The 111,941-nt window shown below is 66.8% G+C and carries 104 protein-coding genes, 1 tRNA gene and 1 pseudogene (2 of these 106 cut by a window edge); 55 read left to right on the forward strand and 51 right to left on the reverse strand.

The genetic code is table 11. From position 1 onward, the window contains the following. Positions 1 to 284: the 3' end of a hypothetical protein gene (locus AC1DE3_RS13135; protein ID WP_476852435.1), read on the forward strand. 607 nt of this gene lie to the left of the window's left edge; 284 of the gene's 891 nt are visible here — the last part of the coding sequence; its start codon lies beyond the left edge, outside the window; the stop codon is at positions 282 to 284. A 110-nt stretch (positions 285 to 394) separates the two neighbouring features. Here AC1DE3_RS13135 and AC1DE3_RS13140 read toward each other — a convergent pair whose 3' ends face one another. Next, entirely contained in the window at positions 395 to 1,342 is a 948-nt protein-coding gene (locus AC1DE3_RS13140) for a site-specific tyrosine recombinase XerD (protein ID WP_476779504.1), read from the reverse strand. Next, positions 1,339 to 1,485 (reverse strand): histidine kinase, encoded by a 147-nt coding sequence (locus tag AC1DE3_RS13145; protein WP_441511716.1) that lies wholly within the window; start codon positions 1,483 to 1,485, stop codon positions 1,339 to 1,341. Before AC1DE3_RS13145 ends, AC1DE3_RS13140 begins: the two co-directional genes overlap by 4 nt. Positions 1,486 to 1,660: 175 nt before the next feature. On the opposite strand from AC1DE3_RS13145, the gene AC1DE3_RS13150 reads away from it, so the two are divergent. After that, positions 1,661 to 2,254, forward strand: coding sequence for a shikimate kinase (locus tag AC1DE3_RS13150; protein WP_441511715.1), 594 nt, complete (start codon positions 1,661 to 1,663; stop codon positions 2,252 to 2,254). A gap of 5 nt (positions 2,255 to 2,259) precedes the next feature. After that, positions 2,260 to 3,399 (forward strand): 3-dehydroquinate synthase, encoded by a 1,140-nt coding sequence (gene aroB, locus AC1DE3_RS13155; protein ID WP_476779505.1) that lies wholly within the window; start codon positions 2,260 to 2,262, stop codon positions 3,397 to 3,399. 6 nt (positions 3,400 to 3,405) lie between these two features. On the opposite strand, the gene AC1DE3_RS13160 is transcribed toward aroB, so the two are convergent. The 3 genes from AC1DE3_RS13160 to AC1DE3_RS13170 form a co-directional block, all read right to left on the reverse strand. Next, positions 3,406 to 3,726: a DUF1330 domain-containing protein gene (locus AC1DE3_RS13160; RefSeq protein WP_476852458.1), complete on the reverse strand. Its 321-nt coding sequence runs from the start codon at positions 3,724 to 3,726 to the stop codon at positions 3,406 to 3,408. 102 nt (positions 3,727 to 3,828) lie between these two features. Next, positions 3,829 to 4,938, reverse strand: a complete 1,110-nt coding sequence (locus tag AC1DE3_RS13165) for a calcium:cation antiporter (RefSeq protein ID WP_476796955.1) — start codon at positions 4,936 to 4,938, stop codon at positions 3,829 to 3,831. 131 nt (positions 4,939 to 5,069) lie between these two features. Continuing rightward, positions 5,070 to 6,884, reverse strand: coding sequence for a glucan ABC transporter ATP-binding protein/ permease (locus tag AC1DE3_RS13170; RefSeq protein WP_476779506.1), 1,815 nt, complete (start codon positions 6,882 to 6,884; stop codon positions 5,070 to 5,072). A 223-nt stretch (positions 6,885 to 7,107) separates the two neighbouring features. Here AC1DE3_RS13170 and AC1DE3_RS13175 point away from each other — a divergent pair, with 223 nt between their 5' ends. Next, positions 7,108 to 7,254, forward strand: coding sequence for a hypothetical protein (locus tag AC1DE3_RS13175; RefSeq protein ID WP_476779507.1), 147 nt, complete (start codon positions 7,108 to 7,110; stop codon positions 7,252 to 7,254). Between the two features lie 81 nt (positions 7,255 to 7,335). Here the strand turns inward: AC1DE3_RS13175 and AC1DE3_RS13180 are convergent, their stop codons facing one another. The 7 genes from AC1DE3_RS13180 to AC1DE3_RS13210 form a co-directional block, all read right to left on the reverse strand. Continuing rightward, positions 7,336 to 7,632, reverse strand: coding sequence for a hypothetical protein (locus tag AC1DE3_RS13180; RefSeq protein ID WP_476779508.1), 297 nt, complete (start codon positions 7,630 to 7,632; stop codon positions 7,336 to 7,338). 7 nt (positions 7,633 to 7,639) lie between these two features. Next, entirely contained in the window at positions 7,640 to 8,647 is a 1,008-nt protein-coding gene (locus AC1DE3_RS13185; protein ID WP_476779509.1) for a WD40 repeat domain-containing protein, read from the reverse strand. A 14-nt stretch (positions 8,648 to 8,661) separates the two neighbouring features. Next, a complete protein-coding gene (locus tag AC1DE3_RS13190) occupies positions 8,662 to 9,624 on the reverse strand; it encodes a CobW family GTP-binding protein (protein WP_441511707.1) in 963 nt (320 codons plus the stop codon). 46 nt (positions 9,625 to 9,670) lie between these two features. Beyond that, entirely contained in the window at positions 9,671 to 10,630 is a 960-nt protein-coding gene (locus AC1DE3_RS13195) for a metal ABC transporter substrate-binding protein (protein WP_441511706.1), read from the reverse strand. 36 nt (positions 10,631 to 10,666) lie between these two features. After that, positions 10,667 to 11,497, reverse strand: a complete 831-nt coding sequence (locus tag AC1DE3_RS13200; RefSeq protein WP_441511867.1) for a metal ABC transporter permease — start codon at positions 11,495 to 11,497, stop codon at positions 10,667 to 10,669. 186 nt (positions 11,498 to 11,683) lie between these two features. After that, entirely contained in the window at positions 11,684 to 12,418 is a 735-nt protein-coding gene (gene aztA / locus AC1DE3_RS13205) for a zinc ABC transporter ATP-binding protein AztA (RefSeq protein ID WP_476779510.1), read from the reverse strand. A 13-nt stretch (positions 12,419 to 12,431) separates the two neighbouring features. Next, positions 12,432 to 12,578, reverse strand: coding sequence for a hypothetical protein (locus AC1DE3_RS13210; protein ID WP_441511704.1), 147 nt, complete (start codon positions 12,576 to 12,578; stop codon positions 12,432 to 12,434). Between the two features lie 13 nt (positions 12,579 to 12,591). Between AC1DE3_RS13210 and AC1DE3_RS13215 the strand changes: the two genes are divergently transcribed. Next, entirely contained in the window at positions 12,592 to 13,458 is an 867-nt protein-coding gene (locus AC1DE3_RS13215) for a hypothetical protein (RefSeq protein ID WP_476779511.1), read from the forward strand. Here the strand turns inward: AC1DE3_RS13215 and AC1DE3_RS13220 are convergent. Further along, a complete protein-coding gene (locus AC1DE3_RS13220; protein ID WP_476779512.1) occupies positions 13,437 to 15,071 on the reverse strand; it encodes an OpgD/OpgG family glucan biosynthesis protein in 1,635 nt (544 codons plus the stop codon). The two genes, AC1DE3_RS13215 and AC1DE3_RS13220, sit on opposite strands and share 22 nt — an antisense overlap. Before the next feature lie 227 nt (positions 15,072 to 15,298). Between AC1DE3_RS13220 and AC1DE3_RS13225 the strand changes: the two genes are divergently transcribed. The 3 genes from AC1DE3_RS13225 to AC1DE3_RS13235 all read left to right on the forward strand — a co-directional run bounded on the left by AC1DE3_RS13225 (position 15,299) and on the right by AC1DE3_RS13235 (position 19,003). Continuing rightward, positions 15,299 to 16,267, forward strand: coding sequence for a TAXI family TRAP transporter solute-binding subunit (locus AC1DE3_RS13225; protein ID WP_441511701.1), 969 nt, complete (start codon positions 15,299 to 15,301; stop codon positions 16,265 to 16,267). Positions 16,268 to 16,340: 73 nt separating this feature from the next. Next, complete coding sequence (locus AC1DE3_RS13230; RefSeq protein WP_476796965.1) at positions 16,341 to 18,641, forward strand: TRAP transporter permease; 2,301 nt, start codon at positions 16,341 to 16,343, stop codon at positions 18,639 to 18,641. After that, a complete protein-coding gene (locus tag AC1DE3_RS13235; RefSeq protein ID WP_476796966.1) occupies positions 18,638 to 19,003 on the forward strand; it encodes a DUF1850 domain-containing protein in 366 nt (121 codons plus the stop codon). Before AC1DE3_RS13230 ends, AC1DE3_RS13235 begins: the two co-directional genes overlap by 4 nt. 106 nt (positions 19,004 to 19,109) lie before the next feature. Here AC1DE3_RS13235 and AC1DE3_RS13240 read toward each other — a convergent pair whose 3' ends face one another. Further along, positions 19,110 to 19,349 (reverse strand): hypothetical protein, encoded by a 240-nt coding sequence (locus AC1DE3_RS13240; RefSeq protein ID WP_441469324.1) that lies wholly within the window; start codon positions 19,347 to 19,349, stop codon positions 19,110 to 19,112. 135 nt (positions 19,350 to 19,484) lie between these two features. Between AC1DE3_RS13240 and AC1DE3_RS13245 the strand changes: the two genes are divergently transcribed. Genes AC1DE3_RS13245 through AC1DE3_RS13265 form a run of 5 tightly spaced genes read left to right on the forward strand, consistent with a single transcriptional unit; the run spans position 19,485 to position 23,939 of the window. Continuing rightward, on the forward strand, positions 19,485 to 21,074 hold the full coding sequence (locus AC1DE3_RS13245) for a gamma-glutamyltransferase family protein (protein ID WP_476796967.1): 1,590 nt from the start codon (positions 19,485 to 19,487) through the stop codon (positions 21,072 to 21,074). A gap of 3 nt (positions 21,075 to 21,077) precedes the next feature. After that, positions 21,078 to 22,274: an amidase gene (locus AC1DE3_RS13250; protein ID WP_476796968.1), complete on the forward strand. Its 1,197-nt coding sequence runs from the start codon at positions 21,078 to 21,080 to the stop codon at positions 22,272 to 22,274. A 12-nt stretch (positions 22,275 to 22,286) separates the two neighbouring features. Then, entirely contained in the window at positions 22,287 to 22,913 is a 627-nt protein-coding gene (nthA, locus tag AC1DE3_RS13255; RefSeq protein WP_441511696.1) for a nitrile hydratase subunit alpha, read from the forward strand. After that, positions 22,910 to 23,569: a nitrile hydratase subunit beta gene (nthB, locus tag AC1DE3_RS13260; RefSeq protein WP_476796969.1), complete on the forward strand. Its 660-nt coding sequence runs from the start codon at positions 22,910 to 22,912 to the stop codon at positions 23,567 to 23,569. The genes nthA and nthB overlap by 4 nt, the downstream gene beginning before the upstream one ends. After that, on the forward strand, positions 23,556 to 23,939 hold the full coding sequence (locus AC1DE3_RS13265) for a nitrile hydratase accessory protein (protein ID WP_441511694.1): 384 nt from the start codon (positions 23,556 to 23,558) through the stop codon (positions 23,937 to 23,939). Before nthB ends, AC1DE3_RS13265 begins: the two co-directional genes overlap by 14 nt. A 107-nt stretch (positions 23,940 to 24,046) precedes the next feature. Here AC1DE3_RS13265 and AC1DE3_RS13270 read toward each other — a convergent pair whose 3' ends face one another. After that, the gene (locus AC1DE3_RS13270; protein WP_476796970.1) at positions 24,047 to 25,069 is read right to left on the reverse strand and encodes a nickel/cobalt transporter; all 1,023 of its coding nucleotides are present in this window, start codon (positions 25,067 to 25,069) and stop codon (positions 24,047 to 24,049) included. After that, positions 25,060 to 25,704: a DUF1007 family protein gene (locus AC1DE3_RS13275; RefSeq protein ID WP_476796971.1), complete on the reverse strand. Its 645-nt coding sequence runs from the start codon at positions 25,702 to 25,704 to the stop codon at positions 25,060 to 25,062. The genes AC1DE3_RS13270 and AC1DE3_RS13275 overlap by 10 nt, the downstream gene beginning before the upstream one ends. 315 nt (positions 25,705 to 26,019) lie before the next feature. Here AC1DE3_RS13275 and AC1DE3_RS13280 point away from each other — a divergent pair, with 315 nt between their 5' ends. The 10 genes from AC1DE3_RS13280 (at position 26,020) to AC1DE3_RS13325 (ending at position 40,331) form a co-directional block, all read left to right on the forward strand. Further along, positions 26,020 to 29,577, forward strand: a complete 3,558-nt coding sequence (locus AC1DE3_RS13280; RefSeq protein ID WP_476796972.1) for an indolepyruvate ferredoxin oxidoreductase family protein — start codon at positions 26,020 to 26,022, stop codon at positions 29,575 to 29,577. A 170-nt stretch (positions 29,578 to 29,747) separates the two neighbouring features. After that, complete coding sequence (locus AC1DE3_RS13285) at positions 29,748 to 30,422, forward strand: Crp/Fnr family transcriptional regulator (protein WP_476796973.1); 675 nt, start codon at positions 29,748 to 29,750, stop codon at positions 30,420 to 30,422. A 365-nt stretch (positions 30,423 to 30,787) separates the two neighbouring features. After that, positions 30,788 to 31,093, forward strand: a complete 306-nt coding sequence (locus tag AC1DE3_RS13290) for a hypothetical protein (RefSeq protein WP_476796974.1) — start codon at positions 30,788 to 30,790, stop codon at positions 31,091 to 31,093. 332 nt (positions 31,094 to 31,425) lie between these two features. Continuing rightward, positions 31,426 to 33,411 carry an AMP-dependent synthetase/ligase gene (locus tag AC1DE3_RS13295; protein ID WP_441511866.1) on the forward strand — a complete coding sequence of 662 codons (1,986 nt, stop codon included), beginning with the start codon at positions 31,426 to 31,428 and terminating at the stop codon, positions 33,409 to 33,411. Between the two features lie 11 nt (positions 33,412 to 33,422). Further along, a complete protein-coding gene (locus AC1DE3_RS13300) occupies positions 33,423 to 34,223 on the forward strand; it encodes an ABC transporter ATP-binding protein (RefSeq protein ID WP_441511865.1) in 801 nt (266 codons plus the stop codon). A gap of 364 nt (positions 34,224 to 34,587) precedes the next feature. Further along, the gene (locus AC1DE3_RS13305) at positions 34,588 to 35,502 is read left to right on the forward strand and encodes a branched-chain amino acid ABC transporter permease (protein WP_441511864.1); all 915 of its coding nucleotides are present in this window, start codon (positions 34,588 to 34,590) and stop codon (positions 35,500 to 35,502) included. A gap of 13 nt (positions 35,503 to 35,515) precedes the next feature. Then, the gene (locus AC1DE3_RS13310) at positions 35,516 to 36,595 is read left to right on the forward strand and encodes a branched-chain amino acid ABC transporter permease (protein ID WP_476796975.1); all 1,080 of its coding nucleotides are present in this window, start codon (positions 35,516 to 35,518) and stop codon (positions 36,593 to 36,595) included. Positions 36,596 to 36,699: 104 nt separating this feature from the next. Next, positions 36,700 to 38,031: an ABC transporter substrate-binding protein gene (locus tag AC1DE3_RS13315; RefSeq protein ID WP_476779523.1), complete on the forward strand. Its 1,332-nt coding sequence runs from the start codon at positions 36,700 to 36,702 to the stop codon at positions 38,029 to 38,031. Between the two features lie 67 nt (positions 38,032 to 38,098). Then, on the forward strand, positions 38,099 to 38,944 hold the full coding sequence (locus tag AC1DE3_RS13320; RefSeq protein ID WP_476796976.1) for an ABC transporter ATP-binding protein: 846 nt from the start codon (positions 38,099 to 38,101) through the stop codon (positions 38,942 to 38,944). 154 nt (positions 38,945 to 39,098) lie between these two features. After that, a complete protein-coding gene (locus AC1DE3_RS13325) occupies positions 39,099 to 40,331 on the forward strand; it encodes a phenylacetate--CoA ligase family protein (protein WP_476852436.1) in 1,233 nt (410 codons plus the stop codon). 115 nt (positions 40,332 to 40,446) lie between these two features. Here AC1DE3_RS13325 and ung read toward each other — a convergent pair whose 3' ends face one another. Together ung and AC1DE3_RS13335 are read right to left on the reverse strand one after the other, a co-directional pair. Then, positions 40,447 to 41,145: a uracil-DNA glycosylase gene (gene ung, locus AC1DE3_RS13330; protein WP_476796978.1), complete on the reverse strand. Its 699-nt coding sequence runs from the start codon at positions 41,143 to 41,145 to the stop codon at positions 40,447 to 40,449. Further along, positions 41,142 to 42,662, reverse strand: a complete 1,521-nt coding sequence (locus tag AC1DE3_RS13335; protein ID WP_476796979.1) for a bifunctional metallophosphatase/5'-nucleotidase — start codon at positions 42,660 to 42,662, stop codon at positions 41,142 to 41,144. The genes ung and AC1DE3_RS13335 overlap by 4 nt, the downstream gene beginning before the upstream one ends. Positions 42,663 to 42,846: 184 nt before the next feature. On the opposite strand from AC1DE3_RS13335, the gene hemH reads away from it, so the two are divergent. Next, a complete protein-coding gene (gene hemH, locus AC1DE3_RS13340; protein ID WP_476852437.1) occupies positions 42,847 to 43,911 on the forward strand; it encodes a ferrochelatase in 1,065 nt (354 codons plus the stop codon). 1 nt (position 43,912) lies between these two features. Here hemH and AC1DE3_RS13345 read toward each other — a convergent pair whose 3' ends face one another. Next, on the reverse strand, positions 43,913 to 44,797 hold the full coding sequence (locus AC1DE3_RS13345; RefSeq protein WP_476796980.1) for an alpha/beta fold hydrolase: 885 nt from the start codon (positions 44,795 to 44,797) through the stop codon (positions 43,913 to 43,915). Between the two features lie 45 nt (positions 44,798 to 44,842). Between AC1DE3_RS13345 and AC1DE3_RS13350 the strand changes: the two genes are divergently transcribed. Beyond that, the gene (locus tag AC1DE3_RS13350; RefSeq protein WP_476796981.1) at positions 44,843 to 45,355 is read left to right on the forward strand and encodes a MarR family winged helix-turn-helix transcriptional regulator; all 513 of its coding nucleotides are present in this window, start codon (positions 44,843 to 44,845) and stop codon (positions 45,353 to 45,355) included. Positions 45,356 to 45,366: 11 nt separating this feature from the next. Here AC1DE3_RS13350 and AC1DE3_RS13355 read toward each other — a convergent pair whose 3' ends face one another. Then, positions 45,367 to 46,002: a TIGR00725 family protein gene (locus tag AC1DE3_RS13355; RefSeq protein WP_476796982.1), complete on the reverse strand. Its 636-nt coding sequence runs from the start codon at positions 46,000 to 46,002 to the stop codon at positions 45,367 to 45,369. Between the two features lie 4 nt (positions 46,003 to 46,006). Then, positions 46,007 to 46,720 carry an orotate phosphoribosyltransferase gene (locus AC1DE3_RS13360; RefSeq protein WP_441511677.1) on the reverse strand — a complete coding sequence of 238 codons (714 nt, stop codon included), beginning with the start codon at positions 46,718 to 46,720 and terminating at the stop codon, positions 46,007 to 46,009. Between the two features lie 336 nt (positions 46,721 to 47,056). On the opposite strand from AC1DE3_RS13360, the gene AC1DE3_RS13365 reads away from it, so the two are divergent. Together AC1DE3_RS13365 and AC1DE3_RS13370 are read left to right on the forward strand one after the other, a co-directional pair. Then, positions 47,057 to 48,295 (forward strand): MFS transporter, encoded by a 1,239-nt coding sequence (locus AC1DE3_RS13365; RefSeq protein WP_476796983.1) that lies wholly within the window; start codon positions 47,057 to 47,059, stop codon positions 48,293 to 48,295. Positions 48,296 to 48,633: 338 nt separating this feature from the next. After that, a complete protein-coding gene (locus tag AC1DE3_RS13370) occupies positions 48,634 to 49,581 on the forward strand; it encodes an N-carbamoyl-D-amino-acid hydrolase (RefSeq protein WP_476796984.1) in 948 nt (315 codons plus the stop codon). Between the two features lie 18 nt (positions 49,582 to 49,599). Here the strand turns inward: AC1DE3_RS13370 and hydA are convergent, their stop codons facing one another. Continuing rightward, positions 49,600 to 51,042, reverse strand: coding sequence for a dihydropyrimidinase (gene hydA, locus AC1DE3_RS13375; RefSeq protein ID WP_476796985.1), 1,443 nt, complete (start codon positions 51,040 to 51,042; stop codon positions 49,600 to 49,602). Positions 51,043 to 51,116: 74 nt separating this feature from the next. Here hydA and AC1DE3_RS13380 point away from each other — a divergent pair, with 74 nt between their 5' ends. Beyond that, on the forward strand, positions 51,117 to 51,968 hold the full coding sequence (locus AC1DE3_RS13380; RefSeq protein ID WP_476796986.1) for an NHL repeat-containing protein: 852 nt from the start codon (positions 51,117 to 51,119) through the stop codon (positions 51,966 to 51,968). Positions 51,969 to 51,988: 20 nt separating this feature from the next. Here the strand turns inward: AC1DE3_RS13380 and AC1DE3_RS13385 are convergent, their stop codons facing one another. The 5 genes from AC1DE3_RS13385 to AC1DE3_RS13405 form a co-directional block, all read right to left on the reverse strand. After that, positions 51,989 to 52,663 carry an amino acid ABC transporter permease gene (locus AC1DE3_RS13385; RefSeq protein WP_476796987.1) on the reverse strand — a complete coding sequence of 225 codons (675 nt, stop codon included), beginning with the start codon at positions 52,661 to 52,663 and terminating at the stop codon, positions 51,989 to 51,991. Continuing rightward, positions 52,663 to 53,337 (reverse strand): amino acid ABC transporter permease, encoded by a 675-nt coding sequence (locus AC1DE3_RS13390; RefSeq protein WP_476796988.1) that lies wholly within the window; start codon positions 53,335 to 53,337, stop codon positions 52,663 to 52,665. Before AC1DE3_RS13390 ends, AC1DE3_RS13385 begins: the two co-directional genes overlap by 1 nt. A 9-nt stretch (positions 53,338 to 53,346) precedes the next feature. Then, positions 53,347 to 54,096 carry an amino acid ABC transporter ATP-binding protein gene (locus AC1DE3_RS13395; protein WP_476796989.1) on the reverse strand — a complete coding sequence of 250 codons (750 nt, stop codon included), beginning with the start codon at positions 54,094 to 54,096 and terminating at the stop codon, positions 53,347 to 53,349. Between the two features lie 14 nt (positions 54,097 to 54,110). Further along, positions 54,111 to 54,986, reverse strand: a complete 876-nt coding sequence (locus AC1DE3_RS13400) for a substrate-binding periplasmic protein (RefSeq protein ID WP_476796990.1) — start codon at positions 54,984 to 54,986, stop codon at positions 54,111 to 54,113. A gap of 144 nt (positions 54,987 to 55,130) precedes the next feature. After that, positions 55,131 to 56,057 carry a LysR family transcriptional regulator gene (locus AC1DE3_RS13405; protein ID WP_476779536.1) on the reverse strand — a complete coding sequence of 309 codons (927 nt, stop codon included), beginning with the start codon at positions 56,055 to 56,057 and terminating at the stop codon, positions 55,131 to 55,133. Positions 56,058 to 56,235: 178 nt separating this feature from the next. Here AC1DE3_RS13405 and AC1DE3_RS13410 point away from each other — a divergent pair, with 178 nt between their 5' ends. From AC1DE3_RS13410 to AC1DE3_RS13445, 8 genes are read left to right on the forward strand one after another with little or no spacing between them, the layout of a single operon-like run. After that, positions 56,236 to 57,333, forward strand: a complete 1,098-nt coding sequence (locus tag AC1DE3_RS13410) for a DUF917 domain-containing protein (RefSeq protein WP_476852438.1) — start codon at positions 56,236 to 56,238, stop codon at positions 57,331 to 57,333. A 51-nt stretch (positions 57,334 to 57,384) separates the two neighbouring features. Next, positions 57,385 to 58,734, forward strand: a complete 1,350-nt coding sequence (locus tag AC1DE3_RS13415) for a dihydroorotase (protein ID WP_476796992.1) — start codon at positions 57,385 to 57,387, stop codon at positions 58,732 to 58,734. A 5-nt stretch (positions 58,735 to 58,739) separates the two neighbouring features. Further along, positions 58,740 to 59,984, forward strand: a complete 1,245-nt coding sequence (locus AC1DE3_RS13420; protein ID WP_476796993.1) for a hydantoinase/carbamoylase family amidase — start codon at positions 58,740 to 58,742, stop codon at positions 59,982 to 59,984. A 4-nt stretch (positions 59,985 to 59,988) separates the two neighbouring features. Next, positions 59,989 to 60,651 (forward strand): flavin reductase family protein, encoded by a 663-nt coding sequence (locus AC1DE3_RS13425; protein WP_476796994.1) that lies wholly within the window; start codon positions 59,989 to 59,991, stop codon positions 60,649 to 60,651. Continuing rightward, positions 60,648 to 61,331, forward strand: coding sequence for an aspartate/glutamate racemase family protein (locus tag AC1DE3_RS13430; RefSeq protein ID WP_476796995.1), 684 nt, complete (start codon positions 60,648 to 60,650; stop codon positions 61,329 to 61,331). The genes AC1DE3_RS13425 and AC1DE3_RS13430 overlap by 4 nt, the downstream gene beginning before the upstream one ends. A gap of 3 nt (positions 61,332 to 61,334) precedes the next feature. Then, positions 61,335 to 62,759, forward strand: coding sequence for an FAD-binding oxidoreductase (locus AC1DE3_RS13435; protein ID WP_476852439.1), 1,425 nt, complete (start codon positions 61,335 to 61,337; stop codon positions 62,757 to 62,759). A gap of 8 nt (positions 62,760 to 62,767) precedes the next feature. Further along, the gene (locus AC1DE3_RS13440; protein WP_476796997.1) at positions 62,768 to 63,697 is read left to right on the forward strand and encodes a dihydrodipicolinate synthase family protein; all 930 of its coding nucleotides are present in this window, start codon (positions 62,768 to 62,770) and stop codon (positions 63,695 to 63,697) included. Further along, positions 63,697 to 64,482 carry an SDR family oxidoreductase gene (locus AC1DE3_RS13445; RefSeq protein ID WP_476796998.1) on the forward strand — a complete coding sequence of 262 codons (786 nt, stop codon included), beginning with the start codon at positions 63,697 to 63,699 and terminating at the stop codon, positions 64,480 to 64,482. The genes AC1DE3_RS13440 and AC1DE3_RS13445 overlap by 1 nt, the downstream gene beginning before the upstream one ends. 201 nt (positions 64,483 to 64,683) lie before the next feature. Here the strand turns inward: AC1DE3_RS13445 and AC1DE3_RS13450 are convergent. After that, positions 64,684 to 64,758 (reverse strand) — tRNA-Gly (locus AC1DE3_RS13450). A gap of 235 nt (positions 64,759 to 64,993) precedes the next feature. Here AC1DE3_RS13450 and AC1DE3_RS13455 point away from each other — a divergent pair. The 4 genes from AC1DE3_RS13455 to AC1DE3_RS13470 all read left to right on the forward strand — a co-directional run bounded on the left by AC1DE3_RS13455 (position 64,994) and on the right by AC1DE3_RS13470 (position 68,588). After that, positions 64,994 to 65,518, forward strand: coding sequence for a prolyl-tRNA synthetase associated domain-containing protein (locus AC1DE3_RS13455; RefSeq protein ID WP_476779545.1), 525 nt, complete (start codon positions 64,994 to 64,996; stop codon positions 65,516 to 65,518). Between the two features lie 81 nt (positions 65,519 to 65,599). Then, positions 65,600 to 66,499, forward strand: a complete 900-nt coding sequence (gene trxA, locus AC1DE3_RS13460) for a thioredoxin (protein ID WP_476796999.1) — start codon at positions 65,600 to 65,602, stop codon at positions 66,497 to 66,499. A gap of 23 nt (positions 66,500 to 66,522) precedes the next feature. Then, a complete protein-coding gene (locus AC1DE3_RS13465; RefSeq protein WP_441511657.1) occupies positions 66,523 to 67,194 on the forward strand; it encodes an LON peptidase substrate-binding domain-containing protein in 672 nt (223 codons plus the stop codon). Next, complete coding sequence (locus tag AC1DE3_RS13470; RefSeq protein WP_476797000.1) at positions 67,191 to 68,588, forward strand: MFS transporter; 1,398 nt, start codon at positions 67,191 to 67,193, stop codon at positions 68,586 to 68,588. The genes AC1DE3_RS13465 and AC1DE3_RS13470 overlap by 4 nt, the downstream gene beginning before the upstream one ends. A 15-nt stretch (positions 68,589 to 68,603) precedes the next feature. Here the strand turns inward: AC1DE3_RS13470 and AC1DE3_RS13475 are convergent, their stop codons facing one another. The 4 genes from AC1DE3_RS13475 to AC1DE3_RS13490 form a co-directional block, all read right to left on the reverse strand. Next, positions 68,604 to 70,040, reverse strand: a complete 1,437-nt coding sequence (locus tag AC1DE3_RS13475) for a homospermidine synthase (protein ID WP_476797001.1) — start codon at positions 70,038 to 70,040, stop codon at positions 68,604 to 68,606. A gap of 151 nt (positions 70,041 to 70,191) precedes the next feature. After that, the gene (locus AC1DE3_RS13480; RefSeq protein ID WP_476797002.1) at positions 70,192 to 70,728 is read right to left on the reverse strand and encodes a GNAT family N-acetyltransferase; all 537 of its coding nucleotides are present in this window, start codon (positions 70,726 to 70,728) and stop codon (positions 70,192 to 70,194) included. 233 nt (positions 70,729 to 70,961) lie between these two features. Then, positions 70,962 to 72,107: a type III PLP-dependent enzyme gene (locus tag AC1DE3_RS13485; RefSeq protein WP_441511653.1), complete on the reverse strand. Its 1,146-nt coding sequence runs from the start codon at positions 72,105 to 72,107 to the stop codon at positions 70,962 to 70,964. A gap of 793 nt (positions 72,108 to 72,900) precedes the next feature. Continuing rightward, a complete protein-coding gene (locus AC1DE3_RS13490) occupies positions 72,901 to 73,461 on the reverse strand; it encodes a glyoxalase superfamily protein (protein WP_441511652.1) in 561 nt (186 codons plus the stop codon). A 278-nt stretch (positions 73,462 to 73,739) separates the two neighbouring features. On the opposite strand from AC1DE3_RS13490, the gene AC1DE3_RS13495 reads away from it, so the two are divergent. Together AC1DE3_RS13495 and AC1DE3_RS13500 are read left to right on the forward strand one after the other, a co-directional pair. Beyond that, positions 73,740 to 75,359 (forward strand): OpgD/OpgG family glucan biosynthesis protein, encoded by a 1,620-nt coding sequence (locus tag AC1DE3_RS13495; RefSeq protein WP_476797003.1) that lies wholly within the window; start codon positions 73,740 to 73,742, stop codon positions 75,357 to 75,359. A gap of 16 nt (positions 75,360 to 75,375) precedes the next feature. After that, a complete protein-coding gene (locus AC1DE3_RS13500; protein WP_476779553.1) occupies positions 75,376 to 75,648 on the forward strand; it encodes a GNAT family N-acetyltransferase in 273 nt (90 codons plus the stop codon). A gap of 24 nt (positions 75,649 to 75,672) precedes the next feature. Here the strand turns inward: AC1DE3_RS13500 and AC1DE3_RS13505 are convergent, their stop codons facing one another. After that, the gene (locus AC1DE3_RS13505) at positions 75,673 to 76,140 is read right to left on the reverse strand and encodes a Fur family transcriptional regulator (RefSeq protein ID WP_441511649.1); all 468 of its coding nucleotides are present in this window, start codon (positions 76,138 to 76,140) and stop codon (positions 75,673 to 75,675) included. Positions 76,141 to 76,294: 154 nt separating this feature from the next. Beyond that, on the reverse strand, positions 76,295 to 77,302 hold the full coding sequence (locus AC1DE3_RS13510; protein WP_476797004.1) for an LLM class flavin-dependent oxidoreductase: 1,008 nt from the start codon (positions 77,300 to 77,302) through the stop codon (positions 76,295 to 76,297). Between the two features lie 190 nt (positions 77,303 to 77,492). Here AC1DE3_RS13510 and AC1DE3_RS13515 point away from each other — a divergent pair, with 190 nt between their 5' ends. Continuing rightward, the gene (locus tag AC1DE3_RS13515) at positions 77,493 to 77,669 is read left to right on the forward strand and encodes a hypothetical protein (RefSeq protein WP_476779556.1); all 177 of its coding nucleotides are present in this window, start codon (positions 77,493 to 77,495) and stop codon (positions 77,667 to 77,669) included. 18 nt (positions 77,670 to 77,687) lie between these two features. Here AC1DE3_RS13515 and serA read toward each other — a convergent pair whose 3' ends face one another. The 5 genes and pseudogenes from serA to AC1DE3_RS13540 all read right to left on the reverse strand — a co-directional run. Beyond that, positions 77,688 to 78,947, reverse strand: coding sequence for a phosphoglycerate dehydrogenase (gene serA / locus AC1DE3_RS13520; RefSeq protein WP_476797005.1), 1,260 nt, complete (start codon positions 78,945 to 78,947; stop codon positions 77,688 to 77,690). Between the two features lie 107 nt (positions 78,948 to 79,054). After that, entirely contained in the window at positions 79,055 to 79,486 is a 432-nt protein-coding gene (locus AC1DE3_RS13525) for an NfeD family protein (protein ID WP_476852440.1), read from the reverse strand. Positions 79,487 to 79,508: 22 nt separating this feature from the next. Next, the gene (locus AC1DE3_RS13530) at positions 79,509 to 80,489 is read right to left on the reverse strand and encodes an SPFH domain-containing protein (protein WP_476779558.1); all 981 of its coding nucleotides are present in this window, start codon (positions 80,487 to 80,489) and stop codon (positions 79,509 to 79,511) included. Between the two features lie 774 nt (positions 80,490 to 81,263). Then, positions 81,264 to 81,809: a DMT family transporter gene (locus AC1DE3_RS13535; protein ID WP_476852459.1), complete on the reverse strand. Its 546-nt coding sequence runs from the start codon at positions 81,807 to 81,809 to the stop codon at positions 81,264 to 81,266. 3 nt (positions 81,810 to 81,812) lie between these two features. Further along, positions 81,813 to 82,181: pseudogene (locus tag AC1DE3_RS13540) on the reverse strand (EamA family transporter); the annotation flags it as partial. 639 nt (positions 82,182 to 82,820) lie between these two features. Between AC1DE3_RS13540 and AC1DE3_RS13545 the strand changes: the two are divergent. After that, entirely contained in the window at positions 82,821 to 83,318 is a 498-nt protein-coding gene (locus AC1DE3_RS13545) for a c-type cytochrome (protein ID WP_476797008.1), read from the forward strand. 178 nt (positions 83,319 to 83,496) lie between these two features. After that, positions 83,497 to 84,549, forward strand: a complete 1,053-nt coding sequence (locus tag AC1DE3_RS13550) for an acyltransferase family protein (protein ID WP_476797009.1) — start codon at positions 83,497 to 83,499, stop codon at positions 84,547 to 84,549. A gap of 99 nt (positions 84,550 to 84,648) precedes the next feature. Here AC1DE3_RS13550 and secA read toward each other — a convergent pair whose 3' ends face one another. Next, positions 84,649 to 87,432: a preprotein translocase subunit SecA gene (secA, locus tag AC1DE3_RS13555; protein WP_476797010.1), complete on the reverse strand. Its 2,784-nt coding sequence runs from the start codon at positions 87,430 to 87,432 to the stop codon at positions 84,649 to 84,651. Positions 87,433 to 87,802: 370 nt separating this feature from the next. Between secA and AC1DE3_RS13560 the strand changes: the two genes are divergently transcribed. From AC1DE3_RS13560 to mutT, 5 genes are all read left to right on the forward strand, one after another. Continuing rightward, a complete protein-coding gene (locus tag AC1DE3_RS13560; RefSeq protein WP_476779563.1) occupies positions 87,803 to 88,660 on the forward strand; it encodes a peptidylprolyl isomerase in 858 nt (285 codons plus the stop codon). 233 nt (positions 88,661 to 88,893) lie between these two features. After that, positions 88,894 to 90,144, forward strand: a complete 1,251-nt coding sequence (gene argJ / locus AC1DE3_RS13565; RefSeq protein ID WP_476797011.1) for a bifunctional glutamate N-acetyltransferase/amino-acid acetyltransferase ArgJ — start codon at positions 88,894 to 88,896, stop codon at positions 90,142 to 90,144. After that, positions 90,125 to 91,054: a DMT family transporter gene (locus AC1DE3_RS13570; protein WP_476797012.1), complete on the forward strand. Its 930-nt coding sequence runs from the start codon at positions 90,125 to 90,127 to the stop codon at positions 91,052 to 91,054. Before argJ ends, AC1DE3_RS13570 begins: the two co-directional genes overlap by 20 nt. A 41-nt stretch (positions 91,055 to 91,095) precedes the next feature. After that, complete coding sequence (locus AC1DE3_RS13575) at positions 91,096 to 91,566, forward strand: carboxypeptidase regulatory-like domain-containing protein (RefSeq protein ID WP_441511636.1); 471 nt, start codon at positions 91,096 to 91,098, stop codon at positions 91,564 to 91,566. A gap of 11 nt (positions 91,567 to 91,577) precedes the next feature. Beyond that, positions 91,578 to 91,982 (forward strand): 8-oxo-dGTP diphosphatase MutT, encoded by a 405-nt coding sequence (mutT, locus tag AC1DE3_RS13580; RefSeq protein WP_476797013.1) that lies wholly within the window; start codon positions 91,578 to 91,580, stop codon positions 91,980 to 91,982. A gap of 12 nt (positions 91,983 to 91,994) precedes the next feature. On the opposite strand, the gene AC1DE3_RS13585 is transcribed toward mutT, so the two are convergent. From AC1DE3_RS13585 to AC1DE3_RS13605, 5 genes are all read right to left on the reverse strand, one after another. Next, entirely contained in the window at positions 91,995 to 92,693 is a 699-nt protein-coding gene (locus AC1DE3_RS13585) for a DUF930 domain-containing protein (RefSeq protein WP_476797014.1), read from the reverse strand. A 103-nt stretch (positions 92,694 to 92,796) separates the two neighbouring features. Continuing rightward, positions 92,797 to 93,999, reverse strand: a complete 1,203-nt coding sequence (locus AC1DE3_RS13590) for a winged helix-turn-helix domain-containing protein (RefSeq protein WP_476797015.1) — start codon at positions 93,997 to 93,999, stop codon at positions 92,797 to 92,799. 198 nt (positions 94,000 to 94,197) lie between these two features. Further along, positions 94,198 to 94,722 (reverse strand): CAP domain-containing protein, encoded by a 525-nt coding sequence (locus AC1DE3_RS13595; RefSeq protein WP_476797016.1) that lies wholly within the window; start codon positions 94,720 to 94,722, stop codon positions 94,198 to 94,200. A gap of 4 nt (positions 94,723 to 94,726) precedes the next feature. Next, entirely contained in the window at positions 94,727 to 97,339 is a 2,613-nt protein-coding gene (locus AC1DE3_RS13600) for a DUF3772 domain-containing protein (RefSeq protein ID WP_476852441.1), read from the reverse strand. A 220-nt stretch (positions 97,340 to 97,559) separates the two neighbouring features. After that, on the reverse strand, positions 97,560 to 98,657 hold the full coding sequence (locus tag AC1DE3_RS13605) for an ROK family protein (RefSeq protein WP_476797018.1): 1,098 nt from the start codon (positions 98,655 to 98,657) through the stop codon (positions 97,560 to 97,562). A gap of 182 nt (positions 98,658 to 98,839) precedes the next feature. On the opposite strand from AC1DE3_RS13605, the gene AC1DE3_RS13610 reads away from it, so the two are divergent. Then, positions 98,840 to 99,316: a DUF2938 domain-containing protein gene (locus AC1DE3_RS13610; protein ID WP_476797019.1), complete on the forward strand. Its 477-nt coding sequence runs from the start codon at positions 98,840 to 98,842 to the stop codon at positions 99,314 to 99,316. Between the two features lie 102 nt (positions 99,317 to 99,418). Here the strand turns inward: AC1DE3_RS13610 and AC1DE3_RS13615 are convergent, their stop codons facing one another. From AC1DE3_RS13615 to gloB, 3 genes are read right to left on the reverse strand one after another with little or no spacing between them, the layout of a single operon-like run. Then, positions 99,419 to 100,177 carry a GNAT family N-acetyltransferase gene (locus AC1DE3_RS13615; protein WP_476797020.1) on the reverse strand — a complete coding sequence of 253 codons (759 nt, stop codon included), beginning with the start codon at positions 100,175 to 100,177 and terminating at the stop codon, positions 99,419 to 99,421. A gap of 1 nt (position 100,178) precedes the next feature. Further along, positions 100,179 to 100,634, reverse strand: coding sequence for a cupin domain-containing protein (locus tag AC1DE3_RS13620; protein WP_476797100.1), 456 nt, complete (start codon positions 100,632 to 100,634; stop codon positions 100,179 to 100,181). A gap of 8 nt (positions 100,635 to 100,642) precedes the next feature. After that, positions 100,643 to 101,407: a hydroxyacylglutathione hydrolase gene (gene gloB, locus AC1DE3_RS13625; RefSeq protein ID WP_476797021.1), complete on the reverse strand. Its 765-nt coding sequence runs from the start codon at positions 101,405 to 101,407 to the stop codon at positions 100,643 to 100,645. A gap of 160 nt (positions 101,408 to 101,567) precedes the next feature. Between gloB and AC1DE3_RS13630 the strand changes: the two genes are divergently transcribed. From AC1DE3_RS13630 to AC1DE3_RS13645, 4 genes are all read left to right on the forward strand, one after another. Next, positions 101,568 to 102,335, forward strand: a complete 768-nt coding sequence (locus tag AC1DE3_RS13630; protein ID WP_476797022.1) for a class I SAM-dependent methyltransferase — start codon at positions 101,568 to 101,570, stop codon at positions 102,333 to 102,335. Positions 102,336 to 102,437: 102 nt separating this feature from the next. Continuing rightward, the gene (locus AC1DE3_RS13635; RefSeq protein ID WP_476797023.1) at positions 102,438 to 103,391 is read left to right on the forward strand and encodes an acetyl-CoA carboxylase carboxyltransferase subunit alpha; all 954 of its coding nucleotides are present in this window, start codon (positions 102,438 to 102,440) and stop codon (positions 103,389 to 103,391) included. 198 nt (positions 103,392 to 103,589) lie between these two features. Next, positions 103,590 to 105,002 carry a L,D-transpeptidase family protein gene (locus AC1DE3_RS13640; RefSeq protein WP_476852442.1) on the forward strand — a complete coding sequence of 471 codons (1,413 nt, stop codon included), beginning with the start codon at positions 103,590 to 103,592 and terminating at the stop codon, positions 105,000 to 105,002. A 213-nt stretch (positions 105,003 to 105,215) separates the two neighbouring features. Next, the gene (locus AC1DE3_RS13645) at positions 105,216 to 106,121 is read left to right on the forward strand and encodes a TorF family putative porin (protein ID WP_441511623.1); all 906 of its coding nucleotides are present in this window, start codon (positions 105,216 to 105,218) and stop codon (positions 106,119 to 106,121) included. Positions 106,122 to 106,196: 75 nt separating this feature from the next. On the opposite strand, the gene AC1DE3_RS13650 is transcribed toward AC1DE3_RS13645, so the two are convergent. The 3 genes in view from AC1DE3_RS13650 to AC1DE3_RS13660 are tightly spaced (at most 59 nt apart) and all read right to left on the reverse strand, a layout consistent with a single transcriptional unit that may run on beyond the window. Further along, complete coding sequence (locus AC1DE3_RS13650; protein ID WP_476797025.1) at positions 106,197 to 106,868, reverse strand: AroM family protein; 672 nt, start codon at positions 106,866 to 106,868, stop codon at positions 106,197 to 106,199. Between the two features lie 59 nt (positions 106,869 to 106,927). Then, positions 106,928 to 108,598 (reverse strand): OPT/YSL family transporter, encoded by a 1,671-nt coding sequence (locus AC1DE3_RS13655; RefSeq protein WP_476797026.1) that lies wholly within the window; start codon positions 108,596 to 108,598, stop codon positions 106,928 to 106,930. Between the two features lie 54 nt (positions 108,599 to 108,652). After that, positions 108,653 to 111,941, reverse strand: partial view of a hydantoinase B/oxoprolinase family protein gene (locus tag AC1DE3_RS13660; RefSeq protein WP_476797027.1) — the 3' portion only. 560 nt of this gene lie beyond the right edge of the window; 3,289 of the gene's 3,849 nt are visible here — the last part of the coding sequence; its start codon lies off the right edge, out of view; the stop codon is at positions 108,653 to 108,655.

The following is a 111,941-nucleotide window of genomic DNA, read 5'->3' on the forward strand; positions in this document are numbered from 1 at the left end:
TGGACTGGCTAGACGGCTTTGTCGGCGCCCGCATGCGGGTCGCCGTGGCTCCCGGGCAGGAATTGCTTCTGCGCGGCGATATCGGCGGGGGCGGCAGCAAGTTCTCTTGGCAGGCCATCGCAGCATATAGCTTCGATTTCGCCGAGAAGAACGGCGTCACCTATTCCGGCATCATCGGCTACCGCGCGCTCTACGTCGACTATGAGCAGGGAGAGGGGCGTCGACGCTACGCGTTCGATATGCTCCAGCATGGACCGGTCGTGGGGCTCAGCCTGCGGTTCTAGGCACAAGAGAGCCGTTCGGATGCGAGAGCCAGTGAGCCGCGCGGCCTGATGGGAGCGGATGATGCGATTTGGCCTGTCGATGCAGGCAATCTCGGCCGGCCGCGTCGACCTCACTCTTTGCCGGTTTCGCGATCTCCATCCGCCAGGGGATGGAGATCGCGCACCATACTCTTCAGCCTCTCGTCGAGGACATGTGTGTAGATCTGCGTCGTCGCGATATCGGCGTGGCCGAGCAGTTCCTGCACCACCCTCAAATCGGCGCCGTTCTGCAGCAGGTGGCTGGCGAAGGCGTGGCGCAGCACGTGCGGGCTCAGAGCCGGAGCTGAAAGCCCTGCCGCTCCGCCCAGCGTCTTGAGATCGCGCGCGAAGACCTGCCGCGTCAGGTGCCCGCTCTCGCCATCGGACGGGAAGAGCCAGCGCCCATCGGCCAGCCCCGCCTCCGTCAAGCCCGTCAGCCAGTCCCGCGCGGCCTGGCGCGCCGCCTCGTTCAGCGGCACCAGCCTTTCCTTGTCGCCCTTGCCGCGCACGATCAGGAAGCGTTCGCGCGTCGTCGCCGCCGAGCGCGGCAGTGCGATCAGCTCGGAGACGCGCAGGCCCGTGGCATAGAGCATCTCGACGAGGCAGCGCATCCGCAAGGCCTTCAGCCGCGCGGCGGGTGTCAGCCCTTCCTGCAGACAGGCGATCTGCGCGGCTTCGAGCAGGCGGTCGACATCGCCGACGGAAACGACCTTCGGCAACGGCCTCCCCTGCCTCGGCCCGGATATCGCTGCGGTCGGGTCGGTCCCCGCGAGACCTTCGGTGTAGAGGAAGCGGTGGAACTGCCTGACGGCGGACAGCCTGCGTGCCGCGGACGAGGCCTTGAGCCCGCGCTCCGAAAGATCCACCAGCCAGCCGCGAATGTCCTCGGGGGTCGCCTCCCCCGGCGCCTTGCCGCCGAGGAATTCGAGATAATCCTCGATATCGCGCTCATAGGCCGCGAGCGTGTTGCGCGCCGCGCCGCGCTCGGCCGCCAGCATATCGAGGAAGGCATTCAGCCGCTGGCGCGACAGGCGGCTCATTTCGGTTGCAGTTTCGCCGGCGGTACGATCTCGACCATCTCGCGCTGCACCGGCTGGACGAAAGTCACAAGCGCAATCATGCCCCCGAAGATCAGACCGGCGATGATCGCGACGAAGGCGAGGAAACGGAATAACGTCGGCACGTCGGGCTGACTTTCGCAATCGCGCGATCTTGGGCCGAGTTACTATCCGCGATGCCGTCCACATCGCGCAAGGGCTGGCACGCCACAGCTGCGCGCAAAGCGCGGCCAAAAAGCCATGACGAAGGCATGACGCGGCCGGCAGCCGCGTGCTACAGGCCCTTCCAAGGAAAATAGATTGATGACCGCCGCTGCCACCATCGCCGCCCCGGACATGGCCGATCTCCGCACCGCCCTCGGCGGGCGCGCCATCGTGCTCGTCGGCATGATGGGCTCCGGCAAGAGCTCGGTCGGGCGCCGGTTGGCCTCGCGGCTCGGCATGCCCTTCATCGACGCCGATGTGGAAATCGAGACGGCGGCCCGCATGACGATCCCCGAGATCTTCGAGCAGCGCGGCGAGGCCGAGTTCCGCCAGGGCGAACGGCGCGTGATCAGCCGCATCCTCGAGACGCAGTCGCCCGTCGTGCTGGCGACCGGCGGCGGCGCCTTCATGAATGCCGAGACGCGCGAGCGGATCAAGCAGTTCGGTATCTCGGTCTGGCTCAAGGCCGAGCCGGATGTGCTGATGCGCCGCGTCCGCAAACGCTCGAACCGCCCGCTGCTCCAGACTGCCGATCCGGAGGCGACGCTGCGCCGGATGCTGGCCGAGCGCGAGCCCGTCTATGCCCTCGCCGACCTGACCATCCTGTCGAGCGACGAGCCTCACGAAATCGTGGTCGGCGACACCATTGCCGCATTGAACGGCTATCTGCGCCTGACGGCCGGAGAATAAACGTCATGAACGCCACCCTGACCGAGAAGGCCGGCGCGCGCATCGTCGTCCCCGTCGCGCTCGAAGGCCGCGCCTACGACATCCATATCGGCCGCCACCAGCTCTGCGAGGCGGCGGCTCTGATCGCCGCCTTCGCGCCGGGAGCAAGGGCTGCCCTAGTTACCGATACGAGCGTCGCCGCCCTGCACGGCGCCGCCTTCGAGACCTGCCTGCGTCAGGAGGGCATCACCGCGACCCGCATCACCATCCCCCCGGGCGAGGGCTCGAAATCCTATGCCCAGTTCATCGCGCTCTGCGACGCGCTGCTAGCGGCGAAGGTCGAACGCAACGACCTCGTCATCGCCTTCGGCGGCGGCGTTGTCGGCGACCTCACCGGCTTTGCTGCAGCGGTGCTCCGGCGCGGCGTACGCTTCGTCCAGGTGCCGACCACCTTGCTGGCTCAGGTCGATTCCTCCGTCGGCGGCAAGACCGGCATCAACTCGCCATATGGCAAGAATCTGATCGGCGCCTTCCATCAGCCCGCTCTGGTCATCGCCGATACCGCCCTGCTGGACACGCTGAGCGAGCGCGAGTTCAAGGCCGGCTATGCCGAGGTGGTGAAGTACGGGCTGATCGACGATCCCGCTTTCTTCGACTGGTGCGAGGCGAACTGGAGCCGCGTCATCGCCGGCGGGCCGGAGCGTGACCATGCCGTCGCCGTCTCCTGTCGCGCCAAGGCGGCGATCGTCACCCGCGACGAGCGCGAGGAGGGCGACCGCGCCCTGCTCAATCTCGGCCACACCTTCGCCCATGCGCTGGAGCGGCTGACAAACTACGACTCCAGCCGGCTCGTCCATGGCGAGGCTGTCGCCATCGGCCTGGCGCTCGCCTTCCGCTTCTCGCAGCGCCTCGGGCTCTGCTCCGGCCAGGACGCCGTGCGGGTCGCGCGTCATCTCGACCATGTCGGCCTGCCCAGCCGTCTGCAGCAGGTGCCGGGCGGGGCGGGCAGCGCCGATCAGATCGTCGAGGCGATGGCGCAGGACAAGAAGGTCAAGCGCGGCGTCCTGACCTTCATCCTCGCCCGCGGCATCGGCAAGAGCTTCATAGCGCCGGGAGTCGCGACCGATGAGGTCCGCAGCTTCATCGAGGCCGAACTGGCGGCCTGACCGGGGTCAGGCCAGCCCGGCCTTGGCAAGGAAATCTGTTGCGCGATAGCCGGGCGCCACGCCCTTCACGATCATCGTCGCGCCGCGCGAATTCTCCGTCCTGAGCGGTAGGATCTCGCGACAGGCTGGTGAAGCGTACCAGGCGCGCGCTCGCTCCATATCGGGAAAGGCGATGATCACGAGATCGCCCGGCCATGGCCCCTCGACGATCTCGGGCGTCGCGCCATGAAGCAGGAACTGGCCTTCACAGGGCACAAGCGTCGCGTCGATGCGCTTGATGTAGTCGATGATCTCGGGCCCGAGGCGCACATCCTGCAGATGGGCGATGGCGTAGGTCTCCCTGGCAGCCGTCTAAGGGCCGGCCGTTGCAAGAGACCATGACGCGCTGCGCGGCGCGGGTCGATTACCTGCGGGGTTATCGCACGCCGGTCAGGGGCTGAACACCAGTACGAGGAAGACGAAGAACACGGCGAGATGCACCGCCCCTTCCAGCATGGTGGTGCGGGTGCCGGTGAAGGTCAGCGTCGAGAGCAGCAGCGTCATGGCGGCGATCACCATGTTCGTCGCCGACAGGCCGAGCACGACCGGCTGGCCGGTGAAGACACCGATCAGCAGCACCGCGGGCACGGTCATGCCGAGCGTCGAGGCCGCCGCGCCCAGGCACAGATTGACCGCGCGCTGGAGCTGATTGGCTGTGATCGCCCGCAGTGCCGCGATGCATTCCGGCGTGAACACCACCATCGCGATCAGGATGCCGCCGAGCGCCGCCGGGGCGCCGAGCTGAGCGATGCCGAAATCGAGCACCTTCGCCAGGCTTTTCGACAGGATGACGATCGGCAGGATGTTGGCAAGCAGCAGGCCGACGCGCGGCAGCAATTCACCCACGGAAGACGGCGAAGCCGCCCCTTCTTCCGCTGCAGCCGATGCCGACGCCGGCTTGCCGTCCTCCTCGGGTTCCCGGAAGAACATGCTGTGCCGGCCCGTCTGGAGCGCAAGGAAGGCGCCGTACAGGGCGACCGTGAAGATCGAAAAGGCGATCGCCTGGAACGAGGTCAGCGTCCCGTCCGGCGTCGAGGTCGTGAAATTCGGCAGGAAGAGCGGGATCACGGTCAGCGGGATGATCACGGCCAGATAGGACGTGGCGCCCTTGAGATTGTAGCGCTGCTGGAAATGCCTGAGTCCACCGATGAGCAGCCCGACGCCGACCACGCCGTTGAGCACGATCATCAGCACCGCGAACATCGTGTCGCGGCCGAGCGTCGGCGCGCCTTGCGCGCCCAGCATGACGGCGCCGACCAGCGCCACCTCGATGATGACGATCGATAGGGTCAGAAGCAGCGTGCCATAGGGCTCGCCGAGCCTTTCCGCCAGTTCCTCGGCCTCATGCACCACGCCGAAGGACGACCAGACGATGATTCCGAGCAGCCAGAGAAAGAGAAGCAGCGACGGCAGCGGCCCGCCAAGCTGACCGAGCAAAGTGTCGCCGAACAGGAGGAAGGCGGCAACCGAAGCCCAGGCACAGGCAAGGCGAAGGATCATCATCGTCGTCGTCACACGGAAGTTCTGTTGCGGGAAGGGCGCGACCTAATAAGCGGGAAAGGCGACATCGGCGCAACGGCTGATGTCGCATGCGCTCCTTCGCGAAGGGCCTTCCAAGAGCCGGCGGCGTATCAGCCGGCGGTGATTTTTTGCGCCAGCGGACTGACGTCGCTTTCGGTGAGCGGCGCGGGATTGTCGCTGACGAGATACTGCGCCCGCGCCAGCGCCGCGAAGCGCCCGCCCTTGGCGACGAGCTCGTCGAAGGTGCCCATCTCCTCGACCTGCCCCTGCTCGAAGACAAGGATACGGTCGGCATTGCGGATCGTGGCGAGTCGATGCGCGATGACGAAGGTGGTGCGCCCCTTCATCACCTCTTCCAGCGCCTTCTGCAGCTTCACCTCGGTCGCGGCGTCGAGCGCCGAGGTGGCTTCGTCGAGGATCAGGATCGGCGGGTTCTTGAGCAGCGCGCGGGCGATCGAGATTCGCTGCCGCTCGCCGCCGGAGAGCGTGCGCCCGCGCTCGCCGACGAGAGTGTCGAGGCCATCGGGCTGGCGCGCCATCACCTCGCTCGCCTGGGCCCGGTCGAGCGCCTGCATCAGCTCGGCATCGGTGGCCTCCGGCTTGCCGACCAGCAGGTTCTCGCGGATCGATCGCGCAAACAGCATCGGCTCCTGGAAGACGACGCCGATATTGCGTCGCAGCGAGAGCAGCGAGATGTCGCGTATGTCCAGGCCGTCGACCGTGATCCGCCCCGACTGCGGATCGAAGGCACGGTGCAGCAGCCCGAGCGTGGTCGATTTGCCCGAGCCGGTCGAGCCGACGACCGCGATCGTCTCACCCGGCCGCACCGAGAAGGAGACGTCGCGCACCGCGGTGCGCTTGCCGTCATAGGAAAAGGAGACGTCCTCGAAGGCGACGGCGCCGCTGAGCCGGCCGGGGTCCGGAGCGTTCGGCGGGTCGCGCACGGTCGGCAAAGTGTCGAGCACCTCGAAGAAATCGCGCATCTTCGGCGCCTGCATGAAGATGAAGTTCACGAAGGCGACGATCTGTTCGAGGCGCCCGACCAGCATCGTCGCGAAACCCATGAAGGTGACGATCTCACCGACGGTGGTCTGGCCGTGCATCAGGAGCCAGGTGCCGACGATGAAGATCGCCAGCACCGTCAGCGTGGCCGAGGCCCGCGTCGCGACATTCGCCACCGCCCACCAGGACAGCACCGGCAGCTGCGCATTGAGGAGGTTCGTGATGGTCGAGCGCAGGCCGCGCACCTCGGCCTCGATGCGTGTGAAACTCTGGATCACCGGCACATTGCCGAGCGCATCCGAGGCCCGTTCGGCCAAGCTGGAATGATACGCTTCGACATTGCGCTGGAGTCGGTCGGTCCGGCGCAGCACGAAGGCCGTCAGCGCCCCGAACAGCATGACGAGCGCGATCAGCAGCAGGCCGAGCTGCCAGTTCTTCCAGATGGTGAAGGGCAGCAGCACGAACAGCGCGACGATCGAGGCGCAATGCTCGCGGAAGAAGGAGAGCCAGAGCGCCCACATCGCGCTCGCGCCGTCGAGCATCACCTTGAGCACGCGGCCGGAATGGGTCTGCGTGTGATAAGCGAGCGGCAAGGTCAGCGCATGTTCGAAATACTGGGCCATCACGGCGAGCCGGCGGCGATGGGCCAGCCTGTCGGCATGGAGCGCGACGAAGACGCCGAGCCCGATATTGGTCAGGCCGAAGCCGACCCAGGCAAGGATCAGATAGTCGATGCTGTCCCAGCTCAGCTTGCCGCCGGACGCCTGGATCGTGGTCAGCCGGTCGATCAGCGTGCCGAAGAGCATCGGCTCCGCGAAGGCGACCGCGGCCAGCAGCACATTGGCCAATGCCAGGACGAGGCCCAGCCGCCTTTCGGGGCCGAGCTCGCCGAGGACACGGGCATAGAGCGAAAGAAGCGACATCGCTCCGAGCTTTAGCCGAATGGGCGCGGCGGGCAAGCGGTCAAGCTTAACGGCTCCTTCGAGAGCTGATCATTATCGTTAATCCAGGTCTCGGATGCCGAACGAGATCGCCATCTCCGGCCACAGCGCGACGCCGCGTCCGGGCACCGCGCCGTAAGGCGATCTCTGGGGTCTCTCGATCACCCGCGCCAATGCGGTCCGCGAAATCCTCGCCAATGCCGGCGTGCCGAACGAGCGCTTCTTCTCGGTCCCCGGCAAGGGCGGCACCGAGCCGCTGATCGAGGACAACCCCTACCTGCCCTGTAACCGCCGCGTCGGCATCGTGCTCCGCGCCGACGCGCCGGCCCTGCCGGATGGCCTCAAGCCCTGAGCGTGGAAGGCGAGCCCGTCATTCTCGGGCTTGACCCGAGAATCTCATGACGAAAGGACACTGGTTCCCAAGTTGCCGGGGTCACGCCCGAGCATCTCGGAACACCTCGACCAACGCCTCCGCCGTCACTTCACCCATCGCCATCGCCAGCTTGTAGGCGCGGGTCTTCTTGCCGGGCTCCATCACCAGGATCACCGTCTCGGTGCCCGGACATGCCGGATCGGCGCAGAGAATTTCGTTGACGGCAATCGCCGTGGTCTCGGGCAGGCCGAGCAGTTCCGTGACCTGCGCCTTCAATCGCTCGGCCGCAGCCTTCGCTTGGGCTTTCGCGTCGCCGCCCTTGCGGGCCTCGCTCTTGCCGAAAAGCCCGAAGCGCATGCGGTTCTCAGCTCGGCAGAACGAGCACGCCGGCGGCACCGTCCTCGGCGCCGAAGGCGAGCCGCTTGCCGGCCTTGTCCCAGGCGAAAGCGCTGATGCCGCTGTCGCGCTCCGCGGGCCGCGCCAGCAATTCGGAACCGTCGGTCAGTCGGACCAGCAGGATGCAACCATCGTCATAGCCGATCGCCAGCACCAGAGCGCCCGGATGGAACGCGACGCGGGTGACGCGGGCGCGGCGCACGCCGCATTCGCGCGGCGCCTTGCCCTGCGGCCCATCGCCCTGGAACGGCCAGACGATCGCGCCGTCCGCCCCGCTGGACGCCAGCCAGAGCCCGTCATGCGACCATGACAGCGAACGGGGCTTGGCCGGATAGCCGGTCATCCTCATATGGCCGGGCTTGTCGCCGAGCTTCCAGCCATGCAGCGCATTCTCCTGCATGGAGCTGACGACGAAACGCCCATCCGGCGACCATGCGAGGTCGAGATGCGAGCCCTTCCACTCAAGGAACTCGGGTTTCGCCTCGGTGTTGGGATACCAGAGCGAGACGCCGTTCATCTGGGCGATGGCCAGGCGGTAGCCCTTCGGCGCAAAGACCAGCCCCTGCGGCGTGCTCGCCGCTTCCAACGTGCGGATGCGGCCCTTCTCGTCGCGGGCATGCACGGTCTTGCCGGTGTTCCAGGCGAGATTGCCCGAGGCTGAAAGCGTGATCGCGTCGATCCAGCGGCGCTTGGGGTCTTTCGCCAGCTCCTCCGGCTCGCCCTCGATCCGGGTCGCGACGACGCGCCCGTCATCGCCGCCCGAGATCAGCCTTTCGCCGTCGCCGGTCGCGCAGAGGATGCCCCCCGCATGGGCCTCGACCATGTCGGTCGCGCCGTCGCGCCAACGCAGCACGCGCCCGTCGGCAAGCGCGAGCGCGAGCCCCTGTTTCAGCCAGCGGGCGGCGACGACATGCGCCTCCGCATCAATCGGGGTGACATGCTCGCGCAGCGAGACGGGTTGGGTCATCGTCGTCATGACGCGGCTTTAACTCAGGCCGCGCAGGCTTCAAACCCCCTGCGCAATTCGTTCTCGTTGAGACCGCGCCCGATGAAGACGAGGCGGCTCTCGCGCTTCTCGCCATCCTTCCAGTCACGCTGCAGATCGCCGTCCAGGATCATGTGCACGCCCTGGAAGACGAAGCGGCGCGGCTCGTTCTTGAAGGCGAGGATGCCCTTTGAGCGCAGGATGTTCGGTCCCTGGATCTGGGTGAGGTCGTTGATCCACGGCATGAACTTCTCGGGATCGACCTCGCCCGGAATGGTCAGCGAGATCGAGCGGACATCCTCGGCATGATGGTGATGGTGGCCGGCCTCGAGGAAGTCCGGCTCGATGTCGAGGATGCGGTCGAGGTCGAAGGCGTTGCGGTCGAGCAGAGCAGCAATATCGACATTGGCGCGCTCGGCCTTGTGCAGCTTGGCATAGGGGTTGATGGCGCGGATCGCCGCCTCGACCTCAGCGAGCTCCTCCGGCGTCACCAGATCGGTCTTGTTGAGGATGATGACGTCGGCGAAGGCGATCTGGTTCTTCGCCTCCGGCGCGTCCTTGAGCCGGTCCTTCAGCCACTTCGCGTCGGTCACGGTCACCACCGCGTCGAGACGGGTGGCGTCGCCGACATCCTGATCGACGAAGAAGGTCTGCGCGACCGGCGCGGGATCGGCGAGACCGGTGGTCTCGACGATGATCGCGTCGAACTTGCCCTTGCGCTTCATCAGCCCGTCGAGGATGCGGATCAGGTCGCCGCGCACAGTGCAGCAGATGCAACCATTGTTCATCTCGAAGATTTCCTCGTCGGCGCCGACGATGAGGTCGCCATCGATGCCGGCCTCGCCAAACTCGTTGACGATGACGGCAAATTTCTTGCCGTGGTCCTCGGTCAGGATGCGGTTGAGGAGCGTGGTCTTGCCGGCACCCAGATAGCCGGTGAGCACCGTGACGGGGATTTTTTCGGACATGGTCTGACCTGAATGGCTGTGGGACGCTGGGGACGGCACCGCCCGGTCAGGCCGGGCCGGCGGCGAGCGCCTTCTCGATCTCGCTTATATTGTGCTTCATCATGTCGATGTAAGTCCCCGCCGGGCCCGAGGCGTCGGAAAGCGCATCGGAGTAGAGCGTGCCGCCGATCTTCGCGCCGCTCTCCCGGGCGATCTGCTCGATAAGGCGGGGATTGCTGATGTTCTCCAGGAACACCGCCGGCACCTTCTGCGCCTTCACCTGGCGGATGATGCTGGCGACATCCTTGGCCGAGGCCTCGGATTCGGTCGAGACGCCCTGGGGGGCGATGAAGGCGATGCCATAGGCCTTGATGAAGTAGCCGAAGGCGTCGTGGGTGGTGATCGCCCGGCGCCGATCGGCCGGGATGCGCGCGACCGCTGCCTTGACCTCGCCCTCGACCACGTCGAGCCTGGCGAGATAGGCCGTGGCATTGGCGTCATAGCTCGCCTTGCCGGCCGGGTCGGCGGCGCCGAGCGCATCGCGGATATTGGCGACATAGACGCGGGCATTGGCGATGCTCTGCCAGGCATGCGGATCGTCATGGCCGTGGTCGTGCCCGCCTTTGCCGGATCCTCGGGCCTCGTGCCCTTCCTCGGCCGCCTCGATCGGCTTGATGCCCTTTGTAGCGGTGACGAGCGGGGCCTTCGTGCCGGACGACTTGATCAGCCGCGGCAGCCAGCCTTCGAGATGCAGGCCGTTGATGAAGACGAGTTTCGCCGCCGCGATGGCCTTCGCATCCGCCGGGGTCGGCGAATAAACATGGGCGTCGCCATTCGGCCCGACGAGCGAGGTCACGCTGACCCGCTCGCCGCCGACCTGCTTCACGAAATCGGCCAGCACCGAGAAGCTCGCCACCACCGGCAGCTTCGTGCCCTGCGCGTTCTCCTGCGCGAAAGCGGCGGCGGGCAGCGTGGCGAGGGCGAGCCCCGCGAACAGATAGGCGGCAAGGCTGCGACGGCTGGGCATGAAAGTCTCCGCTCGAATTGAAACGATATAACGTTTCTAGCGTTCGAGATGTGGCCGGATCAAGGCGCGCCGCGCAAGACCGCCCTGCGACCCCAGCAGGAGCGAGAGCAGATAGAGCACGCCGGCGGCCAGGATGATCGCCGGCCCGGCCGGCAGGCTCGAGCCCGCCGCATAGGACACCACCAGCCCGGCATAGCCCGCGACGATGCCGAATCCGGTCGCCAGCAGCAGCAACCGGGTGATGTCGGCCGTCCAGAAGCGGGCGGCCGCGGCCGGCAGCATCATCATGCCGACGGCGAGCAGCGTGCCGAGCGCATTGAAGCCGGCGACGAGGTTGAGCACGACGAGGGCGAGGAAGGTCAGGTGCACGAATCCGCCGGAGCGGCTGACCGAGCGCAGGAAGCCGGGATCGACGCATTCCAGCACCAGCGGCCGGTAGAGCGCCGCCAGCGCCGTGAGCGAAACGGTCGCGACACCGGCGAGCAGGATCAGCACGCCGTCGTCGAGCGCGAGCACATTGCCGAAGAGGACGTGCAGCAGGTCGATCGCCGAGCCGCGCAGGGAGACGATGGTGACCCCGAGCGCCAGCGAGATCAGGTAGAAGGCGGCGAGCGAGGCGTCCTCCTTCAACACCGTCGCGCGCGCCACAGCGCCAGCGGCGAGAGCCACCGCAAAGCCGGCCGCGAGCCCGCCGATCGTCATTGCCGGCAGCGAGAAGCCGGCGACGAGGTAGCCCAGCGCCGCTCCGGGCAGGATCGCATGGGCCATGGCATCGCCGGTCAGGCTCATGCGCCGGAGCATCAGGAAGACGCCGATCGGCGCGCCGGAGACAGACAGCGCCGTCACGCCGACGAGCGCGCGGCGCATGAAGTCGAACTCGGCAAAGGGGCCGATGAGGAGATCGTAGAGCACGGGCGCGCCTGTTCCGTCTGTTTCCTCAGCACTCGTCCGGAGGAGCCGCGAAGCGGCGTCTCGAAGGATGTTTCAGCCCGCACTGAAGCATCGTTCGAGACGCAGCCCGAAGACTGTTCCTCAGGGTGAGGGCTTGATCATTTACGCCGCGTCGCGCTGGCAGGGTGCGGCGTGGCTGTCGAAGGCCTCGACCATGCGCCGCGCCTTCAACAGGTTCTCTGGCGTCAGCACCGCGCCGGTCTCGCCCCAGGCGACGACCTCGCGCGCCAGCAGCAGCGTCCGCGGAAAGGCTTGCCGCACCGTTTCGATATCGTGCAGCACGGCGACGACCGTGCGGCTCTCGCCATGCCAGCGCTGCACCAGTTCCAGCAGATCGGCAGTGGTACGCGCATCGATGGCGGTGAAGGGCTCGTCAAGCAGGATGATTTCGGCGTCCTGCAGCAGAAGGCGCGCGAACAGCGCCCGCTGCATCTGCCCGCCGGACAGCGTGCCGATCGGCCGGCGCTCGAAGCCGGTCAGGCCCACAGCCGCGATGGCATGCTCGACCTTGTGCGCAGCACCTGCCCCGATGCGGCCGAAGATGCCCGCCCGGTTCCACAGCCCCATGGCGACGAGGTCGTAGACATGGATCGGGAAGGAGCGGTCGAGATCGGCCGATTGCGGGAGATAGGCGAGCCTCTTGCCTTTGGCGAGCGCAACGCCGCCGGACAGCGGCGCGAGTGCGCCTGCGATGCCCTTGAGCAAGGTGGATTTGCCGGCCCCGTTCGGCCCGACGATGGCGGTCAGGCTCCCGGCCTCGATCTCGCCGGAGAGGTGATGCACCGCGGGATGGCGGTCATAGCCCAGCGTCAGGTCGGTCAGGCGAATGGCGGACATCAACGCTACTCGATCAAAGGATCACGGCCAGCGTCGCCAGCCACAGCAAGGCGACGACGAACCCGGCAAGCCCCAGCCGCGCCGGCGCGGACATCCGCAGCAGCGAAAAACCGGGCCCGATCGCCACGGCATGGGAGTGATCATGGTTCTGCGACGGCATGCGCACTGGTATAATGTTACATTACGCGCAAAGCAATGGCAGCCGGCATGGCCTCCACGAAATCACGGCAAAGGCGCTTGCACTGGGCAAAATTTTGTACTTTATTTGTTCTCATCGGGCCGGGGGGCTTATCATGACGTTGCCAGTGCTTTTGGTCGCGGGCGCGACCTTGCGTGATCTCTTGCGCTTTCCGCTGCGCCATCCCTTGATGGTTCTGGTTGCAACCATATGTGCGATCCCGATCAACTATCGGCTCGTGCTGGTGGATTTGGCCGGGCAGGACGCGCCATCGCTCCAGAATTTCGGGGCGTCGTGGCTGCTGAACGTTTTGTCGGCGATCCTATGGCTGCCCCTTTGCCTCCTCGCAATACGGGAGGTCGTCTCCGGGAGGGCTGTGGATTTCCGGATCGGCGCGCCTTCAGTCGCGAGCTTGCGATATGGCGCTTATAATATCGTGGCGCTCTCGATCATGTTGGTGATTTCAAGCAGCGTCCCGGCATCTCCCGTCATCATGGTTGCGAAGTTGGTTTTCGCGATAGTGTTGAGTTGGCTGCTACTGAGGACGACGCTGGCGTTCAGCGCCCTCGCGCTCGGAAGGCAGGATCTAGGGCTCGCTCAATCCATCGCGAGAACGGGCGGCCTGACATGGCGGCTCCTGGCGGTCGTCGTCTTGCCGGGAGCCGCGACGATGGCGGGCATAGTCGGGATCATGATCGCCATGACAGGCGGCATGGATGTCGCCGATGGCGACGCCTACATTTATCCGCTCACCTTCGCGGGTGTGGCGAGCCAGGTGGTCGTTGTCGGCATCGCGATCGCCGGGGCGCATGTCTATAGCCTGCTGGATGGTACCGTTCCTCAGAACGGGAGATACTGGTAGAGCCAAGTCTCGGTCAGCACCGTATCGCCGGCCTTGAGATAGCAGCGCAACTCGACCGGCTCGCTCCCCCCCACGGCAAGATCGAACTGGGCGCGCCAGTGGCCGGGGACATCGTCAGGCATCGCCTCGGCGAAGATGTAGGAGAAGCTGCCGCGCGAGGCCGAAAGCACCACCTCCGGCTTCACCCCGAAGGGGATCGTCTCCAGCGCCGAGCCGAGGAACTCGACCATGAACTTGCGCACGCCCTTGGGGCGCGCTGTTCCGGGCTGGCCGCCATTTCCCAGCCGTGTCGCGACAACCCGGCCGAGCGTCGTCGGAAACGGTTCGTCGGCGAGCCAGTGCAGCGTGTAGCGGTAGTTGTACGAACTGCCTGCTCTAGCCGAGGCCTCCGGCACCCACATCGCGACGATGTTGTCGTGGATTTCGTCATCGGTCGGGATCTCGATCAGCTGGACGGAGCCCCTGCCCCACTCGCCTTCCGTCTCGACCCAGAGGCTCGGGCGGCGCTCGTAGAATACGCCGTCGAGATAATGCTCGGCTTCGCGATCGCGCTGCATCAGCCCGAAGCCGCGCGGATTGTTGTCGACGAAGGCCGAGGCGATGGTGCGCGGCGGATTGTTGAGCGGCCGCCAGGCGCGCTCGCCCGGGCCCGTCCACAGCGCAAGCCCGTCGGAATCATGGACCTCCGGGCGCCAATCGATCGCCGTCGGCTTCAACGTCTCGGAATACCAGAACATCGAGGTCAGCGGTGCGATGCCGAGCCGCTCGACGTCCTTGCGCAGATGGATTGAGGTTTCGATCTCCATGGTGACGCCCTTGCCGCGATGCATGCGGAAGCGATAGGCGCCCGCCACGCTCGGCCCCGAGAGCAGCGCATAGACCGTGACATATTCGGCGCCGTCCTTCGGCGTCTCCAGCCAGATATGGGTAAAGTCGGGGAATTCCTCCGACCGGCCGGCGACTGCCGGGTCGATGGCGAGGCCACGCGCCGAGAGGCCGTACTGGTAGAGCTCGCCGATGGCACGGAAATAGGATGCGCCGAGGAAGGCGACCCAGTCGTTTTTCTTCCAGTCGAGCGTCTCGCCCTTGGGGCCGGGTTGGCCACTGCGGCTCTCCTGGAAGCGGAAGCCGGCGAAACCGGCCCCGGTCGGCAGCCCGCGCGCCGGCGAGTCGGCCGGCATTTCGAAATAGCTCTCGTCGTAGATGATCTCGCGCGCTCGGCCAGCCTCGACGACATGCATCCGCACCGGCTTCTGGAAATAGCGGCCGAGATGGAAGAAGGTCACCGGCCAGGGCGACGGTCCGTTCGCCCACAGCGCCATCTCCGGCTTGAACCTGATCTTGCCGTGCGCGTCGTAATCGATCCGCTGCAGCACATCCGGCCGCGGGCTCGGCGGCGGCTGATAAGCCTGCGCGGCCATCTGCTTCGCCCGCACCTTCAATGCCTCGAAGGTGAAATCCTCGGCCTCTCCAAGTTTGAGCCCTTGCTGAGCCAGCGCCTCTGGCGTGAACCCCAACGCCGCCAGTGTCGCCGTGGCACCCGCACCTGCGAGAAGAGTCCGTCGGTCGAGGCGAAGCCCCTGGCTGCTACCCTGCTCGGCACGGTCGTACATGTCGTTCCTGTCAGCTCGTTGCTCGGATGCCCCGGCCGCCGTCCCCAGGAGGGCGGGCGCCAGTGCAACCCCAGAGATAGGCAGCCGATCATGGCGAAACCAGTCCGTGGGCTTGGGCTAAAGACGGAACGCGGCAGACCCGGTTGAGCTTTCCCTTTCGTCGGCACCGTGCTCTAAAAACGCGATCAATCGGCCGGATGAGCCGAAGCGACGTTCAGGGAGATGTCATGAAAGCACTGTTCCGCAACAATCGTCTGGCCGGCTTCGCCGCCGCCGTCCTCATAGCTGCGGCTCCCGCGGCCGCTCGCGCCGAGGAATTCGTCAACATCCTGACCGGCGGCACCTCCGGCGTCTATTATCCGATGGGCGTCGCGCTCTCGAAAATCTACGGCGAGAAAGTGCCCGGCACCCGGCCGACCGTTCAAGCGACGAAGGCCTCGGTCGAGAATCTCGTGCTGCTGCAGCAGGGCAAGGGCGAGATAGCCTTCACCCTCGGCGATTCGCTCGATGCCGCCTGGAAGGGCGAGGAAGAAGCCGGCTTCAAGGCACCGCTGAAGAAGCTGCGCGGCGTTACCGCGATCTATCCGAACTACGTCCAGATCGTTGCCTCGAAGGATAGCGGCATCAAGACGCTGGCCGACCTCAAGGGCAAGCGCCTCTCGGTCGGCGCGCCGAAGTCCGGCACCGAGCTCAATGCCCGCGCCATCCTCGCCGCCGCCGGCATCACCTACAAGGATCTCGGCAAGATCGAGTACCTGCCCTTCGCCGAGTCGGTCGAGCTGATGAAGAACCGCCAGCTCGACGCCACCCTGCAATCGGCCGGGCTCGGCGTCGCTTCGCTGCGCGACCTCGCGACCTCCGTCGAGATCACAGTCGTGGAGGTGCCGGCCGCGACGGTCGACAAGGCGGGTTCTCCCTTCATCAAGGCGACCATCCCGGCCAATACCTATACCGGCCAGAGCGCGCCGGTTCAGACCGCGGCGGTCGTCAACTACCTTGTGACGCATGAGGGCGTGAAGGAAGACCTCGTCTACCAGATGACCAAGGCGATGTACGAGAATCTGGGCGACCTCGCCGCCGCTCATGCGGCCGGCAAAGCGATCAAGCTGGAAACCGCGCTGGAAGGCATGCCGATCCCGCTGCATCCGGGCGCCGCAAGGTACTTCAAGGAAAAGGGCCTGAAGGTCGGCTCCTGAGCCGCCTGAAAAGCCGTAGTCGCGGGCGGGGCCTCGGGGCCTCGCCCTTTTGTCTGGCGGGTGGACCCAGCGCATGAGCGAAGACAAGCATAAGCCCCTGGTCGTGCCGGATACCGGCGGCGTCCCTGTCGAGACGCAGCAGCCGATCGTCGATCCCGAGCACGGCCTGCCGCCCGGCTTCGGCCCGGGCTGGCCCGGACGCCTGCTGTTTTGGATCGCGGTAGCGTTCTCGCTCTTCCAGATCGCAACCGCCTTCAACGTCCCGCTCGATCATCGCTTTGCAGGCGTCGACATCATTGATCTGCTGCGCGCCACCATCGTTCTCTGGCTCGTCGCGATCCTGGCCCAGGCCGCACGCGGCAGGGCCTGGGCTGAGATGCTGCTGGCCTGGATTCCGATGGCGGTCGTCGTCGAACTGCTCGCGCGGTTCGGCGGTTCGGTGCCCAATCAGATCCTGCGCACCCTTCATGTCGGGATGCTCTGCCTGGTGGCTGGCGGCCTGCTTGCCCAGCACAAGAGTCATTCGCGCATGAGCGCAGCGATTGGCTGGGCGCTGGCCATCGCCGGCTTCGGCATCGGCCTCTATCACTGGTTCTTCTACGAGGACCTGGTCGCCCGCGCCGGCGAGGTCACGCAGGCCGATCTCGTTGTAGGCATCGCTGCGATCGCCGTCCTCTTCCTGATCTGCTGGCGTTTCATGGGCCCGGCCCTCCCGATCGTCGCCGGCCTGTTCCTCGCCTATTGCCTGCTCGGCAACTACCTGCCCTCGCCGCTGAACCACCGCGGCTACTCGCTGGAGCAGGTGATCGAGCATATGTCGTTCGGCACCGAGGGCATCTACGCGACGCCGACCGGCGTCTCGGCGACCTTCATCTTCCTGTTCATCCTGTTCGGATCGTTCCTGGAGCGGGCGGGCATGATCCAGCTCTTCACCGACGTCGCGATGGGCCTGTTCGGCAGCGCCCGCGGCGGCCCGGCCAAGGTCGCGGTCTTCTCTTCGGCGCTGATGGGCACGATTTCGGGGTCCGGCGTCGCCAACGTCGTCTCGACCGGCCAGTTCACGATTCCCCTGATGAAGCGCTTCGGCTATCGCGCCGCCTTCGCCGGCGGCGTCGAGGCGACGGCCTCGATGGGCGGCCAGATCATGCCGCCCGTGATGGGCGCCGTCGCCTTCATCATGGCCGAGACCATCGACGTGCCCTATGCCGCCGTGGTCCAGGCCGCCATCGTCCCCGCCATCCTCTACTACGCCGCGGCCTTCCTCGCCGTGCATCTCGAAGCCGGCAAGCGGGGGCTCATCGGCATGCCCCGCTCGGCCTTGCCGAGCGCAGGCAAGGCCCTGACCGAGAAATGGTATCTGATCCTGCCGCTCGCAGTGCTCGTCTACCTGCTCTTCGCAGGCTACACGCCGCTCTTCTCGGGTTCGGTCGGCCTTGCGCTCACCGTCGTCCTCATCCTCGGCGGCTCGTTTGCGCTGGGCATCGGGCCGGTCGCCGTGCGCGTGCTGTTCTGGGTCGGGCTTGGCCTGCTCTGCGGGCTGTTCTTCTGGTACGGCATCCTCGTCATCGTCGCGATGGTCGTCGGTCTCATCCTTGCGAACCTCTTCAGCAAGGGCGGCGCGGAGACGGTCGCAGCCTGCCGCGAGGCGCTGGCCGATGGCGCGCGTCAGGCGATCCCCGTCGGCGTCGCCTGCGCGATCGTCGGCATCGTCATCGGCACGATGACCCTCACCGGTGTGGGCACGATCTTCGGCAATGCGGTGGTCGCTGTCGGACGGGATTCGCTGTTCCTCGCGCTGATCCTGACGATGGTCGTCAGCTTGATCCTCGGCATGGGCATCCCGACGATTCCGAACTACATCATCACCTCCTCGCTCGCCGCGCCGATCCTGCTCAAGCTCGGCGTGCCGCTGATCGTCAGCCACATGTTCGTCTTCTATTTCGGGATCATGGCGGATCTGACGCCGCCGGTCGCGCTAGCCGCCTTCGCGGCGGCACCGATCGCCAAGGAGTCCGGCTTCAAGATCGGCTTCCAGGCTATCAAGATCGCAATGGCCGGCTTCGTGATCCCGTTCATGGCCGTCTACGACCCCGCCCTGATGTTGCAGCCGGTGCAGGGCCTGAGCGGCTTCGCCTATACGGGCGCGGCTACCTACATCATCGGCAAGGCGCTGCTCGCCATCTTCCTATGGGGCGCGGCCACGATCGGCTTCATGAAACGCGATCTGGTGCTGTGGGAGCGGCTGCTGTCCGCCGCGGCCGCCTTATCCCTCGTTCTGGCCCTGCCGGTCACCGACGAGGTCGGCTTTGCGCTCGCGGCATTGATGATCGGCCAGCATCTATGGCGCGCACGCGGCGCACCTGCCATCGCATGAGCCTGTGCCTCGCGGCCGGCGCGCTCGTCGTCGTGCTCGGCCGCGACGAGATCACACTGGGCTGGCGCCATTCGGTGCAGAAGACGCTGTGGGAGGAGGTCTGGCGGGAAACGCCCGCCGGGCTCGAAATCATCGAGGCCCGCATCGAAGGCTCGGGGGCCGGCATGGACCCGCCCGACGGCGCGAAGCTGATCGACGGCTTCTGGCGCTGGCGCCCGGCTCTGCCGCCACAGAAGGAGGTGGTGATGCGCCGTTCGGGCGCGACCGCCGACTGGCGCCTCTGCAGCGCCGGTCGGTGCCGTTCCATGGGAGACTACATGCCGGCCGAGGCCGACCCGGTCACGCTGAAGATTTGTGAGTGAACGGCACCGTTATTCTCGGGCGCAGCAGAGCGAAGACCCGAGAACATCAGGACGGGAAGGCTCTGGTTTCCGAGATGCTCGGGCCAATCCCGAGCATGACGCCGTCTCAGTCGACCTCGGTCAGGTGCTCGATCTTGAGCATCCGCCGCATCAGGTTGAGCAGACCGTAGGCCGCGAAGACCGAGAAGATCGCCATCATGATGTATTCGAAGATGGCGCCGAGATCGAACAGGCCAGCCAGCGCCCAGCCGGCCGCCAGCGCCACGCCGAAGAGCTCGACGGCGATCAGGATCCCGAACGAGGAGACCATGATCAGGTTGCGCCAGTTCATATGCCGTCCGGCCATGCTGTCCTTCCTTCACGCGCAGGCCGCCTCACGCCGCCATGCGCCCTAGGCACCTAGCGGAGCTTGCCGCCCCATGCAACAAATTCGCGCCCGCCACCCCCAGATGGGCATGATTCCGGAGCTTGAAAAGCCCTGATGCTGGATACGCCTGTCTTCGCCTCCGCCGCCGTGGCAGCGCCTCACCGCCTCGCCTCCGAAGCGGGGCGGGCCATTCTCGCCGAGGGCGGCAACGCCATCGAGGCCATGGTCGCCATGGCCGCGACGATCGCGGTAGTCTACCCGCATATGAACGCGATCGGCGGCGACGGCTTCTGGCTGGTTCATGAGCCGGGCGGCCGCCTGCACGGTATCGAGGCCTGCGGCCCGGCCGGCTCTCTCGCCACGATCGAACGCTACCGCGGCAAGGGCTACGACGCCATTCCCTCGCGCGGGCCGGAAGCGGCGCTCACCGTTGCGGGCGCCGTCGGCGGCTGGCAGCTTGCGCTCGATCTCTCGCGCTCGCTCGGCGGGCGCCTTCCGCTCCGCGAATTGCTGGCCGACGCTGTCAGCCATTGCCGCGAGGGCTACGCGGTTTCGGAGTCCGAGCTCGGCAACAAGCCCAACGAGCTGGAAGCCCTGAAGGCCGCGCCTGGCTTCGTTTCCAATTTCTGGGGAGACGGCGCCCCTCCCAAGCCCGGCGCCCGCCGCAGGCCGGAAGCGCTCGGCGCCGCCCTGCAACAGCTCGCCGATGCCGGGCTCGACGATTTCTATCGCGGCGATGTCGGCCGCGAGATCGCCGCCGACCTCGAACGCATCGGCGCGCCCGTCACCCGCGCCGATCTCGAACGCTATCGCGCGCGGAGCGTCGCGCCTCTGACGCTGAAGCTGCCCGGCCTCACCGTTTCGAACCTGCCGCCACCGACGCAGGGGCTGGCCTCGCTGATGATCCTCGGCATCTTCGAGCGGCTCGGCGCCACCAAGCTCGACAGCTTCGAGCATCATCACGGTCTGATCGAGGCGACGAAACGCGCCTTCGCCATCCGCGACCGCTACGTCACCGACCCGGCCGAGCTCGATCATCCGCCCGCCGACTTCCTGACCGATGCCGCGCTCATGCGCGAGACGGCAGCCGTCGACAGGAAGCGGGCGGCGAAGCTGCCGCTGCGCAATGGCGACGGCGACACGATCTGGATGGGCGCCATCGACGGTAAGGGCCTCGCCGTCTCCTATATCCAGTCGATCTACTGGGAATACGGCTCCGGCTGCGTGCTGCCGATGACCGGCATCCACTGGCAGAACCGCGGCGTCTCGTTCTCGCTCGACAGGAATGCCGCCAACCCGCTGAGGCCCGGCCGCAAGCCCTTCCACACGCTGAACCCGGCCTTCGCCCGCTTCGACGACGGGCGCATCCTGCCCTATGGCTCGATGGGCGGCGACGGCCAGCCCCAGTTCCAGGCGCAGATCCTGACCCGCTACCGCGCCGGCCAGAACCTCGCCACGGCGGTCGATGCGCCGCGCTGGCTCTTCGGCAAGACCTGGGGCGCCGGCTCGACCAGTCTCAAATTCGAGAGCCGCTTCGATTCCTCGTTGCTGGAACGGCTCGATGCCGCCGGCCATCCCGTCGAGGAGAGCGGCCTGGCCTATTCCGAGGGCTTCGGCCATGCCGGCATGCTGGTGAAGCACGCCAAGGGCCATGTCGAGGCAGTGCACGACCCGCGTTCGGACGGCGATGCAAGGGGGATCTGACGCATGACCTTTGACGATCCGTTTCGCTGCTTCGTTCCCTATCCCGATGCGCCGGTGAAGCATGCCGTCGCAGGGCCCCTTGCCGGGCTGACGCTCGCGGTGAAGGACCTCTTCGACGTCAAGGGCTATCCGACGGGGGCGGGTTCGCCGCTGGTGCTGGCGCAGTCCGGCATCAAGACGAAGACGGCGCCGATCGTGAAGGACCTGCTTCAGGCCGGCGCGCGCTTCGTCGGCAAGACCCATACCGACGAACTCGCCTTCTCTCTCAACGGCCAGAACGCGCATTTCGGCTCGCCGATCAATCCGGCAGCGCCGGAGCGGATCACCGGCGGCTCCTCCTGCGGCTCCATGGCGGCGGTGGCCGGGCGCCTCGTCGATATCGCCCTGGGCTCAGACACCGGCGGGTCGGTTCGGGCGCCCGCGAGCTATGGCGGCCTCTTCGGCATCCGCCCGACCTATGGCCGGCTTTCGCTGAAGCGGGTTTGGCCGCTGGCGGAGAGCCTCGACACGCCCGGCTGGTTGGCCCGCGACGGCGAGGTCTTCGCCCGTGTCTCCAACACGCTGTTCGATCTGGATCGGACCGAGCTGCCGGAAACCCCGCGCCTCATCATCGCCGACGACATGTTCGCCCAGGCCATCCCCGAGGCCGAGACGATCTTGCGCAATGTCGTGCAGCGCACGATTCCCGAGCTTGGCCAGCCCGAAGGCGTCAAGCTCGTCCGTGATCTCGACGCGCTCTACTGGGCCTTCCGCTGGATCCAGGGCCGCGAAGCCTGGTTGTCGGACGGCGCCATGATCGAGCGCTTCGCCCCGCCGCTGGGGCCGGGCGTGAAGGAGCGCTTCATCTTCTCGAAAGCGGTGACCGACGCCGAATATGCGCGTGGCGAAGCGACCCGCAAAACCTTCCGCGCCAGGCTTACGCGCCTTCTCGCCCGGGACGGCGTGCTGATCCTGCCGACCATGCCCGACATCGCCCCGTTGATCGCGGCGAAAGAGGCGGAGCTGGAGGATTTCCGCAACCGTGCACTGCGGCTGCTCTGCCTCTCCGGCCTGTCGGGCTTCCCGCAGGTCACGATTCCGGTGGCGCAGCGCGAGGGCGCGCCGCTCGGCCTGTCCCTGATCGGCCCGAAAGGTTCCGATCGCTCGCTCGTCGCCTTCGCGGTACGCTACGAACGCGCCGCACGCATCCGGATCGCCTGAGAGGATTTCGCCATGGGCGGACATCACCACCACGATCACGACCACCACGACAACCACTTCACCGCCATCGAAGCGCGGGTGAAGGCGCTGGAAACGCTGATGGTCGAGAAGGGCTATGTCGACCCGGCCGCGCTCGACGCCATCATCGACACCTACGAAACCAAGATCGGCCCTCGCGACGGCGCCCGCATCGTCGCCAAGGCCTGGACCGACCCGGCCTTCGCCGAGCGCCTGAAGGCGGACGGCACGGCGGCAGCGGCCGAACTCGGCTATGGCGGGCGCGGCGGCGAGCATATCGTCGCCTGCTTCAACACGCCCGAGCAGCACAACCTCATCGTCTGCACGCTCTGCTCCTGCTATCCGTGGCCAGTGCTGGGGCTGCCGCCAGTCTGGTACAAATCCCCGCCCTACCGCGCCAAGGCCGTGATCGACCCGCGCGGCACGATCGCCGATTTCGGCGTGACGCTGCCAGAGGGCCAGCGCATCCGCGTCTGGGATTCGACGGCCGAGACCCGCTTCATCGTCATCCCCATGCGCCCCGCCGGAACCGAGGGCTGGAGCGAGGAAAAGCTCGCCGGCATCGTCACGCGCGATTCGATGATCGGCACCGGTCTGCCGAAGGTGGAGGACGCCGCATGAACAGCGCCCATGATCTCGGCGGCCAGATGGCCTTCGGCCCGGTCGTTCCCGAGCCGAACGAGCCGGTCTTCCATGGCGACTGGGAAAAGCGCGTGCTCGCCATCAATGTCGCGGCCGGCGCGATGGGCGCCTGGACAATCGACGAGATCCGCCACGCCCGCGAAAGCCTGCCACCCGCACAATATCTTTCCTCGACCTATTACGAGATCTGGCTCGCCGCGCTCGACAAGGTGCTGGTCAAGCACCGCTTCGTGAGCGCCGACGAGCTCGCCAGCGGCAAGCCGGCACCCGAACGCCGCGAGCCCAAGCGCGTGCTCAAGGGCGAGGAGGTCGCCGGCGTCCTGCGCCGCGGCTTCCCCTATGAGCGCGAGGCCGCAGCGCCGGCGCGCTTCGCCGTGGGCGACAAGGTCCGCACCATCGTGATGCATCCGCAGCACCATACCCGCCTGCCGCGCTATGCCCGCGGCAAGGAAGGCGCGATCGAACGCATCGTCGGCTGCCACGTCTTCCCCGATACCGGCTCGCAGGGCCTGCCCGAGACGGCGCAGTGGCTCTACACAGTAGTGTTCACCGGTCCGGAGCTCTGGGGCCGCGACGCCGACCCGACCTCCACCGTCAGCATCGAGGCCTGGGAGAGCTATCTTGAGCCGGCCTGAGACCGATCTGGCGGCGGCTCTCGCCGCCGCCACCCCGATCCCCCGCGATGCCGAAGGCCCGGTCTTCGCCGAACCCTGGCAGGCCCAAGCCTTTGCCCTCGTCGTGGCCCTCCAGAACAGGGGCGTCTTCACGGCGGATGAATGGGCGCAGGCGCTCGGCGCGGAAATCCGCGAAGCGCTGGCGGCCGGCGGTTGCCGCGACGGCTCGGATTATTACGAGCGCTGGTGCGAGGCGCTGGAGCATTTATTGATCGAGAAGGGCCTGACCTCCCATGACGGCGTCGACGCGCTCGCCGCCGCCTGGGCCCGCGCCGCCGAGGCGACGCCGCACGGAAAGCCGATCCTGCTGGAGAATGACCCGCTGCGTTAGTTCGCCGTCATGCTCGGGCTTGACCCGAGTATCTCGGAAACCAGTGTCCTCTGGTCACAAGATTCTCGGGTCTGCGCTTCGCTCCGCCCGAGAATGACGCTAACCCCTCAGCTCCCCATCCCGCCGAGCCAGAGCCCGGTGAAAAGCGCCGTGCCCAGCACGGCGACGAAGGCGGCGGCGAGAAGTTCGAGCCCAGCAAGCAGCCGGGCCGAACGCAGGCTGCCGCCGCCAGCGAATTTCAGTGCCGCGAATTTGAAGAAGACCGCGCAGGCCGCGAGTGCTCCGGTCGTGATTGCGGTGCCCAGCGCCATGGCGAAACTCGCTGCCGCGCCGGCCCAGAACAGTCCCTGCGAGGCTGCGAAGACGAGGATGATCAGCGCCCCCGCGCAGGGGCGCAAGCCCGCCGCCAGCACGACGCCGGCCATGTCCCGCCAGCCGCTGAGCCGCGACACCTGATCGGCATCCGGCATATGGACATGGTCGCAAGCCGCTGGATCATGTGCCGCGCCTGCCTCAAGTGCGATCAAGGCTCCAGACTTGCGCCAGAGCATCAAGAGCCCGACCAGCGCCACCAGGAGGAAGCTACCTTGCTCGATCACGGTGGTCGCGGCATTCATCTGCGTCGCAGTGACCCGCAGCAGCAGCGTCGCCACCGTCACGATCGCGATGGCGACCAGTGCCTGCAGGATCGCGGCGGCAAAGCTCAGGCCCAGGCCCCGCTTCAGGCTGCGGTTGTCGGCGACGATGTAACCGGAGATCACCGCCTTGCCATGTCCCGGCCCGGCCGCATGGAAGACGCCATATCCGAAGGAAAGCCCAAGCAGCCCCCAGAGCGCGCCCGGCGCAGTCGCGATCGCCTTCAGCGCCGCCGTCAGCTCGCGGTAGAAGCTCGATTGCCAGGCGATCAGCAATGCGCCGAATCCGGTCGTGGACGGCAGCGCTTCACGCGGCAGAGCCGTGCCGAACGGGTTGCGCGGTGGTGGCGGGGGCGGCGGGCTTACGCTCGCGATCAGCATGGCGAGCAGCGTAACCACCCCCGCGACGAGGAGCAGCGCCAGCGCGCATGCCAGAAGCCGCCGCGAGAGCGCCGCACCCGCGGGGCGCGCGGTATCCGCCGGCGTCAGGGACATGCGACCAGCGCCCGTGTCGTGACTTCGAGCCCGCCGACATCCGGTGTCGCGGTGATGTCGGCCTCGGCGAGGCGCTTCTGCGTGGCATCGTCGAGCTTGGGCGGGCGGTTGACCCGCACGACGCAACCTTGCGGCGCGCCCTTGGTGACGACCGCATCCGGCGCATCGACGATGTCGAAGGCGACGAAGTAAGTGGGGTCGCCGATCTCGATACCGAAGGAGCGCGCCTTCGCCGGAGTCTTCAGCGGCAAGGTGAAGACCAGCGTCAGCACCTTGTTGTCGAAGGACATGACCTGCTCGCCCGGCGTGCCGAATTCCTGCTTGCGGCCATTGAGCTTGGCTGCGGTGAAGAACTCGACATCGGGCAGCGATTCGACATTGATCTTGGCGAGGTCTGCGAGCTCGTCCGAGCTCAGCTTGCCGTCGCCATTCTTGTCGAGCCCCTGGGTGATGTAGGCGGAGTAAGCCTCGTCGAAGCTCCAGTGATGCCGGATCGCTTGGACCGAGCCATCGGGCGCGAAGACGATTTCGGCCTTCGCATTGACGAAGACATGCGGATGCGCAGCCGCCTCGCCCGCCACGAGGGCGGCCAGCAGGAACCCGGACAGGGCTGTCAGACGGGCTCGGCACGTCACAGGCGAAAACCTCCACAGTCCCGGCACGCTGGGTGGATCATGGTTAAGCGATCGTCAACAGCCGTGACGGGCGTGCGACAACCGCAACAGCCATCCCCGCCAAACAGGGCCAAATCGCGGCGCTTCCCCAGGGACGTGCAGCGGCTGCTCCCACAAGCCCATTGGACCCCGCCGCGAAAACTGGAATGATACCAGATCAATTGACCGCCTCCGGTCGATATGTCAGCATCACTGACATATTTGCCGCAAAGACGGCGAAGCATGAGGCCGGGACTACCGGCCCGTCGGCGGGAACGACGATCCGGGAGGCCGAGCATGGCCGAGATACCGCGTAAATCCGGCACCGAGGCGGCAGCGCTGCGCCAGATCGGACTGCGCAGCGTCGCGCTCGACGACAAATACGATCTCGACAAGCGTGAGGTCTTCCTCACCGGCACGCAGGCGGTCGCCCGCATGCTGCTGATGCAGCGCGAGCGCGACCGGCAGGCCGGGCTCGACACGGCCGGCTTCGTCTCCGGCTATCGCGGCTCCCCGCTCGGCGGGCTCGACCAGCAATTGATGCGCGCGGCGAAACCCCTCAACGCGGCAAATATCGTCTTCCAGCCCGGCCTGAACGAAGACCTCGCCGCCACCGCGATCTGGGGCACGCAACAGGCCGGCCTGAGCGGCGAAGGCAAGCATGATGGCGTCTTCGCGCTCTGGTACGGTAAGGGGCCGGGCGTCGACCGCTCTGGCGACGTCTTCCGCCACGGCAACATGGCCGGCACCGACCCCAAGGGCGGCGTCATCTGCCTCATGGGCGACGACCACACGGCAGAGTCCTCTACCAACGCCCACCAGACCGAATTCGTCCTGGTCGACCGGATGATGCCGATCCTCAACCCGGCCGGGGTGCAGGAGATCATCGATTACGGCCTGCACGGCATCGCGCTCTCGCGCTTCGCCTCGGTCTGGGTCGGCATCAAATGCGTGAAGGACAACATCGAATCGACCGCCTCGATCGACGGCGCCCTCGATCGCGTCGAGATTGTCACGCCAACTGACTATGTTCCGCCGCCCGGCGGCCTCGCCATCCGCCGTGAGCTCGATTTCGTCGAGCAGGAGCGCCGGATGCATCTCTACAAGCGCGATGCGATGCTGGCCTATCTGCGCGCCAACAAGCTGAACCGCATCGTCACCCATGGCGGGAAGAAACCACGCATCGGCATCGCCACCGTCGGCAAGTCCTATCTCGACGTGCAGCAGGCGCTGGCCGATCTCGGCATCGACGAGGTCCGCGCCAATGATCTCGGCATCCGCCTGTTCAAGCTCGCCTGCCCCTGGCCGATCGACCCGGCCGAGCTGAAATCCTTCGCCAAGGGCCTCGACCTGATCATGGTGGTCGAGGAGAAGCGCTCGCTGATCGAGGTGCAGGTCCGCGAGGAGCTTTACGGCGCCAAGCACCAGCCGATGGTGATCGGCAAGAAGGACGAAAACGGCGAATGGCTCTTCCCGGTCCATGGCGCGCTCGACCCCAACGATATCGCGATCGCACTGGGCGGGCGTCTGCTCCAATATCGCGACGATCCCGCCCTGCGCGTGCGGCTGGAAGAGATCGCCAAGGCGCAAGGCCGCCTCTCCGAGGCGCAGGAGATCGCGAAGCGCACGCCCTATTTCTGTTCGGGCTGCCCGCATAATTCCTCGACCGTGGTGCCCGAGGGCTCGCGCGCCTATGCCGGGATCGGCTGCCACTACATGGTGCAGTGGATGGACCGCGACACGGCGGGCTTCACCCAGATGGGCGGCGAAGGCGCGAACTGGGTTGGCGAAGCGCCGTTCTCGAAGCGTGGCCATGTCTTCCAGAATCTCGGAGACGGCACCTACACTCATTCCGGTTCGCTCGCGATCCGCTGGGCGGTCGCGAGCGGCGTCACCCTCACCTACAAGCTGCTCTATAACGACGCCGTCGCCATGACCGGCGGACAGCAGGCGGAAGGCCATCTCTCGCCCGACCAGATGGCGCGGCAGGTCGCGGCCGAGGGCGTCGCCCGCATCGCCGTCGTCAGCGACGACCCCGGCAAATATCCGCCGGGCACGCAATGGCCGGCCGGCACGACGCTCCACCACCGCGACGAACTCGACGCCGTCCAGCGCGAACTCGCCACGGTCTCCGGCGTCTCGCTGCTGCTCTACGACCAGACTTGCGCCACCGAGAAGCGCCGCCGTCGCAAGCGGGGCGCCTACCCGGATCCGGACAAGCGCGTGATCGTCAACGAGCTGGTCTGCGAGGGCTGCGGCGATTGCGGCGTGCAGTCGAACTGCGTCTCGGTGCAGCCGCTCGAAACCGAATTCGGCCGCAAGCGTCAGATCGACCAGTCCAACTGCAACAAGGACTTTTCCTGCGTGAAGGGCTTTTGCCCGTCCTTCGTCACGGTCCATGGCGCCAAGCCGAAAAAGGCCGATCCGCTCAGGCTCGACGCCTCGGCGCTCGGCGAGTCCGAACTGCCCGAGCCTGTCGTACCGGCGCTCGACCGCAGCTTCGCGGTGATCGTGACCGGCGTCGGCGGCACCGGCGTCGTCACCATCGGCGCGATCCTGGGCATGGCCGCTCATCTCGAAGGCAAGGGCTGCGGCATGATCGACATGGCCGGCCTCGCCCAGAAGGGCGGCGCCGTCTTCAGCCACGTCAAGCTCGCGCCGCATCCGGACGACATCCATGCCATCCGCGTCGCCGCCGGTCAGGCCGACCTCGTCCTCGGCTGCGACCTCACCGTCACCGGCTCGAAGAAGGTGCTCGGCGCGATCCGCCCCGAGCGCGGCACGGTCATCGTCAACACCGCCGAGAGCCTGCCCGGCGATTTCACCCGAAACGCCGATTTCTCTTTGCCGACCGAGCGGCTGAAGCGCGCGATCCTGTCGGCTGCCGGCCGCGACCAGACGCATTTCCTCGACGCCACCGCCGCTGCGGTGGCCTTCCTCGGCAATGCCATCGCCGCCAACATGTTCATGCTCGGCCATGCCTGGCAGCTCGGCGCCGTCCCGCTCTCCCGCGAAGCGCTGCTCCGGGCGATCGAACTCAACGGCGAAGCCGTCGCCATGAACCGGCAGGCCTTCGAACTCGGCCGCCGCGCCGCGCATGATCCGCAGGCGCTGGCCGGGCTCCTCTCGCAGAGCAAGGCGGCGACACCGGCCCGCCAGCTTTCGCAGACGCTCGACGAGATCATCGAGCGCCGCGTCGCCTTCCTTACCGCCTATCAGAATGCGGCTTATGCGGCGCGCTACCGCCATCTCGTCGCCCGCGTGCAGACGCGGGAAGCGGCGGTCACACCCGGCCAGACCGCGCTGAGCGAAGCCGTTGCCCGCAACCTCTTCAAGCTGATGGCCTTTAAGGACGAGTACGAAGTCGCGCGGCTCTACAGCGACGGCGCCTTCCGCAAGCAGGTCGCCGCGACCTTTGAAGCAGGAGGAAATCACGGCAAGCCGCTGCGCTATGAGTTCCATCTCGCGCCACCTTTGCTGGCGAGGCGCGACCCCAACACGGGCCTGCCACGCAAGATGAGCTTCGGCCCGTGGATGATGGGGGCCTTTTCCGTACTGGCGAAGTTCAGGCGCCTGCGCGGTACGGCCTTCGACCTCTTTGGCTATACGGAAGAACGTCGCACCGAGCGCCGGCTTGTTGCGGATTACGAGGCGCTGTTGAACGAGCTGCTGCCCAAGCTCGCACCCGAGAACCACGCGCTTGGCGTGGCGTTGGCCGCAATCCCGGAGAAAATCCGCGGCTTCGGACACGTGAAGGAACGGCATCTCAAGGCGGCGAAGGCGGAAGAGGCGACGCTGCTGGCACAGTTGCGCGAGGGCGGCTCCGCCCCTGCCTTGCCGCAGGCCGCAGAATAAGCTGGCACGAGTCCCGCTTCGTCATGCTCGGGCTTGACCCGAGCATCTCGTGATAGGAAGGCTCAGGAGCCTCTTCCTGAAGGAGATTCTCGGGTCTACGCTTCGCTTCGCCCGAGAATGACGCCACGCCGCCCGAAGCCTATCTCTCGCCAACCCGGATCACCGCCACCTTGATCAGCCCCGAGGAACTGCGTGCCATCGCCTCATGGTCCCATGACCTGTCGGACGACGAGTTCGACGAGGCGCGGCGCGGCATCTCCTTCAAGAGCTATGGCAAGGGCGCCTCGATCTGCCATGTCGGGGACCGGCTGGAATCCTGGACCGGCGTGGCCGAAGGGCTGGTCAAGATGGCGACCACCTCCAAATCCGGCAAATCCGCCACGCTTGCCGGCCTGCGCGCCGGTGCCTGGTTCGGCGAGGGTACTGTGATCAAGGCCGAACCGCGCCGCTACGAATTGGTGGCGCTGCGTGAGTCCCGGATCGCTTTGATGCGCCGGTCGACCTTTCTCTGGCTGTTCGAGCATTCGGCAGCCTTCAACCGCTTCCTCGTCCACCAGTTCAACGAGCGCCTCGCCCAGTTCATCTCGCTCGCCGAGACGGAGCGCACGCTCGATTCCACGGGGCGACTCGCCCGCAACCTCGCCTGGCTGTTCAACCCGATCCTCTATCCCGATCTCGGCCGCACGCTGGCGGTCTCGCAGGAGGAGCTCGGCATGCTCGCCGGCATCTCGCGCCAGATGGCCAATCAGGGCCTGGCCAAGCTCGCCGATCTCGGCCTGATCGAATTGGGCCATGGCAGCATTACCATCCGCGACCTCGACAAGCTCGCCCGCTACGAAGGTTGAGGGTTCTCGAAAGGGCACCAAATCGCATCTCGCGCGTTGCCTTTCCCGAACAGCCCTGTGCTGAGAAAGGAAGTTTCGAGATGTTTGGCTTCTTCGATCTGTTCATGAAGCGGGTCAACGACCAGGCGGCCGAATACGCCGCCGCTCAATCGGACATCGCCCGGCGAGTCTGGGGCGATTGGGCCGACCCCTTCCAAATCCTCCAGCCGGTCAAAGTGAGTGTCGATCGCCGTGCAAGCCCGGGGACGCCGCGCCGCGTCCAAGCCGGAAGGCGAGGGCCTTTCTGAACGGCAGCCGACCTGCCCGTTCAGGCTTCATTGGGTCCGTTCCAGGTCCAATGAGGCACATCGACTGAAGGAGAGACCATGCGTAGAATTTTGATGGCCGCCGGCCTCGCTCTGGCTGCGATCGCGGCCACGCCGGCCAGCGCCGCACCGCACGCCATTCCACAGGCCGAGGCGTTGAACCGGCTGCCCGCCGAATATACCCGCCACACCCGCGAACACCGCGAATGGGAAATCCAGCGGAACATGGAGCGGCAGCACAGGCGCGACTCTTACCGCCACGGGCGCGGCTATGATCGCGGCCACCACTACGGCCGGCGCTATGGCGGCCCACCGCCGCATGCTCCGGCCCACGGCTACCGCCGGAACCACTATCACCGCTACTGACCGCTTCGCCACGATCTCGATCGGCCCGCAGCTCACCCGAGTTGCGGGCCGTTTTTTTGCGTAAGACTTTCGTCCCAGGCACAGGATCACGTCGCCACGCCGTGCGGCAACAGCCCAAAATCCATAGCGGCAAAAAGGAAATCCGAGCGAAAACCGGCGCAGTGCGCCAATGATCAAACCTCGGCGGGACAATATTCACAAAAAGGCGAATTGTCTGTCAAGCGCCTCCTTGCGAAGATCGTGCCCGGCTGCAACTCTTGCATGACAACGAGACCGGGAACCGGCTCACAGGAAGTCGCCACGACGCATGGCGGCTCGTCAGGGAGAACGCAATCGTGGCAAGCGGCACCGCCGGCCAGGCGGATACCTTTCCGAAATTGCTGTTGCGCAACGCGAAAGAGCGCGCCTCGCGCGTCGCCTTCCGCCACAAGGACCTCGGCATCTGGCAGTCCTGGAACTGGGCGGAGGTGGCTGCCCATGTCCGCAACTTCGCCAAGGGGCTGCAGGATCTCGGGCTGAAACGCGGCGAGAAGGTCGCGATCATCGGCTACAACAGGCCGAAGCTGTACTGGTCGATGTGCGCCGCGCAGTGGATTGGCGCGATCCCGGTGCCGGTCTATGCCGACGGCGTCGCCGAGGAGATGGCCTATGTCCTCGACCATGCCGAGGCGGTCTTCGCCGTGGTGCAGGACCAGGAGCAGGTCGACAAGCTGCTCTCGATCGCCGATCGCCTGCCGCATCTCAGGCACATGCTCTATGACGAGCCGCGGGGTTTGCGCGACTACGACCACAGCAAGCTCCACGCCATCGAGACGGTGATCGCGGCCGGCGCCAAGGCGCTGCAGGATCCCCAAGTCGAGGCCGCGCTCGCCCGCGAGATGGAGCAAGGCAAGGGCGCCGACCTCGGCATCATCCTCTACACCTCCGGCACCACCGGGCGGCCCAAGGGCGTGATGCTGAGCCACTACAACGTCATCGTCGCCGCCGAGATCGGCTGCGGCTTCGACGGGCTCAACGAGAGCGACGAGGTCATCGCCTATCTGCCGATCGCCTGGGTCGGCGACCACGTCTTCTCCTATGCGCAGGCGATGCTGGCCGGCTTCTGCGTCAACTGCCCGGAAGGCCCGGAAACCGTCATCGACGACCGCCGCGAGGTCGGCACCACCTACGCCTTCGCCCCGCCGCGCGTCTTCGAGAACATGCTGACCATCACCATGGTGCGCATGGAGGATGCCGGCGCGCTGAAGCGCCGGATGTTCCACTACTTCCTCGACGTCGCGAAGCGCTATGGCGAGAAGATTCTGAACGGGGAGAGCGTGCCATTGAAGGGCCGCCTGCTCTACCGGCTCGGCGACATGCTGGTCTACGGCCCGCTGCGCAACCGCTTCGGCCTGACCAATATCAAGGTCGGCTATACCGCCGGCGAGGCGATCGGCCCCGAGCTCTTCCGGTTCTACCGCTCGATCGGCGTCAACCTGAAGCAGCTCTACGGCCAGACCGAGGCCGGCGTCTACATCACCATGCAACCCAATGGCGAGATCAAAGCCGATACGGTCGGCAAGCCCGCGCCGCTGGTCGAGATCCGCATCGATGACAATGGCGAGGTGCTCTACCGCTCGCCCTCTATCTTCGGCGGCTACTACAAGGACCCCGACAAGACCGCCGAGACGATGACCGCCGACGGTTATGTCCGCTCCGGCGATGCCGGCTTCTTCGACGAGGGCGGACACCTGAAGATCATCGACCGCGCCAAGGACGTCGGCAAGCTCAACAGCGGCGACCTCTTCCCGCCGAAATACATCGAGAACAAGCTGAAGTTCTATCCGAACATCAAGGAGGTCGTGGCCTTCGGGCAGGGCCGCGACTACGCCACCGTCGCGCTCAACATCGACCTCACGGCCGTCGGCAACTGGGCCGAGCGCAACAACGTGGTCTATGCGTCCTATCAGGAGCTCGCCGGCCACGACCTCGTCTACGACATGATCTCCAAGCACGTCGACGAGGTGAACCGCTCACTCGCCAGCGAGCCGATGATGGGCGGCGCCCAGATCAAGCGCTTCCTCATTCTGCACAAGGAGCTCGACGCCGATGACGGCGAATTGACCCGCACCCAGAAGGTCCGGCGCGGCTTCATCGCCGAGCGCTACGCGCCGCTGGTCACCGCGCTCTACGACGGCTCGGACGCCGCCGACATCTCCACGGAAGTGACCTTCGAGGACGGCCGCAAGGGCGTGATCTCGGCCCGCGTCAAGGTGCGCGACGCCAAGATCTATCCGGTGGCCGTGCAGGAGGCGCCGGCAGCGGCGAAGGCGGCATGAACGCGGAGCCGATGAACGTGACGGGCACCCCCATCCGCGACAAGGGCGAAGTCCTGCTCTCGGTCGAGAACATCTCGCTGCGCTTCGGCGGCGTGAAGGCGATCACCGATGTCTCCTTTGACATCCGCAAGGGCGAGATCCGCGCCATCATCGGCCCCAACGGCGCCGGCAAGACCTCGATGCTCAACTGCATCAACGGCTTCTACCAGCCGCAGGAGGGCCAGATCGTCTTCAAGGGCGAGCGCCGCGCCAAGATGCGCCCGCATCGCGCCGCCGCGGGCGGCATCGCCCGCACCTTCCAGAACGTCGCGCTGTTCAAGGGCATGTCGACGCTCGACAACATCATGACCGGCCGCACCCTCAAGATGAAGAAGGGCTTCTTCTGGCAGGCGCTGCGCCACGGCCCGGCGATGCAGGAGGAGATCGCGCATCGCCGTGTCGTCGAGGACATCATCGACTTCCTGCAGATCGAGCACATCCGCAAATTGCCGGTCGGCAAGCTGCCCTACGGCCTGCAGAAGCGCGTCGAGCTCGGCCGTGCGCTCGCCATGGAGCCTGAGTTGCTGCTGCTCGACGAGCCGATGGCCGGCATGAACCTCGAGGAGAAGGAGGACATGTGCCGCTTCATCCTCGACGTGAACAACCAGTTCGGCACGACCATCGCCCTGATCGAGCACGATATGGGCGTGGTCATGGACCTTTCCGACCGGGTCGTCGTCCTCGAATACGGCCGCAAGATCGCCGACGGCACGCCCGACGAGGTCAAGGCGAACCAGAAGGTCATCGACGCCTATCTGGGAGTGGCGCACTGATGGCTGTGATCCTGCAACGTTTCGACGAAAACGCGCGGGGAACCCCTCTCCCGGATGGGAGAGGGGCAGGGGTGAGGGCCTGCCGCCTATCCAGCAAGCGCAGCGGCACCGCTACGGCCTTCAACTTCGAGGGCGGGCCCTCATCCCTGCCCTTCTCCCAGACGGGAGAAGGGTTCCCCGCGCCCTTCAATCAGAGGTTTCGGCCATGAGCGACATCGCCACCCGCGCGGCGCCGAACCTGCTCGCCAGCCCGCTGGTCAAGTTCGGGCTCATCCTCGCCGCCATCGTCGCCGCGCTCGCTATCGGTGTCCGGCTCGATTCCACCAACACGCTCTACGCGATCTTCGTCGACCCGTTCCAGCAGATGGTCCAGGCGCCCGACCTGCTGGTGCAGACGATCTGGGAGGGGCTCGTCTCGGGCGTGCTCTATGCCCTGATCGCACTCGGCTTCGTGCTGATCTTCAAGGCCTCGGGCGTGTTCAACTTCGCCCAGGGCATCATGGTGGTGTTCGCGGCGCTGACGCTGGTCGGCCTCTACGAGAAGGGCGTGCCGGCCTTCCTCGCCGTCATCATCACGCTCGGCGTCATGTTCGCGCTTGCCGTCACCATCGAGCGCGTGGTGCTGCGTCCGCTGGTCAACCAGCCTGACATCATCCTGTTCATGGCGACATTCGGCATCACCTATTTCCTCATCGGCTTTGGCGAAGCACTCTTCGGCGGCAATCCCAAGCAGATGATCGCCGAGCAGCTCTACCTGCCCAAGGGCGCCATTGACCTGCAGATTCTCGGCGGGCTGGTCTCGCTGCAGAAGATCGACATCGCCGCGGCGGTCATCGCCTCGCTGATGATCGCGCTGCTCGCCGCCTTCTTCCAGTACACCCGCATCGGAAGAGCCCTGCGGGCGGTGGCCGACAGCCACAAGGCGGCGCTTTCGGTCGGCATTTCGCTCAACCAGATCTGGGTGATCGTCTGGTTCACCGCCGGCATCGTCGCGCTGATCACCGGCATCATGTGGGGCGCGCGCTCGGACGTCTCCTTTGCGCTCGAGATCGTCGCGCTGAAGGCCCTGCCGGTGCTGATCCTCGGCGGCTTCACCTCGATCCCCGGCGCCATCGTCGGCGGCCTGATCATCGGCATCGGCGAGAAGCTCGGCGAGTTCTACTGGGGCCCGCTGGTCGGCGGCGGCATCGAGAGCTGGCTCGCCTATTTCATCGCGCTGGGCTTCCTGCTGTTCAGGCCGCAGGGCCTGTTCGGCGACAAGATCATCGAACGCATCTGAGGAGCCGGACAACATGTTCTACCGTGAGGCCGGCCAGTACAAATCCAGCTACGCCGCCGACATGGCCGTCTTCCCGCTCCGGGAAGATCGGATCGGCATCGCCGTCATCCTGGCGATCGCTCTCGTCGCGATCCCCTTCCTCGGCAGCGACTTCTTCATCGCCTCGGTGATGATCCCCTTCCTCGTCCTCTCCCTTGCGGCGATCGGGCTCAACATCCTCACCGGCTATACCGGGCTGATCTCGCTCGGCACCGCCGCCTTCATGGGTGTCGGCGCCTATGCCTGCTACAAGCTGACCACCTTCTTCCCGAACGTGAACATCATCGTCCTGATCCTGCTGTCAGGGCTGTTCTCGGCCGGCATCGGCGTGCTCTTCGGCCTGCCCTCGTTGCGCATCAAGGGCTTCTATTTGGCCGTGGCCACGCTCGCCGCGCAGTTCTTCCTGCAATGGGCTTTCGTCCGTGTTCCCTGGCTGTTCAACTACAATGCCTCGGGTGCGATCGAGGTGCCRCAGCGCACCCTCTTCGGCCTGCCGCTCACCGGCGCGGCCGCCACGCCCGAGACGCGCTATTTCGTCTGCCTCGGCCTCGTCGTCGTGCTGACCTGGTTCGCCTCGAACATCGTTCATGGCAAGCTGGGACGCTCCTGGATGGCCGTGCGCGACATGGACATCGCCGCCGAGCTCATGGGCATCAAGCTGCTCAACGCCAAGCTGATGGCCTTCGCGGTCTCCTCATATTTCTGCGGCGTCGCCGGGGCGATGATGATCTTCCTCTGGTACGGCGGCGGCGAAGCGGCGGACGTCTTCTCGATCCGCCTCTCGTTCAACATCCTGTTCATGGTCATCATCGGCGGCCTTGGCTCGCTGATCGGCTCCTTCTTCGGCGCGGCCTTCTTGTCGATCCTGCCGACCGCGCTGAAGTTCGGCCTGCCGGCGCTCGGCGTCCCGATCGGCGGTGCGGCAGCCGAGCACGTCACCTTCATGCTCGTCGGCGCGCTGATCATAATCTTCCTGATCGTCGAGCCGCACGGCCTCGCCCGGCTCTGGCAGATCGGCAAGCAGAAATTGCGGACGTGGCCTTTCCCCTACTGAGGCTCGGGGACGGACCCAAGAAACGACCGGCGACGCTGAAGCGCCGGCGCTTAAAGACCGATCCGGCATCAGTCTGGTCGGGAGGAAACGAACGGAGGAAGTCCATGAAGACCAGCATTCTGATGAAGGGGGCGGCTCTGGGCGCCCTACTCTCCGCTGCCGGGGCAATCGTTCCGGCCGCGGCGCAGGACAGCGTCTACTTCGCCAACAACGCCTATCGCACCGGCCCGTTCTCCGGATCGGGCATCCCGATCGGCGACGGCATGCGCGACTACATCACGATGATCAACGAGCGTGACGGCGGCGTGAACGGCGTCAAGGTCATCTACGAGGAGTGCGAGACCGGCTACGACACCAAGAAGTCGATCGAGTGCTACGAGCAGGCGAAAGCGAAGAACACCATCGTCTATTCGCCCTGGTCGACCGGCGCGACGCTGGCCGCGATCCCGCGCGCCCATGTCGACAAGATCCCGATCCTGTCGATGGCCTATGGCCTGTCCGCCTCGGCCGATGGCACGAACTTCCCCTGGGTCTTCATTCCGCCCTTCACCTATTGGGACGGCGCCTCCGTCATGGTGAAGCACATGGCGGCCGAGCTCGGCGGCCTCGACAAGCTCAAGGGCAAGAAGCTCGGCCTGATCCATCTCGATGCGCCCTTCGGCAAGGAGCCGATTCCGGTGCTCGAGAACCTCGCCAAGAAATACGGCTTCGAGGTCAAGCTCTATCCGGTGGCGGCAGCCGACATGCAGAACCAGGGCTCGCTCTGGCTCTCGATCCGCCGTGACCGGCCGGACTTCCTCTACAACCAGGGCTGGGGCGCGATGAACCCCACCGCGGTCAAGGAAGCGGCCAAGAACAACTTCCCGATGAACAAGATGGTCGGCGTCTGGTGGGCCGGCGGCGACGACGACGCGCGTGCCGGCGGCGAGCAGGCCAAGGGCTACAAGTCGCTGAGCTGGACGCTGAGCGGCACCGAAGCACCCGCGATGCAGGACATCCTCAAACTCGTGGTCGACAAGGGCAAGAGCACGACGCCGAAGGAGAAGGTCGGCGAGGCCCTCTACAACCGCGGCGTCTACAACGCGATGCTCGTGGTCGAGGGCATCCGCAACGCGCAGAAGCTCACCGGCAAGAAGGTGATCGACGCGCAGGACATGCGCCGCGGTCTCGAATCCCTGAACCTCACCGACGCCCGCCTGAAGGAGATCGGTCTCGGCGGCTTCGTCACGCCGACCACCATCTCCTGCACCGACCACTCCGGCCACAGCAAGATGTTCGTCTCGCAGTGGGACGGCACCAAGTGGGTCAAGGGCGGCGACTGGGTCGAGCCGATGAAGGACGAGGTCCGTCCGCTGATCGAGACCAACGCCAAGGACTATGTCGAGAAGGCCGGCAACTGGCCGAAGCGCTCCGAGTCCTGCGAAAAGTCGTCCTGATCTGACGACGGCCGGCGGCGGGCTCCCGCCGCCGGCACCCCTTTTTGCCGATTGCCGGGAGAGGCCGATGTCGACCGCCACCCTCGAGAAACCAGCCGCAGCGACCGCGAGCGACACGATCCTGTCGCTCAACAATATCGAGGTCATCTACGACCATGTCGTGCTGGTGCTGAAGGGCGTCTCGCTCACCGTTCCGCGCGCCGGCATCGTCGCGATCCTCGGCGCGAACGGCGCCGGCAAAACCACGACGCTGAAGGCGATCTCGAACCTGCTGAAAGCCGAGCGCGGCGAGGTCACCAAGGGCTCGATCGTCTTCGACGGCGAGCGCGTCGACAAGCTCTCCCCCAACGAGCTCGTCAAACGGGGCTGTATCCAGGTGATGGAAGGCCGGCACTGCTTTGGCCATCTCTCGATCGAGGAGAACCTGCTGACCGGCGCCTTCACCCGCCGCGACGGCAACGCCGCGATCAAGCGCGACCTCGAGAAGATCTACACGCTGTTCCCACGCCTCAAGCAGCGCCGGACCTCGCAGGCTGGCTACACCTCCGGCGGTGAGCAGCAGATGTGCGCCATCGGCCGGGCGATGATGTCGAACCCGAAGATGATCCTGCTCGACGAGCCCTCGATGGGGCTCGCCCCCCAGATCGTCGAGGAGATTTTCGAGATCGTACGCCGGCTCAACGCCGATGAAGGAGTTTCCTTCCTCGTCGCCGAGCAGAACACCAACATGGCGCTGCGCTACGCCACCTATGGCTACATCATGGAGACCGGCCGCGTCGTCATGGACGGTGAAGCCCGGATGCTGCGCGAGAATGAGGATGTGAAGGAGTTCTACCTGGGCGTCGCCGAGGGCAACAAGAAGTCCTTCCGCGAGGTGAAGAGCTACAAGCGCCGCAAGCGCTGGCTGTCGTGAAAGCTTATCCCGCAAGCCCTCATCCTGAGGAGCCGCGGAGCGGCGTCTCGAAGGATGCTCCAGGAAGCTCCGGAACCATCGGGAGCGTCCTTCAAGACGCCGCTTCGCTTGCTCCTCAGGATGAGGGCTTTTCCCTTATGAACGAGACATCGCCATGACCGAGCATTACGACGCGCTCGAAACCCGCTCGCCCGGGGAGCGCGAGGCCGATCTCTTCGCGCGGCTGCCGAAGCTGATCGCCGCCGCCATCGAAGCCCCCGCCTATGCCGAGCGGCTGCACGGCATCGACCCCGCCTCCGTAACGAGCCGCTCGGCACTGGTGCGCCTGCCGGTTTTGCGCAAGGCCGACTTGCCGGCGCTCCAGAAGCAGGCGCTGCCCTTCGGCGGCTTCGTTCCGGCCCCGACAGGCTCCTTCGGCCGTCTCTTCACCTCGCCCGGCCCCATCTTCGAGCCGGAGGGGACCGACCGCGACGCCTGGAACGCCGCGCGCGGCCTCCACGCCGCCGGCTTCCGGCCGGGCGATATCGTCCTGAATACGCTGAGCTATCACCTGACGCCCGGCGGCTTCATCATGGACTCGGCCGCTCGCGCCATCGGCTGCGCCGTGATCCCGGCGGGACCCGGCAATACCGAGCAGCAGATGGAGGTGATCTCCGCCTATCGGCCGAGCGCCTATCTGGGTACGCCGGACTTCCTCAAGATCCTGATCGAGGCGGCGGATGCGCGCGGCGTCGACATCTCCTCGATCAAGCGCGCCGTCGTCTCCGGTGCAGCCTTCCCGCCCTCGCTGCAGGCATTGGTGAAAGCGCGGGGCATCGACGCCTATCAGCTCTATGCCACCGCCGATGTCGGCGTCATCGCCTATGAGACATCGGCCCGCGAGGGCATGGTGCTGAACGAGAACCTGATCGTCGAGATCGTCCGCCCCGGCACGGGCGATCCCGTCCCCGAGGGCGAGGTCGGCGAGGTCGTCATCACCAATCTCGACCCGCATCACCCGCTGATCAGGCTCGCCGTCGGCGATCTCACAGCCGTCCTGCCGGGGCTCAGTTCCTGCGGGCGCAGCAACACCCGTATCAGGGGCTGGATGGGCCGCGCCGACCAGACCGCCAAGATCAAGGGCATGTTCGTGCGCCCGGAGCAGGTCGCCGAAATCGCCAAGCGTCATGCCGAGATCGCCAAGCTCAGGCTCGTCGTCGGCCGGGCCAACGAAACCGATACCATGACCCTCAAGGCCGAGATCTACGCCGAGCCGGCCGGTTTCGTCGACGCGGTCTCTTCAACCTTGCAGCAGGTGACGAAGCTGAAGGGTGCAGTCGAAATCCTGCCGCTCGGCGCGCTGCCCAATGACGGCAAAGTCATCGCTGACGAACGGCCGGTGGGGTGAACTCCCCCGTCATTCTCGGGCGAAGCAAAGCTTCGACCCGAGAATCTCTTACAGGATAAGGCGCCCCTCCGTCCTGAGATGCTCGGGTCAAGCCCGAGCATGACGCTGAAGTCCCTTACCAATCGATCGGCCTCTCTCCCTGCCCCTCCAGCCACTCATTCGTCCGGCTGAATGGCTTGGAGCCGAAGAAGCCGCGCCGCGCCGACAGCGGCGAAGGGTGAGCGCTGGCAATGACGAGATGCCGGCTCTCATCGATCAACGGCCGCTTCAACTGCGCCGGCGCGCCCCAGAGCAGGAAGACGGCATGGGGCCGCTCCCGCGAGACGGCCGCGATCACCGCATCCGTGATCTTCGCCCAGCCGAGCGAAAGGTGCGAGCCGGCCTTGCTGGCCCCTTCCCGTACCGTCAGCGCCGTGTTGAGCAGCAGCACGCCCTGCTTGGCCCAGCGCGTCAGATCGCCATCCGCAGGCGCGGGCTCGCCCAGATCCTCGGCCCGCTCCTTGTAGATATTGACCAGCGAGCGCGGCAGCGGCGGCGGGCCGACATAGGAGAAGGCGAGCCCGTTGGCATGGCCCGGCGTCGGATAGGGGTCCTGCCCGAGAATGACGGCGCGGACCGCGTCGAGCGGCGTCAGCGCCAGCGCGGCGAAGACCCGCTCGGGCGCCGGCGCGACGACATGCCCGGTCGCCCGTTCGGCATCGACGGCCGCGCAGGCGCGCGTCGCATCGCCGCCACCAGCGAAGACCGGCAGGTCACGCCAGCCCCTCGACGCTCCGCTCGCCAGGAAGGTCGCGAGCGCCTCGGTGCAGCTCACTTCAGGACGGCCCGGCCCTCGACCTTGGCATCGACGGTGCCGAGCCGGCGCACATAGACCATCACCTCATTGGCCATCAGCTTGCCGTCGGTGAGACCGAGCAGCGTCCGGCCGCGACCGAGCGCCGTGTAGCCGTCGCCGCCCTCCAGCATGAAGTTGTTCGAAGCGACCGTATATTTGGCCGCGGGATCGATCGGCTTGCCGTCGACCGTGACCGTGGTGACGCGCGAGCCCTGCGGCTGCTTCAGGTCGGCCTCGAATGTGAGGCCGGACACCACGGGGAAGCGTCCGGCACCCTGCGGGGCGTCGCGCAAGCCGTTCTCGATCGCATCCTTTACGTCCCTGCCGGTGATCTCGACCATCACCGTGGCATTGCCGAAGGGCAGTTCGCTCAGCACGTCGCGGCGGGTCAGCTTCTGCCCGGCGGCATATTGCTTATTGGCCCGGATGCCGCCGGCGTTGGTGATGGCGAGCTGGGCGCCGGTCGCGGCGCGGATCGCGTCGGCGATCAGGTTGCCGATCGCGGTCTCCTGCGTGCGGATGACGCCGGTGCGGGAATCCAGCGGGACGGCCAGCGTGGCGATGTCGACGTCGAGCTCCTTCGACAGCTCGCCCTCATAGCCCTTCACGATGGCGGCGACGTCAGGATCAGGCGTCGCCGAGCGGGAATCGTTGACGCGGAAGGTCGGCGTCCACGACACCTGCCGCGCCGCGCCTTCGCCCTTGACGCTGACGGCGATGTCAATGGCAGTGACGTAATTGCCCTCCTCATTCGACTCGACCATCACCACCTTGCCGTCATAGGCGATCGCGAGGTCGTGGTCGTGGCCGGTCAGCACGATGTCGACGACGCGCGAGCGAACGATCTCGTAATCCATCGCCCGGTCGGCATGGACGACGGCGACGAGGATATCGGCGCCTTGCCCCTTCAGCGCTTTGGCCTCGCGGCGCAGCGCCTCCATCGTCGAGGAAAATTTCAGGTCGCCGGGGTTGGAGAGCTGCGGCGTCGGATCGAAGGTCGTGCCGATCACGCCGACCTTGATGCCGCCGAGCTCGAAGATCTGCGAATCCTTGTGGTGCGGCAGCACATTGCCGCCGGCATCGCGCAGATTGGCGGCGAAGGTCGGATAGGTCTGGGCCGCCGTCAGCTTGAGATAGTTCTCCTTGCCGAAGTCGAATTCATGGTTGCCGGGCACGAAGACGTCGATGCCCATCTTGTTCTGCATCGCGACGATATGCGCGCCCTGGTCGAAGCCCGACATCAGCGAGGGCGAGTAGCAATCGCCGGCATGGCAGAAAAGCACCGGCACGCCCTTGGCCCGCTCGGCCTTGGCGATGCCGGAGGCGCGCGCGAAGCCGCCGCGCCCCTTGTCGTCGCTCATCTTGTAGATGTCGTTGACGAGCAGCAGCGTGAAGCTCGGCGCCGGTTGCTGCGCCATCGCCACGGGCGCGGTCGCGGCGAGCGTCGCTGGCGCCGCCAGGACGCCGAGAGCCTTGCGGCGGGTGAGCTTTGTCATGGCGGGCGCCCCTCAGGTCTTAAGAACGGCTCCAGACTAGCAAGAGTTCAGCCGCAGTGACCAGAGGGCAGACCGGCCCGAACAGCGGTTGTCGGTAGTGTCGCACCTTGCTCTTCGACAGGCATCCAGGCTGGACGAAAGCGCGAACTCGTCTAAATCACGAGGCTAAGGAGAGCATGCGCTCATGACTGCTGACATTGCCGCGGCGCCCGGCCGCGAGGCCGCTTCCCTGCCGCCCGACCATCCCAAGGTGCGCTACGGCCRCATCGGCGTGCTGCTGATGAATCTCGGCACGCCCGAAGGCACCGGCTACTGGCCGATGCGCGCCTATCTCAAGGAGTTTCTGTCGGACCGGCGTGTCATCGAGGAGCCGCGCTGGAAATGGTGGCCGATCCTCAACCTGATCATCCTGTCGACGCGCCCGGGCCGCAAGGGCAAGGATTACGCCTCGATCTGGAACAACGAGCGCAACGAAGGCCCGCTCAAGACCATCACCCGCTCGCAGACCGAGCAGCTCGCTGAGCGCCTGAAGCCGCTGGCCGGCGACCGCGTCGTCTTCGACTGGGCGATGCGCTACGGCTTTCCCGACGTGAAGAGCCGGCTGAAGGCTCTGCTCGACCAGGGCTGCGACCGCATCCTGCTGGTGCCGCTCTATCCGCAATACGCCGCGCCGACCTCGGCCACGGCCTGCGACCAGGCTTTTCGCGCGCTGATGCAGATGCGCTGGCAGCCCTCGGTGCGCGTCTCGCCGCCCTACCATGACGACCCCGTCTATATCGGCGCGCTCGCCCGCTCGATGCGCGCCTCGCTCGCCAAGCTCGATTTCGAGCCGGAGGTCATCCTCTGCTCCTTCCACGGCATGCCGAAGGAATACCTGCTGAAGGGCGACCCCTACTACTGCCAGTGCGTCAAGACCTGGCGTCTGCTGCGCGCCGAGCTAGGTCTCTCCGAGGAACAATTCCCGCTGACCTTCCAGTCGCGCTTCGGCCCGGACGAATGGCTGCAGCCCTATACCGACGAGACGGTGAAGGCGCTGGCCCAGGCCGGGAAGAAATCGATGGCGATCGTCGCGCCCGGTTTCTCGGCCGACTGCCTGGAGACGCTCGAAGAACTCGACGGCGAGAACCGCGAGATCTTCCTGCACAATGGTGGCGAGAAATTCGCCTATCTCCCCTGCCTCAACGACTCCCGCGAGGGTGTCGACGTCATCGCCGAGGTCGTCCAGCGCGAACTGATGGGTTGGCTCTGAGCTAGCCCTCGCCGACCACGAAGCGCGCCACGCTCTCGGCCACCGGCCGCGCCTTCAGGATGCGGCGATGGCCGAGGCCTTCCGTCGCTTCCAGCCTGACGAACGGGCCGGCCCGCTCCAATGCCTCAGCATGAAGGAAGCCGAGTTCGCGATCCTGCCGGTCGTGGATCACCAGGGTCGGCAGCCCGATCGCCTCCAGTTGCAGCGCCCCCTCGAAAACCTCGACCGGATTGCCGGCGACGACATGGATGCGCCGCTCCAGCGCCGCCTGCCCGCGCTTGCCGAGACCGATCGCGGCGCCGAATTGCCGGGTGATCTCGGTGATCGAGGACGGCGCGGCGATCAGCACGAGCCGCCCGGTGCTGACCGCGGGCTGCCCCCTCACGGAGCCTGCCAATGCCGCAAGCGCGATCGCCCCGCCGAAGGAATGCGTCACGATTGCATGCAGCGGCCCGAACACCCGTGCCACGGCCGCAAGGCTCGCGACACCGAGCGGGATGTTGAGCTCGCGCCCGGTCGAGGCGCCATGGCCGGGCAGGTCGAAGGCGACGACCCGGAAGCCCGCCGCCAGCAGCGGTTCGACGAAAGCGGTCATCGAGGCCGCCTCTCCCGTCCAGCCATGGACCAGCAGCACCGTGCCCGCCGGCACGACCGCCTCGGGCTCGAAGACATAGGCCTGAACGCTCCCGCAGGGGAACGGAATCGCGCGTCGGCTCGCTTGCCCGAGCCTCGTCGCGGTGGCTTGTTCGCCCGATTTTCTGTTTCGCTTCGACGGCTTCGCCGGGGTACAGAACAAGCGGAAAGCCAGCCGGCCGGTCGCGGAAGGAGCCACGAAGCTCGCGGCCCGGACCAGCGGGCGCATGTAACGGAGGGCGGAAGCGGTCATGGCACGGACCCTGTCTTGTTCAGCGCTGAACGAATATGTTCAGCCATGAACAAAAAGCAAGCGCTTTCTGATTTGCCGGAGTCGCAGATCCTGCCCTGGGATCTCCCGCGCTTCCGCAACTGGGTCTCCGTCGCCCGTGCTCACAGCTTGTGGGAGAAGGTTTTCACCGAGGCGCTTGCGCCGCTCGACATCCAGCTCGCGCATTACGACGTGCTCGCCAACATCTTCCACGCGCCCGGCCTCTCGCAGCAGGCGCTGGCCGAGAAGCTTCTCGTCGGGCGCAGCGCGATGAGCATGCTGCTGCCGGTACTGGAGCGGCGCGGGTTGATCGAGCGGCGCAATGACGACGCCGACAAGCGCCTGCGCCGACTTTGGCTGACACCCGAAGGCGAAGCGCTGACCCGCAAGGCGATGGCGATCCACGTCGCCGAGATCGAGGCGATGATGACCGTACTCAGCGACGAGGAGTGCGATGCCGCCGGCGAGGCGATGCGCCGCGTCGCCAAGGCGCTCGAAGCCCGCAGCGGCGCCGCAGCGGGCCGGCCCGACAGGCCGTGAACGGACGGCGTTCAGACTGCCAGGATCACCCGCGCGACAGCGTCTAGCGTCGCCTCTGCATCGGAGCAGGCGAGCGCCCCGTCGACGGTCGGCGCGCCTTCCAGCAGGAAGACCGGCCGCTTGAACTGCAGGGCGAAGGCGATCTCCGATAGCGTTCCGTAACCGCCCCCGATCGCAACCAGACAACACGCCGCCCGGGCGATCAGCGCATTGCGGGCCACGCCGATGCCGGTGGCAAGCGGGACCGTGACGTAGGGATTGGCCGCCTCCGGCTCGTCATCGGGCAAAAGGCCAATCGAGAGGCCGCCGGCCTGCGCGACGCCACGGCAGACCTCCTCCATCACACCTGAGCGGCCGCCGCACAGCACGGTGACGCCGTGCTCGGCGAGAAGCCGACCCAAGGTTTCGGCGGCAACCGCCTGAGAAGCGGTCGGCGTGCGCGTCCCGATCACGGCGACGGGCGTGCGCAGAGCCATCCCGCTCTCACGCTGAAGCCAGCGCAAGGCACTGGCGGCCGACACCGGCTCGCCCAGTGCAGCCAGCGGGGCTTCGCACCACCGCCGCGCCGCCGGATCGAACACCCGGCCGCCCCCGTCCTGCAGCTGTCCGTTCTCGACATCCAGACGCAGCTGCGGGTCCTGAAGCATCGGCTCAGGCCGGCTTCTTTTCTTCGCCGAAGGCGGAGATCCCGCCATGCTTGGACGACCAGCTCGCCGGGTCGTTGAGGAAGCTCTCGACCTCGGCAAGGATCTTCGGCTCGAAATGGCCGCTGTCCTTCGCGACGGCCAGCACATCCCACCAGGTGGTGAGGTAGTGCAGGTTCACGCCGATCTCCGCCATCAGCTCGCGGCTCTTCGGGAAGATGTCGTAGTAGAACAGCACGAAGCAATGCTGCACATCGGCGCCCGCATTGCGCAGCGCTTCGGCGAAATTGACCTTGCTGCGCCCGTCCGTAGCGAGATCCTCGACCAGCAGCGTGCGCGCGCCCTCGACGACCGAGCCCTCGATCTGGGCATTGCGGCCGAAGCCCTTCGGCTTCTTGCGGACATACTGCATCGGCAGCGCCAGGCGGTCGGAGATCCAGGCAGCGAAGGGGATGCCCGCGGTTTCGCCCCCGGCGATGGTGTCGAGCGACTCGTAGCCGATGTCGCGCACGATCGTGGTGGCGGCGAAATCGATCAGCGTCGAGCGCAGACGGGGGTAGGAGATGATCTTGCGGCAGTCGATATAGACCGGGCTCGCCCAGCCGGAAGTGAAGAAGAAGGGCTTGTCGCTGTAGAAGTGCACAGCCTTGATCTCGAGCAGCATCTTGGCCGCTTCGCGCGCGATCACGGCCCGGTCGGTGGGGGTGAACAGATTGGGCATGGCGCGGTTTCCTTGGGCTGAGCGACGCCGCTCGCCGGGGACGGCAAGGGCGCAGGGGCTGGTCGAATTGGCAAACGGCCCCTTCTGATCGCCCCCGCCCGGCAGGTCAATCCCCGCCCCGCGATTTCCACCATGGCGCCAGGGCCAGCGCCGCGCTGTCGATAAAGCCACACACGCGAATGTTTCCCGGCACATCCACAGGCTGATTCGGGGCGAATTATTGCGCCGGCTCGGGCAGCGTGACATGTCGAGCCGACATCACGCATGTGAGCGCGCCTCGATCTGGCTTGCAGCTCAGCATCCTTTCGGCCGGGCGAAAACGAGGGGCCTTGAACCATGAGCGATCGGACAGCATCGGCCGCCGCGCTGTCGGCACCGACGACGGTGGACGACAAGGCGCGCAAGGCGTTGTGGGGCGCCGCCATTGGCTATGCGATGGATGGCTTCGACCTCTTGATCCTCGGCTTCATGCTCAGGGCGATCTCGGCCGACCTGCAATTGAGCCAAGCCCAGGCCGCCTCTCTGGTGACGGCGACGCTCGTCGGCGCCGTCCTTGGCGGCATCGGTTTCGGCATGCTCTCGGACCGGATCGGCCGCGTCCGTGTCCTGACCTGGACCATCGTCCTCTTCGCCGTCTTCACCGGCTTGTGCGCCTTCGCCCAGGGCTATTGGGATCTGTTGATCTACCGCACCATCGCCGGCCTCGGGCTCGGCGGCGAATTCGGCATCGGCATGGCGCTCGTCGCCGAAGCCTGGCCGGCCTCGAAGCGGGCGCGCGCCTCCTCCTATGTCGGCCTCGGCTGGCAGGTCGGCGTCCTCGCGGCCGCCCTCGTCACCCCGCTGCTGCTGCCCACCATCGGCTGGCGCGGCATGTTCGCCATCGGCGTCCTGCCGGCGATCGCGGCCTATTTCATCCGGCATTCGCTGCACGAGCCCGACGTCTTCGTCGCCCGCTCGAAGGACCGTCCGAAGGAATCCGCGCTGCGCCTGCTGGTCAAGGACTGGGAGACCACCAAGCTCAGCATCGGCATGGTGATCCTCTGCTCGGTCCAGAACTTCGGCTATTACGGCGTGATGATCTGGCTGCCGAACTATCTCGCGACGCGGTTCGGCTTCGCCCTCACCCAATCGGCGCTGTGGACGGCGGTGACCATCGCCGGCATGGCGCTCGGCATCTTCGCCTTCGGCCATATCGCCGACCGGGTCGGCCGGCGCCCGGCCTTCTTCGGCTACATGCTGGGCGCTGCGGTGATGGTCATCGTCTATTCCCGGCTGACCGACCCGATGCAGCTCCTCGTCGCCGGTGCGGTGATGGGCTTCTTCGTTAACGGCATGCTCGGCGGCTACGGCGCGCTGATGAGCGAGCTCTTCCCGACGGCGGCCCGCGCCACCGCCCAGAACGTGCTGTTCAACATCGGTCGCGGCGTCGGCGGCTTCGGCCCCGTCATCGTGGGCGCGATCGCGGCAGCCTATGGCTTCCAGACCGCCATCGCGCTGCTCGCGACCCTCTACGTCCTCGATATCCTCGCCATGTGGCTCCTCATCCCCGAGAGACGCGGCGAAGAGCTGCTGTAGGCCTTACCGCCGCAACACGACACAGCCTGCGAGCTGCTGGCGCGGCCTCCGCGCCAGCACCTTCACGGCCGATCGGCGCCCAGGGCGAGCCGGCATCGCGCCAAGATACCGAGCTCCGCCTTCTCGCGCTGCTGGACCGTGGCGTGGAGCATAACGCGCGATTATGGCTGATCGCGAACAAAGCATATGAAGAATGGAAGCCAACGATCTAAGGCTTTGACACGGCCCAGCAACCCCGAAGGGGCGGGCTCGTGGAAAGCATGCTCGGACGCAGCACGCTGATCTCGAAAGAGGTCGTGATCGGGCGGCCCCGAAGCACCATCTGATCAGGAAGAACCGTGTCACGCATCGTCACAGTCGCCGCCGCCCAGCTGGGCCCGATCCAGCGGGCCGAGAGCCGCAAGCAGGTCGTCGACCGCATGATCGCGCTCATGGAGACGGCAAGGGCCCAGGGCGCGACCTTCATCGTCTACCCCGAGCTGGCGCTGACCACCTTCTTCCCGCGCTGGTATCATGAGGATCGCGCCGAGGCCGACCACTGGTTCGAGCGCAGCATGCCCGGCCCGGAGACGCAGCCGCTCTTCGACAAGGCGAAAGCGCTCGGCATGGCCATGAGCTTCGGTTATGCCGAGCTCACCCCCGACGGGCGCCATTTCAACAGCTCGATCCTCGTCGACCGCGCTGGCCGGATCGTGGGCAAATACCGGAAGATCCATCTTCCCGGCCATGCCGAGTTCGACACGGAGCGGGCACACCAGCATCTCGAGAAGCGCTATTTCGAGCCCGGCGATCTCGGCTTCCCGGTCTGGGAGTTCGAGGGCGGGCTCATGGGCATGGCGATCTGCAACGACCGGCGCTGGCCGGAGACCTATCGCGTCATGGGTCTGCAGGGCGTGGAGATGGTCGTTCTCGGCTACAACACCCCCTCCGCCAACTCGCAATCGCCCCATGAAACGACGGCAGACCGCCTGTTCCATCACCGCCTCTCGGTTCAGGCCGGCGCCTATCAGAATTCGACCTGGGTCGTGGCCGTCGCCAAGGCCGGCAACGAGGATGGCCACCGTCTCTTCGGCGGCACGCTGATCGCGGCGCCGGACGGCAAGATCGTTGGCGAAATCGACCATGAGGAGGACGGCGTGCTTATCCACCCTTGCGACCTCGACGACACCCGTTTCGGCAAGGCGACGATCTTCGACTTCTCTAGGCATCGCCGCGTCGAGCATTACGGCCTGCTCACCGAGCGCACCGGCGTCGGCGCTCCGCTCGGAAAGCCGGAGAGCGCCTGAGCGCTCTCCTTGCTTCCCTCACCGGAACGGATCGAACGGCGTTGGAAAGCGGCCGGTCGGCGCAATCTCGGCATAGGGGCCGCGCGCCAGCAATTGCCCCTGCCCCGGCTCCGCCAACACGCGCTCGCCGTCGAAGATCAGCCGGCCGCGTTGATAGGTGGCGGTCGGATAGCCCTGCACCTCCATTCCTTCGTAAGGCGTGTAGTCGCTGCCATGGTGCTGCATGGCGTTGGTCAGGGTGACGCGCCGATCGGGATCGAACAGCACGACATCGGCGTCCGCCCCGACCGCGAGCACGCCCTTGCGCGGCGCGAGGCCGAAGCGGCGGGCCGGGTTGGTCGCGACGAGATCGACGAAACGACGCAGATCGATCCGCCCCTTGGCGACGCCCTCCGAATAGAGGATGGGCAACCGCGCGGCGAGGCCGGGCACGCCGTTCGGGATCTTGTTGAAGGGCGCGTTCTCGCCATGCTGCTTCTTGCCGCGCGGATCGTCGTAGCGCAGCGGCGAATGGTCGGACGAGACGATGTCGATGACGCCCTCACGCAGGAAGCGCCAGAGCGCCTCCTGATCGGCGGCGGACCGCAGCGCCGGCGAGATCATGAACTTCGCGCCCTCGAAGCCCGGCCGGTCCATGTCGGCCTCGTCGAGCACGAGATATTGCGTGCAGGTCTCGGCCCAGGCCTTCTGCCCCCGCGCCTGCGCCCGCTCGACCTCCTCGCCGGACTGTCGGCCCGAGACGTGGAAGATCTGGATCGGCGTATCCAGCGCCTCGGCCAGCGCGAGAATGCGATGCGTCGCCTCGCGCTCCACCACCATCGGCTTGGCCCAGGCGAGATGGCGCGGCGCGGTCTGCCCGGCCGCCAGCAGCGCCTGCGTCAGCCAGGTAATCAGCTCGTGATGCTCGGCATGCACACAGACAAGCGCGCCGGCGCGCCGGGCCGCTGCGAGCGTCTGCAGGATCTGCGCATCGCCGAGACGGTTGCTGTCATAGGTCATGAAGATCTTGACGGAGCGGTGCCCGGCCGCGACCAGCGCCGGCAGCTCGTTTTCGAGAACCTCCGGCGTCGGATCGTTGACCAGAAGATGGAAGGCGTGGTCGATCCGCGCCTGCTTCGCTTTCTCCGCATAGGCTGCGACCGCACCTGCCAACGAACCGCCGCGGATCTGCGGGGCATGGCACACGACCGTCGTCGTGCCGCCGGCTGCGGCAGAGGCCGTGCCGCTGTCGAAGCCATCAGCGATATCAGCGCCCGAGGAAAAGGGCTGGTCGAGATGGACGTGGGCATCGACACCGCCGGGCAGGACGAGCAGGCCGCGCGCATCGACTTCCTCCTTACCGCGCGGCAGCCCTTCTCCGATCGCGGCGATGACGCCGCCGGCAATGCCGATATCGAAGGACCCGATGTCGGAGGCGGTCACGGCGGTGCCGCCGCGAATGACGAGATCGAAATCGCTCATGGTCTTTCTCCCCATGCGGCCGGGGCCCTGAAACGATGGCCACCCACAGCGCGCGAAACGGCGACGAGGTCAGGATGAAAACGGAATTGCGCGTTGCGCTCGGCGAAATGCTTTACGGCGTCGAGCGTCCCTGGGGCGCCCTGTCCGCGACGCCGGGTCGGATCACCGATCTGGCGGTCGACAAGGACGGGCTCGTGCATGTCCTGCTGCGCCGCGACAGCGCGGTCGATCCTGACGGCCCCTGCGTCGTCACGCTTGCAGCCGACGGCAGCTTCCTGCGCAGCTGGGGCGAGGCGCTCTGCCTCGATGCCCACAAGATCGCGGCGATGCCCGATGGCGGCCTCGCCATCGTCGACCGCGACGCCCATCGCATTCTTTTCTGCGACATCGAGGGACAGGTGCGGCAGCAGATCGGCGAGAGCCATCGGCCGGGCCATCCCTTCAATCATCCCAGCGACATCGCCTTCGCGCCCGACGGCGGCTTCTACGTCGCGGATGGCTATGGCAACGGCCGCATTCATCGCTTCGACGCTGGCGGCGGCCTGATCGCGAGCTGGGGTTCGGTCGGAACCGCACCTGGCGCCTTCCTGACGCCGCACGGCATCTGCGTGCTCAGCGACGGGCGCGTCATTGTCGCCGATCGCGAGAACAGCCGCGTGCAGAGCTTCACCGCAGAAGGCGAGCTTCTGGCGGTGTGGGACGCCTTCCTGCGCCCCCAGGATGTCGTCGCCGATGCGGAGGACCGGATTCATGTCTGCGATTCCATCCCGACGCTGAGCCTGCTCTCGCCGGACGGCGCTCTGCTCGGCCGCTGCCGGCCGGTCCTCAATGGCGCCCATGGGCTCTGGCTAGGGCCCTCTGGCGACATTTTCCTCGCCGAGACCAACCCAAACCGCATCACCCGCCTCTACCCCGTCGCGATCTGACGCGACGGGTCACAATCGCCTCACGCAGCCGACATGGCCGTGCGGTTCTGCAGGCGCGAGACCAGCCGCACGAAGGGCCAGAACATCAGGAAGTAGACGATCGCCACCGCGATCAGCGGCGTCGGGTTGTAGAGCAGGCCCTGGGCGAGCTGGGCCGAGCGCAGCAGCTCTTGCAAAGCGACGGCAGACGCGATCGAGGTCTGCTTCACCAGCTCGACCGTATTGCTGATCAGGTCCGGCAGCACGTTGCGCGTGCCCTGCGGCACCACGACATGGATCATGCTCTGGTACCAGCTGAGGCCCGTCGAGCGGGCCGCCTCGCGCTGCCCCTTCGGCACGGATTCGATGCCCGCGCGGAAGATCTCGGCGAAATAGCTCGAACCGTTCAGCGTCAGCGCCAGCACGGCCGCCGTGAACTCGTTGAGCTTCAGGCCCAGGAAGGGCAGGCCGAAGAAGATGAAGATCAGCAGCACCAGCGGCGGGATGGCGCGCATCACATCGACATAGGCGACCAGCACGAAGCGCAGCAGTTTGTTCGGCACGTCCTGCGCCATGGCGATGGCGATGCCGGTCAGCACCGAAAGCGGCACGGCGACCGCGGCCAGCGCCAGCGTCATCCAGAAGCCCTGCAGCAGCAGCGGCCAGACCTGCTTGAGGACGTCGAAATTGAAGAAGGTCGTGACGAGCTCGTCCATCATGACCTCGGATGCGCGTAGACATGTTCCAGCCAGCGCGTGAAGCGCACGAAGGGCAGGAACAGCAGCAGGAACAGCAGCGCGCCGACGGTGAGCGCGGTCGGGTTGGCGACGTTGGACTGGATGCTCGAGGTCACGTTGAGCAGCTCGGGCACGGCCACCACGGAGCCCAGCGTCGTGCCTTTGCTGATCCCGATGGCGCGGTTGGTCAGCGGCGGGATCGACATGCGCACAACCTGCGGCAGGATGATGTAGGCCAGCGTCTGGGTGAAGCCGAGGCCCGTCGAGCGCCCCGCCTCCCACTGCCCCTTAGCCACGGCGTTGATGCCGGCCCAGAAGATCTCCTCGGCGAAGGCCGAGAGCACGATCGCGAGTGCCAGCACGGTCGCGGTGATGGGCTCCAGCACCAGCCCGAAATAGGGCAGCGCAAAATAGGCCAGCACGATCAGCACGAGCTGCGGGATCGAGCGGAAGAAGTCGATGTAGAAGATGATCAGCCAGTTCAGCGGCCGGATGCCGTAGAGGCGCAACACCGCGAGGACGAGGCCGAGCGGGATGCCGATGAGGACCGTCAGGATCGACATCTCGACGGTGATGAGGAAGCCGCGCAGGATGTCGGGCCAATAGGCCGACAACAGCCCGAAATCGAAGAAATAGCGGACGATCTGGTCCATGGGTGCCCGTCAGCCGTGCGAGCGCATCACGAAGTCGCGGATGCGCTGGTGCTGCGGGTTGACGAGGATCTCCTGCGGCGTGCCCTCGGACAGGATCGCGCCATGGTCCATGAAGACAACGCGGTCGGCGACATCGCGCGCGAACTTCATCTCATGCGTCACCACGATCATGGTCATGCCCATCTCCTTGGTGCGGACCATGACGTTGAGCACTTCGCCGACAAGCTCGGGGTCGAGCGCCGAGGTCGGCTCGTCGAAGAGCATGACCTGCGGCTCCAGCGCCATGGCGCGGGCGATGCCGACCCGCTGCTGCTGCCCGCCGGACAACTCGGCCGGATAGGCATCGGCCTTGTGGGCGAGGCCGACGACCTCGAGATGGTGGCGCGCCTTGCGCTCGGCCTCCTCCTTGCCGAGGCCGACGACCTTGCGCAGCGCCAGCATCACGTTCCCCAGCGCTGTCTTGTGCGGGTAGAGATGGATGCCCTGGAAGACCATGCCGATCCGGCGGCGCAGGAGATTGAGGTCCACCTTCGGACCGGTGATCTCCTGCCCACCGACGCGGATCGCGCCCGCCGTCGGTTCCTCCAGCCGGTTGATGCAGCGCAGGCAAGTGCTCTTGCCCGAACCGGAGGAGCCGACGATCACGACGGCCTCGCCCTTGCCGACCTTGAGATCGACACCGCGCAGGACCTCGACATTGCCGAAGCTCTTGCGCAGCCCCTCGATCGAAACGATCGTCTCAGGGAGCGTGGCCGTCATGGCGGGCTGCGACGTCACTTGCACGCGGCCTTGTGCTCTGTCGCGTCATAGCCCTCGAAGCCCGGCGCGCCGGTGCCCGGATAGACCGTCGCAGTCGAGGATGCCGCCTCCGGCTTCACGCCGAACCACTTCTCGTGGATCTTGGCCAGAGTGCCGTCGGTCTTCATGCACTCCAGCGCGACTTCGACCTGGGCGCGGAAAGCGGCGTCCTCCTTGCGGAAGGCGATGCCGAAATTGCGGCCGCCGTCGAGAACGAAGGGCACTTCGGCCATCGGCGTCTGGGTCGCGACATAGCGCGAGACCGGCGCATCGGCGACATTGGCGAAGGCACGGCCGATCATGACGGCCTGCACGGCGTCGGCGTTCTTGTTGTAGCGCTGGATGGTGTAGCCGTATTTGGCCTCGTTATCGGTCAGCCACTTGTCCGAGATCGAGCCGTTATTGACGGAAAGGGCCTTGCCTTTCAGGTCGTCGAGACCGGCGATCTTGCCGCCCTTCTTGACGAGGAAGCCGAGGCCCGTCGGCATATAGGGCTCGCTGAACAGCATCTGCGCCGCGCGCTCGGTCGTGATGTTCGTCGGCGCCGGGATCATCTCGTAGCGCTTGGAGAACAAACCGGCGAAGATCGCCGAGAAGTTCGAATCCGTCACATCGACGCCGGGGCGGCCGAGCTTCTGGGCGATCGCGGCGGACATGTCGTAGGTGAAGCCGGTCGTTTCGCCGCTCGGCGTCTTGAAGCAGAAGGGCGCGAAGCCGAGATCGCAGGCTACTTTCAGCTTCTCGTTCTGCGGATGGTCGGCATCCTCGGCCATGGCCGGCATGGCGATGAGCGCGGCCAACGCCACGCCCCTGACGGCGGCGCGCGCCATCCCGATCGAATTCAGTTTCATGCTTCCCGCTCCCGTTATGCGACGGCCATGCCGTGATCGTTGCGCCCCTGTTCCTGCAACAATCCGGCCACGTCTGGAGCGAAACCTAACAGGGCGAAATCATGCCCTGCCAATTATTTGTTGTCGGGTTTCCATAACATGATGTTAAGCGCCCTCGGCCGGCTCGGCGTCCTTGCCCTTGGGCATAGGCGGCACCAGACCGCGCAAAATGTCGACGAAAGCGTTCGCCGTGCGCGAAAGCGGCTCGAAACGCGGCGTCAGCAGATGCGCGCGCACCCGCGTCTTGGGCGCCAGCGGGCGCGACACCAGCTCCGGCCATGTCCGCCCGCGCAGCACGAACTCGTCGACGACGGCGATGCCGGCGCCCGCCCGCACCATCGCACAGGCGACCGGCGTGAAGCGGACGACGGTGCTGATCCTGAGAGGCGCCGCTTTCAGCGCGAGCGCGCGCCCGACGACGTCGCCATAAGGCGTCTGCGGCCCGAAGCCGATCAGTGGATAGGGCACGAGATCGGCCGGGCGGATGACGCGCAGCCGCGCCAGCGCATGATCGCGCGGCATGATCACCATCAGGCGACCTTCGGTCAGAATTTCCATATCGAGCGTCGGCTCATCGATCGGCAGGATCGAGACGCCGAGATCGGCCCGACCGCTGACGATCTTGGCGACGATTTCCAGCAACGTCAGCACCTCGAACTCGACGCGCAGATCCGGGAAACGCTCGCGCAGGCGGGCGATGGCATCGGGCACAAGCGCTTGGCCGACGCTCGGGCTCGCGACGATCCGCACCGAGCCGGTGCCGCGCTCGCGCAGTTCGTCGGCCAACTCGTTGACCCGGACCACGCCCTGATGGACCTGGTCGACCTCCTGGAACAGCCGGCGCGCTTCCGGCGTCGGTTGCACGCGCCCTCGCACGCGCTCGAACAGGCGCAGCGCCAGCCGGTCCTCGGTATAGGCCAGCAGGCGGCTGATTGCCGGCTGGGAGACCGAGAGCAGCCGGGCGGCGCCGCTGATCGAGCCGGTGATCATGATGGCCCGGAAAACTTCGATCTGCCGGAGATTGAGGCGCATGAGGATAACATCCGTTTATGGTCGGCCGCATAATAAGCATGATTCATTTCGCGCATAGCGCTCTAAGTTCGATCTCGTGCCGGCAACGACCGGTTCGCGACAGAGCATTGCGCGAAAGAGTGGGAACCGGTTTTTCGCTTAAGCAATGCTCTCGACTTGTGCGGGACGAGGCCGGCCGATGAAGCGCTTTCTGACGATCAGGGATGTCGAGGCCGCGGTAGCCGGCGGGTCGGTCTTCGCGGCGGGCGGAGGCGGCTGGGCCGATCACGGCCGCATGCTCGGCACCGCAGCCGTCAATACCGGCAAGCCCGAGCTCGTCACCATGGACGAGATTCCCGACGACGCGATCATCGCCACCGCCGCCGCCATCGGCGCGCCCGCCGGCACGACCGAATGGGAGATGTGGGGCATCGACTACGTCAAGGCGGTGCAGCTCCTGCAGGAGGCGTTGGGCAAGCCGATCTACGGCCTGATCATCGGCCAGAACGGCATGTCGAGCACGCTGAATGCCTGGCTCCCCAGCGCGATCCTCGGCGTGAAGGTGGTCGATGCGGTCGGCGACATCCGCGCCCATCCCACCGGGGACATGGGCTCGATCGGCCTCGCTAACAGCCCGGAAGCGACGATCCAGGTCGCGGTCGGCGGCAATCGCGCGAAGAACCAGTATATCGAACTGGTGACGCGCGGCGCGACGGCCAAGGTCTCGCCGATCCTGCGCACGGCGTCTGACATGTCCGGCGGCTTCATCGCCTCCTGCCGCAATCCTGTCTCGGCTGCCTATGTGCGCAAGAACGCCGCGCTCGGCGGCATCTCGATGGCGCTGGCGCTGGGCGAGCGCATCCTCGATGCCAAGCCGAAGGGCGGTACGGCCGTCATCGACGCCATCTGCGACCAGACCGGCGGCTCGATCATCGCGCGCGGCCCGGTTGCCAAGAAAGATGTGCGCTACACCAACGAGGCCTTCGACATCGGCACGATCCAGGTCGGAGCCGGCGCAGCCGCACGCGTCATCCATGTCATGAACGAGTACATGGCCGTCACCGATCTCGATGGCGCCCGGCACGCCTGCTTCCCGGACGTGATCACCACCCTCGGCTCCGACGGCCAGCCGGTCAGCGCCGGCCATGTCCGCGAGGGCATGGAGCTTTCGGTGCTGCGCGTGCCCAAAAGCAAGATCCCGCTGAGCTCCAGCGTGACCGATCCCAGCGTCTATCCGATCGTCGAGAAGGCGCTCGGCATGAATTTCACCGACTACGCGCTCGGCCGCGCAGACTAGTCGGCGCTCGCCCTTCCGCACACCCCGCAGGATCGACCGGATACCCCGACCATGAGCGATTTCGATCTCGTCCTCCGCGGCAACATCGTGCTGTCCGACCGGATCATCGAGGACGGCTATGTCGCCGTCACCGGTGGCAAGATCAGCAAGGTCGGGTCCGGCGCGCCGCCCTCGGCTCGCGAGACCCAGGATTTCCGGGGCCAGTGGATCATGCCGGGCGTCATCGACGGCCAGGTCCATTCCGGCAGCCAGGCCGACCACGAGGGCATCGGCATGTGCTCGCGCGCGGCGGCGGCCGGCGGCGTCACCGTCATGGTCGACATGCCCTATGACGAGCCGGAGCCCGTCACCAGCGCCAAGCTCTTCAACGAGAAGGTCGCGGTGGTCGAGCGCGACGCCCATGTCGATGTCGCGCTTTACGCCACGATCACCATCGAGAACGGCCTCCATGCCATTCCCGGGCTGGTCGAGGCCGGCGCCTGCGCCTTCAAGTTCTCGACCTTCGAGGCCAATCCGACGCGCTTTCCGCGTATCGGCGACGACACGCTCTACGAAGCCTTCAAGTTGATCGAGCCGACCGGCCTGCTCTGCGGCGTCCACAACCAGGACCAGGAGATGACCCGGCGCAATATCGCGAGGCTGATCGAAGCCGGCGATACCGGCCCCGACGCTTTCCTACGCGCCCATACCCCGCTGATCGAGAACCTCGCCACCGCCCGCATCTACGAGATCGGTGCCGAGACGGGCGCGCGCGCCCACGCCGTCCACGTCTCGACCTCGCGCGGTTTCGAGATCTGCAACATGTACAAGCGCGCGGGCACCAAGGCGACGGTCGAGAGCTGCGTGCAGTACTTCATGCTCAATGCCGAGGAGCACGGCCCACGCTTCGGCGCCAAGATCAAGCACTATCCGCCGATCCGCCCGAAGGCCGAGAGCGACCTGCTCTGGAGCCACCTCGCCGCCGGCCATTGCGACTTCATCTCGTCCGACCACGTCTCCTGGGGTCTGGAGAAGAAGGGCGATCCGATGATCTTCAAGAACACCTCGGGCGGTCCGGGCATCGAGACGCTGCTGCCGGCGCTCTGGACCGGCTGCGAGGAGCACGGGCTTTCGCCGACCATCGTGGTGAAGCAGCTCTGCGAGGGGCCGGCCAAGGCCTTCCTGCTCGCCGACAAGGGCCGGCTCGAAGCCGGCGCCGATGCCGACATCACCGTGCTGGAGCCCGGCCGCTTCATCCACGACCCGAGCAAGAGCCTCGCGGCGGTGAAGTGGAGCTCCATGGAGGGCCGCGAGTTCCGCGTCCGCGTCGCCGCAACTTACGTGCGCGGCCAGCTCGCCTGGGATGGCCAGCAGATCCGCAACAAGGCCGGCGACGGCCGCTTCCTGCGCCCGGCGGCGTGACCGCCATGGCGATCGATCAGGACCGGCTCTGGCGGCGCATCGAGGCGCTCTCTGGGATTACCGACCCGGAGCGTCCGTGGACGCGCCGTTCCTTCACCTCGCGCTTCCTCGAAGGACGAGAATGGCTAGCCGCGGAGTTCCGCGAGGCCGGGCTGGAAACAGAGCTCGACGCCGCCGGCAACCTGATCGGCCGGCTCGCGGGCGCCGATCCCACGCTGAAGCCGATCCTGATCGGCTCGCATTCGGACACTGTGCCCTCCGGCGGCCGTTATGACGGCATCCTCGGCGTGCTCGCCGCGCTGGAGGTGGCGCAGAGCTTCAGCGAGCGTGGCGACAGGCTGCGCCACACGCTGGAGGTCGTCGATTTCCTCGCGGAGGAGCCGAGCGAATTCGGCCTCTCCTGTATCGGCAGCCGCGCGCTCGCAGGCGCCCTGAACGAGCAGCATCTCGCCCTCGCCCGCCCGGACGGCATGACATTGCGCGAGGGCATCGCCTTCGTCGGCGGGCGGCCCGAGGAATTGGCCTCCGTCAAGCGCACTGCCGGCGACGTCGCGGCCTATGTCGAAGTCCATATCGAGCAGGGCCGCGTGCTCGAAAATGAGCGCATCCCGGTCGGCATCGTCTCCGACATCGTCGGCATCCGCCGCGAGCGCATCACCGTGACCGGCCGGGCCGACCATGCCGGCGCGACGCCGATGCCGCTCCGGGCCGACGCGTTGGTCGGCGCCGCGAGGCTGGTCGAGGCCGCCTATAAACGGGCGCTCGCGACCGCGCGCGACAACCAGCCGCTGGTCGCCACCTTCGGGCGCATCGAAGTCAGCCCCAATGCAGCGAATGCCGTCCCCGGCGAGGCCGTGCTGACGCTGGAAGTCCGCTCCGGCAACGAAGCGGCGGTGAAGACCTTTGGCGAAGCGCTGGTGCGCGACCTCCGCCCTGCCCTTGAGGAGTTGCGCCTCACCATCGCGGTCGAGCCGATCAGCCATGTCGCGCCAACGGCCTGTGCGCCTGAAATCCGTTCGGCCATCGCCAATGCCGCGACCTCGCTCGGGCTCGCCACGCGCGACCTGCCGAGCGGCGCCGGGCATGACGGTGTGCAAATCGCCCATATCGGTCCGGTCGGCATGATCTTCGTGCCCTGCCTCGACGGGCGCAGCCATGCGCCCGAGGAATCGATCACGCCCGAGCAGGCCGGAGACGGCGCCCGCGTGCTGGCCGAGACCGTGCGTCTGCTCGATGTGAGCCTGGGCTGAGCCGATGGACTGGGCTGCGGGCGACCTCAAGGAACGCGATCTCTACAAGCTGCTCGTCAACACCGTGCTGCCGCGCCCGATCGCGCTCGTCACCACCGTCGATGCGCAAGGGCGCGCCAACGCCGCGCCCTTCAGCTTCTTCAACGTCTTCAGCCACGCGCCACCGCTGGTCGTGCTCGGCATCGAGGGGCGTGATGGCGCGGTTTCGCCGCTGAAGGATACGATGCGGAACATCCGCGACACCGGCAGCTTCGTCGTCAATCTCGTCGATCGTGCCATGGTCGAGGCGATGCAGGTCTGCGCGATCGACTTTCCCGGCGAGGTCGACGAGATCGAGGCCGCTGGGCTCACGACCGCGCCGAGCGCCGCGATTGCAGCGCCGCGGCTCGCCGCCTCCCCCGTCCAGCTCGAATGCCGCGAGACGGTCTCGCTCTCGCTCGGCACGCGGCATCGCAATCTCGTCGTCGGCGAGATCGTCCATCTCCACATCCGCGACGGCATCGTCGACGAGCGCCTGCATGTCGATGTCGACAAGCTCGACCTCGTCGGCCGCCTGCATGGCGCCGACTGGTATGTCGGGCTGCGCGATCGTTTCCAGGCTCCGCGCCAAACGCTCGCAGGCTGGCGCGAACGGACGCGGTCCACCCCGGAAGGAGAGGCGTCGTGAGCGGCACGATCTACGTCATCAATCCCAATTCGACCGAACGCGTGACGCGGGAGATCGACGTCGCCGTCGCGCCGCTGCGCATGGCCGGCGGACCCGCCATCGAATGCCTGACTCTGGCCGAGGGACCGCCCGGCATCCAGTCCCAGCGCGATATCGACGGGCTGATCCCGGCCCTGCTGAAGCGCGCCGCCGGGCTGGAGAACGAGGCGGCGGCTTTCGTCGTCGCCTGCTTCTCCGATCCCGGCATGCATGCGCTGCGCGAGCAAAGCGAGAAGCCGGTGCTCGGCATCGCCGAATCCGGCGTGCTGACGGCGCTGACGCTGGGCCAGCGCTTCGGCATCGTCGCCATGCTCCAGAACTCGATCCCGCGCCATCTGCGCTATCTCGGCGCGATGGGGATGACGGACCGCTTCGCCGGCGACCTGCCGGTAAACCTCACCATCGCCGAGATGGCCGACGACGAACTCACGCTTGGCCGCATGATCGGCGTCGGCCGCAGCCTGCGCGATACGCATCATGCCGATGTGCTGGTCATGGGCTGCGCCGGCATGGCGCGCTTCCGCGAGCCGCTGGAGCAGGAACTGGGCATTCCCGTCGTCGAGCCGACGCAAGCCGCGGTGACGATGGCGATCGGGCGCGTGCGTTTGGGCTGGGGCGGGCGCCCCCTTCGCAAAGGCTGAACCATGGACGATCTGATCGCCGAACTCGCCGGGGTTCTCGGCGAGGCGAATGTCTTCGTCACCCCAGAGGACCAGGCGCCTTTCCTCACCGACTGGCTCGGCAAATATCATGGCGCCGCGCGAGCCGTCATTCGGCCGGGCTCGACCGAGGAGGTCGCCGCCGCGATGCGTCTCTGCGCCCGCCACGCCGCGCCCGTCGTTCCCCAGGGCGGCAACACCAGCATGTCGGGCGGTGCGACGCCGGATGAAACCGGCAAGGCCGTCGTCCTCTCGCTCGCACGGCTGAACAGCATTCGCGACATCGACGCTGTCGGCAACACGATCACGGTCGATGCCGGCGTAATTCTGGCGAAGGTGCAGCAGGCGGCCGACGCAGCCGGGCGCTTCTTCCCGCTCAGCCTCGGCGCCGAGGGCAGCTGCACCATCGGCGGAAACCTCGCCGCCAATGCCGGCGGCGTCGCCGTGCTGCGCTACGGCACCATGCGCGAACTCACGCTGGGCCTGGAGGTCGTCCTCGCCGATGGCCGCGTCTGGGACGGGCTGACGGCGCTGCGCAAGGACAATACCGGTTACGCCCTGCGCGATCTCTTCATCGGCTCGGAAGGCACGCTCGGCGTCATCACCGGAGCGGTGCTCAAGCTCTTCGCCCGACCGCATGCCCGCGCCAGCGCATTCGTTGCCGTTGCGGACGCTGCCGCCGCTCTCTCGCTCCTTGGCGCGGTGCGAGACCGCTGCGGCGACCGGCTGACGGCCTTCGAGTTCATGACCGGCGATTGCCTGTCGCTGATCCTGCGCCATATCGGCGACGCGCGCCTGCCGCTCGCAGCGATGCCGCCGGCTGCCGTGCTGATCGAGCTCTCCGGCCAGGACGATGAATCCGGACTGCGCGAACGTCTCGAAGCGGCGCTCGCCGACGGCATTGAGGCGGGTCTCGTGCTCGACGCCGCCATCGCGCAGGACGGCGCGCAGGCCAAGGCGTTCTGGCGCATCCGCGAGGGCGTGTCGGAAGCGCTGGTGCGCGAAGGCAAGGCCGCCAAGCACGACGTCTCGATGCCGGTCTCCGCCATGGCCGATTTCGTCGCCGCGGCCGATGCCGCCCTCCACGCCGTGGCGCCCGGGATCAGGCCGATCGTCTTCGGCCATCTTGGCGACGGCAACCTGCACTACAACCTCTTGCCGGCCGAGGGACAGGATCCCGCAGCCTTCGCGGCACTTGCACCCGAACTCACCCGCATCGTCCACGACGAGATCGGCCGGCGTCGCGGCTCGATCAGCGCCGAGCACGGCATCGGCCAATTGCGCGTCTCCGAGATGCCGCGGCGCAAGGCGCCGCTGGAACTCGAACTGATGCACCAGCTCAAGCACCTGCTCGATCCGGCAGGTCTGCTCAATCCCGGCAAGCTTCTGCCGCCATCCACCAAGAACTGAGGACGATCATGGCTCTGCTCGATGAAACCGCTGAGGGCGTTTACGTCATCGCGGTGACGCCCTTCACCGAAACCGGCGCGCTCGACCTCGACAGCACCGACCGCATGGTCGATTTCTATCTGGAGAAGGGCGCGACCGGCCTCACCGTGCTCGGCATGATGGGCGAAGCACCCAAGCTGACCGCCGACGAAGCCCGCATCTTCGTGCGCCGCGTGCTGGCGCGGGTGCAGGGCCGCGTCCCGGTCGTCGCCGGCGTCTCCGCGCCCGGCTTCGCAGCGATGCGCGAGCTCAGCGACAGCGTGATGGATGACGGCGCCGCCGGCGTCATGGTCGCACCGCCCTCCAACCTGCGCACCGACGACCAGATCGCCTCCTACTACGCCATGGTAGCCGAGACGCTGGGGCCGAAGACGCCCTTCGTCCTGCAGGATTTCCCGCTGGTCACCCAGGTTCAGATCACCCCGGCGGTGATCCTCAAGATCGTCGCTGCCCATCCCAGCTGCGTCATGCTCAAGCATGAGGACTGGCCGGGCCTGGCCAAGATTTCTGCTCTGCGCGCGGCCAGCGACCAGGGCGGCCGGCGCATCTCGATCCTCGTCGGCAATGGCGGGATGTTCCTGCCGGAAGAGCTCTCGCGCGGCGCCGACGGCGCCATGACCGGCTTCGCCTATCCCGAGATGATGGTCGATGTCTGGAAGGCGCATGCCGCCGGCAACGTCGAGCGGGCGCATGACCTGTTCGACGCCTATCTGCCGCTCGCTCGCTACGAGCAGCAGCCCGGCCTCGGCCTCGCCATCCGCAAGCACATCCTGGCGAAGCGCGGCGCCATCGCCTCCGGCGCGCTCCGCAAGCCCGGCGGAGCATTGTCGAAGGCCGATATCGCCGATATCGAGCGGCTCATCGCGCGGCAGGAACTGCGCCTGAAGGAGATCGGCTGATGGATCTGGGACTTGTCGGAAAGCGCGCGCTCGTGCTGGGCGCCAGCCGCGGCCTCGGCGCGGCGATCGCACGGACGCTCGCCGCGGAAGGCGCGACCGTGATCGCCGCAGCCCGCAGCGCCGATGTGACGGAAAGCTGGATCGCCGGCCTGCCGCCGGACCAGCGCGGCCGCGTCAGCGCCGTCAAGCTCGATCTCGCCGATCTTGCTTCGGTCGACGCACTCTCCGACCGCCTCGTCGCGGAAGGCGGGGTCGACATCCTGATCGGCAATTCCGGCGGCCCGCCGCCCGGCGAGGCGCGGGACGCCAAGCGCGACGACTGGCTGAAGCATTTCGAAGGCATGGCCGCGAATCTCTTCCATCTGACGCAGCGCATGCTGCCCGGCATGGCGGAGCGCGGCTGGGGTCGCATCGTCACCATCGCTTCCTCCGGCGTCGAACAGCCGATCCCGCGCCTCGCTCTCTCCAACGGCATCCGCGCCGCCGTGATCGGCTGGTCGAAGACCCTCGCCTCGGAGGTCGCCGGTAGTGGCGTCACGGTCAACGTCGTCCTGCCCGGCCGCATCCACACCGAGCGCGTCGACCAGCTCGACGATGCCGCGGCCACACGCAGCGGCGGGACACGCGATTCCGTCGCGCAGGCGTCGATGGCGACGATCCCGGCCGGGCGCTACGGCAAGCCGCAGGAATTCGCCGATGTCGTCACCTTCCTCGCCAGCGAGCGGGCAAGCTACGTGACCGGCGCGAAGATCCGCATCGATGGCGGCCTGATCAGAGGCATCTGAGTGCGCCCGTCTGCGTCAGCGACAAGAGCGCTGGCGCAGATTCAAGGACATGACGCCCCCATATCGGTCGGCGGGATGGCATATCGGTGGCTCGTCGCCGGCACAGGCGCGAATGGCCTCACCCGCCCCGACACAGCGCCCAAAAAGCAAAAAGCGCCGGAAGATCCGACGCTTGCATGCTTCTCAAGGCTTGAGATTGTCTGGAGCGGGCGAAGGGATTCGAACCCTCGACCCCAACCTTGGCAAGGTTGTGCTCTACCCCTGAGCTACACCCGCATCCGAGACAGTCGCGCCGTGGCGGCGCGGTCGGGTTATTGCCCCAAAGCGCGGCGGAGCGCAAGCACCTGGCGAAAGTTTTTTGCCGGCCGTTGATAACTGCCCCACCGACAGGGCAGCTTGCCGTCGGCCAGAGGCGAGGCTAGGCATCCCAAATAGCACCGCCTCCCGCTCCAGCGGCGGATAAGCGCCATGCCCGACCTGTTCCGACGCTTGCGACCACCGGCTTGCCATGATGAACACGCCCATCACGCCCGCTCAGCTCTGCCAACATCTGTCCGAGCGCGGCATCGCCTTCCACCGCACCGATCATCCAGCCGTGTTCACCGTGGCCGAAACGGCGCCGCACCGCGACGAGATGATCGGCCACCACACCAAGAACCTGTTCCTCAAGGACAAGAAGGGGCGGCTGTTCCTGGTCTCGGCCGAGGCTCACGCGCGCATCGATCTCAAGCGGCTGCACGAGACGATCGGCGCCAGCGGCCGGCTCTCCTTCGGCTCCGCCGAGCTCTTGATGGAGAAGCTCGGCGTCACGCCGGGCTCGGTCACCGCCTTCGCCGTGGTCAACGACCGTGCCTGCGACGTCACCATGGTGCTGGATGCCAATCTGATGACCGGCGAGGACGTCAACTTCCACCCGCTGATCAATACGGCCACGCTCAGGGTCGGCCGCGACGATTTCCTCGCTTTCCTCAGGCAGACCGGCCATGACCCGCTGATCGTCGATTTGCCCGTCCCGCCCGATGGACAGAACGGCTGAAGCATCCCATCTATGGGGCAACTGCGCAGGCGCCCGTTCCGGCGCGCCGGCGCCTCTACGAAGCATCACGAAGGGCGACCCATGCTGGTCAATGGCGAGGCGGCCGAGCAACCCGGCCTGATCAAGGACACCACGACGCAGGGCTTCCGCGAGGACGTCATCGCCGAATCGATGAAGCAGCCGGTGCTGATCGATTTCTGGGCGCCCTGGTGCGGCCCCTGCAAGCAGCTCACCCCCGTCATCGAGAAGGTGGTCAAGGCTGCCGGCGGCAAGGTCAAGCTCGTCAAGATGAACATCGACGATCACCCGCAGATTCCCGGCCAGCTCGGCATCCAGTCGATTCCGGCCGTCATCGCCTTCAAGCAGGGCCAGCCCATCGACGGCTTCATGGGCGCCCAGCCGGAAAGCCAGGTGAAGGCCTTCATCGAGCGCCTCGTCGGCCCGATGGGCCCCGGCGCGACGGAGGAACTGATCACGGCTGCGCAGGCCGCCATCGAGGCCGGCGACCCGGCCGGCGCCAGCGAGCTCTATGCCGGCGTGCTGCAGGTGGAGCCTGACAATCTCGCCGCCATCGCCGGGCTGTCGCGGCTGCATCTCGACAACGGCGATATCGAAGGCGCCAAGGGCATCCTCGCCATGGCACCGCAGGACAAGGCTGCGGACCCGGCCATCACGGCCCTGCGCGCCGCGATCGAACTCGCCGAGCAGGCTGCCTCGCTCGGCGACACCGCCGAGCTCGAGGCGAAGGTCGCGGCCAATACGAAGGATCATCAGGCCCGCTTCGATCTGGCGCTGGCGTTGAATGCCCGCGACAGGCGCGACGAGGCGGTCGACCATCTGATCGCCATCATCGGGGCCGACAGGAAGTGGAACGATGATGGCGCGCGCAAGCAGCTCCTGCAGTTCTTCGAGGCCTGGGGCCCGATGGACGACGCGAGCGTCGCCGGCCGCCGCAAGCTGTCGACCTTGTTGTTCTCCTGACCGCCGAGAGGACGGAACCGCACATGGGCATAAACGCCGTCTATGAGGGGGCCGGGGATTGCCCTGAGGTGATCCCGCTCTTCCCCTTGAGCGGCGCGCTGCTCCTGCCGCGCGGCCAGATGCCTCTCAACGTCTTCGAACCGCGCTATCTTGCCATGATCGACGACGCACTGAAGAGCGAGCGCGTCATCGGCATGATTCAGCCCGAGCCAGAGGTTGGCCGCCAGCCGGAAATCCCTCCTCTGCTCAAGGTCGGCTGCCTCGGCCGGATCACTCAGCTCGCGGAAACCGGCGACGGGCGCTACATCATCACCCTGACCGGGATCAGCCGGTTCCGGCTGCTGGATGAATTGTCGGTCACAACCCCCTACCGGCAGGCACGCGTCGATTACGAGCCCTTCGCCGCGGATTTCGTCGCCCGCACCGGCGAGGAGGAGGTCGATCGCAAGGGCCTGCTCAAGGCGCTCAAAGACTTCGCCAAGGCGAACGACCTCAAGATCGACTGGAAGGGCGTCAACGAGGCTCCCAATGAGGCTCTCGTCAACGCGCTCTCGATGATGTGCCCGTTCGGGCCGCGCGAGAAACAGGCCCTTCTCGAGGCGCGGACGCTGAAGGATCGGGCGGAGGTGCTGGTCGCGATCACCGAGATCGAGCTGGCCCGCGGCGGCAGCGACCCGGACACCACCCTGCAGTGACCGTCGCCACGCCACCTGCCGAAGCTCCGCCGACAGTCTGGCCGCCGCGCCGCGCGGTCGTGGCGTGGATCTTCTTCGACTGGTCGGCGCAACCTTTCTTCACGCTGATCACCACCTTCGTCTTCGCGCCGTTCTTCGCCTCAGTGCTGACGAGCGATCCGGCGGAGGGGCAGGCGCTGTGGGGCTATGCGACCGGGCTAGCGGGCCTTTGCATTGCTCTGCTCTCGCCCCTGCTCGGCGGCATCGCCGACCGGACAGGGCCGCGCAAGCCCTGGATCGCGGCTTTCGGGGCGCTGCTGGTGATCGGCTCGGCGATGCTCTGGTTCGCGGTGCCGGGCTCGGCCTTCGCGGTGACGATCGCACTCGCCGGTTTCGTCATCGCGACGATCGGCGCCGAGTTCGCGACGACCTTCAACAACGCGATGATGACGCGGCTCGTGCCGCCGGAGCGGCTGGGCTGGCTCTCCGGCACAGGCTGGGCCGTAGGCTATCTCGGCGGGCTCTTGTCGCTCGCGATCACGCTCGGGCTGCTTGCGGCCGATCCGCATACCGGCAAGACGCTGGCAGGCATCGCGCCGATCTTCGGGCTGGACGCGGCCGCGCGCGAGGGCGACCGCTTCTCCGGCCCGCTCACGGCGCTATGGTTCGTCATCTTCGTCACGCCGATGTTCCTGCTCACCCCGGATTCGCGCAAGACGGGCCTGAGCCTCGCCGAGGCGGCCAGCGGTGGCGTCGGGCGGCTGAAGGCGACACTGGCCGAGCTGCCGAAGCTGCCCTCGCTCGGCCGCTTCCTGCTCGCCAACATGATCTACCAGGATGCGCTGGTCGCGCTCTTCGCCTTCGGCGGAATCTATGCGGCCGGCGTCTTCGGCTGGCAGACCATCGAGCTCGGCGTCTTCGGCATTCTGCTCACCCTCACCGGCACGCTCGGCGCCTGGCTCGGCGGCAAGCTCGACGACGCCATCGGAGGCAAGCCGGTTATTCTGGGGGCGATCGCCTGCCTGCTCTTTGCCTGCCTGGGCATCCTCTCGCTGAGTGCCGACCATATCCTGTTCGTGATCCCGGCCACCCCGCACGCTCCCGGCGACGGGCTCTACGCTTCGCTGCCGGAGCGGGTCTATCTCGGTCTCGGCCTGCTGATCGGCCTCGTCGCCGGCCCGTTGCAGGCGGCTTCCCGCAGCCTGATGGCGCGGCTCGCGCCGCCCGGCCGCATCGGCGAGTTCTTCGGGCTCTTCGCCCTGTCGGGCAAGGTCACGTCCTTCATGGGCCCGACGCTGGTCGCAATGGCGACGAGCGTCTTCGCCAGTCAGCGGGCTGGGCTTGCCGTCCTGATCGTCTTCTTCCTGGCAGGCGCGGCGTTGCTCGCCGGCGTCACAGTGAAACGGGCGCCGTAGCGCCCGTTCTGGTCGTCAGCGAACCAGGATGTTCCTGAACTGCCAAGGATCGCTCTCGTCGATATCCTCCGGGAACAGCCCCGGACGGCCATCGAGCGGGGTCCAGTCGGTGTAATAGCCGTTCACCGGCCCGAGATAGGGTCGTTGGATCTCGAGGCAGCGGTTGAAGTCGAGCTCTTCGACCTCGACGATCCCGGCGCGCGGATTCTCCAGCGCCCAGACCATGCCGGCGAGCACGGAAGAGGTCACCTGCAGACCGGTCGCGGTCTGGTAGGGCGCGAGCGAACGCGCCTCCTCGGTCGAGAGCTGCGAGCCGAACCAGTAGGCGCCCTTCTCATGGCCGTAGAGCAGCACGCCGAGCTCGTCGATGCCGTCGACAACCTCGTTCTCCTCGAGGATGTGCTGCTCCTCCTGCGGGCGGCCGGCATTGCCGAACATCTCGTGCAGCGAGAGCACGGCATCGTTCGCCGGGTGGTAGGCGTAATGGCAGGTCGGCCGGAAGATGGCCTTGCCGGTCTCGTCGCGCACAGTGAAATAGTCCGCGATCGAAATCGACTCGTTATGCGTGACCAGGAAGCCATACTGCGCGCCCGGCGTCGGGCACCAGCTGCGGACCTTGGTCTCGGCCCCGGCCTGCATCAGATAGATCGCCGCCTGCGAGCCTGTCTCGTGGCCATGCGCATTCGCCGGCATCCACTTCTCGTGGGTGCCCCAGCCGAGTTCTGCGGGCTGCACGGCTTCCGCGATGAAGCCCTCGACCGACCAGGTGTTGACGAAGACGCCCGGCGGCTTGGGGTTCTTCGAACGCTGCGTATCGCGCTCGGCGATATGGATGCCCTTGACGCCGACGCGCTGCATCAGCGCCGCCCATTCCTCACGGGTGTTCGGCTGCGTCGCATTGAGACGCATATCGGCGGCAAGGTTCGTCAGTGCCCGCTTCACCAGCGAGGAGACCATGCCGGGATTGGCGCCGCAGCAGGAGACGGCCGTCGGGCTGCCCGCCGGGCGCGCCCGCTTGGCGGCGAGCGTCATCTCGCGCAGCGCGTAGTTCGAGCGCTCGGCCGGGCCCTTGCTCTCGTCGAAATAGAAGCCGAGCCAGGGCTCGTTGACCGTATCGATATAGAGCGCACCGAGGCTGGAGGCGAGTTCCATCAGATCGCGCGAGCCGGTATCGCAGGACAGGTTCACGCAGAAGCCCTGCCCGCCGCCGGCGGTCAGCAGCGGCTCCAGGATCTCCTTGTAATTAGCCGGCGTCAGCGCTTCCTGGATGAAGCGGATGCCGCGCTCGTCGAGCAGGTGGCGATTGGAATCATCGGGAGCAATGACGACGAAGCGGCTCTTGTCGAACTTGAAGTGCCGTTCGAGCAGCGGCAGCGTACCGCGGCCGATCGAGCCGAAGCCGATCATCACGATCGGGCCGGTGATCTCGCCGTAGACGGGCCAATTCGTCATTCTCTGTAACTCCTGGGTTCTGGGGGCAAAAAAGGTCGAAAGGGTCGTATGGGCGCAAAATCGCGCCGTCAATCGCCGGAACGCCTTCCATGCGGGTGAGCGCATGGAAAGCGCCGGGCGATGACGGCGCGATGACGATGGATGTGAAGCGTCAGGCGGCCTGCGCCACCTCGTCCGCTTCCACGGCCGCTGGGATCATGGCACCGCCGGCTACGAGCACGCCGCTTGCACCGTCGAGCGCGCCCTCGCGCAATTCGATGGCGAGGAAGCGCTCGCGCTCGACCGGGCCGGGCATGGCTAGGTCGCGGGTCAACGCCGCATCGAAGCCGAACCGTGCGTAATAGGGCGCGTCGCCGACGAGGATGACCGCGCCATGCCCGCGGCAGGCCGCACGCCAGAGCGCCTCGCGCATCATCGCCTTGCCGAGCCCCTCGCCTTGGAGTTCCGGCTTGACCGCGAGCGGGCCGAGCAGCAGCGCCGGCACGCCATCGGCTTCCACATGCCAGAGGCGGACCGTCGCCAGCAGCTCGCCGTCACGCTCGGCGGTCAGGGCAAGCCCCTCCGCCGGCAGACGGCCCTCGCGCAGGCGCTCGCTGGACTTGGCGGTGCGGCGCTCGCCCAGGCACCGGTCGAGCAGCGCCTCGCGGGCGGGAATGTCGTTGGCGATCTCGTCGCGGATCGTGATCATGACGCACCTCCTGCCGGAGCGCCTGCGCTCACGCAGACCTTCCCGGCGCCGCGCGAGCGCGGCCACAAGCGGATGGATTGTGTGGAAGGGGATCCGGCGGGAGCCACGCCCGCATCTCCGTTCTGGAGATACGAACGCTCCACCCGACTGGCGTCGGACAGCCTGCCATGCGGCAGGGCGCTTCGCCGGACCCGATTGGCATGGGGGCGGCGGAAGCCGCCCCGTACTTTCCGTCAGATGACGTACTGCTTCAGCGGCGGGAAGCCGTTGAAGGCGACGGACGCATAGGTCGTCGTATAGGCTCCCGTGCCTTCGATCAGCACCTTGTCGCCGATCTCCAGCGAGAAGGGCAGCATGTACGGGGTCTTCTCGTACATGACGTCGACAGAGTCGCAGGTCGGGCCGGCGAGCACGCACGGGACGGTCGCATCGCCGTCGCGCGTCGTGCGGATGGGGTAGCGGATCGCCTCGTCCATGGTCTCGGCGAGACCATTGAACTTGCCGATGTCGAGATAGACCCAGCGGACCTCGTCCGACTCGGCCTTCTTCGAGATCAGCACGACCTCGGCCTCGATCAGGCCGGCTTCGCCGACCATGCCGCGGCCCGGCTCGATGATCGTCTCGGGCAGCTGGTTGCCGAAATGCTTCGACAGCGCCCGGAAGATCGCGTCGCCATAGGACGGCACGCCCGGAATCGGCTTCAGGTAGCGCGCCGGGAAGCCGCCGCCCAGGTTGACCATCGACAGCGAGATGCCGCGGGTGGCGCACTCCTTAAAGATCGCCGAGGCCGAGGCCAGGGCGGAATCCCAGGCGTTCACATTCGCCTGCTGCGAGCCGACATGGAACGAGATGCCATAGGCCAGCAGGCCGAGGCGATGGCCGTGCTCGAGCACGTCCGCGGCCATTTCGGGCACGCAGCCGAACTTGCGCGAGAGCGGCCAGTCGGCGCCCGCGCCGTCGCAGAGGATACGGCAGAAGATGCGCGCGTCCGTCGTGCCGGTCTTCTCGGCAGAACGAGCGACCTTCTCGACCTCGGCCGTGCAGTCGACGGCGAAAAGACGCACGCCGAGCTCCATGGCGCGCACGACGTCGCGCTCCTTCTTGATGGTGTTGCCGAAGGAGATGCGGTCGGCGGTGGCGCCGGCAGCGAGCGCGAGCTCGATCTCGACGACCGAAGCGCAATCGAAGCAGGAGCCGAGCTTGGCCAGCAGGGCGAGCACTTCCGCCGCCGGATTAGCCTTCACCGCGTAGAAGACGCGGGTGTCGGGCAGCGCGCGGGCGAAGGCATGATAGTTCTCGCGCACGACATCGGTGTCGATGACGACACAGGGCCCGTCCTCACGTCGGGTGCGAAGAAACTCACGGATGCGGTCGGTCATGAGACGCGACTCCCCTACGACGCAAGCGGCGTCGATGCGATGTATCGCCGAATGAATCGCTGTCATCGCAAGGCGCTGTGGAGACGCCTTCGACAACGGACGAAACGTCCGGACCCGAAACACCGTTCGATTGGGGAAGACCCCGCACGGCCGGCAATGAAGGACAAGCCTCTTCGGTGCCGGCCTGTGGAAAGCCGGCGAGACCAAAAAAGCCCGCTCCGTCGTTGCTTTAAGCTGCGTCCCCCGTGGAGATTCGGGGTTCGCCGGTTTTGCCTCCGGCTGCTGGTCTGTGTCGGGGAACGCCTCTCTTGCGAGAAACGGGAAGCGTGATTTGAGGGATGTCCATCCCCTCCATCCGTCTTCCAACCCCTGGCGGCTGTCCGGCCTCTTGTCCGGATGCCCACCGACCAGCACGCGGCCACAGGCACGTGCGAATTGGGTGAACGCGATATACGGATGCCGGCCCCGGACCACAAGTGTTTTGTGCACCCTGAGCCGCATTTTTTTGCAGGGTCGATCCGAGCCCATTCGGGAACGGATTAACGGCAAAAAGCTCTTCGCCGGCTATGGGTTAGCATGTGCCATGTCGATGCGGAATTCATGCCGTGCGCTCCGGGCTTCGCTGAGAGAGAAGCACGGAGTCTATGAACACGTCCCTCCGGTCATGGTCGGGCTTGTCCAGACCATCCACGTCTTCGCTGGTCGAACACCGGGTTCAAGACGTGGATGCTCGCCAGAAGGGCGAGCATGGCGGTGCGGTGCGCGCTTCGGCACCGATCATTCGTCGAACGCGTCAGCCACGCTTTTCGCAGAACCGGATTCGGTTGCCGAAGGGGTCCGGCACCTGCAGGGTGCGCCCGCCCGGCCCATCYTCCTCGATGCCCGGCTTCGAATAGGTATAGCGCTTGCCGATCAGCTCGGCATGGAGGGCATGGATCCCCACCATCCAGACGAAGACGGTCGATCCGGGGCTGGCGTCGCCGTGATGCTCGGAGAGATGGAGCTGCAGGCCGGAGCGCGACACCTGCATATAAAGCGGCATGTTCGGTCCGAAACGATGGTCCCAGTCCATCGTGAAGCCGAGGAAGTCGAGGTAGAACTCCTTCGCCTTGGCCTCGTCGAAGATCCTGAGGACCGGAATCCCCATCTGCAGACGTACGGCCCCGTCGGTCGCCGCAGCCGGCGCATCGGGCGCGGTGTCCCCGATCTTCGCCGCCAGCACGTTCCAGTCGTCATAGCCGAACTGGCGCGCCACGATTTCGAGGGTTTCGGAATGGGAGAGCGTCACCTGCCTCGCGGCCATGGTCTCGCGCAGGCTCTTCGCCATCTGCTTCGCATCGCGGAAGCTACGCATCGTCGTGATCCTTCTCGCTGCGGACGGGAGTGATCGGGGCTCGCCTTGCCGATATCCGTCCACGAGTCGATCGGGATCAGGACAGGGACTTCATCTGGATGCGTTCACCTTGCCCCTTCGGGGCGCGAGCGGCTGGCCGCATCCGGCCGGTCGCGAAGGTTGCGATATCTTCATCTCCTGTCAATGGCGGATGCCCTAGACCGGCCCCATTTGATGGCCTTAAGTCTCGGCTGCTGCTCAATTTCGCGGACAGCCGCGACGGGGAATACGGACCACGCATGACCATGACAGATCGCCGCCGGGTTTTGGGGGGACTCTCAGCCGCGCTCTGCCTTTCGGCAGCGCCCTCCGTCCTTCTGGCGCAGCAGCCGCGGCCTCAGACACCGCCGCAAGGCCAGCCCCAGCCGCCGCCGCCTCAGAGCGCGGCGCCGCAGCCGCGCTTCAGCTTCGAGGACGTGCAGCGCCGGGCGCGCGAGATCGCCGCCGTCGCCTATGAGCCGAGCGCGAGCCTGCCCGAGGCGCTGGCGAAGCTCGACTACGATGCCTGGCGCGACATCCGCTTCCGGCCCGAGCGGGCATTGCTCGCTCAGAACGGCTCGCCCTTCCGCATGCAGATGTTCCATCCGGGCTTCCTGTTCACCCGGCCGGTCACGGTGAACGTAGTCCGCGACGGCGTGCCGACCCCTGTGCCCTATGCCGCCAACCTGTTCGATTACGGCAAGGTCAAGTTCGACAAGCCGCTGCCTGTCAATCTCGGCTTCGCCGGCTTCCGGCTGCACTATCCTCTCAACGACCCCCGCGTCTTCGACGAGCTGATCTCCTTCATTGGAGCGAGCTATTTTCGCGTGCTCGGCCGCGGCCAGCGCTACGGCCTCTCGGCACGCGGGCTTTCGATCGGCGCCGGCACGGCAAACGAGGAATTCCCGGTCTTCCGCGAGTTCTGGATCGAGCAACCCACGGCCGATGCCGAGCGCGTCATCATCCACACGCTGCTCGACTCCCCCTCGGTGACCGGCGCCTTCCGCTTCACCATCTATCCCGATCTCGACACGGTGATCGATGTTGCGGCGACACTCTATCCGCGCGTCCCGATCGAGAAGCTCGGCCTTGCGCCGCTGACCTCGATGTTCTTCACGGGGGAGAACGACCGCCGCTTCTTCGACGATTTCCGCAGCGAGCTGCATGATTCAGACGGGCTGATGATCCATTCCGGCAGCGGTGAGTGGATCTGGCGCCCGCTGCGCAATCCCAAGCAGCAGGCCGTCTCTTCCTTCGTCGAGCGCAATGTCCGCGGCTTCGGCCTGATGCAGCGCGACCGCACCTTCGAGCACTATCAGGATCTCGACCTCGCCTATGAGCTGCGCCCGTCCTACTGGATCGAGCCACAGGGCGACTGGGGCGAGGGCGTCGTCGAGCTGATCGAGATGGCGACCTCGGACGAGACCAACGACAATGTCGTTGCGCTCTGGGCGCCGAAGACGCCGCTCGAACCCGGCAAGGAATTCTCTTTCGCCTACAAGCTCACCGCCATGCTTGACTCCAGCGATCTGCATCCGGGCGGGCGGGTGATCAACACTTACCAGGCCAAACCGAAGGCGCTGGGTTCGGGCGAGCCGGTGACGGAGGGCGCCCGCCGCTTCATCGTCGACTTCGCCGGCGGCGACCTCGACTATCACGTCAAGCAGCCGGAAAAGGTCGAGATCGTGCCCTCGATCGCCTATGGCCGCATCGATCGCGCCTTCATCGTGCCGAACCAGAAGACCAAGGGCTTCCGCGCCTTCATCGATGTCGTGGTCGAGCCCGGCCAGCTCGCCGAGATGCGCGCCTTCCTCAAGAGCGGCGGCAAGGCCCTGACCGAAACCTGGAGCTACCCCTGGCGTTCGGACGCGCAAGGCTGATCTGAAGGAGCCGACCATGGACGTCGTCGAGAGACCCGAACAGAACCGATTCGAACTGGCGCTCGATGGCGGCACGGCCCTCGTTGCCTACAGGCTGGACGGCGATCGGGTGGTGCTTGTTCATACCGAGGTGCCCGAGCAGTTCGCCGGGCAGGGCGTCGGCTCGCGCCTGGCGAAAGGCGTCTTCGAGCTGCTCCGCGCGAGCGGACGCAAGGCCGTGGTCCGCTGCGAGTTCCTCAAGGGCTGGATCGCGAAGCATCGCGAATACGACGACGTCATCGACGGCTGAAGCATCGGCCCAGGCCGGAGCGCGTCAGCTCTGCTTGCGGCTCTTACGCTGCGCCGGCGTCTTGGCCGGCGGCATCTTGCGACCATAGAGCTCCAGCCGATGCCGGACGAGCTCATAGCCGAGCTCGGCAGCGATACGACGCTGCAGCTCCTCGATCGCGTCCGAGGAGAATTCGATCACCTCGCCGGAATCGATGTCGATCAGATGGTCGTGATGTTCCTGGCCGGCATGCTCATAACGCGAGACGCCGTCCTCGAAGGCGTGGCGTTCGATCGCCCCTTGCGACTCCAGCACCTTCATCGTGCGATAGACTGTCGAGAGCGAGAGTGTCGGATCGAGGGCGAAGGCGCGCGTGAAGATGCCTTTCGCATCGGGGTGATCATCCGCCTCCGCCAACACGCGCAGGATCAACCGCCGCTGCTGCGTCATGCGCAGCCCGGCCCCCTTGAGCTGGTTTTCGAAAACGGCGACGCGCCGGTCCACTTCGATCATGTCACGGAGATACCGCGAACGGGTGATTTTGCAAATTCACCTATATGATAATCACTCTCATTTGCATTATTATTGCAAATGATTTTCTATTGCAATAGCTGCCGCGGCCGTCATGTTGCGCAACATGACGGACCATCCGGCAGATTTTCCGCTCTCAGGCTGCGCTCCGCGCCGCGCGGAGATCAGCCGCGATTCCCGCCACCAGCTCGAAGGAGCGCTTGCGCTTCTCGTGGTCGAAGATCGGCGCGGTGATCATGATCTCATCGGCGCCGGTCTCACGGATGAAGGCGCCGAGCGAACGCTTCAGCGTCTCCGGCGAGCCGATGAAGGCATAACGCAGCATCTGCGAGACATGCGCCTTCTCCGCCGGTGACCAGTACTGCTCGATATCGTCGATCGGTGGCTGGAGCTTGCCACGCGCGCCGCGGACCATTCCGACGAAACGCTGCTGCAGGGAGGTCGCGAGATGGCGCGCCTCCTCGTCGGTCTCGGCGGCGACGACATTGATGCCCGGCATCGCATAGGACGTTGCAAGCTGCTCGGAAGGCTTGAAGCGTTCGCGATAGACCGCGAGCGCCTGCAACAGCGCATCGGGCGCGAAATGCGAGGCGAAGCTGTAGGGCAGGCCAAGCTCCGCCGCGAGCTGCGCGCCGAAGAGGCTGGAACCGAGGATCCACAGCGGCACGTTCAGCCCCTCCCCCGGCACGGCGCGGATCGCCTGGTTGGGACCGGCCGGCGCGAACAGCGCCTGCAGTTCCAGTACGTCCTGAGGGAAGCTGTCTGATGACATCGGGCTGCGGCGCAGCGCCCTGAGCGTGAGCTGGTCGGTGCCGGGCGCCCGGCCGAGACCGAGATCGATGCGCCCGGGGAAGAGCGCTTCCAGCGTGCCGAACTGCTCGGCGATCACGAGCGGAGCGTGGTTCGGCAGCATGATGCCGCCGGCGCCGATGCGCATCGTGCTGGTCGCCGCCGCGAGCTGGCCGATCACGACCGAGGTCGCCGCGCTGGCGATGCCGACCATATTGTGGTGCTCCGCCACCCAGTAGCGGGTGTAGCCGAGCTTCTCGGCATGGCGCGCCAGATCGATCGACTTGAGCAGCGCCTGGCGCGGCCCCTCCCCTTCGACGACTGGAACGAGATCGAGGACGGAGATCGCGACCATGACGGCCCCTGCTGGCTGGCGCCGGACGAAGTGCCGGCGGGAAGGCTGAGCTTCACCAGATGGGAAGGCTGCGCGCCCTGGTCCAGAGGCAGGCGCGGCTCGTCATGGCGCGCCTGCGCTGACGTTATGGCGGAACGCCCCTCGCCCTGCGGAGTTGATTTGCAAAGCCACCCACGCCGAAGGAGCGACCATGACCACGACCGCCAATCCGGCCAAGGAAAGCCTGCGCAAGGAGCAGAAGGAACAGCGCAAGGCTGAGCGCAAGCACGGCAAGGACGCCGATCTCAACCAGGCATTGAAGGACACCTTCCCCGCCAGTGACCCTGTCGCCTTGGAAACGCCGACCAAGCCGGGCGGCCGCGACTGAAATGCCTTCCCCGGCGTGTCAGTCGCGCTGATAGAGCAGCCGGGCGCGGATCGTGCCGTCGAGGGCACGAATCTCGCGCAGGATGTCGCGCGCCTCGGTGATCGAGACCTTGTCGGCCTCAATGACGACATAACCGACCTCGCCGTCGGTATGGTAATTCTGCGCGGCGATGTTGACCTGCCGGTTCGCGAAGACGTCGTTGAGGCGCCGCAGCATGCCCGGCACGTTTCTCTGGACATGGATGAAGCGCGTGCCCACAGCGCGCACAGGGATCTGCACCTGCGGAAAGTTCACCGCGCCGACCGTCGAGCCGACATCGGAATAGTCGACAAGTTTGCGTGCGACCTCTGCGCCGATACGCTCCTGCGCCTCCTCGGTCGAGCCGCCGATATGCGGCGTCAGGATCACGTTAGCGCAGCCTTGCAGCGGCGAGACGAAGCGTTCCGCGTTGGAGGCGGGTTCGACCGGGAAGACATCGACCGCAGCCCCCGCAAGATGACCGCTCTTCAGCGCCGCCGCGACCGCGTCGAGATCAACGACGGTGCCACGCGAGTTGTTGATGAGGTAGGCGCCCTGCTTCATCTTGGCGACCTGGGCGGCGCCCATCATGCCGGCGGTCTGCGGCGTCTCCGGCACATGCAGCGAAACGATGTCGGCGGCGCCGAGCAGGGCGTTCAGGCTCTTCGTCGGCTCGGTGTTGCCATGGCGCAGGCGGTCGGTGTGATCGTAGTAGATCACGCGCATGCCCATCGCCTCGGCCAGCGTCGAGAGCTGGCTGCCGATATTGCCGTAGCCGATGATTCCGAGCGTCTTGCCGCGCACCTCGAACGAGCCGTTGGCCGACTTGTCCCAGCCGCCATCATGCGCCGAACGCGAGCGGTCCGGAATGCGCCGGAGCAGCATCACGATCTCGCCGATGGTCAGCTCCGCGACGCTGCGGGTGTTGGAGAACGGCGCATTGAACACCGGCACGCCTTGCTGGCGCGCCGCCTCCAGATCGACCTGATTGGTGCCGACCGAGAAGCAACCGACGGCGAAGAGCCGGTCGGCAGCGGCGAAGACCTCCGGAGTCAGTTGCGTGCGCGAGCGGATGCCGAGCACATGCACGCCCTGGATCGCCTTGAGCAGCGCCTCGCGATCGAGCGCCTTGGGCAGCCGCTCCAGATTGGAGTAGCCGGCCTGCTGCAGCAGTTCGACGGCGGAATCGTTGATACCTTCCAGCAGCAGGACCTTGATGCGGTCCTTCGGAAGGGAAAGGCGTTCGCTGAGGCTGGTCATGGCTGCTGCGCTCGTGAGGGAGCGGTTGCTATAGTCCTCGTGGCGCGCGAGGCCAACGCCTTAGACGCAACGCCGGCGCGAAAAACCCCGCATCGGATGCAAAAACCTCATGCCTTCTCCACGACCAGCGTGGAGCCCTCAACGCGCACGACCTTGATCTCCGTCCCTGCCAGCAGCTCCGGCCCGATGATCCGCCAGGACGAATCGCCGACGCGGATACGGCCCTCGCCGGCGGTCATCGTCGCCTCCAGCCGGAACACCTTGCCGATCAGCTGGCGGCCACGGTCGTTGAGGCCGGTCGCGGCATCCGGCTCCTCGCTCCGGCGGCGGGTCAGCAGACGTCCGGCGAGGACGCAGATGACGGCGAGCACAGCGAAGACCAGCATCGCCGCCTGCCAGCCCATGCCGGTGAGGCCGGCGAGAGCACCGGTGACGAGCGCGGCAAGGCCGAGCCAGATCAGGAAGACGCCGGGCGCCAGCATCTCGCCGCCGATCAGCAGCAGGCCGAGGATCGCCCAAAGCCAGCCGCTATGGTTCATCAGCCACTCCGGCATGGCCGCCTCAGCCGCCCGTCCGGCTCGCGGCCGGCACCGAACCCGAGCCGCGGCGCTGCGCCACCGCCTCCTCGCCGAACACGGCCTTGGTGAGCTGGGCGATGCCACCGACCGTGCCGGCGAGCGCTGCGGCCTCGATCGGCACGATCACCACCTTGCTGTTGTTGCTGCTGGCGATCGCCTTCAGCGCATCGGTATAGCGCTCGGCGATGAGGAAATTGGCGGCCTGGATGTCGCCGCGGCTGATCGCCTCCGAAACCATGGCGGTCGCGGTCGCCTCCGCCTGGGCCAGCCTTTCGCGCGCCTCGGCGTCGCGCAGCGCCGCTTCCTTGCGGCCCTCGGCGGCGAGGATCTGCGCCTGCTTCTGGCCCTCGGCCTTGAGGATCTCGGACTGCCTCTGCCCCTCGGCCTCCAGCACGGTGGCGCGCTTCTCGCGCTCGGCCTTCATTTGCCGGTTCATCGCGCCGGCGATGTCGGCCGGCGGCAGGATGTCGCGGATCTCGATGCGCGTGACCTTGACGCCCCAGGGCGAAGCGGCGGCGTCCATGACGCGCAGCAGCCGCTCATTGATCTCGTCGCGGTGGGAGAGGAGCTGGTCGAGGTCCATCGAGCCGACGACGGTGCGGATATTGGTCATGGTCAGGAGCATCAGCGCATCGTGGAGCGCGGCGACCTCGTAGCTGGCTTTTGCCGCGTCGAGCACCTGGAAGAAGGCGACGGCGTCGATGCGCACGCCGGCATTGTCCTTGGTGATCGCCTCCTGCGAGGGAATGTCGAGCACCTGCTCCATGACATTCACCTTATGGCCGATACGGTCGATATAGGGCACGATCAGGCCCAGCCCCGCGCTCAGCGTGCGCGAATAGCGGCCGAAGCGCTCGACGGTGTAATTGTAGCCCTGCGGAACGGTGCGGACGCCGCGCGCGATCGTCAGGATGACCAGCGCCACGACGACGACGACTGCGATATTGTAGCCCGACAGATCCATCCCATACCCCTCGCGGCGCTGTCGGCGCCGGCCCTGCCCGTGACAGCGCCCAAACTGGCGGTTGCCGCGAGCGGATGCAAGGAGGGCTGGCAGCCAAACGCTGCCTTCCGCTGGCCGGCCTGCGCCATCGAACGGAACACCACCGTCATGCTCGCCCTCGTGGCGAGCATCCATGTCTTGCGCGCGTCGATCGGCAGTCCGGTTCTAAGACGTGGATGGTCGGGACAGGCCCGACCATGACGGCAGCGCCTCCCGCCCATAGGTCTTCACCCGCCCGTGCTCGCGCGCGGTCGTTTCAATCTGAGGGGCAGCGGAGCGCCGCGAGGCGCGTGGGTATCGGGCCGCTTCCATTGAGCCAGGATGCGGCGCGGAAGGATCGAGCCACCTTCCGCACGCCCCGTGGCGCTCCGCTCATCGGCGATTTCTGACTCCGGGCCGCGCTTATACGGCTGGGGCACTCGTGCCCGGCGCCTCGCGGATCAGTTCGGCTCATCGCCTTGTCATCCGTTCCGCGCCAGACCCTGGTTGCCCCAACCTTCCAGCGAGCTCCTCGCACAGGGGCCGTAGTACCCCCAGGGCGGTGCCCCGAAGCCTCCCGGGAGTGGATCGTAACTCCACCCGCAGGCGCCGAACCTCCTCCCGCCCCTGGCATACCTCCGGATGGCCGCCCCTCGGGGATGAGGTGGGCCGAGCATAGGCATGGATTGTGAGGGCGAGGATAAGTTCGTACGAAAACCACCGCCATGGTCGCACAGTGGGAGTCCGCTTTCGACCCTAAGCGGACAGCTGCCCCTTCCGCTTCGTCGCCACCGTGAGCGTCAACCCCGCGAGCACGAGGACGACACCGACGATGAAGAGCGGTCCCAGCCGGTCCCCGAAGATCAGGGCGGCGGCAGCCACGCCGATGATCGGCTGGAGATATTGGATGCTGGCGGCAATCCGGGCAGGAAGCGTGCGTAGCAGATGTAGCCAGAGGAAGAGCCCGGCAACCGTGACCATGACGCCGAGATAGAGAGCGGACGACACTCCGACGACCGTCAACTGGAACGGCACTTCTATCAATTCCCAGATCGTCCAAGGCGAGAGTGCGAGGAAGCCGAACAGCGTGCTCCACGCAGCGACGACAACTGTGCCGTGCCGCTCCGACAGTTCGACACTCCAGACATAGTAGAAGGCGATCGTCAGCGCTGAAAGCAGTACGAGCGCGGCACCGGACAGGCTCGTTTGCGTCGCGGCCGAGGAAGCGTCACCGCGCCCCCAAGCGACAAAACCGATGCCGATGAAGGCCGCGGCAATGCCGAGCGCCTGCACGATCGTCACCGGTTGCCGCAACCGCAGGGCCGCGAAGATGACGACGAAAGCCGGGATAGCCGCCGAGATCGTCGTGCCCACCGAAGCAGATGTACCGGCTACGCCGAATGTTTGTGCGACTTGGCCGATGCCAATGCCAAGAATTCCCAGCGCCGCTACGCGAGGTAAAGCCTTCAAAGGCAATCGCTGCTTCCCGACTACGAGAAGAAACATCAGCGGTATCGCAATCAGGAACCGCAGCCCGGTAAGAACGAGCGGCGGCAAGGTCAACAGGCCCAACTTCGTGATCGGGATCGACAAGCCCCACATGACCGCGAGCAAAAGCGCGGCCCCAAGGCTCCGTGCGGAGACGACGGAGGCAGATACAGAGGCATCGTTCATGAGGGGCAGTCGCCGGTGGCAGGATGATCCGAGCGTTATCGCAGGCCAGTCGCTACGCCAACAGCATGGCAGCTCCCGACTCAAACCGGACCTCGGTCATGTCTGCTCTCGATTGTCACCGTTGCGCGCCTGCCATCATGCGACAGCGAAATTCGATCTCCTGTCGCAGATCGTCCCAAGGGACAGCTTTCCAGCTTCAAGGCGTACGAATAATAGGAGAAATGCGGAGCGCTCCGAAGAAGGCGCCTGGCGCTGGTTCCGAAATGTAACGATGGAGTTCGCCGTGCTGAAACTTTGTGTCGCCGTGGTGCTCATCCTTCTCGGGCCAGTCGGTTGCGTCACGCAAGATACCGTTCCCAGCAAAAGGGCGGACGGGCCGGCCTATATGCAGCCGGGCATTGGTGCGCCGGCTCGTCAGACAGATATGTTCGGGAATGCCTTTCGTTAGTTGAGGAGCGCAATCTGCCCGCCCCGGACGGTGAAAGCCAGTCGCGGGACAATTCTGACAACGATGAAGCCAGCCTCGGCCGGCAGGCGCTGTTCGCCCCTCCATCATTCAGGTAGCATCGATCAGCCGCAGCATAACGGTCGCCCGGCGACGAAGCGACAGCCGGGCCGCATCCCGCGCGGGAGGGCGCCATGCGATTCATCGCCGGTTTCGTCTCAGCCTTCATCCTCCTGGCCATCGCCGGCCTCGCCGTCGTCTTCGGCGGCTTCGTCAATATCGCCGCCCGCGAGCCACACAGCGCTCCGGTTTTCTTCCTGCTGAAGACCGCCATGCGCCAATCGGTGGCTCGCCAGGCGGCCAGCGTGCCCGCGCCGGCACCGTCCACCGACATGGCCCGCGGGTTCCGCCTCTACAACGAGACCTGCGTTTATTGCCATGGCGGCCCCGGGAAAGACCCGGTCGATATCGGCAAGGGCCTCAATCCAGAGCCACCATTCCTGCCTGACACGATCCAGCGCTGGAGCGCTGCCGAGATCTTCTGGATCGTCAAGAACGGCGTTCGGATGACGGGGATGCCGGCCTTCGCCGAATCCCATAGCGACGAGGACCTGCGGGCCGTCGTCGCCTTCGTGCAAAAGCTTCCGGGCATGTCGGCCGAGCAATATGCCGCCTATGAGAAGGAGCAGTGAGCACAATCCCGGCCGGATTGTCGGCTCGAAGCGGCCGGGCCATCCAAGCCGTGTCTGCCCCTCACAAGGCTGCTCGCCACCCTTGCTGGAAGCTTAACGGCACCCGATCCTGTCCGGCAGCGATGCTAACCCCCCGCTAATCCGGCCGTGCCAAGCTCCGCTTGGAGGAACCGGCATCATGGCTGACACGACTGCAACGCCCCATCGCCCGGCCAGCCGCATCGGCTGGGTCGATACGGGCAAGGGCATCTGCATCATCCTGGTCGTGCTGATGCATGTGGCCGGCGGGCTCGAAGGCGCCACGGGGCAGGAGAGCTGGATCGACCCGCTGATCGCCTGGGCGAAGCAGTTCCGCATGCCCGGCCTGTTCCTGCTCTCGGGCCTGTTCGTGCCACGTCTCGTCGGGCTCGGCTGGAACGCCTTCCTCGACCGGAAGATCGTGCCGCTGAGTTACTTCTACCTGCTCTGGTTCTCCATCAACGCGCTCATGCGCTTTCCGCCCTGGGGCGAGGCAGGCTTCTCCGGTTTCGCGCAGGATTATGCGCTCGGTCTCGTCGATCCCTTCGGCGTGCTCTGGTTCATCTATCTGCTCACCGTGTTTTTCGCCGTTGCCAAGGCCGTCTGGCGCTGGCGCCATGCGGCGCTGATCGCGGCCGCGCTGCTGGCGCTCGCCCCGCTGAGCACCGGCTGGATGGTGCCCGACCAGTTCACCGCCTATTTCGTCTTCTTCCTGGCCGGAGCCGTGTTCTCGGCGCAAATCCGCGCCGCCGCGGACAGGGCCGCTGACCATCCCCGCAAGACCTTCGCGATCTGGGCCGGCTGGTTCGCCCTCAGCGCGCTCGCTACGCCCTTTCTCGGCCACGACGTCCAGAATGCGGCGCCGGGCGTGCACCTGCTCCTGGGCATCGCCGGAGTGGCCGGGATCCTGCTCAGCGCGGTGCTGCTGGCCGGGCAGCTGCCCTGGCTCGACTATTGCGGACGCAACTCCTTACCGATCTATCTCGCCTTCTTCCTGCCGATGGTAATCGGGCGGGCCGTGCTGCTGCGCTCCGGCATCCCGCTCGACCCCGGCGTCGCCGCGCTGCTGCTGACCGCGATCTCAGTTGCCGTGCCGCTGCTGCTGCACCGGCTGGTCAGGGGCACGCCGCTGGCTTTTCTTTTCGCACGCCCGGCATGGCTCGGCACGCGGCCCCGCTCGGCGAGACAGCAGGAGATCGGCTCCTCGCTCTGATCGGCGGCAAATGTCGCCACGAAACGTCGCAAGCGGCCCTGAAACGCATTGCGCCCGGCACAGGGCCGGGCGCGGGGATCGTCAGCGGGAAAAGCTGCCTCAGACGAACTGGCCGTGGCAGTGCTTGAACTTCTTGCCGGAACCGCAGGGGCAGGGCTCATTGCGGCCGACCTTGCCCCAGGTCGCCGGATCGGCCGGGTTGCGGTCCAGAACCTCCGTATCGGCATCGACCGCGGCGAACTGCACGCCGCCGCCCCCGTAGTCGCCGCCGCCGAAGCCCGACCCGGCACCGTCCTGCGCGAATTGCTGAGCCTGCTGATCTTCCGGCTGCTCGAAGCGGACCTCGACGCGCGAGAGATGGCCGGTGACCTGCTGGCGCAGCTGGCCGATCAGCCCGTCGAACAGCTCGAAGGCTTCCTGCTTGTATTCCTGCAGCGGGTCGCGCTGGGCGAGGCCGCGCCAGCCGATGACCTGCCTGAGATGGTCGAGCGTGACCAGATGCTCGCGCCAGAGATGGTCGAGCGACTGCAGCAGCACCTGCTTCTCGACATAGGTCATGACCTCGTCGGTGTTGCGCTCGATGCGGCCGGCATAATCCTCGTCGGCGAGCTTGCGGATGCGCTCGCGGATCTCGCTGTCGGCGATGCCCTCTTCCTTGGCCCAATCCTCGACCGGCAGGTCGAGGTTGAGGGACTGGATCACCTCCTGCTTGAGGCCGGCAGTGTCCCACTGCTCGGGATAGGCGTCTTCCGGGATGTGACGGGCGACGACATCCTCGACCACGCCGTGGCGCATGTCGTCGATCGTCTCGCGCACGCTGGCCTGGCGCATGAAGTCGCGGCGCTGCTCGAAGACCACCTTGCGCTGGTCGTTCATGACGTCGTCGTACTTCAGGATGTTCTTGCGGATGTCGAAGTTGCGCGCCTCGACCTTGCCCTGCGCCTTCTCGACCGCCTTGTTGATCCAGGGGTGGACGATCGCCTCGTCCTCCTTGAGGCCGAGCTTCGTCAGCATGCCGTCCATCCGGTCGGAGCCGAAGATGCGCATCAGATCGTCCTGCAGCGACAGGAAGAACTTCGAGCGGCCGGGGTCGCCCTGGCGGCCGGCGCGGCCGCGCAGCTGGTTGTCGATGCGCCGGCTCTCATGGCGCTCGGTGCCGACGATGTAGAGACCGCCGGACTTCAGGACGCGCTGCTTGAAATCGGCCACCTCGGCGCGGATCGCTGCCGCCTTGGCGTCGCGCTCCGGGCCCGGCTCGATGCCGGCAAGGTCGTGATTGATCCGCATATCGGCATTGCCGCCGAGCTGGATGTCGGTGCCGCGGCCGGCCATGTTGGTGGCGATGGTGATCGCGCCAGGCACGCCGGCCTGCGCGACGATATAGGCCTCCTGCTCGTGGAAGCGGGCGTTCAGAACGGCGAAGGCCTTTGTCGTCTTGCCCTCGCGCGCCGCCTGGTAGACCGGCTCCAGCGCTGTCGGGTCGGTGAAGTCGAGCAGCTTGTAGCCCGCCTTCTCCAGCATGCCGGCGACGAGCTCGGAGCGCTCGATCGAGGTGGTGCCGACCAGGATCGGCTGGCCGTTGGCCTGCGCCGCCTGGATCTCGCGGATGATGGCGCGGACCTTCTCCTCGAAGGTGCGGTAGACCTCGTCGTCCTCGTCCTTGCGGGCGATCGGGACGTTGGTTGGAATCTCGACGACCTCGAGCTTGTAGATCTGGAAGAACTCGTCGGCCTCGGTCGCCGCCGTGCCGGTCATGCCCGCGAGCTTGCCGTAGAGCCGGAAATAGTTCTGGAAGGTGATCGAGGCCAGCGTCGCGTTCTCGGGCTGGACGGTGACCTGTTCCTTGGCTTCGAGCGCCTGGTGCAGACCTTCCGAATAGCGCCGCCCCGGCATCATGCGGCCGGTGAACTCGTCGATGATGACCACCTCGTCATTGCGGACGATGTAGTCCTTGTCCCGGGTGAAGAGCGAATGCGCGCGCAACGCCTGGTTGACGTGGTGGACCAGCGTGACGTTATGGGCGTCGTAGAGATCGCCCTCCTTCAAGATCTCGGCCTCGCGCAGCAGCTCCTCGATATGATCGTTGCCGGCCTCGGTCAGTGCCACCGTCCGCTGCTTCTCGTCGACCTCGTAATCGCCGGCGACGAGGCCCGGCAGCACCTTGTCGATCGCGACATAGAGTTCGGACTTGTCGTCGAGCGGGCCGGAAATGATCAGCGGCGTGCGCGCTTCGTCGACCAGGATCGAGTCGACCTCGTCGACGATGGCGAAGTGGTGGCCGCGCTGGCTCATCTGCGCGACGTCGTACTTCATGTTGTCGCGGAGATAGTCGAAGCCGAATTCGTTGTTCGTGCCATAGGTGATGTCGCAGGCATAGGCCCGCTGGCGCTCCTCGTCGTCGAGGCCGTGCACGATGATGCCGACCGTGAGTCCGAGGAAGTTGTAGAGCTTCGCCATCCACTCGGCGTCGCGCCGGGCGAGGTAGTCATTGACGGTGACGACGTGGACGCCCTTGCCTTCGAGCGCATTGAGATAGGTCGGCAGGGTCGCGACCAGCGTCTTGCCTTCGCCGGTCTTCATCTCGGCGATGGCGCCCTCGTGCAGCACCATGCCGCCGACGAGCTGGACGTCGTAGGGGCGCTGGCCGAGCACGCGCTTGGCCGCCTCCCGAACGGTGGCGAAAGCCGGCACGAGCAGGTCGTCGAGCTTGGCGCCATTGGCAAGCTGCTGCCTGAACTCGTCGGTGCGCGCCTTCAGCGCCTCGTCACTCAGCGCGGCGATCTCGTTCTCGAGGGCGTTGATCGCGGCGACGCGGGGCTGGTAGCCCTTGACGCGGCGGTCATTCGACGAGCCGAAGAGTTTCTTTGCGAGCGCGCCAAGCATGTTGGGCCTTTCAGGTGATGCTTGAGCCCCCGGCCGGCGCGGACCTCTTTCGCGCCTGGGTCGGAAGCCCGGTATTCTCGAAATGCGACCGCGTGTTTAGACGCGTGCGCGGGCAGGGTCCAGCGTGCGTTTCGTCCAATCGGCAGCGAAACGGCAAGTGAATTCGGCTCTGGATGTGGGTGTTTTCCCGGCTGCTTCCAAGGGCGGAAGCTTGAGATCGCACGACGTTGCGGCATCGCGCGCCCCTCCGGGCGGTGCAAAGCTGCGTGATCGGTCGCTGCAATCGCTTGAACCGCCTTGCCTTTGCCGCGTTCAGCTGGCAGTGCAGCCGCCAAAGCGTCTCGGGTTTTCCGACGAAAGGCCGTCACTCATGAACTCAGCCCGTCTCATTGCCTTCCTCGGCTTCGCGCTGCTGACTGGACCGGCCTTCGCCCAGGCCGACAAGGTCGTCGCCAAGGTCGACGGCATCGCGATCACCGAGAAGGACATCCAGCTTGCCAGCGAGGATCTCGGCGAGCGCCTCGCCCAGCTCCCCGATGACCGCAAGCGCGACGAGGTCATCAACTATCTCGTCGACCTCAAGCTCGGGGCCAGGGCCGCGGCCGACGCCAAGATCACCGATACGCCCGATTTCGCGGCCCGCCTCGCCTATTATCGCGAGAAGGTGCTGCTCGACGAGTACCTGACGCGCGAAGGCAAGAAGGCCGTCACCGCCGACGCCGCCAAGAAGCTCTTCGACGAGACCACCAAGGCGATGACGCCCGAGGAAGAGGTTCATGCTCGCCACATCCTCGTCGAGGACGAGGCCCAGGCCAAGGCCGTGGTCGAGCGGCTGAAGAAGGGCGAGGATTTCGCCAAGGTCGCCGCCGACGTTTCGAAGGATCCCGGCTCCGGCAAGGAAGGCGGGGATCTCGGCTGGTTCACCAAGGACCGCATGGTGCCGGAATTCGCCGAGGCCGCTTTCAAGCTGAAGAAGGGCGAGGTCTCTGAGCCGGTGAAGAGCCAGTTCGGCTGGCACGTCATCAGGCTCGAGGACAAGCGCTCCAAGCCGCTGCCCGACTTCGCCTCGGTGAAGCCGCAGATCGACCAGTATCTCGAGCGCAAGGCCCAGCAGGACCTCGTGCTTGCCATGCGCGAGAAGGCCAAGATCGAGCGCCTCGACAAGCCGGCGGTGCCCGCCGCTCCGGCCCCGGATGCCGCCAAGCCTGCCGAGCCGAAGAAGAACTGATCCGACGTCGTCATTCTCGGGCGAGGCAAAGCGCAGACCCGAGAATCTCCGGGAAGAGATGCGCGGGTCGAGCCCGAGCATGGCGCAAACCCTCAATTTTGCGGGCGGCCCTTGCGGCCGCCCTTCTTGTTTTCGTCATCGGCCTGCGGCAGACGGCTTCTGAACGAGACGCACTGCCCCGGCGAGCAAACGATTCGCCGGTCTTCGAGCAGTGCTCCGCAGGAGGAGCTCCGATGGCCGGCAAGGATGTCCCCGTTTCCCCGCTCGCGCCGAAGCGCCAGCCCAAGGTGCCGCCGGTTCCGGGCGTGCGCTTCGCCACCGCCGAGGCGGGCATCCGCTACAAGGGCCGCCAGGACGTCTGGTTCGCGCTGCTCGACGAAGGCACCCAGGTCGCCGGCGTCTTCACGCGCTCGAAATGCCCGTCGGCCCCGGTCGATTGGTGCCGCGAGAACCTCGCGCAAGGCTCTGCCCGCGCCGTCGTCGTCAATTCCGGCAACGCCAATGCCTTCACCGGCCTGAAGGGGCGTGACGCGGTCAAGCTCACCGCCGAGATCGCCGCCAAGGCTGCGGCTTGCAAGCCGCAGGAGGTCTTCATCGCCTCGACCGGCGTGATCGGCGAGCCGCTCGACGCGACCAAATTCAAGGGCGTGCTCGACGATTGCGCCAAGCGTGCCGCTGAGGGCCCCTGGATCGACGCCGCCAAGGCGATCATGACCACCGACACCTTCCCGAAGGCGCTGACCCGCAAGGCCAAGATCGACGGCAAGGAAGTGGTCATCGCCGGCATCGCCAAGGGCGCCGGCATGATCGCGCCGGACATGGCGACGATGCTCTCCTTCGTCTTCACCGACGCGCCGATCGCCGCCCCGGTGCTCCAGGCATTGCTGTCGAAGGGCGTGAAGGGTTCGTTCAATGCGGTCACCGTCGACAGCGACACCTCGACCTCGGACACCCTGATGCTCTTCGCCACCGGCAAGGCGGCCGAGCGCGGCGTGCCCGCCATCACCGAAATCAACGATTCCCGGCTCTCCGGCTTCAAGCGGGCGCTGAATTCGATCCTGCTCGAACTCGCCCATCTCGTCTGCAAGGACGGCGAGGGCGCGCGGAAATTCGTCGAGGTGCGCGTCAGCGGCGCGGCCTCGGCCCGCTCGGCCAAGCGGGTCGCGCTCTCGATCGCCAATTCGCCGCTGGTCAAGACCGCCATCGCCGGCGAGGACGCCAATTGGGGCCGCGTCGTCATGGCCGTCGGCAAGGCCGGCGAGCCGGCCGATCGCGACAGGCTCGATATCGGCTTCGGCGACATCGTCGTGGCGAAGCAGGGCGCGCGGGCTCCGTCCTATGACGAGCAGGCGGTGTCGGACTACATGAAGGGCGACAGTATCGTCATCACCGCCGATCTCGGCATCGGACGCGGCAAGGCCACGGTCTGGACCTGCGACCTGACCAAGGCCTATGTCGAGATCAATGGCGACTATCGCTCCTGAGGCCGCGCCGCAGCAGGAACCCAGCCGCAGCTTCATCGCCGTCAACCTCGCGATCTGCTCCCTGCTCTGGGGGTCGAGCTACCTGTTCATCAAGCTGATGAGCGGCGAGGTTTCGGCGCTGGCGATCGCCGCCAGCCGCGGCCTGCTCGGCGCTGCCGTGCTGTCGCTCTGGAGCCTAGGGCGGGGGCGCAGCCCCTTGCCGCGGCGCGCCGAAATCCTGCCCTGGTTCGTGCTGGGCACCACCAATGGCTGGCTGCCGAACGTGCTCGTCGGCTACGCGCTGATCCAGCTCGCCAGCGGGCCCGCAGCGATGATCCAGTCGGCGGGGCCGCTCGTCACCGCGCTTGCCGCCCACCTCATCTTCTCCGAGGAGCGGCTGAGCCGGCGTCGCTTCGGCGGCATCCTGCTTGGAATGACCGGCGTCGCGCTGCTGATCGGCCCTCGGCTGTTCGAGGGCGGCGGCACCGCGCTGAGCGTCCTCGCCATGATCGGCGCGACGCTGAGCTACGCCGTCGCCAATCTCTATGTCCGCACCGTGCCGACCGCGACGGGCGATCCGGCCCGGCTCGCATTGGGCCAGCAGATGTTCTCCGGCACCATCGCGACCGCGCTGACGCTCGTCGTGCTTGGCCCCGCGGCCTTCGTCCCGCTTGGCGGCCATCTGCCGGCGATGCTGGCCCTCGGCATCGTCGCCACCGCTATCCCGGTGACCGTCTTCATGCGGCTGATCCGGGCGGCGGGGCCGACGCGGGCCGCGATGACCGGCTATCTCGTGCCAACGGTGGCGGTGATCCTCGGCGTCATCGTCCTGCATGAACACCTGGGGTTGCGTCAAATCCTGGGCGGTTGCATCATCCTGGCCGGCGTCTTCCTCGTCACGACGGCGCCGCGCAAGGTGGGGGCCTCATGAGGATCGGGACTATCGCGGCGGCCATCTTGGCTGGAGCCGCCATGGCTGGCTGCGTCGAGCGCCAGCCGGCAACTGTGGCGTTCTCCACGGACGAGGCTGCCGTCATCAAGAAGCCGGGCAACGGCGTCATCGCCGGACATGCCTTCCGCACCAAGCCGAGCGGCACGGTGGTCAACGCCGCCGGCCAGGTCGTGCGCCTCATCCCCGCCACCGGTTTTGCCCGCGAGCGCTTCGCCAATCTCTACGGCCAGGGCAAATACGTCCCGCATCACGCCTACCCGGCTGCTGACACGGTCGATCCGGCCTATGCCGAATACACCCGCACGACCAAGGCCGAGGCCAATGGCCGCTTCGCCTTCGACAAGGTCGCGCCGGGCTCCTATTTCGTCACCACCCAGGTGATTTGGGGCGATGAGAACGCCTTCACGCGGGAGGGCGGCTTGGTCTATGACAGCGTCACGCTGACGGGCAAGGAAACCGAGCCCGTCCAGGTCATCCTCTCCGGCAACTGAGTCCCACCTCCGTGAAGCTGCTCCTCGTCGTCGCCTGCGCTTTGATCGATGCCGACAACCGCGTGCTCGTCACGCGGCGCCCCGAGGGCAAGGCGCTCGCTGGCCTCTGGGAATTCCCCGGCGGCAAGCTCGAAGCGGGCGAGCGGCCGGAGCCGGCGCTGATCCGCGAGCTTCATGAAGAACTCGGCATCGCCGTGAAGGAGGACTGCCTCGCGCCGCTGACCTTCGCCAGCTACGCCTATCCCGAATTTCACTTGCTGATGCCGCTGTATATCTGCCGGCGCTGGGAAGGCAGCGTCGCCTCCCGCGAGGGCCAGGCTTTGAAATGGGTCCGCCCCGGCAAGCTGCGCGATCTCGCCATGCCGCCGGCCGACGAGCCGCTGATTCCGCCGCTGATCGACTTGCTGGGCGCCTGACGACGCGCTGCCTCAGTGCACGGCCGGCAGGCCGAGCGCCTCCCAGCGGGCCTGCGGAATCGGATCGCCAACCTGGAAGGCGAACGCCGTCACCCGCTTGAGATCGGGGGAAATCGTGCACTCGAAACGCAATCCGTACCAGCGACGCCTGCTACGGAAAGCCGCCCCCTCCGCCCGCATGATATGGCCGGCATAGCGGGTGTCGGCCGTTGCATAGGCACTGACGCGGTCGGGCTCGTAGCTGCGTTGCCAGGCATGGATCTGGCCCATCGCCTCCAACCCGCAAAGCTGCTCGGCGCGCTCATCTGGCGCCAGCCGCGGCAGCAGCGCCAACGCCTCCCGGCTGCGCGGATCGGCCAGAACCTGCTGCGACAGCAGGCGCCGCGGCCGGACCAGCCCGTCCGTTTCGGCCGAGGCCCGCGGCTCCGCGGGTGCCGGGGCTGACGGCAGGGGCAGTTGCGGAGCCGGCTGCAGCACCGGAGCAGGCTCGGCCGGCGGCGCGGGTGGCGGCGGCGGCGGGCGCATCATCGCCTCGAACTGCTCGGGCGTCTGCAGCTCGACATCGACGCTCTGCTCGACGAAGGCCGGCATCTTGTCGAACTGCTGGATAGCGACGGAGGCGAGCCACGCCAGCAGCGCCGCATGGACGAGCAATGCGGTTGGCAGGCCGGGATCGGGCATCGCCCGGCGCATGCGGCTCGCGGCCGGCATGGCTCAGGCCGCAGCCCGCGGCGGCACGAAATCACCGGTCCGGAAATTCGCCGTCATCCGCTCGTTTCGCGCCTTCCGCCCCCGATGGGCGCAACAGCGCCGATCAAGCCGACATTTTTGTGATCTCGGGCAGCGCCTCCAGCTCGGCTTCGCCCCGCCCGAGCTGGAAGCGCTCGAAGCGCTGCAGCTCCTCCTCGATCGCGGCCTTCAGCGCCGGCGTCTCACAACCGTCGAGCCAGCTCCATTGCTGCATCAGGAGCTTGCCGGCGGCGCGGTCGGTCTTGAGGTCGAGCACCGCGACGATACGGTCCCCCGCCAGTACCGGGAGGCCGAAATAGCCGTAAACCCGCTTCTCCTTCGGCAGATAGGCCTCGAAGATATGGGCGTAATCGAAGAAGAGCTTCGCCCGCTTGCGCTGGATCATCAGCGGATCGAAGGGCGAGAGGATGTGGATCAGCGTCTCTTCCGGCGCCTCCGACAACTCCAGCGATGCGGGCGTCGCCCAATGCTGCGTCTTGCCGGCGCCCTCCACCGCAACCTCGACAAGTTCCCTGCGCTTGACGCGGGCCGCGATCAGCTCGGCCACCGCCTTCTTGCTGGGCGCGTCGAGATGGCAGGCGGAATCGAGGCTGACGAGCCCCTGCGCGCTCAGGGCACGGTCGAGCTTGTAGGCGGTGACATGCCGCTCGCTCGCCGGTGTCGGCTTTTTCTCCCACTGGAAGTGCCGGTCGAACAGCTCATAGGTCTTGAGCATGCCGGAGCGCGCGGAAATCGCGAGCTCGCCATCGTAGAAGGCGCGCTCCAGCAAGCCCTTGGACGGCTTCTTGCTGGCCCATAGATGCGCCTTCTCGATCAGCTCCTCCTCGATGTCGCGGATCGTCAGCGCACCGTCCCTGCGGATGCGGCGCAGGAGCTTGCGCGTCTCCTCGCGCGCGCCGACTGCCGACCAGCGCTTCGGTTCCGCGCGATGCGCCTTCATCTCCGGCAGCAAATAGCGGATGTCGCGGGTCGGCACGTAGGAGAGGGCGTGCGTCCAGTATTCGAAGACGCTCTTCTCGACCGATTGCAGATGGGCGAGATCGGCCCGGCGATAAGCGGGAATGCGGGCATAGAGAATGTGGTGGTGGCAGCGCTCGATCACGTTGATCGTGTCGATCTGCACATAGCCGAGTTGCTCGACTGCCGCCCGCGCCGCGGCAGGCCCGGCCCCGAAGGGCTCGCGCGTATCAAGACGCTGGGCGTGCAGCCAGATGCGCCGGGCCTGTTGGGTCGTCAGGGAAAGGGGCTTGCGGGGTCGTGGAGGCATGATCCGCAGGCTAGCCTCGTCCGCGCCGCGCCGTAAGGGGCGCAGCCCGCAGCCGCTGACAGCCCGTGGCGGGAGCGAGAGCCCCCGACGCCAGAGCATTTTCGAGCGAAGCGAACGCCGGTTCGCGTGAAGAAAATGCAGCAAAATATAGAGATGGAGCACGTCCACGCTTCTGCGAAACGTGGAAGTGCTCCTGCGTCACGGCGCGACGATCAGCGCCCAGTAGACCTGATATTTCGAGCCCGGCGCATAGGCGGTCGCGATGCCCATGCGCTTGGCCCTGGCATCCTTCATGACGCGGTCGTGCTGGGGCGAGTCCCGCCAGCCGGAGAAGGCTTCGGCGAGGCGCCGGTAGCCGGCGGAGAGATTGGCCTCGGCCCCCGGTTGGCCTTCCCTGGCAAGCCGGGCCTTGACCGCATCGGCCTGCACCGGCTTGTCGGAGGCGGCCATCGCCGCCGCCTCGCGCTGCGCAGCCTCCACCAGCGCCGGGTCGAGCTTCAGCGTGCCGAGCCCGGCATTGAGACGATAGGCCGAGATCATCGCCCGCGCCTGCTCCGAATCGACCTGGGCCGAGGCGGAACCGAGGTCGCGATAGAACGCCGGCTGGCCCTGGCGCTGCGGCTCGGTGCAACCGGCTACACCGAGAAGGGCGAGCGCGCCGACCAGCGCGGCCGGGCAGGTCATCGCGCGCCGGCCGGCGGCGTGGCGCAAAAGGCTGGGCATCCGATCATTCCTTGCTGTCTTCTTTGGCGGATTCGTGCACAGGGAGCGGGGCGGGCTTCGCCGCTTCGGCGGTCTCCTCCTCGCTCTCCCCGGCCTCGGTCGGCTTGCGGGAACGACGAGCAGCGGCAGACGCGGCCGGCTTCACCGCCGCCCGCTTCGCCTGCCCGCCCGCATCTCGCCCGACCGCCGTAGCGATGCTGTCGAGGGAGTGCTCGACGCCTTCCAGCCCGCGCACGATCAATTCAGGCGTGGCGGCCGCCGGCTCCATATCGGCGAGGCGCTTGTGGATGGCAAAGTTCAGGTCGCTGGTCACGCGCCCGACGATTTCGACATCTCCCACCACGCAGACCAGCTCGAAATCCATCGTCGTGGTGCCGAGCTTCTTGAACTGCACGACCGGCGGCGGCTTCTGCATCACGTCGCCATGGTTCGCGGCGACCTCCGACAGCATAGCCCGCACCTGCCCCGCCTCCAGGGTGCGCGGAACGGAGAGCGCGATCAGCACGCGGCCGGTCCGGTCATTGCGGACGCGGTTGCGCACCACGCCCGAAATCAGGTTCGAGTTCGGGACGATCACCGTCGAGCGGTCGAAGGTCGCGATCTCGGTCGAGCGGACATTGATGCGTTTGACGATGCCTTCGATGTCGCCGACCAGGACCTGATCGCCGACGCGGATCGGCCGCTCCCAGAGCAGGATCAGGCCCGAGACGAAGTTCGACACCACCGACTGCAGGCCGAAACCGATACCGACCGAAAGTGCCGAAGCGACGAGCGTCAGACGCTCGAGACTCAGGCCCACCGCCGAGACCGCGATCGCCACCGCGCCGATATAGCCGACATAGCCCGCCGCCGTGCTGATCGAATTGCGCGACCCGGGATCGAGCGCCGTCGTCGGCAGGAACTGATTGTCGAGCCAGCGCTGCAGCCCCCGCGTCGCGGCGATGCCGAGCCCGAAGACGAAGGCGAAGACGACGATGGTCGAGAGCGAGATCGTGACGCCGCCGACCTGGAAGCCGAAGAAGGCGGCGCGCAGCGAAACCAGAAAATCGGTCGATTCCAGCCCCCAAGGCGCGAGCACCATGAGAACCGTAACGACGATCAGCAGGAGCTTCAGGACGCCGACACTGATAACCGCGACCTTGTCCAGCGTGGTGCTGCGCAGCCCCATGCCGGCCCTCAACGTCAGGGCGAAACGGCCCTTGCCCGTCAGGAGCCGTGGAAGGCCGAGATCGATGAACTGGAAGGCCAGCAGGAACAGGCAAGCGACGACGCCGATCCAGAGCGTCTGCTCGGCCAGGAAGGCGGCGAAGACGACATAGCCGCTGAGCGCCGAGGCGATGATCAGGAAGCCGATGATCCAGCCGAGAATCCGGACCGGGCCGAGGCTTGCCCCGTCCACCGGCACATAGGGGCCGAGGCAAGCCTCCTGCTCGACCTCGTCGTCATCGCGAATCTGGTAGAGCCCGGCGATCAGCGTCAGGGCGAAAAGAATGGCGAACAACGCCTTGACGATGATCGAGATTGCGAGGCCTGCGGCGATCGCCTGGAGCCAGGCCTCGAAGACCTTGCCGACCGACATCACGAGCGCGAGCGAAGAAGCGATCCAGACGACACTGCGGGCCGTCGGGTCGAGAACGCGGACCAGACGACGCTGCGGGCTGGACGGCGCGAACAGGGCATCGGCCAGCGCCTGGACGAAGGCGAAGAAGGCGAGGCCGACAACCACGGCCCAGATCACCGGCTGGATGCGCGGCGGCAACAGCCCCGTCGTGCTCAGCGCCTTGTAGATCAGCCAGCTGGCCAGCACCGGCGGCGCCGCGCCCGCGACGATATGGGCGAGCGCTATATAGAGGCAATTCAGATTGCCGGCGTCCTGCGTGTTGCTGTAGCGCGCCTTGAAACGCGGCAGATAGCGTGCCCGGGCGACGTAGAGCAGGACGGCGCCGAGCAAAGCCAGAGCGACCACACCACCGCGCGTCCCGGAGAAGGCGTCCGTCACCCCTTCCAGCCAGCCGCCGAAGATGTAACCGGACGCCCGCAGATCCTCAGGCGCCGTCGCGACCGCGTTGCTCCAGACCTCCGGATTGGCGATGGAGGGCCCAGCGGCGAATAGAGTCTTGGCGAAGATTTCGCGGCGCTTGTCGCCGATTGCGCTCTGGAGCTGCTCCGCCTGAAGCAACGACGCCTTGGCGATCTTCAGCGTCTCGTCGGCGTCGGCATAGGCCTTGGCGCGGGCCTCGCGGTCACGCGTGATCTCGGCGCTTTCGGGCGGCGCATTGGCATCGGGCTTCGGGCCGAGCTGATCGAGGCGAAGCTTGGCCTGCTCGACCCGCGGCGTCTGTTCGGCGATGATGACGCGCAGCTGATCGAGCGAGGGCTGCAGGCGGATCCGCTGACGCTGCAGCTCCGTATCGCTCGCTTCCGGAGAGGCCAGCGTCGTCTCAATTTGCGCCAGCTCGGTGCGGACCGCATCGAGCCGCGCCCGTGCGCTGTTCGGATCGGCAGGGGTCGCAGCCGTCTGGGCAAAGGACGGCGCCGCGGCCGCCATAACCAGCGCGAGGAGCAGCAGGCAGGCGGCCAGAAGCCGCTGCAGGCTATGGAACGGTGCGTGTGCCATGCGCCCTGCCATGGTGGTGCAGCCCTGCTCCCCGGGATGATTCGGCTCGGGATCGACCCTCGGCACAGCCTTGCGCGCAAGGCAAGACGGAGAGCGGAATTCGGCGGCCGGCAAAGCGGATGCTCCTCGGATGGCAAGCGGACATGGCAAGCCAGATCGCGGCTGCGGCCCGCTCATCGCCGCAAAACACGACCTGAAGATGGCATGACCTATGCCGGGATCAGCGTTTGCCTGCTGCTTTGCCGGTTTCCTTGGCACTCGTGCGATTGCGATAGCTCGCATTGCCGAGCCCGGTCCCGATCGTCAGCACCGCCCAGTTTTCGACGTCCTGCATCGCCGGCATCTCGCTCAGTCCCTGGATGACGGCATCGTTGTGCATCACGATTTCCGTCTCGTGATCACCGATCTCCGGCACGAGTTCGCGGATGCTGTCGACGAGGTTGAAGCGGCTGCTTTCCCAGTTCCCTGGCAGGTTCTGCGCGCCGCGCTCGATCGCCCCGTCCGGCTGGATCAGGCCGGGACAGCCCACGCCGATGAAGGGCGCGACGCGCAGGCCCTCCTTCTCGGCATTCGCGATCTGGTCCCGCAGCATCTTGCCGAGACGCTTGATCGCCTCATCGCGGCTCGGCTGCTCATCGGCATGGCGCCAGAGCTCCGATTTCCAGACACGGGCCTTGCCCAGATCGGGCGCCTTCTGCTGCCGGAGCTCGACGATGCCGGCGCGGATGTTCGAGCCGCCGATATCGACAGCGACGAGGCTGTCGAAGGCCTCGAAGATCCATTTCGGCGCAAGATGCGCGCTTCCGACCAGACCCGCCTCGTCCGGATGATGGCTGACGGGCACGAGATCGAGATCGCGGCCATCGGTACGCAGGATGATCGCGGCCCGCGCGATGGCGAGCTCGCCGACGCGGCTCTCGCGGAAGCCCCCGCCGACGACGATGCGCTCGACAGCGGCCCAGCTCTTCAGGCGCGCGAAGCGGCGGATGACGAAGGCAAGCGATTGGGCGAAGCCCTCGACAGCGCTCAGCACCAGAGCGGCTTCGGCGGCCTCGCCCTCCTTGATCAGCGCATCGAGCTCCTTCTTGCTGATCTCGGCGGTCTTGCCCTTCAGCGGATCGTCGCCGTTGCGTTTCAGATGGCTGCGCAGCGCATCGAGATGCTCGACGAAAGCACCGCGGCTCGCCTTGTCGCCGACGAAGCCATCATCGTCCCGCACCTCCAGATTGTAGCTGGTGACGGTGACCGAGGGCAGCTCGGCAGCGCCATGCGGCCCGGTCCCGGCATTGCGTGGTTGTTCGGCATTCGCTGTGGCCATGAAGAATCTCCCCCGCGGTTTCGCGAAGGCAACCCGGCAACGGCGCGCGGGGTTCCGACGCCAGGGCGATGCGCCACATGCAGCCCGCACCCCGCGCAGACAGGTAGGCGCTGCAGTTGACCGCCGCCACAATCGCCGCTCCAACAGGCAAGAGCCGCGGCAGGCGGCCTTGGGGGCGGAACGTGTCTGATCTGATTTTGCGCATGATCGTCATCGGGGCAGGCGCGACGGCGCTCACCGATCTCTGGGCGCAGCTGCTGCGACTTTTCGGGCTGCCCAAGCCGAACTGGGCGATGCCGGGGCGCTGGTTCGCCCATCTGCCGCGTGGCCGCATGTGGCATGCCGACATCGCCAAATCCGAACCGGTGGCAGGCGAGCTCGCCATCGGCTGGATCTGCCATTATCTCGTCGGCATCGCCTTCGCGGGCGTCGTCCTCGCGATCTGGGGCGCGGACTGGGCCCGCAACCCGACCTTCCTGCCGGCGCTGATCGTCGGCTGGGCCACGATCGGCTGCGGCTGGTTCATCCTGCAGCCCGGCATGGGCATGGGTGTCGCCGCCTCGAAGAAGCCGAATGCCGGTCAGATCCGCCTGCTCAACTTCGTCAGCCACACCCTGTTCGCCGTCGGGCTCTATGGCACGGCGCTGCTGATCCGCTGAGCTGCTCGCCGTCATGCTCGGGCTTGAGCCGAGCATCTCGTGACACGAAGGCTCCGGCGTCTCCGGCCAGAGATTCTCGGAACAAGCCCGAGAACGACGGCTTCAGTCGAGCAGACGGGTCTCGTAGCTATAGAGCTGGCGGAAGCCGAGGCTGCGGTAGAGATTGATCGCGACGGCGTTGCTCTGCTCCACCTGCAGATAGGCATCGCCACAGCCCATCGCCCCGGCCCAGCCCAGCAGCCCCCTGACGATCTTGCGGCCATAGCCATGGCCGCGATGATCGGGGTGAACGCAGATCAGGCCGATCTCGGCCATGCCACGCTCGGCCACGCTCATGCCGAAGGCGACGGCCTCGCCCTCGACCAGCCAGGTGGCGAAGGCAGCCGGCAGCCTGACTTTCTCGACGATCGCGGCGAGATTGCCGACATGGGTCTTGATGCCGCTCTGGAGAGCGGCGACGCCGGCGGTCCATTCCAGGCTCGGCCGCGCCTCGATCTGCAATTCGGGCTCTTCGGAAACGTCGAGGCCGGCGAGCGGCGCGATGAGGCCGAAGGACTTGTCCTTGACCCGATAGCCGCGCTCCAGCACTGCAGCGCGGGTCGCCTCGGTGACGAGCGGCGTCAGCCGGATGCTCGGCGCCAACCCATCGGCGCGATAGAGTTCCGCGATCAGATCGAGCGTCGCATCGTCGAGCTCGGCGCCATAGACCAGCGGCGTTGCCGAATTGGCCCGGCCGGAATAGCCATTGGCGAAACGCAGCGCCCAGTCTCCGACGATGAGCGTCGACAGGGCTGGCCAGGCATTGATGATCCGCCGCTCGCAGCCGAGCACGAGCGCGCTGTCTTCCGTCTTCGTCAGCATCTCATCCCTCCGCCGGCTTGCGCGGCGTCGGCCGCCAGCCCGGCGGCGCCATCTCGAAACCCGAGAACTCGAAGCCTGGCGCGACCGTGCAGCCGACCAGCGTCCAGGCGCCGAGCGAGGTCGCACTCTGCCACCAATCGGCGGGCACCACGAATTGCGGCCTTTGGCCGGCGGCAAGCTCAGTGCCGAGATAATGAGCCGAGGCGTCGTGGCCATTCGACGAGACCGTGATGACCAGCGGCGCGCCGGCATAGTGATGCCAGATCTCGGCGGCATCGACGCGATGCCATTCCGAGGTCTCGCCAGTGTCGAGTAGGTAATAGATCGCGGTCGAGAAGCCCCTGCCCTCCGGCCCGGCCGGATCGCGGAAGGTCTCGCGGTAATGGCCACCCTCGGGATGGGGCTTCAGTTCGAGGAGCCGGATGACCTCCGCCGCCGTCAGCCCGTCCAGCTGCATCGGCATGGTCAGAACCGGTTCTTGGCTTCGCGCAGGGCCGCGAAGACCTTGTCGGCCGAAGCGCCCGCCAGCCCGACGGAAGCGGCGAGCGCGCCCTCGCCGGCCCGGAAGAACGGGTTGGTCGCCTGCTCGTCCGCCACCGTGGTCAGCGCCCAGAAGCGCCCCTCCGCCTTGGCCTTCTCGGCCTCGGCGAAGCGCGCCTTGAGCGCCTCGTTCGCCGGATCGACCGACCGGGCGAAACGGGCATTGGCCAGAGTGTAGTCATGGCCGCCGAGCAGGCGCGTATCGCCCGGCAGCGCCATCAGCCGCGACAGCGAGGCCCACATCCTGTCCATCTGCCCCGGCTGGACCCGCCCGCAGCCCATGACGAAGACGACGTCGCCGACAAGCGCGAGCTTCGCGCCGCGCCCGACATAGCTGAGATGGCCGTCGGAATGGCCGGGCGTATGCCAGGTCTCGAAACGCTCCCCGCCCAGCGCGACGACATCGCCCTCGCCGACCACCGTGTCGAGCGGCGCACTGGCGCGGGCGTCAGCCGGGCCGATAACCTTGGCGCCGGTTGCCTGCTTCACCTCCGCGACGCCCTGCGTGTGATCGTGATGCGCGTGGGTGATGAAGATGTCGCTGATCGTCCAGCCCTTCTGCCGGGCCGCGGCCAGCATCTCGCCGGCATCGGGCACGTCGATGGCTGCGCAGGCGCCGGTGCCGGGATCGTGGAGCAGCGCGCCGGCGTTGTCGCTGAGCGTGCGGAAGATGTGAAGGTCGAGCGGCATGGCTTCCTCCGGCAGGGTCGGCCCGACGGGCCGATGAATGATCGTCTTCTTGAATGGGCCATGCCCGGCGCCCGATCAACCCGCAGCAACGCAGCCGGCACCTGCCGCTGCTGCCACGCGGCCCTTGCGTTCGGCCGCCGCGCGTTCCATCTCAAGCGCCATGCCTCTCGACGTCGTCGATCTGCGCGCCTTCTATGCCAGCCCGCTCGGCCATGTGGCCCGGCGCTTCATCGGCCGGACGATGCTGCGCTTCTGGCCGGACTGCTCGCGCCAGCGGCTCCTCGGCCTCGGCTTCTCGACGCCCTATCTCTCCGTGCTCGGCATGCAGGCCGAGCGGACCATCGCCTTCATGCCGGCGGCGCAGGGCGTCGTGAACTGGCCGACGCCCGGCCTCTCCGCCTCGGCCCTGGTCGAACCGACGCTCTTGCCGCTGCCGACCGCCTCGATCGACCGGGTCGTCCTCGTCCATGCGCTCGAGGAGACGGAAAGCCCGGACGACCTGCTCGACGAAGTCTCGCGCGTCCTCAGTCCCGGCGGGCGGATGATCCTGGTCGTGCCCAACCGGCGCGGGCTCTGGGCCCGGATGGACGGCACGCCCTTCGGCCAGGGCCGCCCCTTCAGCCGCCGGCAGCTCTCCGCCCTGATGCGCGCCGCCGAATTCTCGCCGGAGCATTGGACGGAGGCGCTTTATGTCCCGCCGCTGCAGCGGCGGCTCCTGATGCGTTCCGCCCCGGTCTGGGAACAGATCGGGGCCGGCCTCTCGCTGCCCTTTGCGGGCGTGCATGTCATCGACGCGACCAAGCAGTTCTACCGGCGCGCGCCCCTGCGCGCGACGCGGCGCAGCTTCGCGTTGCGGCCGGTCCTGCTGCCGCAGCCGGCTCCCACGCCGCGCGCAGCGGCCGCGCCGACGGAAAGCCGAACGGGTTGACATTTTCGCCGGGTCGCGGCCAAGGTCCGCCGCCTTTCGCGCCGGTTGTGCCGTAAACCGCTGTTCCGCCCGATTTTCGCGCGGATTCTGAACTGGATCACGATGCGTAGCTATCTGGATTTCGAGAAACCGGTCGCCGAACTGGAGGCGAAGGCGGATGAATTGCGGGCACTCGAGGCACGCGGCGACGGCATTTCCCTGTCGGAAGAGATCGGCAAGCTCGACGCCAAGGCCAACCAGGCTCTGAAGGACATCTATGCGGCGCTGACGCCCTGGCAGAAGACGCTGGTGGCGCGCCATCCGCAGCGCCCGCACTTCAAGGATTACTGCGCCGGGCTGATCGAGGAATTCACGCCTCTCGCCGGCGACCGCGCCTTCGGCGAGGACGAGGCCATCGTCGGCGGCTTCGGCCGCTTCCGCGGCGAGCCGGTCTGCATCATCGGCCAGGAAAAGGGCGATTCGACCGAGACCCGCATCCGGCACAATTTCGGCATGCCCAAGCCCGAAGGCTACCGCAAGGCGGTGCGCCTCGCCGAAACGGCCGACCGCTTCGGCCTGCCGGTGCTGAGCTTCGTCGACACCGCCGGCGCCTATCCCGGCATCGAGGCCGAGGAGCGCGGCCAGGCCGAGGCCATCGCCCGTTCGACCGAGACCTGGCTCGGGCTGCGCAGCCCCAGCGTCGCGCTCGTCATCGGCGAGGGCGGCTCGGGCGGCGCCATCGCCATCGCCGCCGCCAGCCGCGTGCTCATGCTGGAGCATGCGATCTACTCGGTGATCTCGCCGGAAGGCGCGGCCTCTATCCTCTGGCGCGACACCGGCCGCGCGCAGGACGCGGCGACCGGCATGAAGATCACGGCGCAGGACCTGCTGAAGTTCGGGATCATCGACCGGATCGTGCAGGAGCCGACGGGCGGCGCCCATCGCGACGCGCACGCGGCTATCAGCCGCGCGGGCGATGCGATCGCAGCTGCGCTCGGCGATCTCGCCGGCCTCGGCGGCGAGGATATCGTTGCAAAACGCGCCGAAAAATTCCTCGCGATCGGGCGCAATCTCTGAGCAATCTTTGCGCGCGATATCTCGCACCGGCGAAAGCAGGATTCTTTACCGGCCGTTGACCATGTGGCCAGACGGGGCAAGCCTATGGTAAGGAACCCTCAAGGCTAACGCTTCTACAACGAGTCGACGGGCACAATTTGGCCCTCTTGCGAAGTCACAGGTCGCACTCTGGGCCTGCCGTTCGATGGGAATGACGACGTGGCAATCAAGCAACTCGCGCTAGTGGCTTTTGTTGCATTGACGCTGGCGGCCTGTGAGGAGGAGCGTTATCGCGGCTCCGCCCGGCACAACATCCCGATCCCGACCGCGACCTACGCGCTGATGTCCGAGAAGGGCATGAGCAAGGATCAGCCCATTCTGATCCGCTCCTACAAGAAGGAGTCGGAGCTCGAGGTCTGGAAGCGCAAGGCCGACGGCCAATACGCCCTGCTCAAGACCTTCCCGATGTGCCGCTGGTCCGGCCAGCTCGGCCCGAAGGTGCGCGAAGGCGACCGCATGGCGCCCGAGGGCTTCTATGCCATCGCGCCCCAGCAGATGAACCCGAACTCGTCCTATTACGTGTCGTTCAACATGGGCTACCCCAATGCCTATGACCGGGCGCATGGCCGCACCGGCGCGCATCTGATGGTCCACGGCGCCTGCTCCTCGGCCGGCTGCTACTCGATGACGGACGACCAGATCGGCGAGATCTACGCGCTGGTGCGCGAGGCGCAGAATGCTGGCCAGCGCGCCGTGCAGATGCAGGCCCTGCCCTTCCGGATGACGCCTGAGAACCTCGCCAAGCACCGTCTCGACCCGAACATCGCCTTCTGGAAGAACCTGAAGGAAGGCACGGACTATTTCGAGGTCACCCGGAATGAGCCCGCCGTCGCCGTGGCCGGCGGTCGCTATGTCTTCAACGGCGGCTCGGCTCCGGCCGCCGTCGCCGCGAAGCGCCAGCAGGACGAGGTCCAGGTCGCCTCGCTGGTCGCCAAGGGCACGCCGGCGATCCGGCTGATCTATGATGACGGCGACCAGCACGCGTCCTTCAAGCAGACGCTGCTCTCCGGCGGCTCCGACGCGCTCAACCGCTCCGCTTCCTGGGCCTCGAAAGATGTCGGCGTCAGCCGCGCCGACGCCCTGTCGATCGGCCCGCGCGTCGTCGTGCTCGACGACAAGGGCCAGGCGAAGGCCACTATCCGCGCCGCTTCGGCCGACAATGACGCCGTTCTCGCCGCCATCGCCGCCGCCCCGGCGGAAGTGGCCGCCAAGCCTGCCGCCGCGCCGCGCCCGGCAGCAGCTCCGGCTGCGACCCAGCTGGCCAAGGTCGCGCCCGGCAACGCCCTCCAGGCGCCGGTTCTCGCAAGCGCGGGTTCGACGCCGGTCGCGACGGTGGCTCCCGCAGAGGAAAAGCCCCTGCTGCAACGCGCGCTCAGCTTCATGCCGGTCTTCGGCGGCGGCTCCAGCGCTACGGCCGACCAGGGTGTCGGCAGCGCGCCGATCGCATCGGTCGTTCCGGCGACGCCGACAGCCACCAGCGCCCCGCTCCCGCCGCGCCGGGCCAATGGGCTCAAGACGTCCAGCCTGGACCAGTCCACGGCCGGCTATGCAAGTCAGGCCGCGACGCGCTGACCCATCGAAAACAGTCACTGGTCGCGTGACGCAAATGCAACAGCGCAACGGATAAAACAGGCTTGCTTATTTCGCAGGCGCGAAGGCCCTCCTTTCGGGGGCCTTTGCTTTTTGCGTGGGCGAAGCGCCCAAAACCTCGTCTTGCCCAAGTCGGTCTCGTCCGCTTGCTGGGACGACAGCGCAAATCAATGCGCGGCAAGGGGGTTCCTGCAGATGTCCGTTCGTTTCCGTTCCTCGATTCTAGGACTGGGTCTGGCCGCCGCTGTCGGCGTGGCACAGGCCTCAGACCTGCCGAGCAAGAAAGGCCCGCCGCCCGCCCCGGTCGTTCCGGCGATCACCTGGTTCGATATCGCCCTCAGCGTGAAGGGCATGACCGACTACAATTTCCGCGGCATCTCGCAGACCGATCGCAAGCCGGCTATCCAGGGCGGCGCCGAGCTGCAGATCTACAACAATCTGTTCTATCTCGGCGTCTACGGCTCCAACGTCGATCTCGCGACGAGCCCGACCGCGGAGATCGACTTCTACGGCGGCATCCGGCCGAAATTCGGCGACCTCTCCTTCGATTTCGGCGTCTGGCAATATTACTATCCCGCCGAAAAGCAGTTGATCGACGGCGCCGGCGTGTTCTGGACGCCGAAGAACACCGACTTCACCGAAGTCTACGGCAAGGTCTCCTACACCTTCGCCGAGAGCCTGACGCTCGGCGCCAACGTGTTCTACGCCTGGGATTGGCTCGGGACCGGCGCGAGCGGCACCTACGCCTCGCTGACGGCCAAGTACAGCCTGCCCTTCCTCGAGGGTCTCTCGGTCTCCGGCGAGCTCGGCCATTACTGGCTCGGCACCACCAACCTCGCGATCTGGTCGACTGTGCCGCCGACCAACCTGCCCGACTACACCTACTGGAACGCCGGCGTCTCCTATACCTGGAAGAACGTTACCGCCGACCTGCGCTACCACGACACCGACCTGTCCAAGAACAACTGCTTCCTGCTGACGGCCGATCCGCGCGGCATCGCCACCGGCACGGGTCGTTCCAACTGGTGCGGCGCCGCCGTCGTCGCGACGCTCTCCTTCGACATCACCGCCAGCAGCCTCGGCGTCTTCGCCGCAAAGTAAGCCTCCAAGCGGCCCAGCCCCAAGAAAGGCCGCCTCACAGGCGGCCTTTCTCATTCTGGCAGGACGACGGCGCCGTCAGACGATCTCGGACACCAGCTTGGCGATCAGGCTGTTGGAAAGGATCACCGGCAGGCCGGCCTCCGCCGCCTCGTGGCGATGACGCTCGACGAAGCCCATGCAATCCATCAGCAGGATTTCGGCCCCGCGTCCGGCCAGTTCGCGCGCGGCTTCCGCAACCGAAGCCCCCGCGCCGCCATAGGGGGAGGCAGCGGCATAGAGAGGCGCCCGGCCGAGCGGCGCCCATTTGCCGGCCTCTGACGAAATCTGTTCGGCCAGAGGCACGATGATCCCCAGCTGCGCGCCCTGGGTCAGCGCCGCCACGGCCGGCGGCAGGATGCGGTCCGGCTCGACGAGCCACGCCTTTTGCGTGCTCAGGCTTTCGAAATGGCCGGTGCAGAGCATCAGGATAGTGCCGCAGCCCTCGGCCTCCAGCAGCGCGAGCTTGCGCTGCGCCGCCTTCTCGGTCCGGGTGCGGTCGATGACGACTGCGCTGCCGTCGAGCAGCTTCGTGATCAACACCGGCTGGCCGGGCACTGCGGCGAAATCGCGTTCGATCTCAGCCCGGCTGAGACCGTCCAGCACGCCGGCATGGCGTTGGGGCAGGTCCGCATTGAGCACGGCATCCAGGATCGGCGTGATGTCGGCCCGCGGCGCCTGGCCGATGGTGAGGGTTCCGAGCTTGCTCATGGTCTCGTCCTGCACAGAAGAAAAAGGCCCGGGCGGTTTCTCGTCCGGGCCTCGGTCCCTCAACGCTTCCAGAAATTCTTCGAGACGGAGTCGAAGAAGGAGAAGATCGCGTCGCCGGCGATGACGCCAGCGGCAAAGACCTCCATATCGCCCTCGCCGCTCTTGCCGCGCAGCTTTTCCCAGACCACGCGGCAGAGGATGCCGGCCAGCACCGCCCAGCCCGCCATCGGGAAGCTGATCAGAAGGCCGGTGGCAAAGAGTACGCCGATCTGCCGCTTCGGCCCGCCGATGAACTGCAGGATCGCGCCGGGAATCGCCCAAAGGAAGAGCTGCCAGGCGACGCCATCAGCAACGCCGGCCTTGATCGTCGCGGCATAGACCTTGTTCACGGGGGCGACGAGGTTCTGGTCGAAGAAGGACTGGTACGAGAACAGCACGACCGCGCCGGCGACGACGAAGGCGAACATCGCGGCGAAGAGCTGCTGGCGGCGGCCATCAAGCTCGAAGGCCGGGTCGGCGCCATTGCCGCGCAGCAAATAGCCGGCCTTCAGATCATAGCCCATATCGGCGAAGGCAGGCCCGGTCGCGGCCGAGAAGCCGACGAGCAAAGCCAAGGCCGGCATCGGGAAGCCGATGAGCATGCCGATGATCAGCGTGATCAGCGCGACCGCGAAAGCCGGGAACCAGCCGGAATGCATCGCGGCGAGGCCGACGATCAGCTCATGCACATAGGCCGCGAAGGCGGCGTAGAGCACGAACAGGATCAGCATGCCCACTGACATCTCGCTCATCAGACCGCCAACCAGCGCAATGAAGATGGCGATGGCAAGATAGCCGATCGTGCCGAGGCCGAGCGCACGGCGCACCTCCGCATCGCCAACGCCTGCCTTTGGCTCGTTCTTCTTGGCATCGCTCGGTCGCAACAGCAGCAGCGCGACCTGCAGCAGCGCGACGAGGCCGGCGCCGATCATGAAGCCGTGCGGGATATAGGCGGCCATCAGGTCGCCCTTGGGAATGATGGTCTCGAAGAGCGGGCCCCCGAACAGCTGGCCGGAATAGCCGCGCAGCAGCAGCCCGACGCCGAACATCGTGAGCGCCCAGACATTGCCGATGAAGGCGACGCCGAAGGCCGACATCGGGATGCCGGTGACGGCGGCCGAGCCGGCGAAGCCGATCCAGGCCAGCGGGATCTTGATGAAGGAGGCGACGACGCCGGTGCCGAAGCCGATGCCCATCAGCACCGCCTTGCGGCCGCCCTCGTCGCCGGCCTTGATCGCCTCGGCGGCGGCGACGCCCGGAGGCCAGGCGCCCGTCGCCGGGAAGACGCGGGAATCGAACATCCGGTAGAGCAGATAGGCATCGAGCAGCATCGCGAAGAAGGCGCCGGCCAGCATCGGCAGCACCAGATCCGGCCGGCCGAGCAGCCAGGGAATGCCGACCGGCAGGAGCAGGCTGTTCGCCGCGCCAAAGGTGGCCGAGGAGATCGCGCTCTGAGCCAGGTTCTGCACATGGATCGAGCGGTAGCGGGCAAAGATCGCGAGCGGCACGCGCGCAAGCGCCATGGCCGCGAGCGCGCCGATCAGCGAGGTATTGGCGGTGATGCCCAGCGACACCAGAAGCTGCATGCCGATGATCGCGCCGAAGACGCAGAGCACGGCGATGAGCAGCAGCGTCGCCGGCTCGAACAGGCTGGGGTGCCGCCGAGGCACCCCTTCAGTCGGATTGTTCATGCCTCGGTCCCCATAATCGCCCCTTGCGGGCTGTTTGCGTTTCGATGCAGCCCGTCAGGCAACCAGGATGCCGGCCTTGGCCTCGCCGACGTCCTGCGTGGCATGCGCTCCCTGCACGCCGTAGTCCCGCTTGGCCGCGTCGGGCGAGACAAGGCCGAGCGCGATGTCGCGGGCGATCGCCTCCCGCGAGCGTTCCGCGGCCGGGCCGTAGCCGGCGCCGCCGGCGAGCACGAGTTCGACGATCTCGTGCGGCTGCTTGACCTGGACGAGCTCGCCGGTGCCGACGTCCTTCAGCACATGGCCCTGCTCGTCGATGACCCGGCCCGAGGCGCCGCCGCCGGCCTTGCCGCCGAACAGGCCGGGGATCGGGTTGTTGACCCCTTCCGGATAGAGCGAGACCAGCGTCGGCAGCCCGTCATCGGAGAGCTTGCGCAGCCGCACGCGCTGACCGAGACCGCCGCGATGCTGCCCGGCGCCGCCGGAGTCGGTGAGATAGGTCTTTTCGACCACCAGAACCGGCACGCGCGACTCGAAGGTCTCGATCGAGGTGTTCGCCGCCGAGGTCGGGTAGAGCAGTCCCGACTTGCCGTCGCCATGGGCCGAGCCGCCCTGGCCGCCACCGACGAAGAGCATGTCGGAATAGGTGTCGCCGGCCTGGTCGCGGCCATAGACGCTCGCCGCGACGGGCAGGCCGGTGAAGGCCTGCACCTGCTTCGGCGCCGCCTTGGACAGCGCGCGGAAGATGTTCGGCGCCAGATACCAGCCGGTGCGGGTGCGCAGGTTCACCGCCAGCGGCTTGTCGCAGTTCAGGATCGAGCCCTTCGGCGCCTCGATCGAGAAGGCGCGGTAGCAGCCGGCATTGCCGCGCACTGATGGCGTCAGCATGCATTTCAGCGGATAGGTCGCATGCGCCATCGTGTAGTTGAGCGTGCAGTTCAGCCCGCCCTGCGGGAGCTGCGGCGGCGCGCCGGCGAAGTCGAGATGGATCGTGTCGCCCTTCACTGTCAGCGCCAGCGGATAGGTCATCGGCGTGCCCAGCGGGTTGTTGGAGACGGTGCCGTGATAGGTTCCATCAGGCAGCGCGCGGATCGCCTCGCGCATCGCCCTTTCCGAGCGGCTCTGCACGACATGGGCGAGGGCCCTGAGATCCTGCATGCCGTAATCGGTGAGGAAGGACTGCAACCGCTCGGCGCCGATCGCGTTGGCCGCGACGAAGGAGTGGAGATCGCCGAGTACCTGCTCGGAGTTGCGCACGTTCTCAGCCAGCAGGCGCACCAGCGTCTCGTTGATCCGGCCGGCCTCGTAGAGCTTCATCGGCGGGATCTGGAAGCCTTCCTCGTAGATCTCGCGAGCCCGCAGCGAGTCCTTGGTGCCGCCGATGTCGGAGACATGGCCGACGGTCCCCATCAGCCCGACGACGCGATTGCCGAGGAAGACCGGCGTCACCACCGCGATGTCGAAGAGATGGCCGGCGCAGAGCCAGGGATCGTTGGTGATGAGCACGTCGCCGGGCTTCAGCGTCTGCGCCGGATAGCGCTCCAAGAGCGCCTTGACCGCGCGCGGCAGCGTCAAGTTGAACACCGGCATGGCGCGGGGCGAATGCGCCAGCGTCTCGCCTTCAGGGTCGAGCAATTCGCAGGCGAAGTCCTGCGCTTCCGAGATCACCAGCGAGAAGGCGGTGCGGCAGACCGTCAACCACATCTCCTCGACGACGTTGATCATCCGGCTCCACATGATCTCCAGCGAGATCGGATCGGCCTCGATCCGGCGCGCGGCCTCAGCCAGCGGCATGTCGGCGGTGATCGTCGTCTCGGCCGCGTTGGGCTGGGCGACATGGATGATGAGGTTCAGGACGTCGTCGATGGCGACGCTGTCGCCGGGCGGGACGATCGTGGTCGCCTCGCGCTCCTCGATGATCGCCGGGCCCTTGACGGTGTCGCCGGAACGCAGGGCGTAGCGATCATAGACCACCGCGTCGCTCCAGCCGCCCTCGAACCAGGCGCGGCGGCTGCCCTTGATCTTGGCGGCCGCATTGCCGCCGCCGGCCGCGCCGGAGAGCGAGAGCGTCGGAACCGGACCGGCGCAGCGGACGCGGAAGTTGATCGCCTCCAGCCGCGCGCCCTCATAGACCGAGGTGTAGCGGGCGGAATAAGCCTTGCTGAAGGCCGCGCGGATGGCATCCAGGCTCGACGCATCGATGGTGCCTGATGGCAGCGGCACGGAGATGTCGTGCATCTGGCCGACAAGGCGCATATCGGCCGTGCGTTCGACCGTGACGTCGCCGGGCTTCACCCCTGCTTCTATCAGGTGCTTGCGACCTTCCGTTTCGAGCTGGCCGAGCATCGCGTTGACCGCGGCGGCATCGAAGCCTTCCGAGAACTCGACGGGCAGCGAGCGCACCATGTCGAAGGAGAGCGGCGCGGCAAGGAAGCCGAGCGCCGAGGCCGCGCCGGAGGCCGGCGGGATGATGACCTGCTTGACGCCGAGCACGCGGGCGACGTCGACCGCATGCGCCGGGCCGGCGCCGCCGAAGCCGACCATGGCGTAATGGCGGGGGTCCTTGCCCTTCTCGACGAGATGGACGCGGGCGGCTGCGCCCATGCTCTCGACCACGACCTTGTGGATTCCCCAGGCGGCTTCCTCGACGGAAAGGCCAAGCGGCGCGGCCACTGTCGAGACGGCCTTGCGCGCAGCCTCCAGATCGAGCGCCATGCGCCCGCCAAGGAAGAATTTCGGATCGTAATAGCCGAGCACGAGATTGGCGTCGGTCACGGTCGGCTTCACGCCGCCCATGCCGTAGCACGCCGGACCGGGATCGGAACCGGCCGAATGCGGGCCGACCTTGAGCAGGCCGACCTCGTCGATGGCGGCGATCGAGCCGCCGCCGGCGCCGATCTCGATCATGTCGATGACGGGGGCCTTGATCGGCAGGCCGGAGCCCTTGGCGAAGCGGTTGACCCGGCCGGCTTCGAGCATCGGCGCGATCTCGGCGCGGCCATCCTCGATCATGCAGGCCTTGGCCGTGGTGCCACCCATGTCGAAAGAGATCACGTCCTTGTGGCCGGCGAGCTCACCGAACAGCGCCGTGGCGAGGCCGCCGCCAGCCGGGCCGCTTTCGAGCAGACGGATCGGGAAGGTGCGCGCCGTCTCGGGCGAGACGAGACCGCCGGCCGAATGCATCAGCCGGAGCGCGCCGGTGAAGGAGCGGGCCGCAAGCTCGCGCTCCAGCCGCTGCAGATAGCGGCGCATCAGCGGCTGGACATAGGCATTGGCCGCCGTGGTGACGAAGCGCTGGTATTCCCAGATTTCGGCGACGACCTCGCTCGACAGCGAGACGGTGAGT

Source organism: Allobosea sp. 10L417, from assembly GCF_056395485.1.

What these genes read in the sequence shown, in the direction of transcription:
- AC1DE3_RS13400 (WP_476796990.1), bottom strand. Translation starts at nt 54,986, where the DNA reads ATGAAACTGAATTCGATCGGGATGGCGCGCGCCGCCGTCAGGGGCGTG.
- AC1DE3_RS13595 (WP_476797016.1), bottom strand. Translation starts at nt 94,722, where the DNA reads ATGCCCAGCCTTTTGCGCCACGCCGCCGGCCGGCGCGCGATGACCTGC.
- aztA (WP_476779510.1), bottom strand. Translation starts at nt 12,418, where the DNA reads ATGTCCGCCATTCGCCTGACCGACCTGACGCTGGGCTATGACCGCCAT.
- AC1DE3_RS13570 (WP_476797012.1), top strand. Translation starts at nt 90,125, where the DNA reads ATGGCGACTATCGCTCCTGAGGCCGCGCCGCAGCAGGAACCCAGCCGC.
- AC1DE3_RS13210 (WP_441511704.1), bottom strand. Translation starts at nt 12,578, where the DNA reads ATGCCGTCGCAGAACCATGATCACTCCCATGCCGTGGCGATCGGGCCC.
- AC1DE3_RS13475 (WP_476797001.1), bottom strand. Translation starts at nt 70,040, where the DNA reads ATGACGAATTGGCCCGTCTACGGCGAGATCACCGGCCCGATCGTGATG.
- AC1DE3_RS13355 (WP_476796982.1), bottom strand. Translation starts at nt 46,002, where the DNA reads ATGCTTCAGGACCCGCAGCTGCGTCTGGATGTCGAGAACGGACAGCTG.
- AC1DE3_RS13480 (WP_476797002.1), bottom strand. Translation starts at nt 70,728, where the DNA reads ATGATCACGATCCGCGACGAGATCGCCAACGACATTCCCGCCCGCGAG.
- AC1DE3_RS13235 (WP_476796966.1), top strand. Translation starts at nt 18,638, where the DNA reads ATGAGCCTGTGCCTCGCGGCCGGCGCGCTCGTCGTCGTGCTCGGCCGC.
- AC1DE3_RS13435 (WP_476852439.1), top strand. Translation starts at nt 61,335, where the DNA reads ATGGACGATCTGATCGCCGAACTCGCCGGGGTTCTCGGCGAGGCGAAT.
- AC1DE3_RS13590 (WP_476797015.1), bottom strand. Translation starts at nt 93,999, where the DNA reads ATGCCTCCACGACCCCGCAAGCCCCTTTCCCTGACGACCCAACAGGCC.
- AC1DE3_RS13515 (WP_476779556.1), top strand. Translation starts at nt 77,493, where the DNA reads ATGACCACGACCGCCAATCCGGCCAAGGAAAGCCTGCGCAAGGAGCAG.
- AC1DE3_RS13575 (WP_441511636.1), top strand. Translation starts at nt 91,096, where the DNA reads ATGGCTGGCTGCGTCGAGCGCCAGCCGGCAACTGTGGCGTTCTCCACG.
- AC1DE3_RS13180 (WP_476779508.1), bottom strand. Translation starts at nt 7,632, where the DNA reads ATGCGCTTCGGGCTTTTCGGCAAGAGCGAGGCCCGCAAGGGCGGCGAC.
- AC1DE3_RS13440 (WP_476796997.1), top strand. Translation starts at nt 62,768, where the DNA reads ATGGCTCTGCTCGATGAAACCGCTGAGGGCGTTTACGTCATCGCGGTG.
- AC1DE3_RS13290 (WP_476796974.1), top strand. Translation starts at nt 30,788, where the DNA reads ATGCGTAGAATTTTGATGGCCGCCGGCCTCGCTCTGGCTGCGATCGCG.
- serA (WP_476797005.1), bottom strand. Translation starts at nt 78,947, where the DNA reads ATGACCAGCCTCAGCGAACGCCTTTCCCTTCCGAAGGACCGCATCAAG.
- AC1DE3_RS13170 (WP_476779506.1), bottom strand. Translation starts at nt 6,884, where the DNA reads ATGTCGCTTCTTTCGCTCTATGCCCGTGTCCTCGGCGAGCTCGGCCCC.
- AC1DE3_RS13195 (WP_441511706.1), bottom strand. Translation starts at nt 10,630, where the DNA reads ATGCCCAGCCGTCGCAGCCTTGCCGCCTATCTGTTCGCGGGGCTCGCC.
- AC1DE3_RS13550 (WP_476797009.1), top strand. Translation starts at nt 83,497, where the DNA reads ATGGCTGACACGACTGCAACGCCCCATCGCCCGGCCAGCCGCATCGGC.
- AC1DE3_RS13560 (WP_476779563.1), top strand. Translation starts at nt 87,803, where the DNA reads ATGAACTCAGCCCGTCTCATTGCCTTCCTCGGCTTCGCGCTGCTGACT.
- AC1DE3_RS13650 (WP_476797025.1), bottom strand. Translation starts at nt 106,868, where the DNA reads ATGAGCAAGCTCGGAACCCTCACCATCGGCCAGGCGCCGCGGGCCGAC.
- AC1DE3_RS13250 (WP_476796968.1), top strand. Translation starts at nt 21,078, where the DNA reads ATGACCTTTGACGATCCGTTTCGCTGCTTCGTTCCCTATCCCGATGCG.
- AC1DE3_RS13415 (WP_476796992.1), top strand. Translation starts at nt 57,385, where the DNA reads ATGAGCGATTTCGATCTCGTCCTCCGCGGCAACATCGTGCTGTCCGAC.
- AC1DE3_RS13600 (WP_476852441.1), bottom strand. Translation starts at nt 97,339, where the DNA reads ATGGCACACGCACCGTTCCATAGCCTGCAGCGGCTTCTGGCCGCCTGC.
- aroB (WP_476779505.1), top strand. Translation starts at nt 2,260, where the DNA reads ATGAACGCCACCCTGACCGAGAAGGCCGGCGCGCGCATCGTCGTCCCC.
- AC1DE3_RS13615 (WP_476797020.1), bottom strand. Translation starts at nt 100,177, where the DNA reads ATGCTGACGAAGACGGAAGACAGCGCGCTCGTGCTCGGCTGCGAGCGG.
- AC1DE3_RS13245 (WP_476796967.1), top strand. Translation starts at nt 19,485, where the DNA reads ATGCTGGATACGCCTGTCTTCGCCTCCGCCGCCGTGGCAGCGCCTCAC.
- AC1DE3_RS13585 (WP_476797014.1), bottom strand. Translation starts at nt 92,693, where the DNA reads ATGCCGGCCGCGAGCCGCATGCGCCGGGCGATGCCCGATCCCGGCCTG.
- AC1DE3_RS13345 (WP_476796980.1), bottom strand. Translation starts at nt 44,797, where the DNA reads ATGACCGCTTCCGCCCTCCGTTACATGCGCCCGCTGGTCCGGGCCGCG.
- AC1DE3_RS13605 (WP_476797018.1), bottom strand. Translation starts at nt 98,657, where the DNA reads ATGGCCACAGCGAATGCCGAACAACCACGCAATGCCGGGACCGGGCCG.
- AC1DE3_RS13495 (WP_476797003.1), top strand. Translation starts at nt 73,740, where the DNA reads ATGACCATGACAGATCGCCGCCGGGTTTTGGGGGGACTCTCAGCCGCG.
- AC1DE3_RS13620 (WP_476797100.1), bottom strand. Translation starts at nt 100,634, where the DNA reads ATGCAGCTGGACGGGCTGACGGCGGCGGAGGTCATCCGGCTCCTCGAA.
- AC1DE3_RS13645 (WP_441511623.1), top strand. Translation starts at nt 105,216, where the DNA reads ATGTCCGTTCGTTTCCGTTCCTCGATTCTAGGACTGGGTCTGGCCGCC.
- AC1DE3_RS13445 (WP_476796998.1), top strand. Translation starts at nt 63,697, where the DNA reads ATGGATCTGGGACTTGTCGGAAAGCGCGCGCTCGTGCTGGGCGCCAGC.
- AC1DE3_RS13635 (WP_476797023.1), top strand. Translation starts at nt 102,438, where the DNA reads ATGCGTAGCTATCTGGATTTCGAGAAACCGGTCGCCGAACTGGAGGCG.
- AC1DE3_RS13395 (WP_476796989.1), bottom strand. Translation starts at nt 54,096, where the DNA reads ATGACGGCCACGCTCCCTGAGACGATCGTTTCGATCGAGGGGCTGCGC.
- AC1DE3_RS13455 (WP_476779545.1), top strand. Translation starts at nt 64,994, where the DNA reads ATGAACACGCCCATCACGCCCGCTCAGCTCTGCCAACATCTGTCCGAG.
- AC1DE3_RS13485 (WP_441511653.1), bottom strand. Translation starts at nt 72,107, where the DNA reads ATGACCGACCGCATCCGTGAGTTTCTTCGCACCCGACGTGAGGACGGG.
- gloB (WP_476797021.1), bottom strand. Translation starts at nt 101,407, where the DNA reads ATGCCGCTCGACCTTCACATCTTCCGCACGCTCAGCGACAACGCCGGC.
- AC1DE3_RS13185 (WP_476779509.1), bottom strand. Translation starts at nt 8,647, where the DNA reads ATGACGACGATGACCCAACCCGTCTCGCTGCGCGAGCATGTCACCCCG.
- AC1DE3_RS13655 (WP_476797026.1), bottom strand. Translation starts at nt 108,598, where the DNA reads ATGAACAATCCGACTGAAGGGGTGCCTCGGCGGCACCCCAGCCTGTTC.
- AC1DE3_RS13410 (WP_476852438.1), top strand. Translation starts at nt 56,236, where the DNA reads ATGAAGCGCTTTCTGACGATCAGGGATGTCGAGGCCGCGGTAGCCGGC.
- AC1DE3_RS13270 (WP_476796970.1), bottom strand. Translation starts at nt 25,069, where the DNA reads ATGTCCCTGACGCCGGCGGATACCGCGCGCCCCGCGGGTGCGGCGCTC.
- AC1DE3_RS13465 (WP_441511657.1), top strand. Translation starts at nt 66,523, where the DNA reads ATGGGCATAAACGCCGTCTATGAGGGGGCCGGGGATTGCCCTGAGGTG.
- AC1DE3_RS13390 (WP_476796988.1), bottom strand. Translation starts at nt 53,337, where the DNA reads ATGGACCAGATCGTCCGCTATTTCTTCGATTTCGGGCTGTTGTCGGCC.
- AC1DE3_RS13225 (WP_441511701.1), top strand. Translation starts at nt 15,299, where the DNA reads ATGAAAGCACTGTTCCGCAACAATCGTCTGGCCGGCTTCGCCGCCGCC.
- AC1DE3_RS13240 (WP_441469324.1), bottom strand. Translation starts at nt 19,349, where the DNA reads ATGGCCGGACGGCATATGAACTGGCGCAACCTGATCATGGTCTCCTCG.
- AC1DE3_RS13140 (WP_476779504.1), bottom strand. Translation starts at nt 1,342, where the DNA reads ATGAGCCGCCTGTCGCGCCAGCGGCTGAATGCCTTCCTCGATATGCTG.
- AC1DE3_RS13385 (WP_476796987.1), bottom strand. Translation starts at nt 52,663, where the DNA reads ATGGACGAGCTCGTCACGACCTTCTTCAATTTCGACGTCCTCAAGCAG.
- AC1DE3_RS13320 (WP_476796976.1), top strand. Translation starts at nt 38,099, where the DNA reads ATGTCGACCGCCACCCTCGAGAAACCAGCCGCAGCGACCGCGAGCGAC.
- AC1DE3_RS13300 (WP_441511865.1), top strand. Translation starts at nt 33,423, where the DNA reads ATGAACGTGACGGGCACCCCCATCCGCGACAAGGGCGAAGTCCTGCTC.
- AC1DE3_RS13365 (WP_476796983.1), top strand. Translation starts at nt 47,057, where the DNA reads ATGAGCGATCGGACAGCATCGGCCGCCGCGCTGTCGGCACCGACGACG.
- AC1DE3_RS13380 (WP_476796986.1), top strand. Translation starts at nt 51,117, where the DNA reads ATGAAAACGGAATTGCGCGTTGCGCTCGGCGAAATGCTTTACGGCGTC.
- trxA (WP_476796999.1), top strand. Translation starts at nt 65,600, where the DNA reads ATGCTGGTCAATGGCGAGGCGGCCGAGCAACCCGGCCTGATCAAGGAC.
- AC1DE3_RS13500 (WP_476779553.1), top strand. Translation starts at nt 75,376, where the DNA reads ATGGACGTCGTCGAGAGACCCGAACAGAACCGATTCGAACTGGCGCTC.
- nthB (WP_476796969.1), top strand. Translation starts at nt 22,910, where the DNA reads ATGAACAGCGCCCATGATCTCGGCGGCCAGATGGCCTTCGGCCCGGTC.
- AC1DE3_RS13530 (WP_476779558.1), bottom strand. Translation starts at nt 80,489, where the DNA reads ATGGATCTGTCGGGCTACAATATCGCAGTCGTCGTCGTCGTGGCGCTG.
- AC1DE3_RS13315 (WP_476779523.1), top strand. Translation starts at nt 36,700, where the DNA reads ATGAAGACCAGCATTCTGATGAAGGGGGCGGCTCTGGGCGCCCTACTC.
- AC1DE3_RS13360 (WP_441511677.1), bottom strand. Translation starts at nt 46,720, where the DNA reads ATGCCCAATCTGTTCACCCCCACCGACCGGGCCGTGATCGCGCGCGAA.
- AC1DE3_RS13510 (WP_476797004.1), bottom strand. Translation starts at nt 77,302, where the DNA reads ATGGTCGCGATCTCCGTCCTCGATCTCGTTCCAGTCGTCGAAGGGGAG.
- AC1DE3_RS13230 (WP_476796965.1), top strand. Translation starts at nt 16,341, where the DNA reads ATGAGCGAAGACAAGCATAAGCCCCTGGTCGTGCCGGATACCGGCGGC.
- AC1DE3_RS13630 (WP_476797022.1), top strand. Translation starts at nt 101,568, where the DNA reads ATGCCTCTCGACGTCGTCGATCTGCGCGCCTTCTATGCCAGCCCGCTC.
- AC1DE3_RS13545 (WP_476797008.1), top strand. Translation starts at nt 82,821, where the DNA reads ATGCGATTCATCGCCGGTTTCGTCTCAGCCTTCATCCTCCTGGCCATC.
- AC1DE3_RS13200 (WP_441511867.1), bottom strand. Translation starts at nt 11,497, where the DNA reads ATGCGCCGCGCGCTCGTCGGCGTGACGGCGCTGTCTGTCTCCGGCGCG.
- AC1DE3_RS13305 (WP_441511864.1), top strand. Translation starts at nt 34,588, where the DNA reads ATGGTCCAGGCGCCCGACCTGCTGGTGCAGACGATCTGGGAGGGGCTC.
- argJ (WP_476797011.1), top strand. Translation starts at nt 88,894, where the DNA reads ATGGCCGGCAAGGATGTCCCCGTTTCCCCGCTCGCGCCGAAGCGCCAG.
- AC1DE3_RS13190 (WP_441511707.1), bottom strand. Translation starts at nt 9,624, where the DNA reads ATGTCCGAAAAAATCCCCGTCACGGTGCTCACCGGCTATCTGGGTGCC.
- AC1DE3_RS13420 (WP_476796993.1), top strand. Translation starts at nt 58,740, where the DNA reads ATGGCGATCGATCAGGACCGGCTCTGGCGGCGCATCGAGGCGCTCTCT.
- hydA (WP_476796985.1), bottom strand. Translation starts at nt 51,042, where the DNA reads ATGAGCGATTTCGATCTCGTCATTCGCGGCGGCACCGCCGTGACCGCC.
- AC1DE3_RS13505 (WP_441511649.1), bottom strand. Translation starts at nt 76,140, where the DNA reads ATGATCGAAGTGGACCGGCGCGTCGCCGTTTTCGAAAACCAGCTCAAG.
- AC1DE3_RS13405 (WP_476779536.1), bottom strand. Translation starts at nt 56,057, where the DNA reads ATGCGCCTCAATCTCCGGCAGATCGAAGTTTTCCGGGCCATCATGATC.
- AC1DE3_RS13335 (WP_476796979.1), bottom strand. Translation starts at nt 42,662, where the DNA reads ATGACAAAGCTCACCCGCCGCAAGGCTCTCGGCGTCCTGGCGGCGCCA.
- AC1DE3_RS13280 (WP_476796972.1), top strand. Translation starts at nt 26,020, where the DNA reads ATGGCCGAGATACCGCGTAAATCCGGCACCGAGGCGGCAGCGCTGCGC.
- AC1DE3_RS13215 (WP_476779511.1), top strand. Translation starts at nt 12,592, where the DNA reads ATGTTACATTACGCGCAAAGCAATGGCAGCCGGCATGGCCTCCACGAA.
- AC1DE3_RS13325 (WP_476852436.1), top strand. Translation starts at nt 39,099, where the DNA reads ATGACCGAGCATTACGACGCGCTCGAAACCCGCTCGCCCGGGGAGCGC.
- AC1DE3_RS13350 (WP_476796981.1), top strand. Translation starts at nt 44,843, where the DNA reads ATGAACAAAAAGCAAGCGCTTTCTGATTTGCCGGAGTCGCAGATCCTG.
- secA (WP_476797010.1), bottom strand. Translation starts at nt 87,432, where the DNA reads ATGCTTGGCGCGCTCGCAAAGAAACTCTTCGGCTCGTCGAATGACCGC.
- AC1DE3_RS13425 (WP_476796994.1), top strand. Translation starts at nt 59,989, where the DNA reads ATGGACTGGGCTGCGGGCGACCTCAAGGAACGCGATCTCTACAAGCTG.
- AC1DE3_RS13525 (WP_476852440.1), bottom strand. Translation starts at nt 79,486, where the DNA reads ATGAACCATAGCGGCTGGCTTTGGGCGATCCTCGGCCTGCTGCTGATC.
- nthA (WP_441511696.1), top strand. Translation starts at nt 22,287, where the DNA reads ATGGGCGGACATCACCACCACGATCACGACCACCACGACAACCACTTC.
- AC1DE3_RS13165 (WP_476796955.1), bottom strand. Translation starts at nt 4,938, where the DNA reads ATGATCCTTCGCCTTGCCTGTGCCTGGGCTTCGGTTGCCGCCTTCCTC.
- AC1DE3_RS13220 (WP_476779512.1), bottom strand. Translation starts at nt 15,071, where the DNA reads ATGTACGACCGTGCCGAGCAGGGTAGCAGCCAGGGGCTTCGCCTCGAC.